The sequence below is a fragment of the Nitrospira sp. genome (assembly GCA_030653545.1).
Lineage (GTDB): Bacteria > Nitrospirota > Nitrospiria > Nitrospirales > Nitrospiraceae > Nitrospira_D.
Genome location: JAURZE010000022.1, coordinates 345305 through 460647, shown reverse-complemented (window position 1 = coordinate 460647; position 115343 = coordinate 345305). Strand labels below are relative to the sequence as shown.

The 115343-nt window shown below is 58.6% G+C and carries 113 protein-coding genes, 2 tRNA genes and 2 riboswitches (2 of these 117 running past the window's edge); of the genes, 89 read left to right on the top strand and 26 right to left on the bottom strand.

Annotation, left to right across the window (positions count from 1 at the left end; genetic code table 11):
• Positions 1–1408 carry the 3' portion of a radical SAM protein gene (locus tag Q7U39_09005; protein MDO9118082.1) on the top strand. The gene continues 551 nt to the left of window position 1, outside the view, so only the last 1408 of its 1959 coding nucleotides appear in the window; the start codon falls outside the window, past its left edge; it ends in the stop codon at positions 1406–1408.
• Positions 1409–1545: 137 nt separating this feature from the next.
• On the opposite strand, the gene Q7U39_09000 is transcribed toward Q7U39_09005, so the two are convergent.
• The gene (locus Q7U39_09000) at positions 1546–1821 is read right to left on the bottom strand and encodes a hypothetical protein (protein ID MDO9118081.1); all 276 of its coding nucleotides are present in this window, start codon (positions 1819–1821) and stop codon (positions 1546–1548) included.
• Between the two features lie 34 nt (positions 1822–1855).
• On the opposite strand from Q7U39_09000, the gene Q7U39_08995 reads away from it, so the two are divergent.
• The 4 genes from Q7U39_08995 (at position 1856) to Q7U39_08980 (ending at position 6384) form a co-directional block, all read left to right on the top strand.
• Positions 1856–3094: a hypothetical protein gene (locus Q7U39_08995; protein ID MDO9118080.1), complete on the top strand. Its 1239-nt coding sequence runs from the start codon at positions 1856–1858 to the stop codon at positions 3092–3094.
• Between the two features lie 205 nt (positions 3095–3299).
• Positions 3300–4229 carry a PhzF family phenazine biosynthesis protein gene (locus Q7U39_08990; GenBank protein MDO9118079.1) on the top strand — a complete coding sequence of 310 codons (930 nt, stop codon included), beginning with the start codon at positions 3300–3302 and terminating at the stop codon, positions 4227–4229.
• A gap of 252 nt (positions 4230–4481) precedes the next feature.
• Positions 4482–5510: a zinc-binding dehydrogenase gene (locus tag Q7U39_08985; GenBank protein MDO9118078.1), complete on the top strand. Its 1029-nt coding sequence runs from the start codon at positions 4482–4484 to the stop codon at positions 5508–5510.
• Between the two features lie 436 nt (positions 5511–5946).
• Positions 5947–6384 carry a CBS domain-containing protein gene (locus Q7U39_08980; protein MDO9118077.1) on the top strand — a complete coding sequence of 146 codons (438 nt, stop codon included), beginning with the start codon at positions 5947–5949 and terminating at the stop codon, positions 6382–6384.
• Between the two features lie 143 nt (positions 6385–6527).
• On the opposite strand, the gene Q7U39_08975 is transcribed toward Q7U39_08980, so the two are convergent.
• The 3 genes from Q7U39_08975 to Q7U39_08965 are packed head-to-tail and all read right to left on the bottom strand — an operon-like array spanning position 6528 to position 7882.
• Positions 6528–7040, bottom strand: a complete 513-nt coding sequence (locus Q7U39_08975) for a MogA/MoaB family molybdenum cofactor biosynthesis protein (protein MDO9118076.1) — start codon at positions 7038–7040, stop codon at positions 6528–6530.
• Positions 7041–7057: 17 nt separating this feature from the next.
• Complete coding sequence (locus Q7U39_08970; protein MDO9118075.1) at positions 7058–7384, bottom strand: (2Fe-2S) ferredoxin domain-containing protein; 327 nt, start codon at positions 7382–7384, stop codon at positions 7058–7060.
• A gap of 54 nt (positions 7385–7438) precedes the next feature.
• A complete protein-coding gene (locus Q7U39_08965) occupies positions 7439–7882 on the bottom strand; it encodes a gamma-glutamylcyclotransferase family protein (GenBank protein ID MDO9118074.1) in 444 nt (147 codons plus the stop codon).
• 194 nt (positions 7883–8076) lie between these two features.
• Between Q7U39_08965 and Q7U39_08960 the strand changes: the two genes are divergently transcribed.
• A complete protein-coding gene (locus tag Q7U39_08960; protein ID MDO9118073.1) occupies positions 8077–8607 on the top strand; it encodes a hypothetical protein in 531 nt (176 codons plus the stop codon).
• Here the strand turns inward: Q7U39_08960 and Q7U39_08955 are convergent.
• Entirely contained in the window at positions 8582–8902 is a 321-nt protein-coding gene (locus tag Q7U39_08955) for a non-heme iron oxygenase ferredoxin subunit (protein MDO9118072.1), read from the bottom strand. The genes Q7U39_08960 and Q7U39_08955 overlap by 26 nt on opposite strands.
• Positions 8903–9062: 160 nt before the next feature.
• On the opposite strand from Q7U39_08955, the gene Q7U39_08950 reads away from it, so the two are divergent.
• Positions 9063–9608: an HNH endonuclease gene (locus tag Q7U39_08950; protein MDO9118071.1), complete on the top strand. Its 546-nt coding sequence runs from the start codon at positions 9063–9065 to the stop codon at positions 9606–9608.
• A 215-nt stretch (positions 9609–9823) separates the two neighbouring features.
• Here Q7U39_08950 and Q7U39_08945 read toward each other — a convergent pair whose 3' ends face one another.
• Positions 9824–10276, bottom strand: coding sequence for a hypothetical protein (locus Q7U39_08945; GenBank protein MDO9118070.1), 453 nt, complete (start codon positions 10274–10276; stop codon positions 9824–9826).
• A gap of 136 nt (positions 10277–10412) precedes the next feature.
• Between Q7U39_08945 and Q7U39_08940 the strand changes: the two genes are divergently transcribed.
• The 4 genes from Q7U39_08940 (at position 10413) to Q7U39_08925 (ending at position 15942) form a co-directional block, all read left to right on the top strand.
• Positions 10413–11081 (top strand): bifunctional precorrin-2 dehydrogenase/sirohydrochlorin ferrochelatase, encoded by a 669-nt coding sequence (locus Q7U39_08940; protein ID MDO9118069.1) that lies wholly within the window; start codon positions 10413–10415, stop codon positions 11079–11081.
• Positions 11082–11095: 14 nt separating this feature from the next.
• Positions 11096–11404: an MTH1187 family thiamine-binding protein gene (locus Q7U39_08935; protein ID MDO9118068.1), complete on the top strand. Its 309-nt coding sequence runs from the start codon at positions 11096–11098 to the stop codon at positions 11402–11404.
• Positions 11405–11627: 223 nt separating this feature from the next.
• Positions 11628–14480 carry an ATP-binding protein gene (locus Q7U39_08930; protein ID MDO9118067.1) on the top strand — a complete coding sequence of 951 codons (2853 nt, stop codon included), beginning with the start codon at positions 11628–11630 and terminating at the stop codon, positions 14478–14480.
• A gap of 55 nt (positions 14481–14535) precedes the next feature.
• Positions 14536–15942, top strand: coding sequence for an outer membrane protein transport protein (locus tag Q7U39_08925; protein ID MDO9118066.1), 1407 nt, complete (start codon positions 14536–14538; stop codon positions 15940–15942).
• An 18-nt stretch (positions 15943–15960) separates the two neighbouring features.
• Here Q7U39_08925 and alr read toward each other — a convergent pair whose 3' ends face one another.
• The 12 genes from alr to Q7U39_08865 all read right to left on the bottom strand — a co-directional run bounded on the left by alr (position 15961) and on the right by Q7U39_08865 (position 24817).
• Complete coding sequence (alr, locus tag Q7U39_08920) at positions 15961–17094, bottom strand: alanine racemase (protein MDO9118065.1); 1134 nt, start codon at positions 17092–17094, stop codon at positions 15961–15963.
• A gap of 28 nt (positions 17095–17122) precedes the next feature.
• Positions 17123–17686, bottom strand: coding sequence for a ribosome recycling factor (gene frr / locus Q7U39_08915; GenBank protein MDO9118064.1), 564 nt, complete (start codon positions 17684–17686; stop codon positions 17123–17125).
• 19 nt (positions 17687–17705) lie between these two features.
• Positions 17706–18431: a UMP kinase gene (gene pyrH, locus Q7U39_08910; protein MDO9118063.1), complete on the bottom strand. Its 726-nt coding sequence runs from the start codon at positions 18429–18431 to the stop codon at positions 17706–17708.
• Positions 18428–19024, bottom strand: coding sequence for a translation elongation factor Ts (gene tsf, locus Q7U39_08905; GenBank protein ID MDO9118062.1), 597 nt, complete (start codon positions 19022–19024; stop codon positions 18428–18430). The genes pyrH and tsf overlap by 4 nt, the downstream gene beginning before the upstream one ends.
• Positions 19025–19082: 58 nt before the next feature.
• On the bottom strand, positions 19083–19850 hold the full coding sequence (gene rpsB / locus Q7U39_08900) for a 30S ribosomal protein S2 (GenBank protein ID MDO9118061.1): 768 nt from the start codon (positions 19848–19850) through the stop codon (positions 19083–19085).
• 225 nt (positions 19851–20075) lie between these two features.
• Positions 20076–21281: a bifunctional glutamate N-acetyltransferase/amino-acid acetyltransferase ArgJ gene (gene argJ, locus Q7U39_08895; GenBank protein MDO9118060.1), complete on the bottom strand. Its 1206-nt coding sequence runs from the start codon at positions 21279–21281 to the stop codon at positions 20076–20078.
• Positions 21282–21337: 56 nt separating this feature from the next.
• Positions 21338–22390 (bottom strand): N-acetyl-gamma-glutamyl-phosphate reductase, encoded by a 1053-nt coding sequence (argC, locus tag Q7U39_08890; GenBank protein MDO9118059.1) that lies wholly within the window; start codon positions 22388–22390, stop codon positions 21338–21340.
• A gap of 101 nt (positions 22391–22491) precedes the next feature.
• Positions 22492–22887, bottom strand: coding sequence for a 30S ribosomal protein S9 (gene rpsI, locus Q7U39_08885; protein ID MDO9118058.1), 396 nt, complete (start codon positions 22885–22887; stop codon positions 22492–22494).
• 29 nt (positions 22888–22916) lie between these two features.
• Positions 22917–23345 carry a 50S ribosomal protein L13 gene (rplM, locus tag Q7U39_08880; protein ID MDO9118057.1) on the bottom strand — a complete coding sequence of 143 codons (429 nt, stop codon included), beginning with the start codon at positions 23343–23345 and terminating at the stop codon, positions 22917–22919.
• A gap of 40 nt (positions 23346–23385) precedes the next feature.
• Positions 23386–23871, bottom strand: a complete 486-nt coding sequence (locus Q7U39_08875; protein ID MDO9118056.1) for a bifunctional nuclease family protein — start codon at positions 23869–23871, stop codon at positions 23386–23388.
• A 13-nt stretch (positions 23872–23884) separates the two neighbouring features.
• The gene (locus Q7U39_08870; GenBank protein MDO9118055.1) at positions 23885–24340 is read right to left on the bottom strand and encodes a bifunctional nuclease family protein; all 456 of its coding nucleotides are present in this window, start codon (positions 24338–24340) and stop codon (positions 23885–23887) included.
• 195 nt (positions 24341–24535) lie between these two features.
• Positions 24536–24817 carry a Fe(2+)-trafficking protein gene (locus Q7U39_08865; protein ID MDO9118054.1) on the bottom strand — a complete coding sequence of 94 codons (282 nt, stop codon included), beginning with the start codon at positions 24815–24817 and terminating at the stop codon, positions 24536–24538.
• Positions 24818–25014: 197 nt separating this feature from the next.
• Here Q7U39_08865 and Q7U39_08860 point away from each other — a divergent pair.
• From Q7U39_08860 to Q7U39_08850, 3 genes are all read left to right on the top strand, one after another.
• A tRNA-Leu gene (locus Q7U39_08860) sits at positions 25015–25101 on the top strand.
• Between the two features lie 195 nt (positions 25102–25296).
• The gene (locus Q7U39_08855) at positions 25297–26043 is read left to right on the top strand and encodes a hypothetical protein (GenBank protein MDO9118053.1); all 747 of its coding nucleotides are present in this window, start codon (positions 25297–25299) and stop codon (positions 26041–26043) included.
• Positions 26044–26204: 161 nt separating this feature from the next.
• A complete protein-coding gene (locus tag Q7U39_08850; GenBank protein ID MDO9118052.1) occupies positions 26205–26471 on the top strand; it encodes a sulfurtransferase TusA family protein in 267 nt (88 codons plus the stop codon).
• A 31-nt stretch (positions 26472–26502) separates the two neighbouring features.
• On the opposite strand, the gene Q7U39_08845 is transcribed toward Q7U39_08850, so the two are convergent.
• Complete coding sequence (locus Q7U39_08845) at positions 26503–27240, bottom strand: SAM-dependent methyltransferase (protein MDO9118051.1); 738 nt, start codon at positions 27238–27240, stop codon at positions 26503–26505.
• A 67-nt stretch (positions 27241–27307) separates the two neighbouring features.
• On the opposite strand from Q7U39_08845, the gene ccsA reads away from it, so the two are divergent.
• From ccsA to Q7U39_08605, 48 genes are all read left to right on the top strand, one after another.
• On the top strand, positions 27308–28111 hold the full coding sequence (gene ccsA, locus Q7U39_08840; protein ID MDO9118050.1) for a cytochrome c biogenesis protein CcsA: 804 nt from the start codon (positions 27308–27310) through the stop codon (positions 28109–28111).
• A gap of 1 nt (position 28112) precedes the next feature.
• On the top strand, positions 28113–29501 hold the full coding sequence (gene hemA, locus Q7U39_08835; GenBank protein MDO9118049.1) for a glutamyl-tRNA reductase: 1389 nt from the start codon (positions 28113–28115) through the stop codon (positions 29499–29501).
• A 22-nt stretch (positions 29502–29523) separates the two neighbouring features.
• Entirely contained in the window at positions 29524–30471 is a 948-nt protein-coding gene (gene hemC / locus Q7U39_08830; GenBank protein MDO9118048.1) for a hydroxymethylbilane synthase, read from the top strand.
• A complete protein-coding gene (gene cobA / locus Q7U39_08825; protein MDO9118047.1) occupies positions 30471–32036 on the top strand; it encodes a uroporphyrinogen-III C-methyltransferase in 1566 nt (521 codons plus the stop codon). Before hemC ends, cobA begins: the two co-directional genes overlap by 1 nt.
• Before the next feature lie 45 nt (positions 32037–32081).
• Positions 32082–32474: a CBS domain-containing protein gene (locus Q7U39_08820; protein ID MDO9118046.1), complete on the top strand. Its 393-nt coding sequence runs from the start codon at positions 32082–32084 to the stop codon at positions 32472–32474.
• Between the two features lie 6 nt (positions 32475–32480).
• Positions 32481–33452 (top strand): porphobilinogen synthase, encoded by a 972-nt coding sequence (gene hemB, locus Q7U39_08815; GenBank protein ID MDO9118045.1) that lies wholly within the window; start codon positions 32481–32483, stop codon positions 33450–33452.
• A 7-nt stretch (positions 33453–33459) separates the two neighbouring features.
• A complete protein-coding gene (locus Q7U39_08810) occupies positions 33460–34407 on the top strand; it encodes a bifunctional riboflavin kinase/FAD synthetase (GenBank protein ID MDO9118044.1) in 948 nt (315 codons plus the stop codon).
• An 8-nt stretch (positions 34408–34415) separates the two neighbouring features.
• Positions 34416–35882 (top strand): tRNA lysidine(34) synthetase TilS, encoded by a 1467-nt coding sequence (tilS, locus tag Q7U39_08805; GenBank protein ID MDO9118043.1) that lies wholly within the window; start codon positions 34416–34418, stop codon positions 35880–35882.
• 1 nt (position 35883) lies between these two features.
• The gene (gene hpt, locus Q7U39_08800) at positions 35884–36423 is read left to right on the top strand and encodes a hypoxanthine phosphoribosyltransferase (protein MDO9118042.1); all 540 of its coding nucleotides are present in this window, start codon (positions 35884–35886) and stop codon (positions 36421–36423) included.
• Positions 36424–36536: 113 nt separating this feature from the next.
• Entirely contained in the window at positions 36537–38348 is a 1812-nt protein-coding gene (ftsH, locus tag Q7U39_08795) for an ATP-dependent zinc metalloprotease FtsH (GenBank protein ID MDO9118041.1), read from the top strand.
• Between the two features lie 182 nt (positions 38349–38530).
• Positions 38531–39403: a dihydropteroate synthase gene (gene folP, locus Q7U39_08790; protein MDO9118040.1), complete on the top strand. Its 873-nt coding sequence runs from the start codon at positions 38531–38533 to the stop codon at positions 39401–39403.
• The gene (gene glmM / locus Q7U39_08785) at positions 39396–40745 is read left to right on the top strand and encodes a phosphoglucosamine mutase (GenBank protein ID MDO9118039.1); all 1350 of its coding nucleotides are present in this window, start codon (positions 39396–39398) and stop codon (positions 40743–40745) included. Before folP ends, glmM begins: the two co-directional genes overlap by 8 nt.
• A 26-nt stretch (positions 40746–40771) precedes the next feature.
• Positions 40772–43303, top strand: a complete 2532-nt coding sequence (locus Q7U39_08780) for a DNA internalization-related competence protein ComEC/Rec2 (GenBank protein MDO9118038.1) — start codon at positions 40772–40774, stop codon at positions 43301–43303.
• 233 nt (positions 43304–43536) lie between these two features.
• Complete coding sequence (locus Q7U39_08775) at positions 43537–43719, top strand: hypothetical protein (GenBank protein ID MDO9118037.1); 183 nt, start codon at positions 43537–43539, stop codon at positions 43717–43719.
• 147 nt (positions 43720–43866) lie between these two features.
• The gene (locus Q7U39_08770; protein MDO9118036.1) at positions 43867–44766 is read left to right on the top strand and encodes an HD domain-containing protein; all 900 of its coding nucleotides are present in this window, start codon (positions 43867–43869) and stop codon (positions 44764–44766) included.
• Positions 44767–44784: 18 nt separating this feature from the next.
• Positions 44785–45582, top strand: coding sequence for a polysaccharide biosynthesis/export family protein (locus Q7U39_08765; protein ID MDO9118035.1), 798 nt, complete (start codon positions 44785–44787; stop codon positions 45580–45582).
• A gap of 18 nt (positions 45583–45600) precedes the next feature.
• Positions 45601–47739, top strand: coding sequence for a polysaccharide biosynthesis tyrosine autokinase (locus Q7U39_08760; GenBank protein ID MDO9118034.1), 2139 nt, complete (start codon positions 45601–45603; stop codon positions 47737–47739).
• Positions 47740–47761: 22 nt separating this feature from the next.
• Positions 47762–49144, top strand: coding sequence for an O-antigen ligase family protein (locus Q7U39_08755; GenBank protein ID MDO9118033.1), 1383 nt, complete (start codon positions 47762–47764; stop codon positions 49142–49144).
• A complete protein-coding gene (locus Q7U39_08750; GenBank protein ID MDO9118032.1) occupies positions 49141–50343 on the top strand; it encodes a glycosyltransferase family 4 protein in 1203 nt (400 codons plus the stop codon). Before Q7U39_08755 ends, Q7U39_08750 begins: the two co-directional genes overlap by 4 nt.
• Positions 50340–51248, top strand: a complete 909-nt coding sequence (locus tag Q7U39_08745; protein MDO9118031.1) for a TylF/MycF family methyltransferase — start codon at positions 50340–50342, stop codon at positions 51246–51248. Before Q7U39_08750 ends, Q7U39_08745 begins: the two co-directional genes overlap by 4 nt.
• Before the next feature lie 6 nt (positions 51249–51254).
• On the top strand, positions 51255–52451 hold the full coding sequence (locus tag Q7U39_08740) for a glycosyltransferase family 4 protein (GenBank protein ID MDO9118030.1): 1197 nt from the start codon (positions 51255–51257) through the stop codon (positions 52449–52451).
• Complete coding sequence (locus Q7U39_08735) at positions 52451–53941, top strand: oligosaccharide flippase family protein (protein ID MDO9118029.1); 1491 nt, start codon at positions 52451–52453, stop codon at positions 53939–53941. Before Q7U39_08740 ends, Q7U39_08735 begins: the two co-directional genes overlap by 1 nt.
• A 1-nt stretch (position 53942) precedes the next feature.
• On the top strand, positions 53943–54959 hold the full coding sequence (locus Q7U39_08730) for a glycosyltransferase family 2 protein (protein ID MDO9118028.1): 1017 nt from the start codon (positions 53943–53945) through the stop codon (positions 54957–54959).
• On the top strand, positions 54947–55999 hold the full coding sequence (locus Q7U39_08725) for a class I SAM-dependent methyltransferase (GenBank protein MDO9118027.1): 1053 nt from the start codon (positions 54947–54949) through the stop codon (positions 55997–55999). Before Q7U39_08730 ends, Q7U39_08725 begins: the two co-directional genes overlap by 13 nt.
• Positions 56000–56005: 6 nt before the next feature.
• Positions 56006–56950, top strand: coding sequence for a glycosyltransferase family 2 protein (locus Q7U39_08720; protein ID MDO9118026.1), 945 nt, complete (start codon positions 56006–56008; stop codon positions 56948–56950).
• Between the two features lie 6 nt (positions 56951–56956).
• Positions 56957–57616, top strand: a complete 660-nt coding sequence (locus Q7U39_08715) for a class I SAM-dependent methyltransferase (protein ID MDO9118025.1) — start codon at positions 56957–56959, stop codon at positions 57614–57616.
• 4 nt (positions 57617–57620) lie between these two features.
• Positions 57621–58463, top strand: a complete 843-nt coding sequence (locus tag Q7U39_08710) for a methyltransferase domain-containing protein (protein ID MDO9118024.1) — start codon at positions 57621–57623, stop codon at positions 58461–58463.
• A 43-nt stretch (positions 58464–58506) separates the two neighbouring features.
• The gene (locus tag Q7U39_08705) at positions 58507–59298 is read left to right on the top strand and encodes a class I SAM-dependent methyltransferase (protein ID MDO9118023.1); all 792 of its coding nucleotides are present in this window, start codon (positions 58507–58509) and stop codon (positions 59296–59298) included.
• Between the two features lie 2 nt (positions 59299–59300).
• Positions 59301–60452, top strand: coding sequence for a glycosyltransferase (locus Q7U39_08700; protein ID MDO9118022.1), 1152 nt, complete (start codon positions 59301–59303; stop codon positions 60450–60452).
• Positions 60431–61336: a class I SAM-dependent methyltransferase gene (locus Q7U39_08695; GenBank protein ID MDO9118021.1), complete on the top strand. Its 906-nt coding sequence runs from the start codon at positions 60431–60433 to the stop codon at positions 61334–61336. The genes Q7U39_08700 and Q7U39_08695 overlap by 22 nt, the downstream gene beginning before the upstream one ends.
• Entirely contained in the window at positions 61333–61590 is a 258-nt protein-coding gene (locus Q7U39_08690; protein ID MDO9118020.1) for a hypothetical protein, read from the top strand. The genes Q7U39_08695 and Q7U39_08690 overlap by 4 nt, the downstream gene beginning before the upstream one ends.
• A 4-nt stretch (positions 61591–61594) precedes the next feature.
• Entirely contained in the window at positions 61595–63523 is a 1929-nt protein-coding gene (asnB, locus tag Q7U39_08685; GenBank protein ID MDO9118019.1) for an asparagine synthase (glutamine-hydrolyzing), read from the top strand.
• Positions 63520–64743 (top strand): glycosyltransferase family 4 protein, encoded by a 1224-nt coding sequence (locus Q7U39_08680; protein ID MDO9118018.1) that lies wholly within the window; start codon positions 63520–63522, stop codon positions 64741–64743. The genes asnB and Q7U39_08680 overlap by 4 nt, the downstream gene beginning before the upstream one ends.
• 8 nt (positions 64744–64751) lie before the next feature.
• Positions 64752–65936, top strand: a complete 1185-nt coding sequence (locus Q7U39_08675) for a glycosyltransferase family 4 protein (protein MDO9118017.1) — start codon at positions 64752–64754, stop codon at positions 65934–65936.
• Positions 65937–66046: 110 nt separating this feature from the next.
• A complete protein-coding gene (locus tag Q7U39_08670) occupies positions 66047–67546 on the top strand; it encodes a hypothetical protein (GenBank protein ID MDO9118016.1) in 1500 nt (499 codons plus the stop codon).
• Between the two features lie 3 nt (positions 67547–67549).
• A complete protein-coding gene (locus Q7U39_08665; protein ID MDO9118015.1) occupies positions 67550–68266 on the top strand; it encodes a WbqC family protein in 717 nt (238 codons plus the stop codon).
• A 13-nt stretch (positions 68267–68279) separates the two neighbouring features.
• The gene (locus Q7U39_08660; protein MDO9118014.1) at positions 68280–68924 is read left to right on the top strand and encodes a PIG-L deacetylase family protein; all 645 of its coding nucleotides are present in this window, start codon (positions 68280–68282) and stop codon (positions 68922–68924) included.
• Positions 68925–68938: 14 nt separating this feature from the next.
• Positions 68939–70006, top strand: coding sequence for a DegT/DnrJ/EryC1/StrS family aminotransferase (locus tag Q7U39_08655; GenBank protein MDO9118013.1), 1068 nt, complete (start codon positions 68939–68941; stop codon positions 70004–70006).
• The gene (locus Q7U39_08650) at positions 69991–71172 is read left to right on the top strand and encodes an MraY family glycosyltransferase (protein ID MDO9118012.1); all 1182 of its coding nucleotides are present in this window, start codon (positions 69991–69993) and stop codon (positions 71170–71172) included. The genes Q7U39_08655 and Q7U39_08650 overlap by 16 nt, the downstream gene beginning before the upstream one ends.
• A 40-nt stretch (positions 71173–71212) precedes the next feature.
• Positions 71213–72244: an S-methyl-5-thioribose-1-phosphate isomerase gene (gene mtnA / locus Q7U39_08645; GenBank protein ID MDO9118011.1), complete on the top strand. Its 1032-nt coding sequence runs from the start codon at positions 71213–71215 to the stop codon at positions 72242–72244.
• A gap of 119 nt (positions 72245–72363) precedes the next feature.
• Entirely contained in the window at positions 72364–72783 is a 420-nt protein-coding gene (ndk, locus tag Q7U39_08640) for a nucleoside-diphosphate kinase (GenBank protein MDO9118010.1), read from the top strand.
• A gap of 19 nt (positions 72784–72802) precedes the next feature.
• Positions 72803–74236, top strand: coding sequence for a tetratricopeptide repeat protein (locus Q7U39_08635; GenBank protein ID MDO9118009.1), 1434 nt, complete (start codon positions 72803–72805; stop codon positions 74234–74236).
• A 75-nt stretch (positions 74237–74311) separates the two neighbouring features.
• On the top strand, positions 74312–74698 hold the full coding sequence (gcvH, locus tag Q7U39_08630; protein ID MDO9118008.1) for a glycine cleavage system protein GcvH: 387 nt from the start codon (positions 74312–74314) through the stop codon (positions 74696–74698).
• Between the two features lie 9 nt (positions 74699–74707).
• Positions 74708–76129, top strand: a complete 1422-nt coding sequence (gene lpdA / locus Q7U39_08625) for a dihydrolipoyl dehydrogenase (protein MDO9118007.1) — start codon at positions 74708–74710, stop codon at positions 76127–76129.
• Positions 76126–76584, top strand: a complete 459-nt coding sequence (locus Q7U39_08620) for a helix-hairpin-helix domain-containing protein (protein MDO9118006.1) — start codon at positions 76126–76128, stop codon at positions 76582–76584. Before lpdA ends, Q7U39_08620 begins: the two co-directional genes overlap by 4 nt.
• Entirely contained in the window at positions 76581–77792 is a 1212-nt protein-coding gene (gene tyrS, locus Q7U39_08615; protein ID MDO9118005.1) for a tyrosine--tRNA ligase, read from the top strand. The genes Q7U39_08620 and tyrS overlap by 4 nt, the downstream gene beginning before the upstream one ends.
• A gap of 52 nt (positions 77793–77844) precedes the next feature.
• Positions 77845–77919: transfer RNA gene (locus tag Q7U39_08610), tRNA-Gly, on the top strand.
• 154 nt (positions 77920–78073) lie between these two features.
• Positions 78074–78388 carry a hypothetical protein gene (locus Q7U39_08605; protein ID MDO9118004.1) on the top strand — a complete coding sequence of 105 codons (315 nt, stop codon included), beginning with the start codon at positions 78074–78076 and terminating at the stop codon, positions 78386–78388.
• A gap of 26 nt (positions 78389–78414) precedes the next feature.
• On the opposite strand, the gene rpmB is transcribed toward Q7U39_08605, so the two are convergent.
• Positions 78415–78606 (bottom strand): 50S ribosomal protein L28, encoded by a 192-nt coding sequence (gene rpmB, locus Q7U39_08600; GenBank protein ID MDO9118003.1) that lies wholly within the window; start codon positions 78604–78606, stop codon positions 78415–78417.
• A gap of 125 nt (positions 78607–78731) precedes the next feature.
• On the opposite strand from rpmB, the gene Q7U39_08595 reads away from it, so the two are divergent.
• Entirely contained in the window at positions 78732–78995 is a 264-nt protein-coding gene (locus tag Q7U39_08595) for a SemiSWEET transporter (GenBank protein ID MDO9118002.1), read from the top strand.
• Positions 78996–79038: 43 nt separating this feature from the next.
• Here Q7U39_08595 and Q7U39_08590 read toward each other — a convergent pair whose 3' ends face one another.
• Positions 79039–80430, bottom strand: coding sequence for a hypothetical protein (locus Q7U39_08590; protein MDO9118001.1), 1392 nt, complete (start codon positions 80428–80430; stop codon positions 79039–79041).
• 214 nt (positions 80431–80644) lie between these two features.
• Positions 80645–80836, top strand: a riboswitch (cobalamin riboswitch).
• 83 nt (positions 80837–80919) lie between these two features.
• Here Q7U39_08590 and Q7U39_08585 point away from each other — a divergent pair.
• The 26 genes from Q7U39_08585 (at position 80920) to Q7U39_08460 (ending at position 110756) form a co-directional block, all read left to right on the top strand.
• Positions 80920–81918 carry a cobalamin-binding protein gene (locus Q7U39_08585; GenBank protein MDO9118000.1) on the top strand — a complete coding sequence of 333 codons (999 nt, stop codon included), beginning with the start codon at positions 80920–80922 and terminating at the stop codon, positions 81916–81918.
• Positions 81919–81931: 13 nt separating this feature from the next.
• Positions 81932–83080, top strand: a complete 1149-nt coding sequence (locus tag Q7U39_08580) for an iron ABC transporter permease (protein ID MDO9117999.1) — start codon at positions 81932–81934, stop codon at positions 83078–83080.
• Positions 83081–83108: 28 nt separating this feature from the next.
• Positions 83109–83939, top strand: a complete 831-nt coding sequence (locus Q7U39_08575; GenBank protein MDO9117998.1) for an ABC transporter ATP-binding protein — start codon at positions 83109–83111, stop codon at positions 83937–83939.
• Positions 83940–84010: 71 nt separating this feature from the next.
• Positions 84011–84203, top strand: a riboswitch (cobalamin riboswitch).
• Between the two features lie 27 nt (positions 84204–84230).
• The gene (locus Q7U39_08570; GenBank protein MDO9117997.1) at positions 84231–86210 is read left to right on the top strand and encodes a TonB-dependent receptor; all 1980 of its coding nucleotides are present in this window, start codon (positions 84231–84233) and stop codon (positions 86208–86210) included.
• 10 nt (positions 86211–86220) lie between these two features.
• Positions 86221–87606, top strand: a complete 1386-nt coding sequence (locus tag Q7U39_08565; protein ID MDO9117996.1) for a cobyrinate a,c-diamide synthase — start codon at positions 86221–86223, stop codon at positions 87604–87606.
• Positions 87603–88205, top strand: a complete 603-nt coding sequence (gene cobO / locus Q7U39_08560; GenBank protein MDO9117995.1) for a cob(I)yrinic acid a,c-diamide adenosyltransferase — start codon at positions 87603–87605, stop codon at positions 88203–88205. The genes Q7U39_08565 and cobO overlap by 4 nt, the downstream gene beginning before the upstream one ends.
• A gap of 214 nt (positions 88206–88419) precedes the next feature.
• Positions 88420–89016, top strand: a complete 597-nt coding sequence (locus Q7U39_08555; protein ID MDO9117994.1) for a cob(I)yrinic acid a,c-diamide adenosyltransferase — start codon at positions 88420–88422, stop codon at positions 89014–89016.
• On the top strand, positions 88994–89551 hold the full coding sequence (locus Q7U39_08550) for a bifunctional adenosylcobinamide kinase/adenosylcobinamide-phosphate guanylyltransferase (GenBank protein MDO9117993.1): 558 nt from the start codon (positions 88994–88996) through the stop codon (positions 89549–89551). The genes Q7U39_08555 and Q7U39_08550 overlap by 23 nt, the downstream gene beginning before the upstream one ends.
• A gap of 14 nt (positions 89552–89565) precedes the next feature.
• Positions 89566–90618, top strand: coding sequence for a nicotinate-nucleotide--dimethylbenzimidazole phosphoribosyltransferase (cobT, locus tag Q7U39_08545; protein ID MDO9117992.1), 1053 nt, complete (start codon positions 89566–89568; stop codon positions 90616–90618).
• 5 nt (positions 90619–90623) lie between these two features.
• Positions 90624–91388 carry an adenosylcobinamide-GDP ribazoletransferase gene (locus tag Q7U39_08540; GenBank protein MDO9117991.1) on the top strand — a complete coding sequence of 255 codons (765 nt, stop codon included), beginning with the start codon at positions 90624–90626 and terminating at the stop codon, positions 91386–91388.
• The gene (cbiB, locus tag Q7U39_08535; GenBank protein ID MDO9117990.1) at positions 91385–92341 is read left to right on the top strand and encodes an adenosylcobinamide-phosphate synthase CbiB; all 957 of its coding nucleotides are present in this window, start codon (positions 91385–91387) and stop codon (positions 92339–92341) included. The genes Q7U39_08540 and cbiB overlap by 4 nt, the downstream gene beginning before the upstream one ends.
• Positions 92329–93441 carry a threonine-phosphate decarboxylase CobD gene (cobD, locus tag Q7U39_08530; protein MDO9117989.1) on the top strand — a complete coding sequence of 371 codons (1113 nt, stop codon included), beginning with the start codon at positions 92329–92331 and terminating at the stop codon, positions 93439–93441. The genes cbiB and cobD overlap by 13 nt, the downstream gene beginning before the upstream one ends.
• Positions 93438–94166, top strand: a complete 729-nt coding sequence (locus tag Q7U39_08525; GenBank protein ID MDO9117988.1) for an adenosylcobinamide amidohydrolase — start codon at positions 93438–93440, stop codon at positions 94164–94166. Before cobD ends, Q7U39_08525 begins: the two co-directional genes overlap by 4 nt.
• Positions 94163–95701 (top strand): cobyric acid synthase, encoded by a 1539-nt coding sequence (locus Q7U39_08520; GenBank protein MDO9117987.1) that lies wholly within the window; start codon positions 94163–94165, stop codon positions 95699–95701. Before Q7U39_08525 ends, Q7U39_08520 begins: the two co-directional genes overlap by 4 nt.
• Positions 95702–96101: 400 nt before the next feature.
• Positions 96102–96836, top strand: a complete 735-nt coding sequence (locus Q7U39_08515; GenBank protein ID MDO9117986.1) for a DUF3365 domain-containing protein — start codon at positions 96102–96104, stop codon at positions 96834–96836.
• 39 nt (positions 96837–96875) lie between these two features.
• Positions 96876–97238 carry a response regulator gene (locus Q7U39_08510; protein MDO9117985.1) on the top strand — a complete coding sequence of 121 codons (363 nt, stop codon included), beginning with the start codon at positions 96876–96878 and terminating at the stop codon, positions 97236–97238.
• Between the two features lie 40 nt (positions 97239–97278).
• Positions 97279–97776 (top strand): chemotaxis protein CheW, encoded by a 498-nt coding sequence (locus Q7U39_08505; protein MDO9117984.1) that lies wholly within the window; start codon positions 97279–97281, stop codon positions 97774–97776.
• 106 nt (positions 97777–97882) lie between these two features.
• Entirely contained in the window at positions 97883–99769 is a 1887-nt protein-coding gene (locus Q7U39_08500; protein MDO9117983.1) for a methyl-accepting chemotaxis protein, read from the top strand.
• A 50-nt stretch (positions 99770–99819) separates the two neighbouring features.
• Positions 99820–103191 carry an Hpt domain-containing protein gene (locus Q7U39_08495; GenBank protein MDO9117982.1) on the top strand — a complete coding sequence of 1124 codons (3372 nt, stop codon included), beginning with the start codon at positions 99820–99822 and terminating at the stop codon, positions 103189–103191.
• A 70-nt stretch (positions 103192–103261) separates the two neighbouring features.
• The gene (locus Q7U39_08490; protein ID MDO9117981.1) at positions 103262–103795 is read left to right on the top strand and encodes a chemotaxis protein CheW; all 534 of its coding nucleotides are present in this window, start codon (positions 103262–103264) and stop codon (positions 103793–103795) included.
• Positions 103789–104232, top strand: a complete 444-nt coding sequence (locus Q7U39_08485; protein MDO9117980.1) for a chemotaxis protein CheW — start codon at positions 103789–103791, stop codon at positions 104230–104232. The genes Q7U39_08490 and Q7U39_08485 overlap by 7 nt, the downstream gene beginning before the upstream one ends.
• A gap of 35 nt (positions 104233–104267) precedes the next feature.
• The gene (locus Q7U39_08480) at positions 104268–105647 is read left to right on the top strand and encodes a response regulator (protein MDO9117979.1); all 1380 of its coding nucleotides are present in this window, start codon (positions 104268–104270) and stop codon (positions 105645–105647) included.
• 54 nt (positions 105648–105701) lie between these two features.
• The gene (locus Q7U39_08475; protein MDO9117978.1) at positions 105702–106640 is read left to right on the top strand and encodes a hypothetical protein; all 939 of its coding nucleotides are present in this window, start codon (positions 105702–105704) and stop codon (positions 106638–106640) included.
• Positions 106641–106726: 86 nt separating this feature from the next.
• Positions 106727–107545, top strand: coding sequence for an AAA family ATPase (locus Q7U39_08470; protein ID MDO9117977.1), 819 nt, complete (start codon positions 106727–106729; stop codon positions 107543–107545).
• Between the two features lie 42 nt (positions 107546–107587).
• Positions 107588–109666, top strand: a complete 2079-nt coding sequence (locus tag Q7U39_08465) for an HD domain-containing protein (GenBank protein MDO9117976.1) — start codon at positions 107588–107590, stop codon at positions 109664–109666.
• Between the two features lie 571 nt (positions 109667–110237).
• Positions 110238–110756 carry a hypothetical protein gene (locus tag Q7U39_08460; protein MDO9117975.1) on the top strand — a complete coding sequence of 173 codons (519 nt, stop codon included), beginning with the start codon at positions 110238–110240 and terminating at the stop codon, positions 110754–110756.
• 44 nt (positions 110757–110800) lie between these two features.
• On the opposite strand, the gene lpxD is transcribed toward Q7U39_08460, so the two are convergent.
• The 5 genes from lpxD to lptF all read right to left on the bottom strand — a co-directional run.
• Positions 110801–111898 carry a UDP-3-O-(3-hydroxymyristoyl)glucosamine N-acyltransferase gene (gene lpxD / locus Q7U39_08455; GenBank protein MDO9117974.1) on the bottom strand — a complete coding sequence of 366 codons (1098 nt, stop codon included), beginning with the start codon at positions 111896–111898 and terminating at the stop codon, positions 110801–110803.
• Positions 111895–112224: an acyl carrier protein gene (locus Q7U39_08450; protein MDO9117973.1), complete on the bottom strand. Its 330-nt coding sequence runs from the start codon at positions 112222–112224 to the stop codon at positions 111895–111897. The genes lpxD and Q7U39_08450 overlap by 4 nt, the downstream gene beginning before the upstream one ends.
• Before the next feature lie 27 nt (positions 112225–112251).
• Positions 112252–113508, bottom strand: a complete 1257-nt coding sequence (gene fabF / locus Q7U39_08445; GenBank protein ID MDO9117972.1) for a beta-ketoacyl-ACP synthase II — start codon at positions 113506–113508, stop codon at positions 112252–112254.
• A gap of 69 nt (positions 113509–113577) precedes the next feature.
• A complete protein-coding gene (lptG, locus tag Q7U39_08440) occupies positions 113578–114669 on the bottom strand; it encodes an LPS export ABC transporter permease LptG (protein MDO9117971.1) in 1092 nt (363 codons plus the stop codon).
• A 5-nt stretch (positions 114670–114674) separates the two neighbouring features.
• Positions 114675–115343, bottom strand: the 3' portion of a protein-coding gene (gene lptF / locus Q7U39_08435; GenBank protein MDO9117970.1) for an LPS export ABC transporter permease LptF. It continues 423 nt past the right edge of the window; 669 of the gene's 1092 nt are visible here — the last part of the coding sequence; its start codon lies beyond the right edge, outside the window; the stop codon is at positions 114675–114677.

Here is a 115343-nt window from a genome sequence, read left to right as displayed (position 1 = left end):
CTTCGCCTGTCTCGACGACGAGCAGGTGAACGTCTATCGCGATATCTGCAATCAGCTGGTGCTGCCGTCGGTGAGTAAAGAGAAGCCGGAGGTGATCGGCATTTCCATCGGCACGCAGATGCAGCTGCTGGCGGGCCTGACCTTCTGCAAGATGATCAAGGAGACGTTCCCGCACATCAAGGTCGTGGTCGGGGGGAATGTCATCACGCGGCTGCAAGAAGAGCTGCCGAACCATGAACGGTTCTTCACCGAGGTGTTCGACGCGGCGATCCTCTACGAAGGCGAACATGCGCTGCTCTGGTATATCGAGGCGCTGAACGGGCAGCGGGCGCTGGAGTCGGTGCCGAATCTCATGTATCGCCATGCCGACGGGGTGAAGCAGAGCAAGGAAGTCTATACGGAGAAGACGGCGGCCCTGCCGCTGCCGGATTTCGACGGCCTGCCGCTGGACCATTATTTTGTCCCGGAGCGGATTATTCCCTATCTCGCGACGCGCGGCTGCTACTGGGGCCGCTGCACGTTCTGCGACCACGGGCAGGGCTACTTCGATCAATATCGCGGGATGACGGCGCAGCATGTGATCGAGCAGGTGACTGCACTGCGCGACAAGTACCAGTGCAAACACTTCCTCTTCTCCGACGAATCCTATCCGCCGGCCCTGTTCAAGAAAGTGTCTCAGTTGCTGGTGGAGCAGAACGTCGGGATCAAGTGGACGACGCTGATCCGGTTTGAAGAAACCTTACAGGACCAGGCGATCTGGGACCTCGCTGCGAAGGCCGGTTGCTGCACCCTCTATTACGGCATGGAGTCGGCGAACGAGCGTGTCTTGAACCTCATGGACAAGCACGCGAAGAAAAGCGTGATTCAGAACAATCTCCACCAGGCCTCGAAGGCGGGGATCTGGAACCACGTGATGGCCTTCTACGGATTCCCCGGCGAAACGAAAGACGAGGCGCTGGAGACGCGGCAGTTCGTCATCGACAATCAGCCGGTGATTCATTCGGTGGAACTCTTCTACTTCGTGGCTTACCGGCACACGCCGATGGTGCGCAATCCGGAGAAGTTCGGCATCACGATCCACAAGCAGGAGGAGTACGACCTGCCGCTGGACTACTACTACACGCTGAACGAGCCGAGCACCCTGTCGTGCCTCGATGCGATGCAGATGTGCGAAGAGTTCTACAAGAACGATTTCCAGCCCTGGGCCGTGCGGGTGAATTCCCGCGAGCATGTGTTCCTCTATATCTCCAAGTTCGGTACGAACAAGCTGCCCCAGATCTACGCCAAGCAGACGCAGACGACGGCGTCGGATGCGGTCTCAGGATTGGTCACGTGGCCGGTGTCGATGAACGAAGGAGAAGACGGCAAAGAGGGCAGGTCTCGGGTGGTCTCCCACGGTGTGGGCTAACAGGATGCTGAAAACGACCTCCCACGTCGTTCTCGGCTCGTCAAAATCCTCAACGTACCCCTGAGGGTACGCATCCGTTTTTGACTCGTCTGCGGCCTAGTGGGATGCCGTTTTGAGCATCCTGGGGAGATGGCAGTTCAGGAAGAAGACTGATCGCTCGAGGATTCGTCGGGAACTAAGACCGCACAGAGGAGAGCATACGAGGCTTCGACCAGTTTGGTCATCTCTTCGGCCTTCTTGTAGGCTTCCATGTACTTCTTGGGGTTGTTCGTCAGATTCGCGTAGCGGGCGGGATTCCAGGTATAGAGCTGTACGCGCTTGGCCCGTTCAAGATCCTCGGTGGTGACGGGGAGCGTGAGATCCAGAATCTTCAGTGCCTGGGCGATTTCTTTGGGTATGGTCTCGTCGGTCATCCTGTTACTTTAGCTGGAGCAAGGTCGTCAATCAATGCCAATGCCCCTCCCGATGCTCCAGGCCGCTCCGATCTTCACCAAGAAGGATTATCGCGATGTGTTGCGCCGTGAGATGGATGCGGGGAAGATCCCGCTGAGCCTCGGGCGCGATTGCCCGGTGAAGTGCGAGTTCTGCTACGAGCTGGACCATTCCTATCGCGAAACGCTCGATCCGCCCAAGACCTCTGACGAGGACTGGAAATACATTCTCGACTACATCAGCAAGAAGCCGACCGACCCGAAGCAGTTCTGGTGCCTGGGCGGGAACGAGTTCATGGAATGGACTGATCTCTTTCTCCATCCAAAGGCGATGGAGTGGGTCGAGGACTTTCTGAAGTACACGGACAAGAGCATTCAGTTCTTCACTGTCGGCTTCGTGCATGTCCCGAAGATTCATCAGCTGGTCGCGCAATATCCCGGCCGGATCAACTTTGAACTCTCGGTCATCACCCTCAGCGAGTATCGCCAGCGGCTCATGCCGCATGCGCCCTCGGTGAAGCATCTGATGAAGGTGCTGGACGGCCCGGCGGTGTCGTCGGCGAATTTCTATGCCTTCGATGCGAATACGATGTCGAAGGATGCGGTAGAGATTTCTAAGATCAATCAGAAGTGCGTGCTCTGGATGGGCACGCTCACGCCGGTGCGGGGCCTCAAGGAAGAGACGGCCGGCCTCATGCGCCAGGGCCGGAAGCATCTGGCGGAGGAAGCGCTACGGATCTACGATGCGGCCTTGCCGAATTTGCAGACGATCCATACAGAGGCCTACATCACGGCCTTTCTGAGCCGGAAGCGCATCGTGAGCCTCTTCGATTCGCTTGAATTGGAGAAGAAAGATACGCTGGTCACGGGCTGGAGCGTCTCGAAGATCCTCTCGATGTACCGGAAGAACAAGGCGCGCGTGCTGTACGTGCCGAATGCGATGCTGAGCGGGGATTCGGATTGCACGGTACTGCTCACGTTCGACGACATTGCGAAGCGGCTGACGACAGAAAAAATCATTCACGTGCCCAAGTGCATCATGCAATCGGGCCGCGGTCCCTACACGGACATCACCGGCGTAACGCTGGAACAGTTTACGGAAAAGACCGGCGTGAAAGTCAAAGTGCTGCACAAGGTCGACACGCGGTTTGCCAACGAGCAGCTCTATCGCAACGGGTCGTTGCAGAATTATGTCGAGAATTATGTGCGGAATCCGATGGTGCAGTCGTACGAGGCGCTGCCTCGTCCGGCATAGCGACATGTTGAAAAAGGCTTCTGGCGGCGTTCTCGGTCGTACGTCTCCTTGCGACGTACCCCGCAGGGAACAAGCTGCTCCGGCAGCTTGAGGTGGGTGGGTGAGAAAGCTACGACTCAGTCACCGTACTCCCTGCGGCCTTGCCACAAGACCTTTTTGAACATGCCGGGGAGGTTATCGTCAGGATTTATAGGAGTAGCTACAAATGCCTGATCGCCGCTCGCTGAAGTTCTACCAAGCCGATGTGTTTACCTCAGAGCCGTTCGGGGGCAATCCCGTTGCCGTGTTTCCTGAGGCCGACGGGCTCTCCGATGATCAACTTCAGCAGATCGCCCGGGAAATGAACCTCTCCGAGACGGTCTTTGTGTTCCCTCCGACCGACAAGGCGGCGGTGGTCCGGTTGCGGATTTTTACGCCGACGCAGGAACTGCCCTTTGCCGGCCATCCGGTGATCGGCACGTTTTATCTCCTGGCGCAGCTCGGACTTGTGCCGCTCACCGGATCGGTGACCCGTCTGCTCTACGAGTGCAACATCGGCTTGTTCCCGGTGGAGTTGCGTGGGGTGGGGAAGCAGATTGAGCATGTGGTCATGTCGCAGCCGAAACCGGAGTTTCTCGACGCGGTGGAGGATGAGGAAGATTTCTACAAGCTGGCCATTTCGCTCGGGCTGCCGAAATACGTGGTGGCGGAGGCCAAGTCGCCCATCGAGGTGGTGTCAACGGGGCTGCCGGTCCTCATACTGCCGATTCGCACGCTGACGGCGATCCGGTCGATCAACCCCGATCCCTCTGCCATTACCGATCTCTGCGGTCGTTTCGGCGCCAACGGCATCATGGTCTTCACGACCGTCACGGTCGAGCCGGACTCGACGGTCCATACCCGCATGTTTGCGCCGGCCATCGGCATTCTTGAAGATCCCGCCACCGGCAGCGCGAGCGGCGCGCTCGGGGCCTATCTGGTGCATCACCGCATTATTGATGTGAAGCCGACGACCGAGATTGTCTCGGAGCAGGGCTATGAGATCGAGCGCCCCTCGCGCATTCTCATCCAGGTCGATTCGTCCGACGGAGTCATTCAGGCAGTAAAGGTCGGGGGGGAGTGTGTGATGGTGGTGGAGGGCGAGCTGAAGTTTTAGCAGGCTGATGAAAACGCCATCTCACTGCGTTCTCAGTCGTACGTCTCCTTGCGACGTACCCCAGAGGGTACGCCTCAGTCGCCGCACTCCCTGCGGCCTTGTGACATGACGTTTTGATCAGCCTGGTTCGGATAGCCTTTTTGAGCAACCTGCCGGGACGTGATTGTTACGATCAGTATTTCTCTCAAGCTTCTCCCGGTTGTTTCCGATCTAGTTCTGTAGGGTAGGGTGTGGTCTAGCAAGGAGCTGAATATGAAAGCTGTCTTATTTCGCGCGCATGGTGGACCGGATAAGTTGAGCTATGAAGATATGCCGACGCCGACGATCGGGCCTGATGAGGTGTTGGTCAAGGTCAAAGCCTGCGCGCTGAACCATCTGGATATCTGGATCAGGCAGGGGAATCCAGCTTATCCCATGCCGATGCCGCATGTGTCAGGATCGGACGTGGCGGGTGTCGTAGAGCAGGTCGGCGCACAGGCCGATCACGTGACGGTCGGGCAGCGCGTGTTCATCTCGCCCGGGATCAGCTGTTGGAAGTGCGAACAGTGTCTGGCAGGGCGAGACAACTTCTGCCGCTCCTACAGCTTGCTGGGGGCGATGATGCACGGCGGCTATGCCGAGTATGTGAAGGTGCCGTTCCGCAATGTGATGCCGATTCCCGAGAACCTCTCGTTCGAACAGGCGGCGGCGTTCCCGCTCGTCTCGGTGACCGCGTCGCATATGTTGTTTGCCCAGGCCGGTCTCCAACATGGCGAGACGGTGTTGATCATGGGCGGTGGGAGCGGCGTAGGGACCATGGCGATTCAAATGGCCAAGCTCGCCGGCGCGCGCGTGATCACAACGGTCGGATCGGACGACAAGATCCCCAAGGCGGTGGTGCTCGGCGCCGACGCGGTTATCAACCATACGAAGGAGAACGTGGCGGATCGCGTGAAGCTCCTGACCGAAGGCCATGGCGTGGATGTGGTGATCGAGCATATCGGGCCGGAGGTGTGGGAGAGCTGTCTGGCGTCGCTGGCGAAAGGCGGGCGCTTGATTACCTGTGGCGCGACGACCGGCGCTGAGGTGAAGGTGGATCTCCGGTATGTCTATTCTCGCCAGTACACGATCAAGGGCTCCTACATGGGGACGCGGGCGGAACTGGTGAAGGCGGCGGAACTGATGGGCCAGAAGCGGCTGATCTCTGTCATCGACCGCACCTATCCGCTTCAAGAGGCTCGCGCGGCGCAAGAGCAGATGCTCTCCCGCAAGTTCTTCGGGAAGATAGTGCTCGTCTGTTGAAAATGGCTTCGGGCTTCGTTCTCGGCTCAAAACGATCCTCAACGTACCCCAGAGGGTACGCCTCCGGTCGTTTCTCGCCTGCGGCCTTGCCGGAAGGCCATTTTGAACAGACGTAGCTTCTGATCTTTTGAAGCCCGTTCCAACCCTCAGTCGCCACGCCCCCTGCGGCCTTGCCAGGGAGAAGGCGCGTCTTGGCGCGCTGGGGTTGGGCGGGTGAGAACGTAAACCGTTTTGAGCGTCCTTCGGGTTTGAAGTCTGAGAAGCGTCCTGTCTTTACTTGTTTCCTTACGGCGTGCCTCAAAGTGTGTGGCTTACTCGATGCGTCTCTGCCGCCTCGTTTCGACTACCCCATCCGATCTGTGTTAGGTTGAATCAAAGCTGAATGAGCGCGGCCGGCGTTCTTTCCACTCGACACCATCAACGAGGGAGGGAAACCATGTCTACCGTATCCAAGATCATGAGCAAACATCCCAAAACCGTCGGGCCGGCGGTGTCGATTGTAAGTGCGGCTAAGAAAATGCGGACGGCCCGAGTCGGGTCGTTGCTGGTGAAGAAGGGCAAGCAGTTGGTGGGCATTGTGACGGATACGGATATTGTCCGTCGGGCAGTGGCCACCAGTAAGCCGCTCGGGAAACTGACCGTCGAGAAGATTATGACAACGCCCCTGTGCACGATCGAGGGGAGCGAGTCGATAGACGATGCTCAGGAAATGATGGGTGACCTCGGTGTGCGCCACCTGGCCGTGACCAAGGGCGGGGAGATTGTCGGCGTGGTCTCGGTGCGGGATGTGATGTTGTCGTACCGGAAGTATGCGCAGTCGATTATCTCGACGGAAGTGCAGAAGTATTCTGAACCGAAGATTTCTCAAGACTAGGCGGATGCTGAAAACGGCTTCTAGCGGCGTTCTCACTCGCGTGTCTCGCTGCGACGTACCCCAGAGGGTACGCCTCACTCGCCGTGCTCCCTGCGGCCTTGCTAGAAGACCGTTTTGAGCATCCTGAATGAGGGAGAGGCAGACTACTTCGTGAGTTCTTTGACGAGATGCCCGAGTTCTGGAAGGATCAGCTTTTCCATCGCCAGGCGGACGGCGTTTTCTGAGCCTGGGGTGGAGAAGAGGACGCGGCCTTTGATGATGCCGGCGGTGGCCCGGCTCATGATGGCCGGTGAACCGATTTCTTGATAGGTCAGATAGCGAAAGACCTCGCCGAATCCATCCAACCGTTTTTCCAGCATCGCATCCACTGCTTCAAAGGTCGAATCCCGCCGAGAGATCCCGGTCCCGCCGTTGACGATGATGGCCTGGACGGCTTCGTTGGCGATGCCTTCGGTGATCCGCGCCGTGATTTGCGCCGGCTCGTCTTTCACCAGATGGTAGGCGGCGATACTGTGCCCCTGTTCCTTGAGCAGCTTCTGAATGAGCTGGCCGCTCGTGTCCGTCTCAGGCGTGCGGGTATCGCTGCAGGTAATGACCATGCACCCGATACTTCTGGGTGCATGGTGTTTGTGTTCATGATGGGTCGCGCTGGCCATACTTCGCTCGTCGGAAATTATTTCCAGGCTGCGTCCGGGTTCAGTTTCGCGGCCGGCGTTCCCTTGATGATGTGTTCATCGAGGATGGTCGCGACATCGGCTTCGGTCACCTTTGAGTACCAGGTGTTGTCGGGGTAGACGACGACGGTCGGGCCCTGTTCGCAGGGGCCCAGGCATCCGGTGCCGCTCACGAGGACCTGGCCGGGCTGCACGCCGCGTTGCATGAGCCCCATGTTGAAGGCCATGAGCAGCTGCGCGGCTCCGGCGCTGCCGCAGGATGGCTTGGGGTGTCCCGGAGGACGGGAGTTGGTGCAGACGAGAATATGATGCTTTGGCTTTGGCATAGTTCCCTCAGTTAGAGTGGGTGATGTGTGAACACAGCGCGTGCGTCGCGCTGCCTACGAAGGCCGGTAGGCTTGCCACTGTTCGACGGCTTCCTCCGGCATTTTCCACTGTTTGAGTCCTTTGATGACCCAGTCGAGGTAGTGGTCTTTGGGTTTGAACTTTCCGATGGGATTGGCGGCGTAGGTCGTCACGAGTTCTTTCTCGCCGGCTTCGGTCAAGACCGTCACCTGCAGGTGCCGGTAGGCGCCCGGCGGCACATCCTGCTCAAACTCATCCATAATCTTCAGGTCCTCGTCGGTCAGTTCAAAGACCGCGCCCCAGACCTTTTCTCCGGGGGAGGGAGCGATGCTGGAGAGTCCGCAACGCCACTGTGCCGACCATCGGCAGAACTTGATGGTGTGATCGCCCAGCGTGGCCAGATAGAGGAACTGATGTTCCGGAGCCCGGCGCTTGAGTTGGGTCAGATTGAGGTTGTCTCCGTACAGAAAGAATTTCATGCGAGGCGCTCTTGGTGATTCGAGTGACGATGGTGCCGCGTTACTTGTAGCACACCGGCTTTTCTTCAGACAAGCGGCCGGCTTCGCGCGGGGGATCGTCCATTGACAACCATCCAAGCGCTTCCTAAGATGCCTGCGATGCGTGTTCGCCCGTCAGGCCATCGTCCTCTCCTATGGAATTGAGTATCTGAACTATGAGTACCGATCCGTCTCTCTCGACTGCACCGTCGGAATCTTCGTTCTTGGTGAGAACGCTCCACTATGCGGTGGTGGCCGTGCTCGTGTTCGGCGGGCTCTACTACTTTGTCACGAAGCCGCCGTCTCTCAATCCGATGGCGGACAAGCAAGCGGCCGAGGCGCTGGCCATGGTGCAGACGCATCAGGCGATCGGGTTTCCGACGATTCTTCAAGCGATGAACGAACATGTCCGTTCGATGAAGGAGCGCGGGCAGGGGGTGCGGCTCGGTGAGTGGCGCGTGAAGCAGGTAGAAGGGGACATCTACGAGATTCGGCTGCAGTTGCGCGATCAAAGTGTCAGCGGCCAATGGTTTGAGCGGGAATTTATCTGGCACGCACACTTGGGGAAAAAGAAGGTCAACGCCGCCTCGGTGCCTGCCGACGGCGTGACGCCGATGGCGCCGGATTCCGATCGGCCGCAGACGCCTGCGCCGCCGCTGCCTGGTGCCCCTCCCATGCCGCCTATGTCAGGTCCTCCGGGAGTTTGATCTGAATCTGGCCGCCGACGACGCGCACGTCGCAGCAGGCCACCGTGAAGTTCGGATTGTTCACACGCTGGCCGGTTCGCAGGTCGAATTTCCATCCATGCCAGGGGCATTCGATGATGCCCCCATTCAGTTTCCCGTCCCCAAGCGGCCCGCCTGCATGCGGGCAGGTGTTGTCGACCGCATAGAGCGTCCCGTCGACATTGCAGAGCGCGATCCAGATGCCGCTGATGTCCACCGTCTTTGTTGTTCCCGGAGGCACGTCGGTGAGCGCGGCCACGGTCACGAAGTCTTTCATAGAGGGCAGTGTCCCAAAAAACCGATAGCGGCGTCTAGAGGGCGATAGATGCGGGGTTGCTTGATTTCGCCCGGGGCCTATGGCATAAAAACACTATATACGCCCTTGATAAACTGGATGGCCTCTCAGAGAGGAGCCAGGTAGGGAATGAGGTTGTTGCATGGAAATGACTCTCCTGCTCAACTCGACGTACGAACCGCTGCGGGTGGTTCACTGGCAAAAAGCCATTGCCCTTCTGTGGCAAGGCAAAGTCGAAGTCCTCGAAGTCTACGACCGCGAAATCCACGGCATCTCCCTCTCGATCAAACTGCCCGCAGTGATGCGGCTGCTCAAACTGGTGCGCCTGAAAGACAGCCACCGGGCGGTGAAGTTTTCCCGCATCAATATTTTTACGCGCGATGGCTACACCTGCCAATATTGCAGCAAGAAATTTCGAACGGAAGAGTTGACCTTCGACCACGTGGTGCCTATTGCCAAGGGCGGGAAGAAGACGTGGGAGAACATCACCACGGCCTGCTGGCGCTGTAATAATCGCAAGAGCGGGCGGACGCCGGATGAAGCCGGGATGAAGTTGAAGAAGAAACCGGTGAAGCCGCGCTGGAACCCGGTGATTACGATTACGATCGGGATCCGCAACACGCCGGAGAGCTGGCGGGATTATCTGTATTGGAATATGGAGCTTGACGCCGATCCCGCCGAGACTTAGCGCAGACCGTTGAAACAAGCTCTTGGCTGCGTTCTCGTCTCTAAAACATCCTCAACGTACCCCTGAGGGTACGCCTGCGGTGTTTTTTCGCCTGCGGCCTTGCCGAATAGCTTGTTTGAACGGTCTGTTTTTCTTGCCTGGTTAACCTATGGCCTGCGGCCTTGCGGGAAAGCTTTTTGAGCATCCCGCGAGTGTTTAGTAGTTCGAATCCCCCGCTACTTCACTGAATCCAGGACAATCTCGAAGTCTCGGCCGCCCGGGAGGGTGGGGTTCTTGGCGTAGCGTCCTTCGATGTCGCCGGGCTGCGCCGGTCCGGCCTGGCCGTCGCGGTCGAGTCGGGCCACGATGTCGACCATCCCGCGCAGTTCAGATCCCTCGACCATGACATCGGCGTTGGTTATTTCAAAGGAGGCCGGAAATGTCGGGTGGTCGATGCGTTTGGCGGCAATGGGACGGGGCGGACCCTGTGGACGCTTGACAATCACAAAGAGCACGTCGGTCGGCTTGACCTGATCGGCCAGATTCGGGGCGATGGTCACCCGTCCTGCGACGACCGGTTCTCCGGTGGCCGGATCGCAGCTATGGGCGAGTCCGAGCCAGGCGGCGAGGGCCGCCAGACCAATGATACTGCCTGCCATTCCGATCGCTTGTCCTGATATGCCGGCCATGCATCCTCCAGAGTCTCAATGAGCGTCGCATTATAGACAGGTCGCGGGGAAAAGGGGAGGGTACGGTTTACGGCCAGGAAGACGCTATTGTATGATGGCTGCCAGTTACACCCTGTGCCGTATGGAGGAACACGTTATGGCTCCCAATCCTGGTTTTCCCTTGGTGCTCGATGTGAAGGGCTTTTCCGTCCTGGTGATCGGCGGCGACGAAGAAGCGGCGGACAAGTCGCAGCGGTTGCTTGAGTCCGGCGCCCGGGTGACGGTGATCAGTCCGACACTGCATGAAACGTTGAAACTGTTGGCCGCGTCCGCGAAGGTCATTCATCGCGGCCGGCATTTCCGCGAGACCGATCTGGAGCATACGATACTGGTGCTGAATACGATCCGTGGAGATCGGGAATTTGCCAAGATGTTGCTGGCGAAGGCCCGGGAAAAGGGATTCCTCCTGTGGTCGGTGGACATGCCGGAGCTGTCCAGTGTCACGATGCCGGCGGTGGTGGCGGTCGGGCATGCCCGGGTCGCGATCAGCAGCAGCGGGGTGGCCCCGGCGTTGTCGGGATTCATGAAGGAAGACCTGGAGCGTATTCTCGATAGCGAGTTTTCGGCCTTTGTCGATTGGCTCGGTCATCTCCGCGAGCAGGCGAAGGCGAACGAGCCCGATGCGGACAAGCGGCGCGCATTACTGCGTGAAGCGCTGGACGGGTTCCGTCTCTTGGGCAAAGTGCAATATCCGAAAGTCTGGCAGGAAGAGCGTGCCCGTCAGACGGCCGCAGGGACGGCGGCACCGGCTGCTAAAACCACATAAAGGAGTCGGCGACGATGGTCTTACTTGAATTCAGCATGTCCCCGTTGGGCAAAGGGGAGAGTGTTGGGAAGTATGTGGCGCGGTCGCTGGATATTATCGACAAGAGCGGCGTGGATTACCGGCTCAATCCGATGGGGACGGTGCTGGAAGGGGAATGGGACGAAGTCTTTGGCGTCGTGAAGAAGTGTTACGAGCGAATGCGCAAAGATTGTGGACGCATTTCCTGCACGATCAAGGTGGATTATCGCAAGGCGGCGAAAGGCCGGCTGTCTAGCAAGGTGGCCAGCATCGAGAAGCAGCTCAAGCGCCGGGTGAAGCAGTAAGTCGCTCCGCTCTCCTGCCGGACCGGTCAACTGAGCCTGCCGGATCGGCTCTGTTGATCGGTCTTTCCGGGTGATCCATCCCTTCCGCCGTGCGATCTTCTCTCTTGAAGTCTCTAGCTTTCCTTCCTATACTAGCCTCGCCGGAATCCGGATATCCGGCGCGGGATGCGGCCTAACGAAGGCCCTCCGGCGCGTGCGGCGTGTCCCCGGAGGGGAGGGTGCTATGCCTATTCAGTCATTGGACGGTATCGAGCCGTCGGTGCTGCCGTCGATCGAGCTATTGCCAAAGGAACGCAGGATCCTTGACCGTCCGTTCATGGAATTTCGTCCGTTCGGGTTGGACGAACACGGCCAGACGATCAGGGATTTGAGCGGCATGAGCATTCGGGCGGTCATTCTCGATTTGGAGAAGACGCTGACTCGTGAACGGGGTGACGGCGCAGGCCCGGAGGCCGTCGACGAATTGTGCGTGCTGTTGAATCAGCGCATCAAAGATTCCGTCTACCATGTCACGCCGGAGTTTCTGAAGAACCCCTGGAATAGCTACTCTTACGAATTTGCCGCCTACCTCTACGAGTTCTGCGAACTCTTGACCGGCGACCCGAACTTCATCTTCGCGGGCGGGATGGAAAAAATGTCGCCGATCATTCAGGTGTTGGCGCGACCCTTCTCGCTCGAACAGATCTACGGCATGTTTCCCTATTTCGGCAACAAGTTTGCCTCAGGTTCGGTTGAATGCCGGGTGGTCGACGTGACGCCGGGTTCCGCCACGCTCGCCATGCGGTTTTCCGACCGGACGCTTCGCCAGTTCGGGCCGTTCAGGCGCCGGTGCACCTATCTGGTCTGCCAGTCCGCCCAGGGGATTTTCGCTGCGGTTCCGGCACGCGTGCATGGGCTGCCTCCGGCGACGTTGACGAATCTGTCGTGCGTCTCCAACGACGATGAGTGGTGCCGATGGCTGATTCGATGGCAGAGCGACGGGCCGGCGCGATGGGGACGGGCGTCTCAGACGCTGGCGGCATTGCCGGTGCCGTCCGACACGGCTCCACGTGCGGCCGTAGCGGATGAGTCCGGGCTGGGTCTCTTGCAACGTGAACCGGCGTGGGATGGCTGGGGCAATCCAGGCTCCCGGCGCGAGTCGCACTGGATTCTGTGGAGCGGGTTGATCGGGTTGTGCCTTGCGGGAGGACTGCGCCTTCTGCTCCCTGCCATGGGGCCGGCTGAGATGGCGCTTGCCGGATTGAGTCCGGTCATGGCGGCCGGATGGCTGATGCAGCGCCGCCTGCGGAAGGAAAGCCGACAGCGGGAATCGCTCATTCGCGAACAGATCGCCTTCGTCGAATCGCGGCATGAGGAATTGCGTGAGGCTTATTTAGGGCAGGAGCAGACGCAAGTTGAGTTGCGACGGAAGGTGACGCAATTGACGGCTCTGCATCAAGCCGGACTCCTGTTCAGCGCGACGTTGGATCGCGATACGCTGCTCAAGCGGGTCCTGGAAACGCTCACGCACGATTTGCATTACGACCGTGCGATGGTGTCGATGTTCGATCCGTTGCGTAGTGTCATTCGGCATGTGCGCGTGATCGGAGCCTCCGATGAGGTCTTGGCCTACTCGCAGGATTGTGAGGTGCCGGTGACGGACCGGAACAGCCCTGAGGGGATGGCGGTCCTGCAAGGTCTTCCGCTGTTGATCGCTGATATCCAAACGGTCTGGCAGGAGCTCCATCCGATAAATCGACGGCTCGCGGAACTGAGCCGGACGAAGTCCCTGATCATCGTCCCGCTGAAAGCCAAAGACCACATTCTGGGGATCCTGACGGTCGATAGGACGCATGAGCCAAGTTTGACGAAGGACGACCTTGAGCTGATGACCACGCTGGCGAATCAGGTGGCCATCGCGCTCGATAATGCGGCGGCCTATCAGCAGATCGAGGAATGGAACGTCGGATTGGAGTTGAAGATTCGTGAGCGGACCGAGGCGCTGGAGCAGGCCGACCGGCTGCGGTCGCAGTTTCTCTCTCATGTCTCGCACGAGCTGCGGACCCCGCTGACCTCCATCAAGGGGTTCGTGCAAAATCTCTTGGATGGACTCACCGGTCCGCTGAACGAAAAACAACAGCGGTATCTTTTCCGCATGCTGGATAATTCCGACCGGCTGATCCGGATGATTGAAGATCTTCTGGATCGGACCCGAATCGAGGCCGGCCGGTTGGAAGTTCATCCTGTCGATGTGGATCTGGAGTCCTGCTTGCTCGACGCCATTGAGCAACTGCGCCCCCTGGCTTCCGCTAGGCGGCAGAGGCTCGGTCTTACTGCGCCAGATACCCGCATTGAAGTCTTGGCCGATCGCGATCGATTGATTCAGGTGACGGTGAATTTGATCCAGAATGCCGTCAAGTATACGCCGGAGGACGGTGAGATCACGGTGGCGATCGAATCATCAGGCCCGCGGTTCGTCCGCATTCTGGTCAGGGACACGGGGCCGGGGATTCCGACAGAGGATCTCGATAAGATCTTTGATCCGTTTTTCCGCGTGCAGCAGGGACAGCGGAGCGGCCCGAAGGGGCTCGGGTTGGGGCTCTCCATCGTCAAAACGCTGGTCGAGCTGCAAGGGGGAAGCGTCTCGGCCAAAAACTGTCCGGCAGGGGGAGCGGAAGTCTCCTTTACGTTGCCCTTCCGATCGACGATCCCAACGTCACCGCCAAGTCAGCCGGTTGCAGAACGGCGCGTACTGGTGGCCGACGAGGATCCGGACATTCGGCAGTGGCTGTTTGACCGGCTGAAGGCCAGCGGATATCACCCGGAGGCCGCGACGGATGGGCAGGAAGCGCTTGTGGCGGTCCAGTCGATCGGCTATACAGGTCTGATTCTCGATATCGGTCTGGGACGGATTGATGGATTGAACGTCTTGAAAGAGATTCGATCGCACAGCCCCGAGATCCCGATAGTCATCATGACGGCGTCCGGTTCCCAGGAACTGGCGGTTCAGGCGATCGGGATGGGTGCGCAGGCGTATTTGCTCAAGCCGTTTGATGCCGGTGAGTTGCATGCGGTCATGGAGCGGTGGTTTCAATAATCTTGTGAAGGTGGGGTCGGAATGCCTCGATGGCCACCACATGTCGGAGGGTATCTTGATCACAGCGAGACGGAGATGCGGACGATCGTTGCTGGCCGGTATGGTCGTGGGGGGTGTCCTTCTCTCGATCTGGTTCTCTCCTCCAGCGTCGGCTCAGGTGCCGAGGATCCAGGGGCAGGGGACGTCCGCATCAGGACAAGGGAACGCCTTCGCGGCTCAGGCGGACGATCCGTCGGCGCTGCACTACAACCCCGCCGGCATGACTCAGTTGCGCGGCGTACAAGTGATGGCCGGAGGATTGCTGACCGGAGGAACCACTAGTTTCACAAGTACCTCCGGAGCCAACGCCACCGGCACTCGTGACGGGAGCCTGGCATGGCCGCCGCCGTCGCATGTGTATATTACGGCGAATCTCGGCGATCTCGGAGCGGTGTGGTTGAACGGGTTGACCGTCGGGATCGGTCTGACGTCACCGCTCGGCTCAGTGAGCCGGTATTCGGACACCGGCCCGCAACGATTTAAGGCCACCTTTTCCGCGTTACCGTTGATCGATATCAAGCCGACCATCGCCTATCAGGTCACGCCGGATTTGTCGCTCGGCCTCGGCGCCGACATCTATACCTTTTCGGATATGTTGGGCGAAGGGCACTTTGAGAAGCAATTCATCACCCCGCCCGGATCGCCTGCCGTGTTCGGGGCAGCCGGATCGAAAGCCGAGCTCTATGGGAAGGGGACAGCTGCCGGCTTCAATGTCAGTCTCCTGTATACGGCGTTGCGTAACGCCGAGGGGAAGCCGGTTGCCAATATCGGTGTGGTGTACCGGAATCAGGTTCCGTTGCCCTTGCGCGGCGGGATTCTCGCCAACGGCGTGAAGACGTCGGATGCTTCGACTACGTTCGTCTTGCCGCAAGTCATTACAGGAGCGATCGCGATCTGGCCGACGAGAACGGCTGAGCGTGAGTGGAAGCTGGAACTGGATGTGGACTATGTCGGATGGAAATCCGTCAGAAATCTGGATATCTATCTCGCGAACGGCGGCGTCATTCCTCAACCGCAAAACTGGCGCAGCACCTACACGGTAATGCTCGGGACGGAGTACCGCTGGCTGAAGATGGAATCGCTGCCGGAATGGGAAATGGCCGTTCGCGCCGGCTATACCAATTCACCGACGCAAATTCCTGACCTCACGTTCGATCCCGCCATCCCCGGGGCTGATGTGCATATCCCGTCGGTGGGATTCGGGCTGGTATGCAAGGAGGGCGGAACGATCTTCGGGATTCGGTGCGGCGATTTCGGGGTCGGCCCGATCAAGCCGAAGGCCGTGGGATTCGACCTGTCCTATCAGCTGTCCCTCTACGAACAGCGGACGGTGAGTTGCGGGTGCGCCCTGGCGACGGCGGTGAACGGACTCTATCGCACGACCTATCATACCGGCGGGATTTCATTCCGAATGAATTTCTAGCCGCCGGAGGCGAGAGCGCTAGGAAGTGTGATAACGGCGTGGGATGCGTGGACCGATCGCGCAGAGCGTTTCGTAGGCGATCGTGCCGGTCCATTCGGCCAGATCGGCAGCGGTAATCTGATCACGTCCCTGGCGGCCGATCAGGATGACCTCGTCCCCGACGGCAGCGTTCGGGATCTCCGTCACATCAATCATCACCATATCCATACACACCAGGCCAATGACCTTGGCGCGTTGCCCGCGCACGAGGACTTCTCCACGGTTCGAGAGTCGCCGGTTGAACCCATCGGCATAGCCGATCGGGAGTACGGCGACGCGGGTCGGCCGTTTTGCCACGAAGGTCGCGTTATAGCTGATGGTGCCACCGGTTGGGATGGCGCGCATCTGCGCGATGCAACTCCGCAATGACAAGACCGGTTTGAGGTCGGGCGCCGCGATCGATTTCGGCAAGGTGTGATAGCCATAGAGCATGATGCCTGGTCGAATCAGCGAATAGTGCGAGTGCGGATAGCGAACGGCGGCACCGCTGTTGGCGGCGTGAATCAGCGGGATAGAAAGGCCGCGGGCCGTGATGCCATTCATGACGTGTTGAAAGAGCGCGAGCTGATGCTCAGTTTGGCTTGTCGTGGGGCCGTCGGAATCGGCGAAGTGAGTCATCAGTCCTTCGATCCTGAGCGAAGCCGGCAATGGGCCTGAGTCGATGAGGTTCAACAGCTCGTCCGTAGCCAGTCCGAGACGGCCCATGCCTGTTTCCACTTTGAGGTGAATCGGGTAGGGGGTCGCGAGCGAGGCCGTGGCCTGGGCCAGAATCGGGATCAACGCACGATCGCTCAGGACGGGCGTGAGCCGGTGGGCGATGATGTCGTGGAGCTGTTCTGCGAACAGAGGCCCAAGCATTACAATAGGAACGGTGATCCCGGCCGATCGGAGGGCGATGCCCTCGTCGAGCGAGACGACGGCGACACGGGTGACTCCCTGTGCGACGAGCGATCGTGCAACTTCGACGGCGCCGTGGCCGTAGGCATTGGCCTTGACGACCGCCATGATCTCGCATCCGGGCGAGAGGAGACGGCGCAACTGTGTCAGATTATGGGTCAGGGCGGAGAGGTCGACGGTGGCGTAGGTCGGCGAGGATGTAGAAATGGTCGGCACGCGATGAGGATGGGTCTGGAAGCCTGACTCAGACTTCCATGATCTCCTGTTCCTTCTTCTTGATCACGTCGTCGATTTTCTGCCCGTACTGCTCGGTGAGCTTCTGGGTTTCCTGCTCTCCCTTGCGCAGTTCGTCTTCGGTCAACTTCGCATCTTTTTGGAGCTTCTTCAACTCTTCGTTCGCATCGCGCCGGAAACCGCGGATCTGTACTTTGGTGTCTTCGCCGTGTTTCTTGCAGATCTTCGTCAATTCCTTGCGGCGCTCTTCGGTCAGCGGGGGAAGGGGAACCCGAATCATTTTGCCGTCGTTTGAAGGGTTCACCCCCAGTCCGGAATTCGCCAGGGACTTTTCAATCTCTTTAATCAATTGAGGTTCCCAGGGCTGAATCGTAATGAGCCGCGCTTCCGGGGTCGAAATGTTGGCGATCTGTTTGAGCGGTGTCATGGTGCCGTAGTAATCGACCCGAATGCCATCCAGGAGCGCCACCGAGGCCCGGCCTGTGCGGAGACCGGCAAGGTCCCGCTTGAGGTGTTCCACGGCGTTGTCCATATGGGTCGTCAGGGTTTGCTTGACTGCAGCTGCGTTCGACATGGCGGTACTCCGTAATGAGCTAGCGCGGGCTGATCGTGACCAGCGTGCCGATGGGTTCGCCGAGTGCGACCCGCTTGAAGTTCCCCTGTTCGGTCAACTTGAACACAATGAGGGGAAGGTTGTTATCCATGCAGAGGCTGATGGCCGTCGAGTCCATCACCTTTAAGTTTTGGTTCAGGATCGAGAGAAACGGGATCTCGCTGTATTTCTTTGCCGAGGGATTTTTCACCGGATCGGCATCGTAAATCCCGTCGACTTTGGTTCCTTTGAGAATGACCTGCGCACCGATTTCCATGGCCCGTAGCGCGGCAGCCGTGTCGGTCGAGAAATAGGGATTGCCGGTGCCGCCGGCAAAGATCACGACGCGATTTTTTTCCAGGTGGCGGATGGCGCGACGCCGAATATAGCCTTCGGCTAGTTGGCGCATTTCAATGGCGGATTGGACGCGAGTGATGACGCCGACCCGTTCCAGTGCATTCTGGAGGGCGAGGGCATTCATGACGGTGGCGAGCATGCCCATGTAGTCGGCAGAGGCGCGTTCCATCCCGGATGCGCTGGCCGCCAGCCCGCGGAAAATGTTGCCGCCGCCGATGACGACGGCAACTTGGACATCCAGGGCCACGACAGAGGCGATTTCTTGCGCCAGTCCCTCAAGGACGGATGGCTGAATCCCGTAGCCCTGCTCACCGGCCAACATCTCCCCGCTGACTTTCAGGAGGAGGCGCCGGTATTTCGCAGAACTCATGCTTGGCCTAACTGAAAGCGGGTGAACCGGCGGATGTTCATGTTCTCGCCGATCTTGGAAATCTTCTGCGCCACCAGGTCTTTGACGGTGACGCTTGGGTCCTTGATGAAGGACTGTTCCAGCAGGCAGTTCTCCTGATAGAACTTTTCCAGCTTGCCTTCCACGATTTTCGGCAAGGCCGCCGCGGGCTTCCCCAGTTCCTTCGCTTGCCCTTCGAAAATAGCTTTCTCTCGTTCGACCAGGTCGGCGGGGATGTCCTCGCGCTTGACGTATGATGGATTGGCTGCGGCGATCTGGAGCGCCAGGTCGTTCACGAAGGCTTTAAACTCTTCGTTGCGCGCCACAAAGTCCGTCTCGCAATTGACTTCGATCAAGACGCCGATTTTCCCACCCATATGAATATAGGAATGGATCAACCCCTGATTCGTTTCACGTCCGGCTTTCTTGGCGGCCGCGGCCAGACCTTTTTGCCGGAGGTAGTCGATGGCCTTCTCGACATCGTCGCCGTTTTCCGTCAACGCCTTCTGGCAATCCAGGATACCGGCGCCGGTTTTTTCCCGAAGTTCTTTCACAAGCTGACTTGATCCTGCCATGGTCCTCTATCCTTACGCGGTGAGAGAGATCGTCGTGAATATTAGGTTGTCGAATGCGTTAAGCGACGGGAGCCGCGCTCACTGCGGCCGGCTTTCCACCTGCGGCCGGAGCCGCCTGGAAGTCGGCTTCATCGCGCTGCGTCTTGATATGCGCGCCTTCGATGCAGGCGTCCGCAATCTTCGAGGTGATCAGCTTGATGGAGCGGATGGCGTCGTCGTTCCCCGGGATCGGGTACGTGATGTTATCGGGGTCGCAGTTGCTGTCCAGAATCGCGATAACGGGGATCCCCAGTCTGGTCGCTTCCTGCACGGCAATCTTTTCAATGCGGGTATCCAGCACGAAGATGGCGCCCGGAAGGCCGCGCATGGTCTTGATGCCGGAGAGATACTTCTGCAATTTGACGATGTCTTTCTGCATGAGCATGATTTCTTTTTTCTTCAGACCATGCTCGGTCGGATTTTGCAGCGTCGTTTCCATTTTCTTCATCTTGTCGATGCTGAGACGAATGGTCTTGAAGTTCGTCAGCATGCCGCCGAGCCAGCGCTGGTTCACGTAAAACATATTGGCGCGGGTCGATTCCTCTTGGAGAATTTCCGCGGCTTGCCGCTTGGTGCCGACGAAGAGGACGGTTTCACCGGCTGCGACGGTGTCCCGAACGAAGGCATAGGCCTGTTCCATCCGCGTGAGCGTCTGCTGCAAGTCGATGATGTAGATGCCGTTGCGTTCACCGAAGAGATACTTCTTCATCTTTGGATTCCAGCGGTTCGTCTGGTGTCCAAAGTGCACGCCTGCTTCCAGCAATTCCTTGATCGCGACCACTCCCATGCCTTCACCTCCCTTCGAGGCTTGCAGAGCACCCGCCGTGCGGGTGAGGGGAACGAATCCCCTTATTCTCAAGCCAAGCAGCGCTTTTCTTCGCTGATGTTAAATTTAAGTACTATTTCTGCTGACGCCGATGGTGTGAGCAGAGTTATCCGATGCACCTCTAAAGCCTCGGCACGCTATCATAGCTACAGTGGATTTTCAAGCGGTTAGGTGTGGGGTTCATCCTCAGGATCGATAGCTTGCGTTGATGCGAACATAGTCGTACGACAAGTCGGTCGTCCACATGTGGGCCGCTGCCTGTCCTTGCCCGAGATCGACCGAGATCGTAAATTCCTTCTGCTTGAATACCCGCGCGATTTTCCGTTCCGCCGCCAGCCCTGTTCCCATTCCTCGTTTGACCATCACGACCTTGTCGAAGCGCACCGTCACGATGTCGGGATTGATGGGAACGCCGGATCGTCCGAGGGCGCCCATGACACGTCCCCAGTTGGCGTCTTCACCGAACAAGGCCGTCTTGACTAAGTTAGAGGTGGCGATCGTGCTGGCTACTCGCTTGGCCGCTGCGACGGTCTTCGCTCCGCCGACGGCGATTTTGACGACCTTCGTAACGCCTTCGCCGTCACGGCAGATGGCCAAGGCCAGCGCCTGCGACGCCTCGGTCAGCAGTTGTTCGAACTGCCGATAGTGCTTAGAGCCTGATTGGATGGTCGCGTTCTTCGCCAATCCGTTGGCCAGGCAGAGGACCGTATCATTGGTGCTGGTATCGCCGTCCACCGTAATACAATTAAAGGACTGATCGACTGCTGATTTCAGCGCGCGCTGCAGCGCGGCCGGCGCAATGGCGGCATCGGTGGTCAAGTATCCGAGCATGGTGGCCATATTGGGATGGATCATGCCTGAACCCTTGGCCATGCCTCCGATGGTCACGACTCGGCCGCCGATCTTGGCTTGAACGACGACGGTTTTCGGACGTAAGTCGGTCGTGAGGATGGCTTGAGCGGCCTGGCGTCCGCCTGTGCGGCTGAGTTTCTTGATCAAGGTCGGGATGCCTGCCTGCACCCGATCGATCGGGAGCACCCGTCCGATGACGCCGGTCGATCCGACGAAGACCTGATTCACCGGAATCGCCAGGCTCTTGCCTATGGCCGCGGCCATGGCAACAGCTGCCCGAAGCCCTTTGGCGCCGGTACAGGCATTGGCGTTCCCGCTGTTGACGATAATGGCGCGGCCACGACGCTGCCGGAGATGACGGCGATCCAAAATCACCGGTGCTGCTGCGACACGGTTTTTGGTGAAGACTCCTGCGATGGGACCTGCGACGGTCGATACCACGAGAGCCAGGTCGAGGATGCCTGGTTTCTTAATGCCGCAATGGATGCCGGCGGCTTCAAATCCTTGTGGCGCGGTCACGCCTGATGCCTGTGCGTTCATAGCTGTCATCTCGCTGAAAGGTTATTCAGGAATCCTGTGACGCTGTTGCGTCGATGTCAGGGGTAACTGCCCGGCGCGGTGAGTCCCGTTTCCTCAGGAATTCCCATCATTAAATTCATCGCTTGAATGGCTTGTCCGGCAGCGCCCTTAACCAGGTTATCCACGGCCGCGACGGTAACGACCCATCCGGCTCGCTGGTCTGCATAGACCCCGATATCGCAAAAGTTCGACCCTTTGGTGTAGCGGGGGTTCGGGACGATATCTTCGTAGAGACGGATAAACCGCTCGCCCTTATAGAATTCCCGGTACAGGGCTCGCAATTCCGGCAGCTTAATCTCTGTCTTCAGCTTGCAATAGGCCGTGCTCAGAATACCCCGATTCATAGGGACGAGGTGGGGGGTAAAGGCGATCGTGACCGCGCCGGGCGTTCCCATGACACCGGAGAGCTCCTGCTCGATCTCCGGAATATGGCGGTGCTTGCCGATCTTATAGGGCTCCAACGATTCATGGGCTTCCGGAAAATGGTAGGGCAGGGCCGGACTTCGTCCGGCTCCGGAGACTCCGGATTTCGCATCGATGACGATGGAATCGAGTTGGACGAGTCCTTTGGCGAAGAGCGGCGCCAGCTGCAAAATAGCCGCAGTCGGGTAGCAGCCCGGTGACGCGACCAACGTCGCTTTCGCGATGGCGCTCCGATGGAGTTCCGGCAGGCCATAGACGGCTTCTTGGAGCAGCGCCGGATGGGCGTGCGGTGTCTGATACCATTGTTCATACGCCGCCACGCTCTTAAGCCGATAGTCCGCACTCAGATCTACCACCAGTTTGCCGGCCTTCATGCAGAGTGCAACCGGCTCTTGCGATTTCGTATGAGGGAGTGCAAGGAACAGAGCGTCCGCTCGTTCGGCCAGGGCCTCGGGTGCCAGCGCTTCGAACGTGTGCCGCACGACGCCGGTCAGGCTGGGGAAGACGGAGGCTACGGATTGCCCGGCTGATTTCTCAGAGGTCACCGCAGTGATATCAAAGTAGGGATGCGCGGCGGCCAGACGGACGAGTTCTGCTCCGGCATAGCCGCTGGCTCCTGCGATCGCGATGCGAAATTTCTTAGGCATGACCTGTCATCCTGTCCAGCTGGTGCTGAGGGTGTCCGGTTGTAGACACAAAAAAGGGAAGGCAAGGAGCCTTCCCTTTCTCGTTCTTTGGCTCCGGCTGTTTAGCGCTTGGAGTACTGGAAGCGCTTACGAGCACCCTTCTGTCCGTATTTCTTTCGTTCCTTCACGCGAGAGTCGCGGGTGAGGAGGCCTTCCTTCTTGAGCGGGGTCCGTACCGTGGGGCTCAAGACGACGAGCGCACGCGCAATGGCGTGACGGAGCGCGCCGGCCTGACCGGTCGGGCCGCCTCCGTAGACCGTCGCGTTAATCGAATACTTGCCGGTGAGTCCGGCCATCTCCAGGGGAAGCTGGATGATTTGCCGGAGGGTGAGGCGGGGAAAGGCCTTTTCCAATGGCTTGTCATTTACGGTAATTTCACCATTGGCCGTCCCGGTTACCCAGGCTCTGGCTACGGCACATTTTCTGCGACCTGTTGCGTACTGTGTCACGGCTGCCATATCACTGGTCTCCTTCTGGTCCTTATAGGCTAGAGAGAAATAGGTTCCGGGTGTTGAGCCTGGTGCGGATGATTCGATCCGACATAGACGCGGAGTTTCTTTGCCATTCCGTTGCCGAGGGGGTTCTTGGGGAGCATTCCCTCAATGGCGCGCACCAACAATTCAGTCGGATCCTTCTTGAACAGATGTTGCGCATCAGTGGTCTTGAGTCCGCCCGGGTAACCCGAGTGGTGGATGTAAAGCTTGTCCTGCATCTTATTGCCGGTCAAATGGATCTTCTCGGCATTAATGATCACCACATGATCGCCCATATCCACGTTCGGGGTGAAAGTGGGGCGATGCTTGCCGCGGAGAATGCCGGCGACTTTCGCCGCCAGACGTCCCAGGGTTTTTCCCTCGGCGTTCACAAGATGCCACTGTTCTTTTACATTGGCCGGTTTTTCGAGATAAGTCATCATGGTGATCTTCTACTCCTCGCAATTAGTCAAACCAAACATCCTAGACTTCTTGTGTGTCGATATCTTTCGTATCGAGCTTCGCGAGCCAGGCATCTAGGTGTTGCCCGCTGCGCCGTTTCCAGACGTCCTGGGTGGTATAGATCGGTGCGTGCGTTCGAAGGGCCAGGGCGATGGCATCACTTGGCCGGGCATCGATCGACCGCTCCACCCCTTTGTTCTCCAAAAATACGGTGGCGTAATAGGTGCTGCTTTTCACGTCGGTCAGGACGACTCGCTTGGTCGTGATGCCGAAGTGCTCGCCGAAACTCTTGACCAAATCGTGGCTCATCGGTCGGGGCGGTGTGGCCGAATCCAGGGCGCGACGAATCGAGTCGCCTTCGGGGGCGCCGACCCAGATCATAAAGGTGTCCTGATCGTCGGTCCTGGTCAAGACGAGAATCCTGGTATCCGTATTGGCGTCTTCGACGACCCGGCTCACCGAGAGCGGGATGAGGTCGGGATGGTGTGGGTGTACGGAGTCGTTCATGGTCAATGTCGCGTCAGGAGTCCAGTTTGCCGAAATCTTCCGGCTTCAGATTTTCTAACCATTGTTCGAGTTCTTCCGAGCTTTGCTTTCGGATAACCGACTCATTCGCGAAAATGGGCGCCTCCGAACGAATCGCCAGGGCGATGGCGTCGCTGGGGCGTGAGTCGACGGCGTATTCCGAATCCTCGTACATCAGATGGATCTTGGCAAAATAAGTGTGCTCATTCAAGTCTGTGATGACCACACTAATCACTTTGGCGTTATAGGCGTCCAGGAATGCTTTCATGAAATCGTGCGTCATTGGGCGTGGCGGCGCCACATGCTCCAGGGCAAGGCTAATGGCGCTCGCTTCTGACTTGCCGACCCAGATCGGCAACATCTCGGCTTCGTCCTCATCGCGTAGCACCACGATATAGGCGTTGTTGTAGGGGTCGAACATCAACCCCTTGACCTGCATTTGCGTAATCATGACAAATTCAACTGTACATCCAAGTAAATGATCATGGAAGGCAGGCGAAGAATGGAGGACTGTAGCATTTTCAAAAAGGGCCTGTCAACGAAGTCGGCGACAAGACAGGGAATTTTGTGAAGCGGCCCCGGGCGCTCGCTTGCGCCCGGGAAAACGGAATCGTCACGCACGCAGAGTGGAGAGAGCGACGATGGGCTAGGTGCCTTCGGGACGGAAGTTTTCGGCGATCTTCGAGGTGTCGGCTTGACCTTCCAGCTTTAAGAAGGCCTTCATTTGTTTGCGGACCAGCTCTCGTCCACTTTCGTCGCCGAGGTTGACCTGATACTCATTGATCACCATTACCCGCATGCCCTCCCACTTCTTCCAGCAGGCGGTGCAGACTTTTGCTTTGATGTCCTGTTCCAGCTTGCCGAGAAAGAGGGGAGCGGTGATTGCTTCTCCGGTTTGTCCGCATGTGACGCACGCTACCTCTGTCATATCTGCCATGCTCCTTTATACGAATATGTGTCCGGATGCTCGACGGCGTGAACAAACCAAAATGCCACGGTTCCCATTGCGACGCGACCGCATTCTAGCAGACGTATTCTTCTGAAGAAAAGAGGCGGTTCCGATTGACCCTTCCGAGGCTTCATGTTAGAAGAGGGGCGCATTACATCATGGCGTATTCTTGATGTGCCCGGATGGCGGAACTGGCAGACGCGCCGGACTCAAAATCCGGTTCTCGTAAGAGAGTGGGAGTTCGACCCTCCCTCTGGGCACCACATTTACGGATAACACATGCGATGGTAGTCATCGGTCTGGTCACAACCCAATTTATAGTAGAAAACCCTCTTGACAGGTTTCCCCTGTTGGCCTATAGTTCCGCGGTCATTAGAACGGACTCATGTACGTGATCACTCAAGGAATCTTGTTGTTCATCATCTCCACACATTATCTTTCTCACAAGGAGGCAGCACATGCGTAAGGTGTTGGCACTGGGAGCCACAATTCTTTTTGTCGGCTCTGTGGGTGTTGCGGTCGCGCAAGAGCGGTTGCAGCAGTCTGGCGGATCAGCGATGGGCGTAGGAACCGGAGTCGGCGACATTTCCGGAAGCGCCAACCGCGTTCAGGCCTTTGATCGCAATTCGTTTCTCGATCGGTTGTCTCAGCCTGAGACTGTGTATGGGCGTGTGATTGGCATTGATATCCCCGCCAGGAAGATGCATCTTGAGAGCGGTGGAAGCTCGCACGACGAAGGTCGAGCTGGTTCAGGGACAATGAACTATCGCACGGTGTACTTTGATTCCAATACCAATATGGATCAGGTCCGAATCCTTGAGGCGGGTGACGATGTGACGGTGCAAGCATTTGAAGAGACGTCGACGGCTCAGCCGTTCGGTACCGGTCGGAAGATCGTTCGGGAGATTACAGTCCTTCGTGGAAATGAGAAGCTTGCCGGTTTCGGTGGATTGGGCCAGCGCCCGAACCCCATGACTGAGCGCGCGATTGAAACCAATAGCGGTGGAATCACCGGTGGCGTGGCTGGGTCAGTGCTCCCAGGCAAAGTGACGGGGACCGTCGATACCACGATCAGTGAGTTTACCGGTGCAGCGCCTTGCTGGAACTGCGAGCCGCAGCCCGGCATCGGATTCTCCGGCCAGAGCAAGTCTGACTACGGAGCGGCTGATTACACCAAGCCTAACCTCGTGAAGGGCTTGAACTAGACCTGATCTGGTTTCTTGTTTTTGGAAAGGGGCAGCTTCGGCTGCCCCTTTTTTTTGCGTTGATCAGAGTCCTGCTGTCTTGTTGTCGTGGGTTCTTGCTGGTAACGTAGATTCCTTATCGAGGCGGAAGCTTGACTGGTATTGATTGGCGAGGCGTGAAGATGGATAAGAATGCTAATGTGCAACCGGGGATTTCGACGGATATCGAGTTGGATCTCCGCGGGGTCATCTGTCCGTATAATTTTGTGAAGACGAAGTTGAAGCTCGAGACGATGGATCAGGGACAGGTCTTAGCCGTCTTGCTGGATGATGGGGATCCCATTAAGAATGTTCCGCGCAGCGTAGAGAATGAGGGGCATACGGTACTTGCGCAAGATCGGGTCGGGGCCGCGTTTCGGGTGCGCATCAGGCGAGAGGAGACCGACTAGTTCGTTGATCGAGTTCCTTCCTTTTTCCCTATCAGCTTGTTCCTGCCACGATCATGGTAATTGCCCGCGGCGGTCGGATCCGTTTCAGCTGTTCTAGAATCAGACGGGCGGTTCCTCTCATAAGCGTTTCTTGCTGTTGTGTGAGGTCGCATGCGAGTGCGATTTTGCGGCGCGGGGCTGTTTTTGCAATGGCCTCTAGAATCGCCAGGCATGAGGTGGTCTGACAGAAGAGGATCGTCGGCTCTGCATGCGTCAGAGCCATTGCGAGCCGGTGCTTACCCGAGCCGGTCGGTGCAGGCATGTTTCCATAAAAGTGGAATGCCTCGGCGGAAAAACCTGCTGCAGCCATCGCAGCGGTCACGGCTGAAGGGCCGGGGATCGAATGCACGGGAATGGAGTATTTGTGTGCTGCGGCAACCAGGAGGCTTCCAGGGTCCGAGATCACAGGCGAACCACAATCTGAGACCAAGGCAACGGATGCGCCTTGTTGCAGTCGGTCGATCAGGACCGCAACTTTTTCTTTGATCCTGGTCGGTCCATAGCTCGTGAGTGCGGCGCACAGGTTGTGATGGCGTAAGAGTTCCTGCGTGGCGATCGGATCCTCAGTGGCGATTACATCCACCCGGTTAAAAGTCCTAAGTGCACGGATCGTGATGTCATCGGGATGCCCGATGGGGACTCCAATCAGATAGAGTGAACCGACAGGCTTCTTCGCCGGCCGGCTGGGGAGTTCCACCGCTCGGCTTTGTTGACTCTGTTCTCGTCGCATCGCTATAATTCTCTTTTAATCCCGCAAGATACGGTTCGTCGTTCGTCGCAAAAGAGGGAATGCCCGCATGGCCGTAGTCTGCTTCATGGTGACGATGGGATTGTACTTCGTCGCGACTATTTCATTTCTTGCCTATCTATTGCGGCGCTCTGAAGCCCTGTCAAAAGTCTCTTTGGCCATTACCGCGGCAGGGTTTGTGATGCATACCCTCGCGCTGGTTGCACGGATGGTCGGGAGTTCTGCTGCCGCGCCTCCGAGTGTCCATGAGGCGCTCTCGTTTTTCTCCTGGATGCTCATTCTAGTATTTCTCGCCGTCGAGTTCCGCCACCGGATTCACGTATTAGGTTCTTTCATTGTTCCGCTTGCGCTGGTGTCTCTCATCTCAGCCGCGGCCTTGCCCGATACGGCTCCGACCCTGCAGCCGATGTTTCGAACGCTCTGGCTCCACGTCGCCTTGAGCATGTTGGGGACGGTGGGTTTTGCCGTCGCGTTCGTTGCGGGTGTGATGTATCTCATCCAAGACCGCCTTCTCAAGTCGAAACGGTTCAACGTGTTGTATGCCAAGCTGCCGGCGTTGGATTTTCTTGACCATCTGAACCAGCAATCCATCATTCTCGGGTTTCCGCTCCTTACGCTCGGGATCATCACCGGTGCGATTTCCGCGGAGTTTGCCAAGGGGGCCTATGTGAGTTGGAACCCCGAACAAACCTGGGCGCTGGTGACCTGGTTATTCTATTTTGTCGTGCTTCTTGGACGTCTGACCGTGGGGTGGCGCGCGAAACGGGCGGCCTACTTAACCGTAATCGGGTTCGCGGGAGTCATTTTGACGCTGATTGGCGTGGTCCTCAAGAGCTACGGGACGGTGTCGTGAGATGCATGTAATCGTAGTCGGGCTCAGTCATAAGACGGCGCCCGTCGAAATTCGCGAGAAGCTGGCGGTGCCGGAGAGCCGGATGGGCGAGGCGCTCAGCCGGCTGACGTCTTATTCCGGCGTGAAAGAAGGCTTGCTTCTGTCCACCTGCAATCGTGTCGAAGTCTATTCTGTCGTCGACGATATCGAGCAGGGGTATGGGCGGATCCAGGAATTCCTGGCCGATACCCATCTCTCTCTCTCCTCTGAACAGCTGACCCCGCATTTGTATTGGCATGCCGGCGACCGAGCCATCACGCATCTGTTTCGTGTGGCGGCCAGTCTCGACTCGATGATCGTGGGTGAATCTCAGATCCTCGGGCAGTTGAAAGAGGCGTTTGAATCGGCGCTGGCGCATAAGACGACCGGGCTGATCATGAACAAGGTCGTCAAGAAAGCCATTTCCGTCGCCAAGCGCGTGCGGACCGAAACGAAGATTGCCGAGATGGCCGTGTCGGTCAGCTATGCGGCGGTCGAACTCGCCAAGAAGATTTTTTCGGACCTCGGGCATCGAACCGTCTTGCTGGTCGGGGCGGGGGAAATGGCCAAGTTGGCGGCCCAACACCTCATTGCGCAGGGGGTCGGCCAGGTGCGGATTACCACCAGGACCCCGCAACATGCCGTCGATTTGGCGGAGAAGTTCGGCGGGACGGCGGTGCCGTTCGAGCAATACAAGGACGATATGGCGTCGGCCGATATCGTGCTGGTCTCGACGGGCGCGTCGCACTATCTCATCAGCGCCGATGATGTGCAGCGGGCGGTGACTGCGCGGATGAACCGGCCGATGTTTTTGATCGATATTTCGGTCCCGCGCAATATCGATCCGGCGGTGCGGCATGTCGACAATGCGTTTTTGTTCGATATCGACGATTTGAAGCAGCGGGTGGAAAAAAATCGCGCCGAGCGTTTGCAGGAAGCCGATAAGGCTGAGCAGATGGTGGTGGAAGAGGTCGGGGTATTGCGCGAGTGGATGAAGTCGTTGGAAGTGACGCCGACGATTGTCGCGTTGAAGCAGCGGGCGGATGAGATCAAGCGCAGCGAATTGGACAAGACCTTGGGGCGGCTCGCACACCTGCCGGCCCAGGATCGGGAGCTTGTCGAGGGGTTAGCGTCGTCGATTGTGAACAAGATGATTCACGGGACGATGGTGACGTTGAAGTCCGAGGTGAATTCGTCGAGCGGGGCGGCGTTTGTCGAAGCCGCGCGCCGCTTTTTCAGCCTTGAAGCGGCACAGCCTCCCGAGCCGCGTGGAGACTCAACGGTCGAACCATCATCCTGTCTCGCCCACGATTTGAGTGAGCCTCTCATTGAGCAGGTTCCTTCCCGGACGGCCGGTCGGAAGCAACCGTAGAACTGATGTAGGAGTGAGACCTGTGTCGACACCAACAGCCGCACGAACCACCCTGGTTCTGGGCACCAGGGCGAGCAAGCTGGCGTTACAGCAGAGCGAGTGGTTTCAGGCGCAAGTACAGGCGATTGCGCCTGATATCACGGTGACGCTCACCCGGATACAAACGTCGGGCGACAAGATCGTCGATGTGCCCCTCGCGAAGATCGGCGGAAAGGGCCTGTTCGTCAAGGAAATCGAAGAGGCCCTGTTGAGCGGCGAAATTGATTTTGCGGTGCATAGCATGAAAGATGTCCCGACGCAGTTGCCGGACGGGCTGGAGATTCTCTGTGTGCCTCCGCGCGAGGATTCGCGGGATGCGTTGATCAGCCGAACTGGTTGCCGCTTTCAGGAGTTACCCGTCGGAGCCCGTGTGGGATCGAGCAGCTTGCGCCGGCAATCGCAGTTTCTTCACGCGCGACCGGATCTCCGGATCGAGATGCTCCGGGGCAATCTTGATACCCGGTTGAAGAAACTCAAAGAAGGGCAGTTCGATGCGATTATCCTGGCCGCAGCCGGACTACGGCGTTTGGGATGGACGGAAGAAATCACCGAATATCTCGATCCGCAACTCTGTCTCCCGGCGATCGGGCAAGGGGCTTTGGGCATTGAGGGGCGGTCGAATGATCAGTTCGTGCGCTCCATTTTGAGCCGGCTGACCCATCAGCCGACGCAGGTGGCGGTGACGGCCGAACGTGCGTTGTTGCATCGATTGGAAGGCGGTTGTCAGGTGCCGATCGCGGCTTATGCGACATTGACGAATGACCAGGTGCATCTGGAGGGGCTGGTCGCGAGTGTGGATGGCAAGACCGTCATTCGAGATGCCGTGCAAGGAACGAGGGCCGAGGCGCAGATCTTGGGTACCAGGCTGGCGGAACGGTTGCTCGCGCGGGGTGCGGACAAGATTCTGGGCGAGATTTATGGAAGGGCTTGATGTCAGGTAAGCCCCACAGTGGCAGAGTCTATCTGGTCGGAGCGGGTCCGGGAGATCCGAAGCTCTTGACCTTGCGGGGCAAGGAATGCCTTGAGCAGGCCGATGTGGTGTTCTACGATTACCTCGCGAATCCCGTGTTGTTGTCTCATGCTCCGCTCCGGGCCGAGCGCATTTACGTGGGCCGGCGGGGGCGCGGACAATACCAACCCCAAGAAACCACGAACCGCATGCTCATTGAGCGGGCGACGCAGGGACAGGTCGTGGTCCGCCTGAAGGGCGGCGATCCGTTCGTATTCGGTCGCGGGGGAGAAGAAGCGGAAGCGTTGGCCGCCGCGGGAGTCTATTTTGAAGTGGTTCCCGGTGTGACGGCGGCCGTAGCCGCTCCCGCCTATGCCGGAATTCCCGTAACCCATCGGACGATGGCATCGACCGTGACGTTTGTCACTGGCCATGAGGATCCCGATAAGCTCACCACTGCGCTCGAGTGGCCACGGCTGGCTAGTAGTCACGGCACGCTGGTGTTCCTGATGGGGATGAAAAACCTTCCTTCGATTGTGTCGAATCTTATCGCCGAAGGCCGTCCGGCGACGACCCCGGTCGCATTGATTCGATGGGGAACCAAAGCGGCGCAACGCACCGTAGTCGGGACGCTGGCCGATATTGTGGAGCAGTCCCGGCAGGCGAAGCTGGAGCCACCGACGGTCGTGGTCGTCGGAGAGGTGGTCACGCTTCGAGAGCAGTTGAATTGGTTCGAGCGGCGGCCGCTGTTCGGAAAGCGTGTGTTGATGACGCGTGCGAAAGAGCAGGCGGGAGAGCTGGCCGGCTTACTTGCAGCCGCCGGCGCGGAACCGATCGAAGGGGCCACGATTCGCATCGTCGAGCCGAATGATTGGGCGCCGGTCGATCGAGCGATTGACGCGCTCGGCCAGTATGACTGGGTGATCTTTACCAGCGTCAATGGCGTCGCGCAGTTTATGAAGCGGCTGCAGAAATGCGGGCATGATGCGCGCAGTTTTGCCGGGCGACGCATTTGCTGTATCGGGCCCCGCACGGCCGAGGAGTTGGCGACGTATGGCCTCAATGCGGATATGGTTCCGGCTGAGTATCAGGCCGAGGGGGTCCTGGCGACGCTGGCTGAGTCGGATCTGTCGCGGGCCCGCGTGCTCATCCCGCGGGCTGAAGTCGCGCGCGAGCTCCTGCCTGAGGAGTTACGGTCTCGCGGGGCGGTGGTCGACGTCGTTCCGGTGTATCGCACAGAAGTTCCACGAGACTCCGTCGAGAGCTGGAAGCAGTTGTTGGTGGACCGGGAGATCGAGTGCGTGACCTTTACCAGTTCGTCGACGGTCCGAAACTTTATTGAGTTGGTCGGGGGTGAAGCGCAGGCACGGGTCCTGGTACAATCGGTCGCAGTAGCCTGTATCGGACCGATCACGGCACAGACCGCGCGAGAGGCGGGATTTTCGGTTGCGATTATGCCCAACGAGAATACGATTCCGGCGTTGGTCGAGGCGATGGCAGGATATTTTGGGAAGGGCGTGTCGGTGGCTACGGCAACGGCGCCGTAGCGGTGTGATGACGGGCAGATACACAGCAAAAGGGAGGAGTATCCAATGGTTCCTGTGAAATCGTTCATGATTCCTCGAGAGAAATTTGTCACCGTGGCCCGTGATACCGACGCCCAGACGGCGGCGCGGATTATGCGTGATCGCGGGATCGGCAGCTTGTTCATTACCAACGACAAAGAGATTATCGGTATCGTGACCGACACGGACATGATGCGCCGGGTGGTGGCGTCGGGGTCGGATGCGACTAAGGCAACGGTGGAACAGATCATGTCGGCTCCGATCATGACGATCGAGGAGAGCAAGACACTGCTGGATGCCAACGACCTGATGGCTCAGGCGCATGTGCGCCACCTGGGCGTGACGCGCGAGGGGAAGTTGGTCGGTGTGATTTCTGTTCGTGATTTGGTGGTCTTTCTGACGAATTTGCCAAGGAAGTAGGATTGTATGGCGTTTCCGATCCAGCGGTTACGGCGGCTCCGGCAACAGGACTCGTTTCGGCGGATGGTGCGGGAAACCGTGCTGTCTCCGGCGGATTTCATCTACCCCTTGTTCGTCGTCGAGGGGCAGGGCCGGCGTGAGGAGATCGGGTCGATGCCCGGCCAGTTCCGTCTGTCGGTCGATCTATTGGTGAAAGAGGCGGCGGAGGTCAAGTCTCTTGGCATTCCCGCAATTATCCTGTTCGGTATTCCTGCGAAAAAAGATGACCGGGGGACATCAGGGTACGAGCCTAACGGGATCGTGCAGCGGGCGATTAAGGCGGTGAAGGATCAAGTGCCTGGGCTGGCTGTCATTACGGATGTCTGTATCGATGAATACACTGATCATGGCCATTGCGGTATTGTGAAAAACGGCAAAATTCTCAATGATGAAACGCTGGAGTGTTTGCGCACGATGGCCCGCACGCATGCTGAAGCCGGCGCCGATATGGTGGCCCCTTCCGATATGATGGATGGACGGGTGGCTTCGATTCGTGCGGAGCTCGATCAGGCGGGTTTCCCCGAACTGCCGATCATGGCGTATGCCGCAAAGTTCTCGTCTTGTTTCTATGCCCCGTTTCGGGATGCCGCGTATTCGAGCCCGCAGTTTGGCGATCGCCAGTCGTATCAGATGGATCCGGCCAACGGACGGGAAGCGCTGCGCGAAATCGATTCGGACGTGGAGGAAGGGGCGGATATCGTGATGGTCAAACCGGCCATGCCCTATCTGGATATTATCGCCCAGGCTCGCGCGCGGACCTTGCTTCCCATCGCGGCGTACCAAGTCAGTGGTGAGTACAGCATGATCAAAGCGGCGGGGCGCGCCGGCTGGCTGGATGAAACGCGCGCCATGATGGAATCGCTGCTCTCGATCCGGCGGGCCGGGGCCGATCTCATCTTGACCTACTTCGCGAAGGATGCCGTCCGGCAGCTCCATTGATACCCGCATGAAGGTGACGCGCGGATACTCAGGCGGCGAAGGGCGGCCCTACCCGGTGGCCACGGTCGGCAATTTTGACGGGCATCATCTCGGCCATCGCTCGCTGCTGCAGACGGTCGTAGAGACCGCGCGTCGGATGGAGGGCACGGCGCTTGTGCTGACGTTCGATCCCCATCCGGTCAAGATTCTTGCTCCTCATGTGGATTTGAAGTTTCTCACAAGCCCTGAAGAAAAGTTGCAACGTTTCGAGGATGCGGGCATCGATGAAGTCATTGTCCTGGAGTTCGATCCGGCGTTCGCGAGTCTCTCGCCGGAAACCTTCACGGAGCTGGTCTTGTATCGCGGGTTGCACCTGCGGCAGATTTTTGTCGGGCAGCATTTTGTCTTCGGCAAGGGGCGTACGGGCAATGTCGCCTCGTTGACGGTGATGGGGAAACGATTCGGATTTTCCGTGAATCCTGTCTCGCCGGTGATTGCCGACGGCGGCATCGTCAGTTCCACGCGTGTGCGTAAATTAGTGCAAGAGGGGCAGGTCGATCTCGCGGCCCGGTTGCTGGGACGCCAGTATGCGATGCAGGGAGTCGTCATGCCGGGTGCTCAGCGGGGGCAGGAGTTGGGCTGGCCGACGGCCAATCTGCGATTGCCGGTTGAGCGGGTGATTCCGCCGAACGGAGTGTATGCGACGGTGACGATTTGGAATCAGCAGCGGTTCGATTCCGTTGCGTATATCGGGTCCCGGCCGACGTTTGATGCCGGCGAGCGGCTGATGGAAGTCCATTTATTGAATGAGCGGCAGGATCTGTACGGAGAGTCGATCGAGGTGCGGTTTCTTCAGCGGCTGCGCGGCGACACCAAGTTCCCCAGCGGCGCTGATCTGAGCCGTCAAATTGCGATCGATGTGGAGCGAGCCAAAGCGATTTTACAAGAGCATCGCAGTGCGCTGTCGGCAGGATGATGGCGGGTATGGCAATGGTCGAACAACGCGTCTCGCGGAGAGCCTGGCCTCCGTTGCTGCACCGGGTCGTCAAGACGGTGCGGGCGCGCGGGTTGTTTGAGCCGGGGCACCACCTGCTCGTAGCGGTGTCTGGCGGCCCGGACTCCGTAGCGCTGTTGACGCTCCTCCATCGGCTGGTCCCCCGTTGGCGATTGCGGCTGACGGCGGTCCATTTCAATTACGGCCTTCGTGGACGCGAGTCCGATGAGGATCAGGCGTTTGTGATGTCGCTGTGCGAGGCGCTTCAGGTGCCGCTTCGCTGCGTGCCGCTGGACGTTCGGACTCGCCCGCCGCAAATTTCTCTTCAGGTCCAGGCGCGCGACGTACGGTACCGTGCCATGGCCAAGCTGGCCGAAGAGGTCGGTGCGGATCGCATGGTCGTCGGCCATACAGCGGATGATCAGGCGGAAACGATTGTGCTTTGGATGTTGCGTGGAGCCGGACTCACGGGTCTGGCGGGTATGCCGGTTCAACGCGATGGGATGATTGTTCGCCCGCTGTATGAGGTTAGGCGCCGGGAGGTGCTGGAATTTCTTGGCGCGATGGGGCAAGCGTATCGACAGGATTCCAGTAATGCGAAGCTGATCTACGCGCGTAACCGTATTCGTCATCAGTTGCTTCCCGTACTCAATCAGATTGTACCTGGGGCCGTCGATGCGCTTTGCCGGATGGGTGATTTGTGCCGTGAGGACGATCGGTATCTGGAAGACCAGACGATCATGGTATGCGCCTCGCTGGTTCAGCCGGATGGTGCCGAGGGATATTCCATCGACCGGCTTCGTCTTCAGGCGCAACCGCTGGCCCTGCAACGGAGGGTTTTGCGCGAGGTGTTTCGCCGGATGCATCCGATTCGGCGGGCCTCGAGTCTCGCGACGGTTGAGGCCGTGCGGCGGCTGCTCTCGTCACATCGAGGAGGGGCTACGCACTTTGTCGGGGGTGTGCACATTCGGGTGACTGAGAACGCGCTGCTCATGCAGCCGGCTCAAGCGGTTGCTCTCCCGCAGGAGTCTAAGGCGGGACTCGAACGGCGCTCGGTGCAGATCCCTTCCGTCATCGAATGGACTGGAACGGGACAACGAATTCGAGTACAAGAAGGGTCTCGTGAAGCGGCCCATCAATTGTCCGCTTCCCAGGGATGGGTGATGATCGTCGATGCGGATCTGTTGTCGTATCCGCTGCACATTCGAACCTGGAGACCCGGGGATCGATTTGCCCCGGCGGGCATGAAGGGACGATCCAAGAAGTTGCAGGATTACTTTGTGGATCTCAAGGTCCCTGCGGCGCAACGGAGACGAATTCCGATCTTGGATTCCCCTCAAGGAATTGTAGGTGTGTTGGGATTTCGGCCGGATGGGCGGTTTCAAGTGAGCGCCCACACGCGCCGATATTTGGCCATCAGTCTTGAGAAGGTGTCAGTCACGAAGGGAGCGCAGTAGCATGGAGCGTGTGTTTGGCCGGCCGATTGTGACGCAGGAACAGATGCGAACCCGCATCCGGGAATTGGGCAAGCAGATTAGCGCCGACTATGCAGGCAAAGATTTGGTACTCGTGGGGGTGCTCAAGGGAGCGTATGCCTTTTACGCGGACCTGGCTCGCGCCATCCGGATTCCGATTCACATCGACTTTATCGTAGTATCCAGTTACGGTGGCAAGACCAAAACGTCGGGGAAGGTGAAGCTCGTCACCGACCTTACGGAACCGATTAAGGGCAAGGATGTCCTGTTGGTCGAGGACATCGTTGATTCGGGGTTGACCGTTCAGTACTTGCTGAAAACCTTCGCGAAGAAGAAGCCGAAGTCGCTGAAGGTCTGTACGCTGTTGAGCAAGCCGGACCGGCGGCAAGTCACGGTGCAGGTCGATTACGAGGGCTTCAAGATTCCCGATCATTATGTGGTCGGGTATGGACTGGACTATCAGCAGCAATATCGAAATTTGCCGTATCTGGCCGTCTTGGATCTCGCGGATGAAGAGGCGTAAGCTTTGGACTTGATGTTGTCACTTTTGTCGACCCTGTGTTAACATCACCCACATTCAGTGGTGTCATGTGACGTATCTTCCTCTGATTTAACGTTCCCACGAAGGAGATCTGGATGAATTCCAGGGTGAAGAACCTGCTCTTTTGGGTGGTTGTCGGCTTGTTTATGATTTTGCTGTTCAATCTGTTCAGCGTGCCGACTCACGCGCCTGAAGAAGATGTGATATTTAGCGACTTCATGGCCAAGATTGAAAAAGGCGACGTCGAAAAGGCCATCATCAAGGGGAATCACATCAGTTCGGTCTTGAAAGACAAGACGCGGATCCGGACTTTTTCGCCGGATTATCCGGACCTGGTGAAGGTCTTGCGCGAGAAGGATGTGCAGATCGAGGTCAAGCCACCGGAAGAGAGTCCTTGGTACATTACCTTCTTGGTGACTTGGGGGCCGTTCATTCTGTTCCTCGGGCTCTGGTTTTTCCTGATGCGGCAGATGCAAGTCGGGGGCAATAAAGCCTTGTCGTTCGGGAAGAGTCGAGCGCGGATGTTGACGGAAGACCGCAAGAAGGTCACGTTTTCAGATGTGGCGGGGATTGAAGAGGCGAAAGAAGAAGTTCTTGAAATCATCGAGTTTTTGAGGGATCCGCGCAAGTTCCAAAAGCTTGGTGGCAGGATTCCCAAAGGCGTTCTGATCGTTGGTCCTCCGGGAACCGGCAAGACGTTGCTTGCCAAGGCGATTGCCGGCGAAGCCGGAGTGCCGTTCTTCAGCATCAGCGGTTCTGATTTCGTTGAAATGTTCGTGGGGGTCGGTGCCTCACGCGTGCGCGACTTATTCGAGCAGGGGAAAAAACACGCGCCCTGTATTATTTTTATCGATGAAATCGATGCGGTAGGACGGTTGCGTGGCGCGGGTTTAGGCGGCGGGCACGATGAACGGGAGCAGACGCTCAATCAATTGCTGGTTGAGATGGACGGCTTCGATACGACGGAAGGCGTGATTTTGATTGCCGCCACGAACCGGCCTGACGTGCTGGATCCGGCGTTGTTGCGGCCTGGCCGGTTCGATCGGCAGGTCGTGGTGAATCGGCCTGATTTGAGAGGCCGTTCTGAAATTTTGAAGGTGCACACGAAGAAGGTGCCGGTAGCGGCCAACGTCGAATTGGAAAAGATTGCTCGTGGGACACCCGGTTTCTCCGGAGCGGATCTGGAAAATCTGGTGAACGAGGCTGCGCTCTGGGCTGCCCGTCAGAATAAAAAAGAAGTCGAGGTCGTTGATTTTGAAATGGCCAAAGACAAGGTCCTCATGGGGGCCGAACGGAAGAGCATGATGCTTACCGATGAAGAAAAGCGCACGACGGCCTATCATGAGGCGGGCCATGCGTTGATGGCCAAGCTCCTGCCAGGAACGGATCCTGTTCACAAGGTCACCATCATCCCGCGCGGACGCGCGTTGGGCGTCACGATGCAGTTGCCGACCGATGACCGGCACAATTACTCAAAGGACTTCCTGTACAACAACCTCGCCATCTTGATGGGAGGACGAGTCGCTGAAGAGTTGGTGCTCCACCATGTCACGACCGGGGCTGGGAACGATATTGAACGGGCGACGGATCTGGCGAGAAAGATGGTCTGTGAGTGGGGAATGAGCGAAAAGCTAGGTCCGCTGACGTTCGGACGGAAAGAAGAAGAGATTTTCCTGGGTCGTGAAATCGCCACGAAGCGGGATTTTAGCGATCAAGTTGCACTGGATATTGATCTTGAGGTCCGACGTCTTGTGACGGAGAATTATGACCGTGCCAAGCGGATTCTGACTGAGAACATGGTCAGCTTGAAGGCCCTGGCTGAAGCGTTGCTTGAAAAAGAAGTACTCGATGCACCGGAAATCGATGCGATTCTGTTGCAGTCATCCTCTCAGACCGTACCTGCCTAGTCTGCTCCAAATTTCTGCCGCGCTTCCAGTTTGGGCACCGGAAGCGCGGCATCAGTCATTCTATAGACGCCGATAGACGCGACAACCGATTGCGGTCTATTCTTTTATCGCGGTCGGAGCGCTGGCCTCTGATATCTATCAGGCTCAGCGTTGTGAGAACGGTGTATGTCCGGAGGACTTTGGTGAAAAGCTATACCGTATTTGCCAAGAGCCGGCTGATTCCAATCCTGGACTGTCCGCTCCTGATGGGTATCGTGAATGTCACTCCGGACTCCTTTTCCGACGGGGGACGCTATGTGACGGTGGATCAGGCTGTCGAACGGGCGATGGCACTCGTCGCACAGGGCGCGGATATTCTCGATCTGGGCGCAGAATCGACGAGGCCTGGGGCCATGCCAGTCGGTGAGCAGGAGGAGATGGATCGTTTACTGCCGGTCTTACATGAGGTGATGAAGCGGACGGCCGTGCCGATTTCTGTGGATACGATGAAGTCCCGGGTGGCCCGGGAAGCGCTTGACGCGGGTGCCTCAATCATCAACGACGTGACGGCCCTGCGTTTCGACCCTGACATGGCCGCCGTGGTGGCGCAGTCTGGCGCCGGAGTTGTGATGACGCATATGCAGGGCATGCCGATGACCATGCAGGAAGCTCCTAGGTATGATAGCGTAGTCAACGATGTAGGTAGTTTTTTTGTCGAGCGAATCGCCGCTGCGGAGCGCGCCGGGATTGCGAAAAGCCAGATCGTGCTTGATCCGGGGTTTGGTTTTGGTAAGCTGCTGATACATAACTTGGAATTGTTGAACCATTTGTCCTCATTCGACCAATTGGGCTGTCCTGTGCTGGCAGGGGTGTCGCGAAAAGCCTTTCTGGGGAAAATTCTGGATCGCCCGGTGCAGGATCGGGAATGGGGAACGGCTGCGGCTGTCGCGCTGGCAGTGGATCGTGGCGCCTCGATTATTCGAGTGCATGATGTGGCGAGCATGAAGGATGTCGTGATGGTTGCCGCAGCGATACGTGCGGCGTCTCTTACCTCGAAACAGGAAGATTATGCGTAAACTATTCGGGACGGATGGGATTCGCGGGGTTGCCAATCTGGAGCCCATGACGAGCGAAATGGCGATGCAACTCGGGCGCGCGGCCGCGCATTTGTTTATGCGCCGCGCGGGACGCCATCAGATCGTGATCGGGAAGGATACGCGCATCTCTGGCTACATGCTGGAATCCGCGCTCACCGCCGGCATCTGTTCCATGGGTGTGGATGTGTTGCTGGTGGGACCGATGCCGACGCCGGCCATTGCGTTTTTAACCAGGAGTCTTCGTGCGGATGCGGGGGTCGTGATATCGGCGTCGCACAATGCGTATCAAGACAACGGCATTAAGTTTTTCTCGAATGATGGCTTTAAATTGCCGGACGAAATGGAAGCACGCATTGAGGACTTGATCGTATCAAACGAGATCAGTCATCTCCGCCCCACCGCGGATTTAATCGGAAAGGCGTTTCGTATCGATGATGCGGAGGGACGCTACATTGAATTTGCCAAGCGCTCCTTGCCGCGCGAGCTGGACTTTCAGGGAATCAAGTTAGTGGTCGATTGCGCCAACGGCGCGGCCTACAAGTTGGCGCCGAAGGTGTTGCGAGAACTTGGGGCGAAGGTCGAGGTGATCGGGTGCGAGCCCAACGGCATGAATATCAATGCCGGATGCGGGGCGGTGCATCCAGGGCAACTGCAGGAAGCCGTGCGTCGTCATAAGGCGGACATCGGGATTGCGCTTGACGGGGATGCCGATCGAGCGATCTTTGTGTGTGAGCAGGGAACCATTGTCGACGGCGATCATGTCATGGCGGCATTGGGGCTGGACTTGCATCAGAATGGACTCCTCGCCAAGCAAACCCTGGTCGGAACGGTCATGAGTAACTTCGGGCTTGAGCTCTGCATGGCCAAAGCGGGCGTCACGTTGCTTCGGACTCCCGTGGGTGATCGCTATCTTCTCGAACGTATGCTTGCTGAAGGTTATAACTTCGGCGGCGAGCAATCCGGACACTTCATCTTTCTGGACCACAATACGACGGGCGATGGTCTCATCTCCGCGCTCCAGATGATCTCGTTGATGAAGCGGACGGGGAAACCGCTTTCCGAATTGGCTCAGGCCATGTCCGCTGTTCCGCAAATTCTGCTCAATATTAAGGTCAAGCAGAAGCCAAAATTGGAGTCAGTGCCAGAGCTTGACCGTGCGATTCGCGAGAGTGAACGCCGGTTGAACGGGAGCGGTCGTGTTCTGGTCCGCTACTCCGGGACAGAACCGCTTCTCCGGATTATGGTCGAAGGTGAGCGGGATAGCGTGATCAAAGAAGTTGCCGAGGATCTCGCGCGCCTTGTGCGTACGCACCTCACGTAGTAGCCGTTCCGTTGCCGGGAAGGCTCATGCTGCCATCCCTTTGTGTCGCCTTTCTCACCGGGCTTGTGCTCGGTTCGTTCCTTCCATTCTTTCCCATCGCTCTACTCTTCGTTTTACTTGTATTCATGTTGATTCTTTCGGCTCTTGAACGAGCCGGAGCCATCGACCAGCCTAAAAGCTTCATGTGGTCTGCGGTCCTCTGTCTGGGAGTGGTCTATTGGACAGCGATGACGCCGCCGATCGCTGACTCTGCCCGTGATGATCTCTTGTCGGTTTCAAGCTTGGAGTATACGGGGAGAGTTGTCGGCCTCGTGCAGCATGGGCCATCTCGCCAGACGATGTTGGTTGAAATCATGTCAGGCTCTGAGGGAGTACCGCTTACGGGCCGGATTAAGCTGACCTGGCGAGACCCTGGGGAGGCCGTACGGGCGGGCGATCAGATTGTGTTTCGAGCGAGGTTGCGCGTTCCGACGGGATCTCTCAATCCCAGAGGATTCGACTATGCCGCCTATGTTGAACGGCAAAACATCGAAGCCGTGGGGACCGTCACAGGGCCTGAAGCCGTTCACCTGCTTCCGTTGGCAACTGAGCCGAACTGGTGGTGGAGAGGTTGGGGGCACATCGATCGTTGGCGAGGGGTCATTCGAGAGAAAGCGCTCCAATCGTTACCCCAGCCGACCTGCGGTCTGTTTCTGGGGATCGTGATCGGAGAGCGGGGGTATGTCCAGGAGGATTTGCAAGAATGGTTCATGACCACGGGGACCATTCACCTGTTGTCAATCTCGGGGTCGCATTTAGGCCTGATCGCGGTGGTGGTGTTTGGGACGATCCGTCGAGCCCTCACCGTTCTGCCTGCCTTAATGCTTTTGGGAATGTCGAGATTTGCCACGCCGACTCGTGTGGCCATCCTCTGCACCTGGCTGATCGTGACGTTCTACGCTCTGCTTGCGGGCGCGGAACTCGCGACCATGCGGGCCTGGGTCATGATTTGCTTGGGGCTGGCTACTATTTGGATCGGTTCGGAGCGCCATCTCTTGCATGCCCTGGCTGGGGCGGCGTGCTTGATTCTCTTGCACGATCCGCGCGCGATTGGAGATATCTCGTTTCAACTGTCGTTTCTATCAGTCCTGGCAATCATCTGGATCGTGGCCTCTCCGTCTTGCCAGGATAATACTGAAGAACAACCCGGCACGAAGTGGAAAGTGTGGGGTCGTCACGTTCGAGAGGCGGTTATCCTGGGGGCCGCGGTGACACTGGTGACGACCCCGCTAGTGGCCTGGTATTTCAATCAGGTGCCCTGGCTGGGCCTGGCGACCAACCTGGTCGCCGTTCCATTCACGGGAATGATCCTTGTTCCGTTCGGTCTGCTGTCCGCACTGGTGACGCTTGTGAATGTTTCCGGAGACCTCCCGCTTGCGTTTATCCAAGAGCGTTTACTGGAGTGGATCGTAAATGCCTTGCATTGGTGTGCGACGCTCCCAGGGAGCGACTGGCGTGTGTCCGCACCTCCTCTTTGGGGTATGGCCGTGTTTTATCTAGGCCTTCCCCTCATAGTGGGTACGATACGGTTGTCGTATCACCGGGCCATCGGGACGGCGCTCGTGGGGATGGCGTTAGGTGGGTGGATCCTGTCTGGGACTCCGATCGCAGACGGGAATCGCTGGCGCGTCACTTTTCTGGATGTTGGGCAGGGAGACAGTGCGCTGATTCAAGTTCCAGATGGGAAGACCGTGCTCATTGATGGGGGAAGACGGTTTGAGCGGTTCGATATGGGGCGCGGTGTGATAGGTCCCTTTCTGCTGAATCAGGGGATTCGCCGGCTGGACCATGTGATTGCCACGCATCCGCAACTGGATCATGTCGGCGGGCTTCCCTGGATTATTCGCCACCTTGATGTGGGAGCGTTCTGGCATACGGGCATTGAGCGATCCGAGCCGCTCTTCAGAGAGTTGCGCCAGGCTGTGGCAGAGCGGAACGTGCAAGCCTATGTTGCGACACGCGGGGATGAAGTGGTTCGGGGAGAGTCCTGCCGACTTACGGTGCTGAATCCGATCAGGCCGCGCGACAATGGAGGCTCCATCCAGAGTCTTAGCGGGACATTCCTCAATAATGAGTCTGTGGTCGCGCAACTGATCTGCGGTTATCAGAGTGTTTTGTTTGCCGCTGATATCGAAACAGACGGGCTCCACCGGCTGACAGTCATGGGACAAAGCCCGGTGACCGTGCTTAAGGTTCCCCATCACGGAGCACGCAGTTCGTTGGATCGCGAATGGATTGCGCTGGCTCGACCGCGCTACGCCGTATTTTCGGTCGGGCGGCATAATTCATACGGGCATCCTGTTCCTGACGTGGTTGAAGCCTATTCAGCCATTGAGAGTGAAGTGGTCAGAACAGATCGAGACGGGGCGATCATCGTGACAGGCCGGCTCTCGACCTCTGGCATCCAGGTGCGGAGAATGCGCGATCTCGTGTTGCAACCGGTGATACCGCGAGAGTGTCTCTGGGATTGCGAGTGGCGCAACTGGCATCGAGTGTGGACGCAGGCGCATGAGTTCTAGAAAATAAGCTGTTCCACCTACATGGTTCCTCCACTCCTGCTCAGATTGGGTCTTAGCCAATTCCGTACATTGATGGCGTAGGAATGGTTGTTTATGTCCATTCTTGTCCATAATGCTGGGGTATCCCATCACAAGTCCGCGAGTTTCCTCACTATTGTCATAATGCTAGCAAGGCATAGCATGTGCACACATCCCATGCTCTGGGAACCTATGACCTGAGGAGTATGACCATCATGGCTAATCTTGTTCGTATTGTCATTCAACTGCCGCTTGAACTGAAGGAACAACTGGATGCCTTGAAATCGCAAGGCTATACGACCAGCGGCTTTATTCGGGCGATGTTAGAACGTGAGTTGAAAAAACCTGAATTGAAGCTGGTGGCCAATAGTCGACGACCATCCGGCAAATCGTCCTAGCCTGTCACGCTCGCGAGGAACGACGACATGCGGCTTTCAGATTTAGTGCGCGACCAAATCCCGGACCCTCACGAGGGCCTTACCGGTCGACGGTCAAGCTTGCCAAGCCCGCTATCCGAGACGAAGAAGTCTTTGGGGGAGAACGTGGTGCCGCTTAGAGAGGCCGATGCCCGTGTTGATTGGTATGGGCGTGCGCACAAGGACATGGCTGCGATCGGAGAGGATCTTCGTGGAAACCGCGGGATGACGACCGAGCGGTGCTTCAGACTGGCCGAAGCGCTCGTCGAGGTGCTCGCGACGAGCGATGACTTGATTCTGCGCATGATGCAGGAGAATGTGAAGGCCTATCAGGTGGCGAACGCAATTCATGTCGCTATTCTCAGTGTGAAGATCGGCCAGGGACTCAACTATGACTCTGCGGCACTGCAACGATTGGCCATGGCGGGGCTGCTGCACGATCTAGGCATGTGGCTGCTGCCTCAAGAGATCGTCGAGAAGCCCGGTTCGTTGAGTGCGGATGAGTGGTCCGGCATTCATGCGCATCCCGAGCAAGGGCGCCGTATGGTGGCCGAGATGGGCGAGCCTTTTGATTGGCTGGCAACCGCCATCGCTCAAGAGCATGAGCGATGGGATGGCAGTGGGTACCCCTGTCGGCTGAAGGGCGGAGCGATTACCGAAGTTGCGCAAATCATCGGACTGGCCGATGTGCTCGACGCCATGATGAGTCCGCGGCCCTATCACGCACGGGTTGCCCCGCATCAGGCGCTGCGCTCGCTGTTGGTCCAGCACAAACAGGCCTTCCAGCCCCGCCTTATCAAGACGTTGGTGGATCAGCTCTCGCTTTATCCGATCGGGACATCGGTGCGATTGAACGATGGTCATGTCGGCATTGTGTCGAAGGTAAATCCCCGCTATCCCCTCAGGCCGATCTTGCTGGTTCAGCGCAATCGTGAGGGGCAGACGAATAGGGAATCAGAGGCAGTGGATCTCTGTCACGAAACGTCCATGCATATTGTCGAAGTGTTGCCCGAGACGCGTGCCGCGTAGGAGGAATTAGGAGGAGCCATGAGCATTCGCAATCAGACATCGATCGGGTGGACCCTTCTCGCTCTTGCGGTAGGACTTCAGCTCTTGCCGGGTTGCCGGAATCCCGGACAATCATCTCTGCCGCCTTCGGCCATCAGTCCTGCGGCGCAACCGCTGCCCCCGATGCCGAAGGGCGATGTCTACGCGGACGAGGCCGTACCCACGGCGGAGACGCCGATTGAGCCCGGCGACACGCTCGACATCGTCATTCGCCGCGGGGCGGGTGAAGAGAAATTTACGAGTGTCGTCCGGGAAAATGGACTGATTGGAGCCTCGTTCTTGGAAGTGATGGTGAGCGGGCTGACGGCCCAGCAGGCCGAGGGGAGGATTCAAGAGCAGGTCATTCCGTATATGCGGAATCCCAGAGTCCAGGTTGTGCTCAGGAAGAAGTCGCTCAAGATTAAGCGGGTGTTTGTGTTTGGCGATGTTCGGAAACCGGGAGCCGTGCCGATGCCGAGAAGCATGACAGTGCTGCAGGCCCTGGCGGCCGTGGAGAATTATAACGAAACGGCGCTGCTGGAAGAAATCCGTATTGTACGTGGCGGACTGGATCGTCCTGTCATCGTAACGGCGGATCTGGCCAGAACCTTTACGTATGGCGATCTGTCGAGAAACGTCGCGCTTGAAGAAAATGACGTGATCTTTGTTCCGCGAGAACACTTGGGCGATGCCTCGGAGGCCGCCAAGAAGATTATGCCGATCGTACAAATGGCGATTGCCCCATTCTATCCGGCATTCTTGATTCCGGCGTTCTTTCCCACCGCCACGATTCGATAGCAAGGAGACGACGGTCCGATGGCACAATATGAGCTGAATGTAATCGATTACTGGCTGATCATCAAAAAGCGCAAGTACCTCATCATGCTTGCGGCCGCGCTGGTCGTGGGATTTACGGTGCTCTTTTCCCAGCTGCTGCAACCGCCGCCTGTGTATGAAGCGTCGTCGCGAGTGAAATTTGACCGGTCGACGACCGTGGTGCAACAGCTCTTGGAGTCGATGTCTTTCTCCAACGCCAACGATCTGATTACGCAGTCCGAGTTTATCCGGAGTTTCCCCGTCATGGAGCGGGTGGCGATGCAGTTGGGCGTGGTGCCATCCGATCTGACGCCGGAGCAGAAGCGGTCTGCAGAACATTTGAATCTGATTTATGACTTCGGCCAGCAGATCAAGACGCAACGGGAAGGCGATACAAACATCATCAGAATCACCGCTACGGCGGGCGAGGCGCGCATGGCCGAACAGATGGCCAATCTCGTCGCGGAGTCCTATCGCCAGGAAAATATCGCGGCCAGGAACCGGTTGGTCACAGAGTCTCGACGATTTGTGGAGGACCAGCTTCGTGAGCTGGAGAGACAGCTGGCCGAGGCTGAGGAAGCGCTGCGACGCTTCAAGGAGCGGGAAGGCCAGGTCTTTCTCACCGACGAGGCGAAAGCCGCGCTGGAGACCTTCACGAAGCTGGAAGATCAGCACAATACCGTTGTGCGCAACCGGGGCGAGGCGGAACGGCAGATCGCGGTCTTGAGCCGGAATGACGGCACACTGGAGCAGGACAATATTCGTATCTTTACCGAAGAGCAGTACGCGCAATTGACGGCGCTGAATCAGCGCCTCCTGGATCTCGGGCAGGAGCGAACGGCCTTGTTGATTAACTATACGGAGAGTCATCCGGTGGTGAAAGAGCTCTCGCAGAAGATTGCGGGTGTGAAGGCTGAAATGGTGCGGGAGTTACGCTCGAAGCAAAAAACCCTGGATGAGCGGGGCATTGCTCTGGGCCAACAGATTCGCCTGTATCGGGAACGGTACATGGCGTTTCCCAAAGCCGCCATTCAGATGAGCCGGCTGGAGCGCGACGTGAAGGTCAACGCGGACCTTCTCGAATCGCTGAAAGTCAAACATCAGGAACTCTTGATCAAGAGCGCAGGACAGATCGAGGAAGTGACCATCATCGCACCAGCGATTACGCCGATAGCGGCAGTCAACGCTTCCAATATGCTCTTGAACATCATGGTCAGTTCGCTGATGGGGCTGTTTATGGGGGTGGTGCTGGCGTTTGCCCGGGAATCGTTCGATACATCGATCGGCACCATCGAAGGGGTAGAGGAATTTCTCAAGGTTCCTGTGCTGGGAATTATTCCGCAATTCGATCATCGTGAATTGGTGGAGCAGGCGAAGGCGGCGCTGCCTGCCTCGACGCCACCGGCCACTGTGGAAAGTTTGTCGCGGTTGATCTGCCTGGTCGATCCCAAATCGGTGCTGTCGGAGAGTCTCCGGTCGCTCCGCACGAATATTCAGTTCGCCAGCATGGATCGAAAAGTGAAGTCGATACTCTTTACGAGCGCAGGACTCGGCGAAGGGAAAAGTACGTCGGTCATCAATCTGGCGATCACCATGGCGCAGGAAGGACAGCGAGTACTGCTGGTCGACGCAGATCTTCGGAAGCCCATCGTCCATCAGCGGTTGGGCCTGGATCGCGAACCGGGATTGGTCGATGCCTTGATCGGAACCACGTCGTGGCGATCCTACGTGCGGTCGGCCTCGGATCTGATGTTAGGGCCCATCGGCGCAGACCGGATGATGAATACGCCCGGACTGGATAATCTGCATGTCCTGACGAGCGGATCTGAGTCGGGCAACCCGAATGAATTCTTGAACCTGAATAAGATCAAACTGCTGGTTGATGAAATGCAGCAGGATTATGACATGGTGCTCTTCGATACGCCTCCGATCCTGCCGGTTACGGATGCGGTCGCCTTCAGCTCGCGCGTCGATGGCACGATTCTCGTGTATCAAGTCGGGAGAATCGGACGGAATGCACTGAAACGCGCCAAGTTCCTGTTGGATCATGCACAGGCGAACATCATGGGGGTGGTGCTCACCAATGTGAAGTCGGAAGTGACTCCTGAGTACGGGCTGTACCGTTACGAATATCGGTGAGCGAGATGGGAGTCCGGATTCTGTGTATTACGCCGCTGTTAAACCGAACGATGTAATCGTCGTCACGGCATTAGCCGTGATCCTCGCGCTTGGCTTGACGCTGACCACTCCGATCGTCGGATTGCAGGCCACCTTAGGCTTCTTTATCGTCGTCATCGCTTTTACGTCGGTGCCGGCCGCGCTGTATCTGCTCATCTTTTCCATGCTCCTCTCGCCGGAAATCGCCGTTGGCCGAGTCGAGGGGCGGGGCGTCGGGGTTCGCGAATTGTCTTTCAGACTGGACGATGTATTTCTAGTCATCATCGGATTCGGCTGGCTGGTCAAGATGGCGGTCTATCGAGAGTTGGCCTTGTTCCGCGAGACGCCGCTGAATCGCCCCATCGCGGCGTATATGATCGTCTGCGTGGTGGCGACGCTCATGGGGGTGATGGCCGGTCGGGTACAACCGGTCACCGGGTTCTTCTTCGTGTTGAAGTATTTCGAATATTTCTTCGTATATTTCATGGTGGTGAATCATGTGACCTCCAAACAGCAGGTTGTCGGATTGGTGACCGCACTGCTCATCACCGGCTTCATGATCAGCCTCTATGCGATTTACCAGATTCCGAGCGGGCAACGGGCGACCGCGCCGTTTGAGGGCGAAGTCGGCGAGCCCAATACGCTGGGCGGCTACCTCGTGTTTCTCCTCGCTATTGTGACGGGATTATTGATTCACATGAAAACGGGTCCGATCCGTATCGCGCTGTTGGTTTTGGGCGGATGCGGGGTGCTGGCCTTGATGGCCACACTCTCACGCTCTTCGTATCTGGCCGGAGCGGTATTGATCGTGGCCGTCGGAGCGTCTCAGTGGAGAAAACCGCGGGTCGTGGTCCTGCTGTTGCTCGCCATGGCACTCCTGCCGCTCTTTGCTCCCGACAATGTGAAGACTCGCATCAACGAAACCTTCTTCGGCCGCCAGTACGGCGGCGAGATTCAAGTCGGGAAAGTCGGATTGGATTTGTCGACATCGGAACGTCTTCGGTCTTGGGCCTATGTGCTGCAGGATTGGGTCCATAATCCGATCCTTGGCCGAGGGATTACCGGCTATGCCTGGGCTGACGCGCAGTACGTCAAGATTATCGGTGAGACCGGTCTAGCCGGCCTCCTTGCGTTCATTGTGATTACCGTACGGCTATGGCTGAGCACTCGAATGATTTATGCATCGGAGGAGGATCCGTTTGCGAAAGGATTGGCCTTAGGCGTCTGGCTCGGCCTTATTGCGATGCTGGCCCATGCCGTGGGGGCGAACACCTTTATCATCATACGAATCATGGAGCCGTTCTGGTTGTGCGCGGGGCTGGTGATGATTCTGCCGCGGCTCTCGAAGGCCGAAGAGCCGGTCGCCGGTGAAGCGAGGCTCGTATGAACTGGTGGATCTGTTGTTATTGGCATGAACCGGATGCGCCGACCGACCCGGTTGGGTTGGTGCGGGTCTGGGCGGTAGCCGATGCGTTAGTGTCCGTCGGCGACGAGGTCACCGTGTTTGCTCCGAGGTATCGGTCGGCGTTGATGCCGAGGCGATCGCAGGTGGTGCCGATTCCCATGCTGCCGGGATCGGTCATTCGTCCGATCAGCTACGCAGTAGGGGCATTCATCTCGGGGCTCTGGCGAGGCTTCCGCAAGCGGCCGACGGTGGTCTACTACCGTTGGATGGAAAGTCTTCATCCGCTCCTGCTTGCACGGATCTATGGTGCAGTCTGTATTTGTGAAATAAACGGAGAGCCGGTTCCACCGTGGGGCGTCGCTGGATGGCGAGGCCGCTTGACGCACGCGCTGGCTTCGTTTGCGCTGCGACGTTGTGATCGCGTGGTCGTGTTGACGGAAGGATTGAGCCGACTCGTGCAAACGGAGTACGGGGTGCTGGCTGATCGCGTGGCGCTGTTCCCGAGCGGGACGGATACGTCGTTGTTCCATCCAATGGAGAAAAACCGCTGTGTGCAAGAGGCGGGGTTGGATCCGGCCTGTGAGTATATCGGGTTTGTCGGGAGCTTCTATCGGTATCAGGGATTAGGAACATTGCTGGAGGCGTTTGAACGGCTGCATGCGAGACGTCCGGCTGTGCGGCTCTTGATGGTAGGGGACGGCGAGGAAGCCGCGGCCCTTCGCGAGCAGGCTGCTCAGCGAGGCCTTACTGGTTGGATCACCTGGACCGGCCGAGTTCCTTATTCGCGCGTTCCCACGTGCATTGGTGCGATGGATGTGTGTGTGGCACCGTTCTGCGGGGGGCGGGGAGAGACCTCGCCGGTCAAAATATTCGACTATCTGGCCTGCGGAAAACCCGTGGTGGCGAGCGCGATCCCCTCAGTTGCCGCGTTGTTTGCCCTGTCGAATGGCGTTGTCCTGGTCGAGCCGAATCGCGCTGAGGTTCTGGCTGACGCCGTATTCGCATTGCTCGACAGGCCCAAGGAGTCCCAGCGGTTGGGCCAGGATGGCCGTACCTTTGTCGAAGCACGATGTGGATGGGAGGCAATCGTACAGAGGCTCCGCGACCTCGTCGAGAAGATGGTCCCCCACCAACAGAGTCAACAGCGAGCGCTTATTAACAATGCAGGTGAGAGAGCATGAATCAGCTTATGCCGGAACCAGTCAGTGGTACGACGCCCCAGGAGTTATATCTGCACCTGATGAAGCAATGTCTGACCAGAATGCTCTGGCGGGAAAAATACCGGCCGATTGCCGCGTCTATTAACGGATGGCGGGGGCTTATCCTGAAACCGCTGCAGCATCTTGCCCGGCAGGCACAGATGGAGCTGGTCCACGTCGAGCCGGATCGAACCGATGCCCGTCAGGAAGGACGAGACTGGCCGCTGGAAGCAGAGACGATGGTGGGCCTCAAGCGGCTGGAGAATCTTCAACAGTGCGTCACATCCATCATTCGAAACGGTGTTGCCGGCGACCTTATTGAAACCGGGGTCTGGCGGGGCGGCTCCTCGATCTTTATGCGCGCCATTCTCAAAGCCTACGGCGATACGTCGCGGAAAGTCTGGCTGGCCGATTCATTCCGAGGTTTGCCGCCACCGGATCCGACTCGTTATCCGGTCGATGCGGGTGACACGCTCTGGAAGTACTCCGAGTTGGCCATTCCGCTGGAACAGGTGAAGGCGAACTTTTCGCGCTACGGACTTCTGGACGAGCAGGTGGCATTCTTGCCGGGATGGTTTCGCGACACGCTGCCGAGGGCGCCGGTGGAAAGAATAGCCGTGTTGCGACTCGACGGAGATTTGTATGAGTCCACGATGGAGGCGTTAGTCGCCCTGTATTCCAAGGTCTCGGTCGGCGGATATGTGATTGTCGATGATTATGGGTTACCGACCTGTCGTGCGGCGATTGAAGATTTTCGTCAGGCACAGGGCATTACCGACCCGATTCAGCTCATCGACTGGACCGGGGCCTTCTGGCAACGGTCTGCGGCCAACCCTGTGGCGATGACGGTCAGGCGCGAGTCGCCATCGCTTAGAGCTGTTTCCTAGGGTGACATGAATATTCTGGTCTATTGCGATGAGGAGTTGGGGGTCGCCGGTGGCGGAAGCCGTCAGGTGGTGGAGTTTGTGCGCTCCCTGGCAGCTCGAGGGCATGCGGTGCGTGTCGTCGCTCCGAAACCCCAGGCTGGAACGGAGAAGGCGATTCGGTTAGGTGATGCGCACCCGGTCTGGGTGTGGGTGCTCCGGCTTCCTCTGCTTCGACCATTGCTGTATCTCGTGGCCTCGGCGGTCGCTCTGTGTCTGGCGATGTGGCGAGAGAAGCCGGAGATCCTTCTCTGGTTCGACTCGCCGGGCCAGATTGCTCCCCTCTGGTGCGCCCGGGTGATGCGGTGTCCCTATGTGCTGTTTGTGAATGGATTGCCGGCGGAAGAATTGACCGGCCTATGGGGCTGGGCTCCGATCCGCGGTCTGGTGCAACGGGCGTTGCGTGTGTCGGCACAGCAGGCGCAGGCCGTTGTCAGCGTCTGTCGGGAGATCCCGCAATGGATGCAGCGCGAATGGGGAGTCGAGCCGGCCCGGTGCCGCGTGATTCGAAACGGAGTAGATCCTTTAGTCTGTGTCCCGCGCGACAAGGCGGAGTCCCGCCGTCGCCTGGGCCTGAGCCAGGATCGTCCGTACATCGGATTTGTCGGAGGCTTCTTTCCGTGGCATGGGCTGGATACGCTCGTGGAGGCGATGGCGCTGGTCCGTCTCGAACACCCGGACGCCATGCTGCTATTGGTCGGTGATGGCCAGACGAAGCCGGTACTGGAAGCGTTGGTGCGCCGACAGGGACTGGAGGAGGCCGTGTCGTTCGTCGGGCGCGTGCCATTTGACGACGTGTCCTGGTGGATCGGAGCGAGTGATCTCTGCGTCGTGCTCCATCGTCCTGTTCGCTTCTATCCGGGCGATTCCATGAAGCTCTGGGAATATCTGGCTTGTGCGAGACCGGTGGTGGCGACGGCAGGAGAAGGCTACGGCGATCTCGTGGAAGCGCTGGGCGCTGGTGTATCGGTGAAAGCTGACGATGTGCGTGCCCTGGCGAAAGGACTGTGCGATCTGATCCAAAATCCGTCGGCGGCAAGCAAGATGGGACAATCCGGTCGTCGCGCTGTCGTGGGTGCCCATACCTGGGAGGCGAGAGCGGTCGAATTGGAGCGAGTCTTAGGGGTGTGTCCTGTTGAACCACTGCGTGAACGGGTGTGTGCCTGATGCCGATGTCATCAAATCATGAGCCGGTCACTTCGGGCGAATCTGAGACGGTTGTCCCCGATGCGGTGCGCATTCGTCATCGGGTTTTGGAAGCCGGCGGGTGGGCCATGGCCGGGTTTGTCCTTGAGAAAGGGATGGGGTTTCTCCAACTCATCGTCCTGACGCGGTTGCTGTTGCCTGGTGACTTTGGATTGATGGCGGCTTCTGCGGCGGTGCTGCTGGCGATTCAGACGTTCTCGGAGTTAGGGCTTGAGCCGGCGGTGATCGCCAAGCCGAATGTGACCGACGCCGATCTGCGCGTAGCCTGGACCTTGTCGGTGATTCGAGGGGTTGTCCTGACCGTCGGTCTCTGGGGACTGGCGGACGTCATTGCCGGCAGCCTGCGGATTCCAGAATTGGGCTTCTTTCTTCGGGTCCATGCAGTGGGCGTCCTCTTACAGTCGCTGCACAGTCCCGCGTTGTTCGTTCTGCTCAAACAGCTGGATCTCCGGCGGCGGGTGTCGTTCGATCTCAGTCGTCGCCTGGTCGAGTCAGCCGTCACGATTGGATTGGCCTGGTGGTGGCAGAGTGCCTGGGCGTTGCTGGGGGGCCAGTTGGTTGCGTTTCTCTTTGGATCGCTCCTCTCCTTCCGGATTGCGCCCTGCCGCATCCGTTGGTCGCTGGATCGCACGGCCTTGCAGAGTCTCTGGAGTTACGGCCGGTATCAGAACGTCACGGCGTGGTTTCTGTTTACCGTGATGAGCGGGGGAGATTTTGTCGTAGGCCGATTACAGGGGGTCGGAGGCCTCGGCCAATATCAGTTGGCGATGGCGATCCCGACCATGATCGGGATCCGGGCGATGAGTGTGATTTCTCAGATCAGTCTACCGACCTACGCGCTCATGCAGAAAGACCGTGCCGGAGCGTTGCGGGCTCTGAGCCTGCAAATGAGCCTGACCGGCATGATCGTCGTGCCGAGTGCGATGGCCGTGGCGATTTTGGCTCCGTATCTGGTTCCGTTTGTGTTCGGCCCATCCTGGTCGGCGGCGATCGAGCCGTTACGGGTGTTGTGCCTGTTTACGATTGCGGCGGCCTTTTGCAGCGTCATGGCGGCCTTCCATTGTGGCGTGAACCGACCGGACCTCCAAACAAAGATTTGGGCGGTGATGTGTGCCTGTTACGTTCCGATGGTGATTCCCTTCACGATTGCCTGGGGGCTGGCAGGAGCCGCGTGGGCCTTGGCTCTGACATTTCTCGTGGGGCTCGGCCTGCATCTTAAGGCCACGGTGGAAATCCTGGGCGTGGAAGTTGTATCGGCGTTTGAACCGTTGCGATGGGCCGGCGGCCTGGTGGCTCTGGTGGGGAGCGGGGTGGCCCTGAGTCAGGCCGTGCCGTCGATGTGGATCGCGCAGTGGCTGGGCGCGTTGTGTGGTCTGGCCGGGATCAGTGTCTATGGCTGGCACGTGTGGTCACGCGAGTCTCTCCGCCTGCGCATGCTGTGGGGCTCATAAGATGATGACCAGGGTTGATGCCAAAGGCCCGATAGATGTCTCGATTATCATCGTGAATTGGAATACGCGGTCGCTCCTGGAGCGCTGTCTGGCTTCCATTGAGACGGGTGTCGCTGGCCTCGCGGCGCAGGTGCTGGTGGTCGAGAACGGGTCTACCGATGGGAGCGCTGAATTGGTTGCAGCCAAGTGTCCATCGGTCGAACTCCTGCGCAATCAGGAGAATGCCGGCTTCGCCAGAGCCAACAATCAAGCGTTTGAACGCGCGCAGGGCCGTTATGTGCTGCTGTTGAACCCCGATACGGAACTGCGGAGCGGTGCGGTGAAACAGCTGGTGCATTTTCTCGATGCAGATCCTCGGCGAGCCGGTGCGACGGCGGTGTTGCGCAATCCGGATGGCACGCTGCAGCGGTATCACAAGCGGTTGCCGCGATGGTCATACGTCTTGTGGTCCGAAACGCTGCTCAGGAATGTGGCCCCGCGCAACCGGTGGATGCGCGACTTCTACATGCTGGACGAACCTTTCGATGTGGTAACGGAAGTCGAACAGCCGCCGGCCGCCTGCTTGATGCTGCGCCGGTCAACGATTGAGACCGAGACGCTCTTCGACGAGCGGTTTCCTATTTTCTACAACGACGTGGATTTGTGCCGACGGTTGCGGGACGCAGGGCATCGCCTGTTTCTCTTGCCGGAAGCCGAGGTGATGCATCACGGCGGAGCCGGGGGAGTCGGAGCCATGCCGGACCAGGGCGTGGCCGATAGCTTGATCGGACTGATCCGGTACTACCGCAAGCATGCAGGACTTCTCAGCGCCGGAGTCTTGTGGCTGGTATTGACCTTAAATTCCGCGCTCGTTCTCATCGGGGGGCTCGGGAAAGTCTTGGGGGGGCGTCGCTCTTTGCAGTGGTGGAGTGTGGAATTGGCGAAACGGGTACGACTGGCTGTGGGGCAGGAAGCCTTTCACTATCCGACGAACATGCGGGCTGAGGTGCTGGCCGAGGCGGTGGTATGCCGGCACTAACGACGGAGATTGTTAGCCAGTGCGTCTTGTGCGGTGCACCCGGTGAGACACTGTTTCAGGGGTTGCATGACCGGCTCTATTCCGTCGAAGGCGAATTCGGCTTTGCCCGCTGCGCCGCCTGTGGATTGGTCTGGCAGAGTCCGAGACCGATCATGGAGGACATTCCGAAGTGTTATCCGGACGATTACGAACCCCACGAGGGGGCCACGCAGGGCGCAGACCTGATTCGGCCGGCGGCCGGAATGCGCGATGCCCTGCGGGCCATGATTTTGAGCGAGGTCTTTGGCTATACCCAGTTCAAGCGGCAGGAGTGGTGGGCTCCGGTGACCGGGCGGGTGCTCGGTCATGTGCCTGCTCTACAAGATCGGGCGCGGTATGGCCGCGATGAGCTGTGTCCTCCCTTTGTCGAGGGCGGGACGTTGCTGGATATCGGATGCGGGGCAGGCGGCTATCTGTCGGCGATGAAAGCGTTGGGATGGAAGGTGCTGGGTATCGATCTCTCTCCGCAGGCTGCACGGATTGCGCGGGAGAGCTACGGGGTCCCGGTGAAGGTGGGAACCTTGGAGTCGGTTGGTGTGGCGGATCGCAGTATGGCGGTGACTACGATGGTGCATGCGATCGAGCATGTTCCTGATCCGATCAGTCATTTGCGCGAGTGTCATCGGGTGTTGCAGGACGGAGGACGATTGGTCCTGACAACACCGAATTTTTCTGGCCTGATGAGCCGGCTCTTCGCAGATCACTGGATGGCGCTCGAGCCGCCACGGCATCTATGGCTCTTTACACCCGAGACCTTGAAAGCTTGTGTGGAGCGGGCGGGATTTCGTGTCGAGCGGATGTTGACACGTCCGTTCCTCTCGCAGGTGAATTACGAAAAGAGCCTGCTCATCCGGCGCCAGGGACATGCACGGGGGAATTTACGGCCCAGCGATGCCGGCCCGATGGCGCGCGGGCTCCATCGGCTGGAGCAAGGGTTGTTGCCCTTCTGGCGATGGGCGGGCAATGAATTGATGCTCAGCGCCGTGAAACAAGAGGAGTAAGGCCACGTGGATCTGTCGATCGCCGTCATTAGTTACAATACTCGCGACCTGCTCCTCGCCTGTCTGCAATCGGTTCAGGACAGAACGACGGGGGTGGATTACGAAGTGATCGTGGTGGATAACGCCTCCCACGACGGAAGTGTGGATGCGGTACGGACTCGGTTCCCGCACCTCACGGTGATTGCCAATGCCGAGAATTGCGGCTTTGCCAAAGCGTGCAACCAGGCGGCATCCGTCAGCTCGGGGCGGTATCTCTTGTTGCTGAACAGCGACACGGTGATGCAGCGGCACACGCTCCGCACGATGGTGACCGGTCTGGAACAGCATCTGGACATCGGAGCTGTGAGTTGCCTCCAGCGTGACGAGCAGGGACAGGTGCTGCAGTCGTGTTTCCCCTTTCCTTCTATTCGTGACCATGTACGGTATTCAGAGCCGCTGCCTCTGGTCGTCAGGCGATTAGTCGGGACTGTGCCCCCGATGGACTTCACGCAATCGCAGGATGTCGATTGGGCCAACGGCGCCTGCCTCATGATTCGCAAAGCGTTGTTCGACCGGCTGGGCGGATTGGATGAACGGTTCTTCATGTATTTCGAAGATGTCGATCTGTGTCGTCGGGTTCAGCAGTTGGGCTATCGCATTCGATATGTGGCGGAGGGGGAGGTGGTGCATCTGCTCGGACGGAGCAGCCGCACGAACCGGCCAGGCCTCAATAAGCAATGGGAACTCAGCCGCATCCGCTATGTGGAAAAGCATTTTGCGCAACCCCGACGATTTCTGATGAAGGGCTGGATTGCCGTTGGAGTGATGCGCAAGTTGATGGTGACCGCCTGCTCGCATGCCTCCGATCGACGGCAGGAGATTCAAGCCATGTGGACAACTTTGCGACGGGTCTGGCTGGGGCATGACGAGGCTGAATCGGCAGCCATGTCTCCGGCAGGACTACGAGGATAACGAGTGATGCCACAAGCTATGAGCCAACGTGAGCAGTATGATCTCGAGTGGAACGGCTGGAAGGCCGCAGCCGGTGCGTTTGAAGGAGTCCGGCGATACGGCCAGATCAGTCGGAAGGTGGCCGCGCTGGCGCCTGAGCGCATGTTGGATGTGGGGTGTGGCGATGGCCGGCTTGCCAGAGCAATCAAGCAGGTGTTGCCTGGTGTCGTTGTGCACGGGTGCGATCTGTCTATCGCGGCGCTCGATCGCGCCGAAGGGCTGGATCGAAAGTATGCGGTCGATCTCAATGTAGAACGTCTCCCGGAAGCAGACGGAAGTCTCGATCTGGTGGTCGCCAGCGAGGTGATTGAGCATCTCGTGGAGCCGGGTCGAGCGCTGGCTGAATTTCACCGGGTCATCAGGCCAGGAGGTCATGTCTTGATCACGGTGCCGAATGTCGCCTTTTGGCGATTTCGGTTGGAGGCTTTGCGGGGAGGCGTCCCATCGGTGACGGCGGATGAGCGCCATCTGCATTCGTTCAACGCGGCCTTGCTGGCGGCGCTCGTGGTTCGTGGTGGATTTGAGCTCGTGACCGTCACCGGACTCCGGCAGCGCTATGAGTCGTTGGCTGCCATAGGTTTCACCTGGTTGTGCGACACGTTGCTTCTGATCGGGCGGAGATTCTGAGCTGATGAGTTATGAATTGACCAGATCAGGTTTTGATGGCGTGATGCGGGAGTTTCGTCCTTCACGCTATGAGGTGTTCGGAAGCGAGGATCCTCGTTTTACCACCCCGATGCATCATGCGCTGAAGTGTCGGGATCGGTTGTACGTCGCATTGCGGAGCGGACTGCGCTGGTTGCCGCAGGGACCGCAGGCCATCGTGGATTTCGGTCCGTTTCCCGGCAGCCTGTTGAGGCTCTTGCGCCTGACCGAACCGACGAGATCGGCCCGGCTCGTGGGGGCCGGTCTGATGGCCAGTCCTGAATTTGTGCACCTGATGAAGCAGGACGTCGATGTCGATATCCTGACGGTCAATCTGGATCCGGCTGCCAAGCAGTTTGAGCTGAAAGGCTATCCGACAGCCGTGCCGATGGGGCAGGGGACTGCCAGGTTGGTATTCGCATTGGAGATCATTGAGCATTTGACCTCGCCCTTTCATCTGCTGGAGGAGGCTCATCGCATTCTCCAGCCGGGCGGCTGCATCGTGATCACGACGCCGAACGTCACCCGTATCGGAAATGTGATGAAGCTCCTGGCCGGCCGGACACTCAATGATCGCTTGGCCCCTCCCGGATATGACGATCCAAACGATGAATGGCGTCCTCATGCTCGCGAATATGCGATGCATGAGCTGGCCGACATGCTCAGGACGTCAGGGTTTGAGATTGCCGAGTCGCAGCATTTTCTGGGGGAGGATACGCAGGATTGCCGACTGACGGCACAGCAACAGGCGATCGATTGGGCCAAGTGGCCGTTCTATGCCGTCCCGCATCTGCGGGGGAGTCTGTTGATCGTGGGGCGGAAGCGATGAGATCTCGAACCCGATCAATGACGGCGGAGGCACAGCACACACGATGATCTCCGTCTTCGATAAGGTCTATAGAACAGTGGCCAGTCCTCTATCTGAACGGTGGCTGGGCGGATTTCATGCCGGTCTGGTCATTAAGGGTCTCTATCTGCAATGGAAGGTGGCTGCCTTCCTGCGGCAGGGGGGGCGGAGAGTTATGGATGCCGGTTGTGGTCCTGAGGCGCAGTTGACAGCGATGCTGGCGGGGCGCTATCCGACCTGCTCCTTCGTCGGATGGGATTTGCATGTGGACCGTGAGGTAAGAGATGCGCTGCCGCGCACGAATTTGTCGGTGATCGAGTCGGACATCGCGCGGCTGGCAAGTATGGGTGAGTACGATCTGGTCTATTCCATCGATGTGCTTGAACACATCGAGGATTTTGACGGGACGCTCGATCGACTGATCACGGCTCTGCGTTCCGGGGGACTGCTGTTCATCCATGTGCCGAGTCTGGATCAGCGATCCTGGTTTGGTTCCGGAGAGACGGAGATGGCGCATCATTTCCGGACTCATCGGTCCGGAGACGACCATGTGCATGAAGGGTTCAGTCTGTCGCAGCTGACGCATGCTCTGGAACGGCGATCCATCGAGGTGCTCGATGCACGGCCCACGTTTGGGCGATGGGTGGCACTTCTCAAGCAGACGTTTTCATCCGGCGAGCGAAAAGGAGTCAGAGGAATCGGACTGTTGCTCTTGCCGGCAGTGCTTCTCGCCGTGGCGCTGGAGATGCTGTTCGTGCCGAAGCGGGGAAACGGATCAATGATTCTCGGGATAAAGCGAGAAGGAGTGAAGGCTTGATTGTGGTTGCAGAACTGGCCGGGTCGGCCTCCTATGGCGGCGGTGAGCGTTATCTGGAATTGCTCTGCGAGCACCTCGATCCCTCACGCTTCCGGCCGATTCTGATTTGTCCTGAGCCGGGTTCGTTTGTCGGGCGCATGCAGGCCCGGGGCGTGGATGTGCGCGTGGTGCATTTGGAGCCTCTCTTCAACCCCTTTGCTCTGATGCGATTAGTGCAAGTGCTTTCTCAAGAGCATGTGACCATTCTTCAAACGCACGGCGCCCGGGCGAATTTTTATGGCCGGGTGGCCGGGTGGTTGGCGGGAGTTCCCGTGGTGATTTCCACGGCGCACAATTCGATCGCTGACTACGAGGTGAGCCGATTGAAACGCTGGATGTATTCCGCGGCGCTTCGGGCGACCCTGCCATGGTCGAAGCGGATTATCTGTGTGTCCGACGCCATCCGGCGCGATGTGGTTCAAGACGATCCGGCGGCTGCTAGCCTGGCGGAGACCGTGCACAACGGGATCGACCGCCGCTTGTTTCAGAATGACGTTGATCGAGCCAGAGTGCGTCGTGAGTTTGGCCTCACCGATGGTCCGCTGCTGGTCATGGTGGCTCGGCTGAGCCAACCCAAAGGGCACAGCGACTTGATTGAAGCATTGGCTCTGCTGCGGGAACGATGGCCGCAGCTGCACTGTATATGTGTGGGTGACGGGGAATTGAGGAAACCGCTGGAGGCGCTCGCCGGTGCTCGGGGGCTTTCGTCGATGTGCCGGTTTGTCGGATCTCGCGACAATGTGATGGATTTTTATGCTGCGGCAGATGTGGTGGTGCTGCCCTCGCATTCCGAGGGGTTCCCGTTTGTCATTCTCGAAGCGTTGGCCATGGGGAAGCCGGTGATTGCGACGAGGGTAAATGGGGTGCCTGAAGTGATCGATCACATGAAGACGGGCCTCTTGGTAAATGCGCGTGACGTGGGTGGATTGGCTCGTGCGATTGAATCTCTCTTGGAGCATCCTGAACAAGCGATGCAATTGGGAGTAGCCGGGCGTGCGGTGGTGCAGGCGCGGTTTACGGTCGACCGGATGGTCGAAAAGACGGTGGCGGTGTTTGATGAAGCCTTACGAGCAGAAGGAATCGATGCACCCTCATGGAGCAGGAAGGTCGCATGAACCTCGCGGTGCCGCTGGAGATGGAAACTGTGGTGTGCCCCTGCGGGGGCGGCGGGAGTCCGTCTGAGGTCTTTCAGACCTCGACAAGACGGTATGTCGCCTGTCCGGCGTGCGGCCTGGTGTTTCTGAGTCCTCGGCCTTCTTCCTCTATCGTGGAGGAATATTATCGGGAGAGTTATGACGGGTCCTATGGCGCCGCGGAAAGTTCCGCCGATCGGCAGCCGGTGTTTGCCAGCGTCTTGGCGCATCTGCTGGAGTGGCGAAGACCTCCGGGACGGTTGCTCGATATCGGCTGCGGCGATGGCGCGTTCCTGATGCTCTGTCGCGAGGCGGGATGGGACTGCACCGGTGTCGAAGTGTCCCAAGGAGCCGCCGAGCGAGCCAGGGGGAAAGGGTTACGAGTCCTGTCGCCGGCTGAGCTCGGGCAATCGACGGGAGGCCCGTTCGATGTGGTGACGCTGGTGAATGTCCTGGAAACGGTGACGGATCCTGCGGCCATCGTGAGAGCTATGACGCATCAGGTCAAAGCTCAAGGGATTATTGCAGTGCGAGTGTCGAATGGGCTGTTTCATCAGCGAATGCGAACGCCTGTCCGGTGGTGCGGAGCGCAGTACGACCAGGCCTTTCACCTGTTCAGTTATTCGCCGAGCGCGTTGAAGACGCTCATGGAGACCAGCGGCTTTGAGGTGCTTTCTCTGCGCAATTCCGTACCGAGTCTGGGTCCGGTCACGAGCGCCAATTCCTGGGGGCGCCGGCTGAAGTGGAGGCTCGTTGGAGGGGGATTGTCGATGGCGGCGGATCTGGCCTATCGGCTGAGCGCCGGTCGCCTGGTTTGGGCACCATCGTTTGAATTGATCGCCCGGCGGAAGGATGGAGTCTCGTGAGCGCGATCAGCTGGCAGATCCGCCGCCGATGGAAGCGGCGGATCGGATTTTGGGGCAGCGTGTTGATCGTCTGTCTGCTCGGCGCAGTGGCCGCGCTCGGCGTGCGCATGTTGTTGACCTCAGTCGGGTCGGCCAAGCATCTGCGGTATGAGCCGGTCGATGTGCCGCCGCAGACCGTTTCACCCCGGCATGAGCGGGAGCGGGAAGAACTGGAGCGGCGTGAGCGGACGGTGACCGAAGGGAAAGACAAGTAACCAGATGTGTGGAATCTGCGGCATCATCGGTTCGAGTGAGGAGGCCTTGGTCTCCCGGATGCTCCGGCGGCTGGTCCATCGGGGTCCGGATGAACAGGGACTTCACCGTGAGGGCGGGGTCACGCTCGGGGCTCGCCGTTTGCGTGTGATCGATCCCGCCGGAGGCCGGCAGCCGGTGCAGAATGAAAACGGCTCGGTCTGGGCGGTGTTGAACGGGGAAATCTATAACTATCGTGCCTTGCGTCAGGAGTTACTGGATCGTGGTCACCGGTTGACGTCCCGCTGCGACACCGAAGTGCTGGTGCATCTTTATGAGCAGGAGGGAATCGATGGTCTCGCGCGCCTGAGAGGAATGTATGCGTTCGCGATCTGGGATCGGGAGCGCCAGGAAGCGCTGTTGGTCCGGGATCGATTGGGGATCAAGCCGCTCTACTATGCCACTCGTCCGGGAACGGGAATAACCGGCACCGACGTGTTGTTTTCGTCCGAGTTGCCCTCCTTGCTGGAAGCGTTACCGGATGCGCGCATCCGTCCGCAAGCCATTGCCGACTATCTGACATCGTTGTACGTTCCCGGACCCGACACGGTCTACGAAGGTGTGTATCAACTCAGGCCCGGGGAAGCGTTACGCGTCGGGCAGGGGCGCGTTGAGGCCGTCCGCTACTATCGACCGGAACAATCGCGGTCATCGTCTCAGTGGACGACGGTTGACGAGGCGAAGGAACAGTTCGTCGAGATCTTCCGCGACACGGTTCATGCGCATCTGGTGAGCGATGTGCCGGTGGGACTGTTTCTCTCCGGAGGCGTGGATTCGGCCGCTGTCTTGGCCATGATGCAGGAACGGGGACCGGTCAAGACCTTTACGATCGGCTACGAGCATCCCCAGGATCAGTCCTACAATGAGCTGGCCAACGCGCGGCTCCTCGCGACACATTTTGGAACCGATCACACGGAAGCCATCTTACAGCCTGATATCCGTACGCTCCTTCCCCGAGTGGTCGAGGGAATGGGGGAGCCGTTTGCGGACTCGTCGGCGATTCCAACGTATCTCGTGTCTGAAGTCGCGCGACGCTCAGTCACGGTGGCCTTGTCCGGGATCGGCGGCGATGAACTGTTCGGCGGCTATCCCCGGTATCTCGGCATGCGCCTCGCCTCGTACTATCACAGGCTTCCTCGCACGATGCGATCGTGGCTGTCTGTTTCTGCCGCACGGGCTTGCCGTGAAACTGGGTCCGGTCGTGATCACGGGGGCAGAGTGAAGCGATTTCTGGAGCATGGCCATCGCTCATTGGCCGAGCAATATCGCCGGTGGACGACGTTCATTCCCGCGGAGTGGGAGGCCGGCATCTGGAGCGGAGCGATGAGGAGCGCGTTGCCCCACGGGTTTTCTCCGAGCCGGCCCTCGCCGCTCTTTGACCAATGGCCATCAGGTAACCCGGTTGATCGCGCGATGGGCCTCGATCTACAGACCTATCTTCCCGATGATCTGCTGCGTATGGGCGACCGGATGAGTATGGCGCATTCGCTTGAACTCCGCGTTCCGTTTTGCGACCACCTCCTACTCGCCTGTGCGTTGAGAGTGGCGCCATCGCTGCGACTGTCGGGTGGGCACTTGAAGGGATTCATGCGATCGGCCCTGCGCGGGCTTGTGCCCGAGGCGATTCTTGACGGCCCCAAGCAGGGGTTCATGATTCCGTTGGCTCGTTGGTTGCGCGAAGATCTGCGTGAGATGGCGCAGGACCTGTTGTCGGAGACCGCCGTCCGTCGCCGGGGTTATGTCTCGCCTGAGTATGTCCGGTGGCTGATGGCGGAGCATCAGAGCGGGCGAAGAAATTGCGCGGATCAGCTGTACGCCTTAATGGTGTTGGAGCTGTGGCATGAACGAGCCGCTCAGCCTGCCTCTGAACAGGCTGTGGCCGTGGAGGCATTGTGAAGGTTGTGCTTTTAGCGGAAGTCTCGGCCGAACGGGTCATCGGCGGAGCGGAGCGGGTTTTGCGGCAGCAGGCTGTCGGTCTTGTCGCAGCGGGGCATCAGGTGGATCTCCTTACGCGGGCCGCGGATGAGGCTGTGTCGATGGAGGTCGCGATCGGCGGCGCGAAGGAGTGGCGGTTTCCTGTATCGAGGAAGAATGAGTGGAGCTTTGTGCGATCGACTGTACAGGGGGCGATGCAGTTGTTCGATCGTCTGACCCGGAAAGTTCCCTATGACCTGGCGATTATCCATCAAGCCCTCTCGGGGCTTGGTCCTCTCTATCTCAGGCGGAGTGCGGCGGCCGAGTGGCTCTATGTCTGCCATTCTCTGGCACACGAGGAGTATCTCACGCGCGCCGTGGCAGCCACCTCGCCGTGGTCGAAACTGCGTCGCCATGTGAATGTCCTGGCGCGCCGAGGTATCGAGTGGTTGGTGATGTGGCGGTGTCATCGGATTGTCGTCCTGAGTGAGTTCATGCGGCAGCGGGTGATGGCGACGCATGGGATCGCGCCCGAGCGGATAGTCCTGGTGCCGGGAGCGGCGGATCCTGCCGTCTTTCGTCCGGTTGGCACTCGACGAGAGCTGCGCCGAACGTTGGGGTTGCCGGAGGATCGGACGATTCTCTTCACTGTCCGCAATCTGGTTCCGCGGATGGGGTTGGAGATGCTGCTGGAAGCCGTCGCTTCCCTGGAGCACGCCGGTCAGCGCTGTCTGTTGGTGATCGGAGGCGAAGGACCGCTCAGGGCCCGTTTGGAGGCCGGTATCAGGGAGCGACGATTGGAGCAGATCGTTCGGCTGGTCGGGTTTATTCCGGAGGAGCAGTTAGTGTCGTATTACCAGGCCGCCGATCTGGTTTTGATGCCGACCGCTCAACTCGAAGGGTTCGGGCTGGTGACGGTGGAAGCGCTGGCCTGTGGCACGCCGGTCGTGGGCACGCCGGTCGGCGCGATTCCCGAAGTGTTGCGGCAGATCGACCCCATTTTGATTTCAAACGGGACGGATAGTCGTTCCTATGCCGACGCGCTGGGGCGAGTCCTCAGCCGTATTGAGGAGCCAGTAGAGCGGGAGCGGTTGTCGAGGAAAGGGCGCAGTCTGGTGGAGTCCCGGTACAACTGGGTGCAGCATTGTGCGGATCTGATCCGGCTTTCAGCACAACCGGCGTCGGAACGAAAGGCGGCCTAAAGACCTCTATGGAAGCGCGCACGGTCATTCACATTATTACCAGGCTCGATCGGGGAGGCTCGGCGCAAAACACCATGTTGACTGTGTTAGGGCATGACCGGACGCAGTATGAGCCGGTGGTGATCGCCGGTCATCCCGGATCGTGGGATGCGCAGGGCGGCATGGCGGCGACAGAGGAACTGTGTCGTCGCCTGGAGAAGGAGGGAATCTCCTGCGTCATCGTGCCGTCGCTCGTTCGCCAGATCAGCCCCTGGATGGATCTCTGTGCGTTATGGACAGTGGTCGGTATCCTGCGGGCGAAACGTCCGGCGATTGTCCATACCCACACGTCGAAAGCCGGTGTCGTCGGTCGAGTGGCCGCCTGGTTTGCGCGGGTTCCGGTGGTCGTGCATACGCCGCACGGACATGTGTTTTACGGACACTTCGGCGCCTGGAAATCCCGGATCTTCTTGCAGGTCGAGCGCATTCTGTGTCGCGTGACGAGCAGGCTGGTGGCGTTGACGAGCGCAGAGCGGGACGACCATCTTGCGAGAGCGGTCGGCCATGCCGATCGGTTTGCCGTAATTCCCAGCGGCATCGATGTCGAGCGGTTTCGCCGCGCGCGAGTTGAAGGCCGGCGGATTCCCCAGGATTTCAACTGTTCCACTGATGCGACGATCGTCGGATCGATCGGCTGGTTAACGGATATTAAGGGCCACCGGGTCCTGGTCGAAGCCGTGGGCTACCTCAAGGACGAGTTTCCGAAGCTCCAGATGGTGATCGTGGGTAGTGGCGGGCAGCATGACGCCTTGCTCGCTCAAGCGGATTCGTTGGGCCTCCGTGATCGTATTCATTTAGTCGGGCATCGAGACGATATCGAGCAGTGCCTGGCCGGGATGGACTGCTTTGTATTTCCCTCATTGAACGAGGGCATGGGGCGCGCGTTGATTGAAGCCATGGCGGCGGGCCTGCCGGTTGTCGCCAGTCGAGTGGGCGGGATTCCTGCGATTGTACGCCACGAAGAGAACGGATTGCTGGTTGAGGCGGGGGATGGACGGGGGCTGAGCGAGGCGTTGCGCCGCATTCTGGCTGACCCTCAGTTGGCCGAGAGGCTCGGTCGGAACGCGTCGCGCACGATTGGACAGGAATTTGGAGTGAAGGCCATGGTGGATGCTGTGGAGTCGGTCTACCAGGAAGCGTTAGCAGGATGCTGAAAAAGTCCGCCAGCGGCGTTCTCGCTTCACTCAGAGGCTCAACGTACTGCTGCGTACGCCTCGCCTCTTCGCTTGCTGCGGCCTTGCTGGGCGGTCTTTTTGAGCATCCTGTGGGTGCTGCCTGGATTGGTCTCACGCTGTCGGGGCTGGTCTGGTTGCCGATTGTGTCGGCCGCGGAGCAGCGGGTGCCCCTTCGTGTCGCCATCCATGTCCATAGCACGGCCAGTACCGGGACCTTGAGCCTGGAGGCGTTGGCGGCCCGGGCTGAGCAACAGGGCCTAGATGGGATCGTACTCTCCGACAATTTCTCTCTGGAGTACGAGTATGGCCTCCAGCCACTTCCGGGACTGCTGAAAAAGACGGTCAGGTATCCCTCGGTTCTCTCTTATGGTGTCGAGCGCTATCTCGAAGAAATCCAATCGGTGCAAGCGCGCCACCCGCAGCTAGTGATTGTGCCGGGAGTCGAGGTCGCTCCCTACTACTATTGGACCGGCTCCCTCTGGCGTGGGGATCTGACGATGCACGACGCGCAGCGCAATCTCCTGGTGTTGGGGCTGACGAGGGCGGAGGACTATCGGGCGCTCCCGGCACGTGGCAATCCGGCGTCCTTGACGGTCGAGGCGGCCAGCCTCGCGAATGCCGCGCCTCTGCTCTTGGTCATTCCCGCGCTGTTCTTATGGACGCCTCGCCGTCCCCTGGCGGATGGCTGGCGCGAGCCGGTCAGTGCGGCGCGTCGAATGGGCGCCGCCTGCTGCCTTGTGTTGGCCGTGGCCACGTTCGTAAATGCCTGGCCGATCGGAACGCCTCCCTTCAGCTCCTACGAGTCGCAGCTGGGGTATCGACCCTATCAAGCCTTGCTCGATGCCGCGAATCAACGCGGCGCGGTCGCGCTCTGGTCGATGACGGAGGCGCGCGACCTACAGACGCATGCCTTTGGTCCGTTAGGGACGGTGACGGTGAGGACCGATGCTCATCCTGAAGCGCTGGCGTTGACCAGCGGGTATGCCGGATTCGGCGGACTCTATCAGGATACGAGGACCGTGACGGCTGCCGGCGGGCTCTGGGATCAGGTGATTCAGTCGCACAGGGGAAGAGCACAGTCTGCCGTGCCCACGATGATCGGCGAGATTGCCTTTCACGGGTTGGCTGATAAAGGAAAGGACCTCGACCGTGTCGTGACGACGGTCTTTGCGAAGGAACGGTCGGTTGCCGGCCTGTTGTCCGCGATCCGGTCCGGCCATGCCTATGCGGCCGCCGAAGGAGATCAGCGGGTGATGCTGACATTGGACGAATTCAGCCTTGGTTGTGACTGCGATCAGCCAACCGTTAGCGTCGGAGAGCATCTGGCTCTGCCGTCCGGCTCGCATGCGGTCGCGACGGTCCGGCTTTCAGCGCGCGACGGCAAGCCTCACCCGGTCATGATCCGTCTCATCCGTTCGGGAGAAGTGATCGATATGACGAATGCCGAGACCCCGGTGGCGTATCGAGTGGCGGATGGACAAGCGGTATCAGCGGGTGGGGCATACTACCGTCTGGAAGTGGTGGGTCGGAGCGGCGAGGTGTTGACCAATCCCGTCTATGTGGATGTTCAAACGAAGGAACGCGGGTAGCCCATGCGCGTCACGATTCATCAACCGCAGTTTCTGCCGTGGCTGGGCTATCTCGACAAGATCGATCGAGCCGATCTGTTTATCGTGTTGGACACGGTCCAGTTCAAGAAGAATGAATGGCAGAATCGGAACCGGATCAGAACGGCGGACGGGTGGCAATGGCTGACGGTGCCGGTGCTGCATCATTTCGGTCAACGCGTGCAGGAGGTGACGATCAACCCGACGGCGGCCTGGCGCGATCAACATCTGCGGGCGCTGGGGATGCACTACGCGCGGTCGCCGTTCCGCGACCGGTATCTGCCGGAGTTGCGGGCGATCTATGCCGAACCCTGGACGAAGCTATCCGAGCTGAATCTGGCGGTGATCCGCTGGCTGCTAGAGGCCTATGGCATCACGACCCCCTTGCGCTGTGCATCTGACATGGCCGCGCGCGAAGAGCCGACCGACCGCCTCGTCGATCTCTGTCGGGCGGTCGGCGCGACACAGTATCTCGCGGGGCCCGGGGCGGAAGGGTATATGGATCAGTCGCGGTTTGAGGCGAGCGGGGTGGAGTTGGAAATTCAGGAGTTTCTCCATCCCGAGTACGGGCAGATGTACGGGCCATTTGAGCCGAATCTATCGGCCATCGATCTCTTGCTATGCGTGGGGCCTGAGGCATTGAAGCAACTGCGCAGTCGCCGGGTTCGACCGGTCCGGGCGACCGTGTCAGCGCGATCATGACGAGGAGGCAGGTATGACATTCGACGGCACAGAAGCGATGCGGATTCTGGCGATCGGGGCTCATCCGGACGACATCGAAGCCGGCTGCGGCGGGGCGCTGGTCAAGTATGCGCAAAATGGACATCGGGTGTTTTTGATGGTGATGACGGAGGGGGAGCAGGGCGGCGCCGGTGAACTTCGGAAGTTCGAGCAGGAGCAGGCGGCCAAGCAGCTCTGTGCCGAGCGGATTTTTTGGGGCGGCTATCAGGATACCGCCGTGCCGATGGGACGTGAGCTGATCCAGTCGATTGAAGCGGTCGTCAAGGAAGTCGATCCCCATTTTATCTTTGTGCATTATCACGACGACACGCACCAGGACCACCGTCATCTGGCCATGGCGGCGATTTCGGCGACGCGTTACACGAAGAATGTCTTGTTCTACGAAGGTCCGACGACGCAAAACTTTGCGCCGACCGTGTTTGTCGATATCGATCAAGTGCTCGACGAAAAGATTGCGGCCATCGAGGCCCATGCATCGCAAGTCAGGAAGACGAACATTGAAGCCCTGAGTATCGTGGACGTGATCCGATCCTCGGCGCATTTTCGCGGGATTCAGGGTCGGGTGAAAAACGCAGAAGGGTTTCTTCCCTTGCGATTGTTTATTAATATTGGAACATGATGACGAGTACGACCATGATTCCGCACTCCCGTCCGTTGATCGACCAGCTGGAGGTCCGTGCCGTCACCGAGGTGTTGCAGTCCGGCCATCTCGCGCAAGGGGCGGTCGTCGAGCGGTTCGAGCGGGGGATGGCTGCCTACCTCGGCCTGGCCGGCGGCGTCGCGGTCAATTCGGGAACGATGGCACTGGAAGTCGCGCTGCGAGTCCTGGGTATAGGACCCGGCGACGAGGTGATTCTGCCGAGTTATGTGTGTGCGGCGCCCTGGCAGGCGGTTCAGCGCGTCGGGGCGCAGGCGCGTCTGGTGGATATCGAGCCGGAAACCTTCCAGATCGACGCCGACCTGGCCCGGGCGGCGATCACTTCCAAGACTCGCGCGATCATTGTGCCGCATCTGTTTGGATTGCCGGCCGATTTGACCGCGCTCGCCCGTCTCGGCGTACCGCTCATTGAGGATTGCGCGCAGACTTTGGGGGCGACTGAGCAGGGGCGGGCGGTCGGCTCCGTGGGAACGCTGACGGTCTGTTCGTTCTATGCGAACAAGTTACTGTGTGCGGGGGAAGGCGGGATGGTGCTCTCGAACGATTCCGTGTTGCTTGAGCGAGCCAGAGCGCTGCGAGAGTATGACGGGGCGCCGTCGTTGATCCCCCAGGCGACGAATCTCAAGATGACGGACCTGCAGGCTGCCGTCGGCCTGGTGCAGTTGGACCGGCTCCCGGAATTGTTGGAGCGCCGTATGAGTCTGGCCCGGGAATATCGCGTGGCGCTGGCAGGGACATCCGCAATGGTGCCGGCGGTGCCGGCCGGACGATCGCATATCTATTATCGGTTCGTTGTACGAATGTCCAAGAGGGGATCAGGTGCGGATGAATTGAGAGCATGTATCGGTCGATTGGAGCGCGCCGGCGTGCAATGCCGGAAACCGGTGTTCCGGTCGCTGCATCGCTATCTCGATCTCGACGGATTTCCTGCCAGCGAGGCGGCCGAACACGACGCGCTCTCTCTTCCGCTCTATCCGTCGTTGGCGGATGAAGAAGTGGATCAGATATTTCTGGCGATGAGGGATGAATGGCGACGCGAGTAATCGAACACGATTTGTCGATGGCCGAGAGCCCTCGCGCCTGGCGCTGGCTGACACCCGCGATGGTGGCGGCGGTAGTCGGGACGGTGGCATTGGCGGTGCCGGCTGTACGCGACCTGTTTCAGCTGGAGGGGCTGCGCTGGCTCTATGTGCTCTTGTTTGCGTTTCTGGGAAGCGTCGCCCTCACGCCGGTGATGGTTCAGATCAGTCACCACTGGAATCTCGTCGACATTCCGACGGAACGGAAGATTCATGTGCAGCCGACGCCCCGGCTCGGCGGCGTCGCCGTCTATGCGGGTTTTGTCGGATCCGTGCTGATGAATTCAATCCTGCCGGACTGGATGACGGCGATTGTGTTGGCCGGGTCGCTGTTGTTGATCGTCGGAGTGATCGACGATATTCGGGAGTTGCCCGCCTCATCGAAACTCGTGGCGCAGCTCGTGGCGGCCGGGATCGTGATCGCGTCGGGCAAGGTGCTCACCCTCTTCCCGGCAGGCGGGGCAGGGGGAATAGGTGAAGCGGCGAATGTGCTGTTAACCCTGCTCTGGATCGTCGGGATTACGAACGCCTTTAACTTCTTTGACGGCATGGACGGTTTGGCCAGTGGTCTCGCCATTCTCATGGCGGGCTTCATGGGGGTAGTGGCGTTTGAAACCGACCAGCCCGGCGTAGGATGGTTGGCGATGGCCGTCATCGGCGCCTGTGCCGGATTCTTTCCGTACAATTTTCGGGGTGCTCAGCCGGCGAAAATATTTCTTGGCGACGGCGGGTCGACGTTCCTCGGGTTTACGCTGGCCTGTCTGGCGGTCAAAGGGAATTGGGCCAACCATAGTCCGATGGTCTCCTTCAGCAATCCACTGCTGATCTTCGGTGTGCTGATCTACGACATGATCCATATTACCGTGGAGCGAGTGGTCACCGGGAAAGTGCAATCCGTGAAAGAGTGGCTGGACTATGTGGGCAAGGACCATCTGCATCATCGATTAGAACGGGCATTGGGATCCCGGCAGGCTAGTGTCGCCATGATTTTCCTGCTCACCGTTTGCCTCGGTCTTTCCGCCATGGCACTCCGCCACGCCGGTCTTCAGGAGGCCGTGCTGTTGCTCGGGCAAGCCGGCCTTATTGTCGGCATGGTGACCATCCTGGAATTGAGCGGCCGCCGTCGCTAGGGCTTGCACTCTCTCTCCATTCCCGCTAGAAGATCCCTCCATGGTTCCCACCGTCGAATGGAAAAATGGTTTCGTGCGGCTTCTCGATCAGAGTCGGTTGCCCGAGCATGTCGAGTTTCTCGACTGCCGGGATTATCGGGCGGTGGCCGATGCGATTCGTGAATTAAAAGTCCGCGGGGCTCCTGCGATCGGTGTGACGGCCGCGTTGGGTGTGGCCTTGGGTGCGCAGGCGGTCTCCGCGACGGAGTTCCCCACGTTCGCCCAGGCGCTTGTGCCGATCTGCGAGCATCTGGCGGCGACCAGGCCGACGGCCGTCAATCTGTTTTGGGCGATCGATCGCATGAAAAAGAAACTTGCGTCCTTGAGCGCGCAATCGGTGCCTGCCGTGAAAGCCGCACTGCTGGCCGAGGCGCAAGCTATTCTTGATGAGGATATTGCGCTCTGCAAAGCCATGGGGAAGCACGGCGCGGAGCTGATCGCGAGCGGTCAGACCGTCCTGACTCATTGCAACGCCGGAGCGCTAGCGACGGCGGGTTATGGCACGGCGCTCGGTGTGATTCGCGCAGCCTGGGAGCAGGGAAAGAAGATCCAAGTCATTGCGGATGAAACGCGCCCGGTCTTGCAAGGCGCCCGGCTCACGGCCTGGGAGCTGATGCAGGACAAGATTCCGGTGACGCTGATTACCGACAACATGGCCGGATCGCTCATGCGCCAGGGGAAGATTCAGCTCTGCGTCGTCGGCGCCGATCGGATCGCGGCCAACGGCGATGTGGCGAATAAGATTGGCACCTATTCCGTGGCGGTGCTCGCCAGGGCGCACGGTATTCCCTTCTATGTCGCAGCGCCGTACTCGACGATCGATCTCAAAACCAAGACCGGCGCGGACATCCCCATCGAGCAACGAAACTCGCTAGAAGTCACCACCATCCACGGCAGCCACCCGATCGCGCCCGCCGGCGTGGCCGTCTACAATCCTGCTTTTGACGTGACGCCGGCTGAATTAATCACCGGCATCATTACCGAACGCGGTGTCTTCAAGCCGGGTGAGCTGGCAAAGCAGTTTACATCGTAGGACGTCTCTCCAAGCTGATTGTCGATGGTTTAGCCAGTTGCAAGCCCGTTATCAGCCACTTATAATGCGCCAGCGCTGTTCAATGTATCCTTTAACTTTCTGGAGAAATCGGAGCCACAATGAGTGAACGTACGTTAGCGATTATCAAGCCTGATGCCGTGAAGAAGAATGCCGTCGGGGACATCATCAACCGCTACGAAAAGGCGGGGTTGAAGCCGGTGGCCATGAAGCTGATGCAGATGTCGAAGCCGGTTGCGGAAGGTTTCTACGCTGTTCATAAGGCGCGCCCGTTCTTCGATAGCCTCTGCACCTTTATGTCGTCCGGTCCGGCGGTCGTGATCGTGTTGCAGGGCGACAATGCCATCAAGAAGAACCGGGAGCTGATGGGTGCGACCGATCCTGCCAAGGCTGACGCGAATACGATTCGCAAGGCGCATGGTGCGAATATCGAATTCAATGCCGTGCATGGATCCGATTCGCCTGAGACCGCGGCATTCGAAACCGCCTATTTCTTTCCAGGCATGGAAATCTTTAGTTAGTTTATTTTCTCGGAGGGCGATGGGTTCTTTGCCCTTCACTTCTGGACAACAACTCGTGCGAGGGGCAGTGTTGACGCTGTCTCTCGCACTGTTGTGTGCCTGTAGCCCGCGATTCGTTCCCGTTCCTTCCCCATCAACCCCTCTTGACCAGAGTCACGCCGATCCGGCGCGCGATGCGCAATTGAGCTTGCTGCGTGAGGCCCATCGGGCGTTCGTGCAGGAGCGGTATCCCACGGCGGCATTGTTCTTCCGGCGATTTGTCGATTCGACGGCGGCCGGAGCGCCGCGGCTGGCAGAGGCCCGCTGGTGGCTCGGCCGTTCCTATGAGCAGATGGGAGAGTATCGTGCGGCAATGGCCGAATACCGCGTCCTTGCTACGGGTGACGTAGGACGCGATTCTCAGACTCAGCTCTACCAGCAACAGGCGTTGGATCGGCTTGATCAGTTGCGCCAGATTCCAGGCGGGCCTCCTGTCACAGTCGTGCGTCAGATTGCTGTGGGGCTCCCTCTGTCCCAGCTCCCTCCGGTATCGGCGTGGGTGGCGTGGTTGCAGGCATTGCTGAAGAGCGGTGTCACGACGGTGCTGCTGGATCCGGCCGGTTCTGACTGGAGCAAGGAGAGGAACTCGGAAGCGGTGCAGGCGTTTGTCGGTGCGGCGCATCTTGCCGGTCTCTCGGTATGGGGCGCACTGGATCTTCATCACGGGCGAGGTATCGCTCTCAGGCCGGAGTGGCTGACTCAGTCCTTTGCAAAGCAGGGCGATGCCGTCAATGGCTATGAGTCAGCCGGATTCTCTTCGCCGCTGCCTGATCTCTTGCACCCTGACTATCAGGCTGCCGTTGAAGACCGGGTGACGATGCTGGTGCGAGCCGGTTGCGACGGGATCTTTGTGAGGGCAAGAGACCGGCAGGGCTTTGCGCAAGACTTTACTGAAGGATCCTTCCAGCGGTTTGACTTGGCCTTTGGTCTGACTCTCACGCCGCAGCAACTGTTGGGTGACGTGGTTGGCGGAGAGGCGATGGCGTACGACCGGGAAGCGATCTATTGGCGATGGGTGGGCTGGAAGGCTAGAGGCTATGCCACGATGGCTGCGCGTATCAGAAAGATGATTCGTGAGGCCAAGCCGGCCGGGCGCCTGTTGATTGAGGTTCACGGAAGAACGGTCAGTGAGCCGTTGGCCGGGTTGGAGCAACACGGCGAGGATCTCAACGACTTGCTCCAACGGAGTGGGAGTGAACTTGCCATTCGTGTGGAGGACGCACACAGTTCAGCATTCTTGGAACAGTTCGCTCAGCAGGTGGGTTCGTCCGATCGACTCTGGCTGGTTCGGCCCGTGACGGTTCCGGGTACGACACCGCTCGTCGAGTGGACCGAAGGACTTGGGGAAGTCTCCCGGGAACGAGGGGAAGGTAATCTCTTATTGCTGCCTTGGAGTACGGGCAATCTTCCTTGACAAATCAGGCTGTTGACCACTACGATCCGGCGTCTTTCCTCTGGCGTTTCTTCACTTGATTATGATGGAGACTCTATGATTCCCAGCGACTTGCGGTATCACAAAGAACATGAATGGGTGCGTCTCAACGGGAAGCAAGCGACGGTGGGTATCAGTCACTTCGCCCAGGATGCCCTGGGGGATATTGTGTTTCTCGACCTGCCGAAAGTCGGCGCCGTCGTGACAGCCGGGCAGCAGATCGGCGAAGTGGAGTCCACAAAAACGACCTCGACCATTTACGTGCCGGTCAGCGGCACGGTCTCGAAGATCAACGCTGATCTGAAGGATCACCCTGAAGTCGTTAACTCCGATCCCTATGGCAAGGGCTGGATCGCCGTGATTGATCTCTCGAATCCTGGAGAAGTGGATCAGCTCATGACGGCCGCGCAATACGAGGCCTTTCTCGCCAGTCAGAAACACTAACGCTTTTCTATGTCGAAACACATCGCGATTCTGGGAGCCGGGCCTGGCGGGTACGTGGCGGCGATTCGCGCGGCCCAATTGGGCGCACGGGTCACGGTCATCGAGCAACAGGCGCTCGGCGGTGTGTGTTTGAATTGGGGCTGTATCCCCAGCAAGGCCCTCCTTTCCGTCATCGAACTCGGCGATAAGCTCAAAAAAGCCGAGGATCTCGGCATTCTGTTGTCCGGTTCGCCCCGCTACGATCTGGCCCGCATGGTAGCCAGGAAGAACAAGGTGGTGGCGTCGCTGGTCAAAGGCATCGCCACGTTGTTCAACGCCTGGAAGATCGAGGTGGTCGACGGGCGCGGCGCGTTGGTCGATGCGCGCACGATCACGGTGACCGCGAAGGACGGGGCACAGCGGCAAGTGCAGGCGGATGCGATCCTGATTGCCACGGGATCGTCCTGGCCGCAGTTGGCGCAATTTCCTGTCGACGAAAATACCATTATTACCAGCAAGCAGGCGCTTGATCTGGAGTCGGCTCCGCCGCGGATGATCATTCTCGGCGCCGGGGTCGAGGGGTGCGAGTGTGCCTCGCTCTTCAGCGGCCTGGGCACGCAGGTGACCATGGTCGAGCTGCAAGCGGCCGTGCTTCCACTGGAAGATGAAGAGGTCTCCGTGCTGATGGCGCGCGAGCTCAAAAAACGCGGCGTCGATGTCAGGACGGGAACGACGATTCAAGAGGCGCAGGTGCGTGAGGGGATAGTCACTGCACAGCTGAAAGAAGGCAGCACGGTTGAAGCGGAGATGCTCCTTGTCTCGATCGGACGCGGGTTTCAATCCCGCGACATCGGGGCGGAGGCAGCCGGCGTTGCGCTGGGTAAGCGAGGCGAGATTCTCGTCGATGACAGGATGGAGACGAACGTGCCCGGCGTCTACGCGATCGGCGATGTGGTCGGAAAGGCCATGCTGGCTCACGTGGCGTCAGCGCAAGGGAAAGTCGCCGTTGAAAACATCATGGGGCATCCGACAAAGATTCGCTACGAGGTCATTCCTGCCGGTATCTTCACCTTGCCGGAAGTCGGTCGGGTCGGGTTGACGGAGCGACAGGCTCGCGAACAGGCGCAAGCTGCCGGTCAGGATCCAGAGCAGGCCGTCAAGGTGGGACGTTTCCGCTATGCGGCGCTGGGTAAGGCCCAGGCAACCGGCGATCTTACGGGATTGTTCAAAGTGATCGCGGACACGGCAACAGGTAAGTTACTCGGTGCGCACATTGTGGGAGCCCATGCGGCCGACCTCATTCACGAAGCGGCATTGGCGATGGAAACCGGCGCCACAGTTTCGCAGATCGCCCATATGATTCATGCCCATCCGACACTCGCGGAAGGTTTCCTCGAGGCGGTCGAGGACGCTGAAGGCTGTGCGATTCACCAGATGAAGAAGAAATTATGAGCGTCCTCCAGTCGCTTCTCATCAAGCTGGGCATGTTGGCGCTCACGATGGGTGTCGTGTTGTGGGTCGGTTGGCAGGTCCCCCAAACGATGCAGCGCCCTGCGGTGACCCATGCGGCCTCGTTGTCATCAGAGAATCCATCGATCACCACGGCCACGGCAGTTGATTCTATGATTTCATCTGCCGAGGTGAGTGAGGCGCGCAGGTTGTCGAACAAGCCGAAACCGGTTGACCTGAACAGTGCGACTGTAACCGACTTCGATCAGCTTCCCGGCGTCGGTCCTGTGTTGGCCAAACGGATTATGGATTATCGGAAATCTGTCGGGCATTTTCACGCGGTCGAGGATCTGCGGGCGGTGAAAGGGATTGGAGCGAAGAAGTTGGACCAACTGAAGCCATTTGTAACCGTGGTGAGGCCTGTTACGCAGGATCAGGGAAAGAAGGGGCCGGTATGAGTGATTTGAATCGGCAGCTTGATCTCATTCTGCGGGGGACCGTGGAGGTCATTCAGCGTACGGAGCTGGAGGCTAAACTGACGCGCTCGTTGAAAGAGAATCGTCCGCTTCGCGTGAAGGCGGGATTCGATCCGACTGCGCCTGATCTGCACCTCGGTCATACCGTCTTGATCCACAAGCTGAAGCATTTTCAGGATCTCGGGCATCAGGTGCTGTTCCTGATCGGTGATTTCACCGGCATGATCGGCGATCCCACCGGCGTGTCGGAAACCCGCCGCGCATTGACGAAGGAGCAGGTGCAGGAGAACGCCAAGACCTACCAGCGACAGATTTTTAAGATCCTCGATCCGCAGAAGACCGTCATCGAGTTCAATAGTACCTGGATGGGTGCGATGGCGGCCGAAGGCTTGATTCAACTGGCGGCGCACTATCGCGTGGCGCGGATGATGGAGCGGGACGATTTTCACAAGCGCTTTCACGAGCAGAAGCCGATCAGTGTCCATGAATTTCTCTACCCGCTGGTGCAGGGCTACGATTCGGTTGCAATGAAGGCGGATGTGGAGCTGGGCGGGACCGACCAGAAGTTTAATTTGTTGGTCGGACGGGAGCTGCAGCGCGATTTCGGGCAGGAGTCGCAGGTGGTCATCACGATGCCGCTCCTTGAAGGGACCGACGGCATCAAGAAGATGAGTAAGAGTGTCGGTAACTATATCGCGCTTGAAGATAAGCCTGAAGACATGTTCGGCAAGGTGATGTCGATCAGCGATACGTTGATGCTGCGGTACTATGAATTGTTGACCACGGAAGATCTTGCGCGGGTGAAGACGCTCCATCCGATGGAAGCCAAGCAGTCGTTGGCGGAACTCCTTGTGGCCCGTTATCATGGAGAAGAAGCGGGGAAGCAGGCGAGGGACGCTTTTCAGCACAAGTTTTCCGAGCGGGAGTTTCCGGACGAGCCGGATGTTCGATTAGTTTTGACTGATCAGGATCTCAAGGACGGCCAGTCGATCGGGCTGGTTGATCTAGTGGCCAAAACGGGTCTGGTAACGAGTAAGAGCGAGGCCCGGCGGCTGGTGATTCAGGGCGGTGTGGAGTTCGATCAGAAGAAACAGAGCGATGCCAATGCGGTGGTCGTGCTCGATGCCGGCCGCCAGTATCAAATGAAAATCGGCCGGCGAAAGTTCGCCTTGGTGGAACGGGCCAAGTAGGGTGGCCTTTCTTGACTTGGAATCGTCGCCCGCGTAGGATGCACCACAGCGAGCGGGCGTAGCTCAGTGGTAGAGTCCTTGCTTCCCAAGCAAGTTGTCGTGGGTTCAAATCCCATCGCCCGCTCCAACATTAAGACGTCACACGTGAGAACTTAAAGACTTGGACGGCATGCGCTTCCAAGTCTTTTTTTGTTTTTCATGAAGGTGTCGTGATGAAACAGGCAGTGTCCTCTTTATGAAGCGCATCAGAATGCACACGAGTTATGTAGGAGGGACGGGACATGAAGATGGGGCAACCCCTGGTGATCGTGATGGCTGCATTTTTGGGTGGTATCGTCGGTGGCGTGTTGAGTGATCAGTTAGTTTCCGGCAGGACCGTTCATGCGCAGAAGGCAAACGGTGTGAATGCCGAAGAGTTCTTATTGTTGGATCAGGCGGGGAAAGCCAGAGCCGGACTTGGGTTGGACGCCAATGGTGAAGTGGGCCTTGTCTTGACGAGCAAAGACGGCAGCAGGACTCTCACGCTGTCAGCTGATGACCCACGGGCAATCAAGCTGACAGAGCGTGGAGGCCGAGTGTTGCTCTCAATGCCGTGAGGATTGAATGGGAGCGGAGAAGGGACCTAGACGGCCTTCTTGACCAGTCCTGAGCGGAGGCAACGGGTGCACACGCGAATCTTTTTGTTCGCTCCGTCTACAACTGCACGAACAGTCTGAATATTGGGGTTAAATACCCGCTTGGTCTTGTTGTTCGCGTGACTGACGTTGTTCCCGGATTTCGGTTTTTTCTGACAGAGATCGCAAGTGAATGCCACGGTGGTGCTCCTTCTGAGTGATCGAGCGAATGATTAGCTCGATAAATTAGCACATTAGGATGAACTGTGACAAGTGGCTGGCCGGGTGCCGGAGGTTGTCTTGAGAATCGATTAGGAAGGGTGGAATGGAGACTGCTAATTGGATCGGATTTGTCGCCGGGACGCTCACAACGATCGCGTTCTTGCCACAACTACAGCGGACCTGGACGACAAAGTCTGCCGATGATATGTCGCTTGCGATGTTGTTGACCTTTACAACCGGAGTCTTTCTGTGGCTGATCTACGGTTTGTATCTGATGGCGTGGCCGATCGTTGTCACAAACGCCATCACGTTTATACTGACACTCGCGATTTTGGTCCTCAAGCTCAAGTATCAGAAGCGGCGTTGAAATCGTGGATGCGGTGCACTTACTCAAGGGTGCGCGCTGCTCTCTAAGACGTGGGTGCAGGTGCGGTGAAGGCAGGCGGAAGCGGTACGCTGATGTCGAAGCTTGGATCCCCCCCATCGTCGAGGCGGTCTTTTCCAACACTATACAGTTTCTTTTGCGTTGGGCTCCAAAGCATGGGGAGTCCGGTGAAGGGGTCGAAGTACATCGAGCCGACTTCCGCCAGTCTGGTTGGGATGGTCACCGTGGCGGTGGGTTTGCGCATGAGGATTTGCAGCGAGACCAGGCGCAGCCGCGCGTCTGTTTCAACCAGGTGCTGACTGAAGGGTTCCCATTGCGGCTCGAATTCCATCGGGTCGGCCAGCCGTTCGAGAAACGTCCGTGGCGATTGTTTCGCGATGTCCTGCAGGCGAGGGAGCGGGCTGTGGATCGTTTCAGCCGCCTTGATCGTTGCATCGTAGTAGCTTGAATAGGCGTCCCAGGTGCGTTGGCCGGGAGAGGTGAATCCAAATCCCGTGAGGCTTCTGGGGTGCGCCACTTTTTGAAATGCGTTGGCTGGCAGATGGGCCACGCTTGCGATCGCCCCCAGGGCTTGAGGATCGGCCTGAGCAAGCCGCGGCCCATTGACTGGCTCCGTCCGGCTCCGTTGATAGCCCATCATGAATTCATTCTGAATCGGCCAGCGGAGTGAGTATTCGGTTGCCGTCAAGGGCTGCAGTAAGTTGAGCCCTTGAGCCAGCACGTGCTTGTCGACTGTGCTTTGACTCAGCATGCGCGATAAGAGTTCGACATCGTCCTCGATCATCACGGACGCCAGTATCTTGACCGGAAGAGTTCGGGCCTCCCGTAGGACGCTACGCCACTTGGCTACGTCCAGTGTGAGTCGATCGAGGCCGGTCCTTATTTCTTCACCGAATCCGATTGCCACAAACAGGCGATGGGCGCCTATGAGCTCCTCAATGCGGGGGGCGCCCCTATGTCCATATCCCCAATCTTCAAACTTCATCCGGAGAAAGTGCTCGTATCGGGTGACGAGCGGCGCGTAGAGCGGCGCTGACGAGCGAAACGAAGCCTCTTTGTTTCGGAATTCCGACAAGGGGTCACTGGTATGCCATTCGGGGACGACACGGTCATAAGCGATTGGCAGACGAAGCTCCGTGCGTCCCGGTTTGTCTAAGTCAAAGCCACGTTCCGTCGGCCGCGCCCCGGTCTCACTCCAGATGTCGTATCCGGTTTGGACGGGGTTCGATCCACCTGCCGCGGCCATCCCAAGCAGAAGAAAATAGCCATTCTCGAGCGGGCGTTCGATGCTGCGGGCCGGTGGGGTCGATAGTCTGACAAATCCCTCACTGGGCTTCTCTTTCTTGGCTGACCAGATCAAGCCTGATAGTTCAAGGAAGAGTCCAATAATACAGATGCTGATAATGATGTTCCGCATGAATGGATTCAGCCTCGTTACGTGTCGTTGTGGAAGAACTTTCTGCAACTCCCGGATGTGGCCTGGATGGAGATCAGCAAGGCCCATGCCGACCCTGGGAGCTCTTCTAACCTCGCATTGATAGGCTGTTCTCCTGGTTAGATTAGAAACAGAGAGATACTGAATCCTGCGATTGTCGCACACCGATCCGGTCATTAATGGACTTGACATTATTCAGCAGGGTCTCCTATTGTGCCCCCACAATTAGGATTCTTGGGTAAGGGAAGAGGGTGTAAATCCCTCGCGGTCCCGCCGCTGTGAATGGGGACGAAACCCGGCATTGCCACTGTCCACCAGGTGGATGGGAAGGCGCGGGGAGTAGGGTGAACCATGAGCCAGAAGACCTGCCCAATGAATTGACCATCGTTCCCTCGAGGGCTGGGGAACAGGCGAGGATGAAGAACCGGGTGCAATCCTCAAGGTCTCTGTCAGGCCTTGGGGATTTTTTATTTGAACTCGTGTGGCCGCTGGATTCTGACGGGTGTCACGTTGGCCGTTGCCATCGTGACGGGTGGGTCCATCGCCTGGGCCTGCGGTGAGGGGGGCTGTGCGGATATGACGCGGCGTCAGCAGGGAATTCTGACCGGCATGCCGTTTATGGCGCATGTGTCGTCCCGGTCGTTTGTCGACGACGCCGGCCGGAAAATGTATTTGGCCAAGACGCCGGTGCGCATCGTCTCGCTGGCGCCGAGTGTCACTGAAATGTTGTTTGCCATCGGGGCCGGGGAGCAACTCATCGGCGTGACGGACTTTTGTGACTATCCCCCGGAGGCTAAAGCGAAGCCGAAGCTCGGGTATGCCCATCCGAATCTTGAATCGTTGATGGCTCTCCAGCCGGACCTGGTCTTGGCTCCACAGGAATTTCTAAAGCCCGACGTCATTCTGAAGCTGGAGCAGTTGAAAGTTCCGGTCTTTATTCTGTCCGCCACAACGGTGGAGGACATTCTCGGACATATTCAGACACTGGGGCGCATGCTTGATCGCTCGGTGCAGGCCAATGCCATCGCGATGACGCTGCGGCAGGACGTGGCGGCTATCCGGCTGAGGATGCAGAACATGTCTCCCGTGCGAGTGCTGTATGTGCTCAATAGTCACCCATTGATTACCGTGGGGCCGGGAAGTTTCATCGATCAGCTGCTTCGAATCGCGGGAGCCACCAACGTCGCGGCCCAGAGCCAGCTCCCGTATCCGCGGATGAGTTTGGAGGTCGTGCTGCAACAGGACCCGGAAGTCTTGCTCTTTCCGATCGGAAAAGCCGAAGGGATTTCGGATAGTGAACAGCAGGCCTGGCGGCAATGGCAGACGATGACAGCGGTTCGGCGGGGGCGGCTGCATCAGATCCCCGCGGATCTCTTGAACCGGCCCGGGCCTCGAATCGGCCAGGCGCTGACGATGCTGGTGAACATTCTTCACCCGGAGATTGCGGCCGGACCTTCGTCCCAACCGTAGCAAAGAATTCTTTATGATGCCTGGATCTCCCCAACTGCTGACTTCCGAATCGCCCTCTCTCGCGTCGAACAGACTCGCTGGAGGGACTGCTGGTCATCGGGATGAGTGGCGGCGCGCGGGTACGATTCTGACGCACCGCCGGTGGTTGGGTATGATGGGGGCGTTGGCCGCGGCCAGCGTCGCAGTATGCATCCTATGCCTCCAGTTTGGCGCGACGCGTGTCGATCTCGCGACGCTGCTGTCCGTCATGACGCAGCTGTTGACGGCAGGGAATGCTGAAGCCGCCGGCGGGGATACCGCGGCCACCATCATGCTGCACATCCGGCTGCCGCGCGTGTTGATGGGGTTTGTCGTCGGGGGCAGCCTTGCCGCGGTGGGCGTGACCTTGCAGGCGTTGCTGAGAAATCCTTTGGCCGATCCCTATGTGCTCGGTGTCTCCAGCGGCGCTGCCTTAGGGGCGGCGCTGGCTATGCTCCTGGGCATCGGGGCCTCGATGATGTTGCTGCCCGTGCTTCCCCTGTGCGGTTTTGCCGGCGGGTTGCTGGCGCTGCTCCTGATCTATCGTTTGGCGCAGTCGCAGGGACGCTTGCCCGTGCATAGTCTCTTGCTGGCCGGCGTGATTCTGAACGCGATTCTCACCGCGCTGATCATGTTCATCACATCGATCATGGAACCGAACAGGTCCGCGGGCCTGATGGCCTGGCTGATGGGATCCCTCACGGCGCCCGGCTATCCGGCCTTGGGCGTGTTGGTCGCGTATGCGGTGTTCGTGTTGGCGCTTGTGATGCACAAGGCCAATGCGCTGAATGTGCTGACTCTGGGAGAAGAAACGGCTCGCTCCCTGGGGATTGAGACGGAGCGAATTAAGAAGCAGTTGTTCGTCCTGACGGCCTTGCTGACCGGAGCCGTGGTGTCAGTGAGCGGGATGATCGGATTTGTGGGGATGGTGGTGCCGCATGCGGTTCGCCTGGTGGTGGGGTCTGATCACCGGCTTTTGCTTCCTGCGTCGGCCTTGGTGGGCGGTATGTTTCTCGTCATCTCCGACACGCTGGCGCGGACCATCCTGGCGCCGGCTGAAATCCCCGTCGGGATCGTGACGGCGCTCGCGGGCGGTCCATTTTTTCTGTATCTCCTGCTCTGGCGCAAAGATCGGATGTTGTGACGTGGATAGGCAATTAACAGGGGCCTCCGTGCCCGTCGCGTGCGCTTCAGGTACGGCCATGCAGGTCGACCGGGTCTCGTTTCGCTATCGGACCGATCAACCGGGGAGGCCCTGGACGGTCGAGGACCTCTCATTCGATGTGCGAGCGGGAGAAATGTTGGGCATTGTCGGACCCAACGGCTCGGGGAAGTCCTCGTTGCTCAAACTGTTGGCAGGGCTCTTACAGACAAGTTCAGGACACATTCGGCTCGGAGACCAGTCGATCGGACGGATGGATCCACCCCTCCTGGCGCGTGCCATTGCCGTGGTTCCGCAGGAATATGTGCAGGTATTTCCATTTACGGTGGCGGAAACCGTCCTCATGGGACGCTTCCCGCATCGCCGTGGGTCCTGGTGGGGGATGGGGATCGGTGATGAGTCTGAACATGATTTGCGGCAAGCGCATCAAGCGATGGTCGAGACGGATGTGGTGGCATTGGCCGGGCGCCTCGTGTCCGACCTCTCGGGTGGCGAGCGCCAGCGGGTGATGATTGCACGGGCATTGGCGCAGGAACCCAGCGTTCTTTTGCTGGATGAACCGATGGCTTTTCTCGACATCAACCACCAGATTGAGATTTGTGCGCTCATCAGCCGGCTGCAACATGAACGGCAGCTCACGGTCGTGCTGGTCTCGCATGATTTGAATGTCGCCAGTCAGTCGTGCGATCGGATCATCATGTTGAAGGATGGACGGATTGTTCGAATCGGTTCGCCCATGGAGACGATCACGCCGGAGAGCTTACGGGCGGTGTATGGCTGCGACGTCGTCGTCGATGCGCATCCGTCTAGCGGTCGCCCGCGCGTCACGCTGCCGGGTTGATCGATTCGGTTAGATGCAATTCCGCACGGTCATGTCCCCGGCCGTGACGGGCTGATGTGAGGGGGGACGATCATTTTAACGTGAAAGGGAGTTTTGTAGAAACGACGCGGGGGACGGGGAAGATGGTGCAAATCCATCACGGTGCCGCCACTGTCAGCGGGGAGTAAGTCTGCATCATGCCACTGTGTGCTTCGGCATATGGGAAGGCGCAGAGAAGCGACGATCCGCAAGTCAGGAGACCCAGCCCGCAGTTGATTCGACTGAACCCTTCGAGCACAAGGGAGTTTCGTCATGTTGTTGTTCATCGATCGATTGATTCGGTGTGTCTGTCTCCTCTGCTTTCTCATCCCCATCCATTCGGCGCGCGCCCAGCAAGAAGTCGCCATGGCCGATCAGGCCGACATCATTGAGACCCCCGAGGTCGTTGTCAGCGCCACGAAGACGCCGATTCCGGTTACTCGGGTCACGAGTGCAGTTGAGGTGATCACGGCTGAGGATATGAAACGGCAGAATCTTCGAAGCGTGATCGATGCACTCCGTTTGGCTCAGGGCGTGGCGGCATTTTCCGGCGGCGGTCCGGGGACAGACGTGAGTGTCAGGATCCGGGGAGGCGGGTCAGCTCAAACGCTGGTGCTCATCGATGGAGCCATCGTCAATAGTGCAACGACTGGGAGCTACAATTTCGCCAACCTGACGACCGACAACATCGAGCGGATCGAGATTCTTCGAGGGGCGCAGAGCATGCTGTACGGAGCGGATGCGATGGGCGGCGTCATCAATATCACCACGAAGAAAGGGCAGGGGCCTCCGACCGTGGGCGCCTTCCTTGAATACGGTTCGTTTGCTACTGTGCGTGAAGGCGGGACGGTTTCAGGCAAGCAAGGGATTGTGGACTATAGCTTGGCGCTGTCTCGTTGGGATACCTCCAGCTTTTCCGCAGTCAATTACCGGCGGGGCGCCACGGAGCGGGATTCCTATCGAAACTGGACGGGCTCTGCTCGCGTGGGTGTGGATCTGCCGAAAGACGGGCGTCTTGATTTCAATTTCAGATGGACCAATTCCGATGTGGCACTTGACAGTGTTTCGGCGACGTCTCCGAGTGATGTGTTCGGATCGAAGAGTCGGAGCCAGGATTATATTTTTAGCGGAAGCTATCAGCAACCGTTGACGGAATGGTGGTCGCAGAAACTGACGCTCTCGCGGGCGCAGGAGGCGTCGCTGTTCTTGCCTGGTACGTTACAGCGAAACTTGGTCACGGGCGCATTCAGCACTCCCTTTGGCACGCCGAATGAGACGCGGGTGTTATCCAATCGGATCGAATGGCAGCACGATTTCCGTATCACCGAGATGCTTTTGCTCAGCGGGGGCTATCAGTTTCGGGAGCAGCAAGGTGAAAACGATACCGGTCTGACCAATCGGATTTTGAGTTCGAATGCGGGATTTGCCCAGGCTCAGGTCAATCTCTGGGATCGTCTCTTTGGGACGGCGGGCGTTCGTTACGACAGCTATAACGTGTTCGGCAATGCCACGACCTATCGATTGACCGGTGGCTACTATAGCAAGGAGACCGACACGAAACTCCGTACCAGCTATTCAACGGGTTTCCGTGCACCGAGCATGAATGAGTTGTACTTTCCTAATTTCGGTAATCCGAATCTCGGCCCGGAAAAGAGTCAGAGCATGGATGTGGGGGTCGATCAGTTCTTCCTTTCTAAGTCTCTCAAGCTCAGCGGAGGGTTTTTCTGGAACCGCTACCGCAATCTGATCGTGACGACCAACGACCCCGTGTTTTGTGCGCCGTTTAGTACGTTCGGGTTCTGTCCGCAGCAACTCGGTGACGCGTCGACGAAGGGGTGGGAGGCCAGTCTGTCATACGCCTATACCAGCGAGCGACAGTTTCTCCGGGGCCTCACTTTCCAGGCGCAGTATACGAATACTTTGACTCGAGATCTTGATACGGCGGCACGTCTCCCGCGATGGCCGATCGATCAATGGAGTATGGTGATCGGGTATCAACCCATCGAGCCGATGTGGGTCACCGTCACGGGCCGTTATGTAGGCTCGCGGTTTAACACCACAGGAAACAATCAAAGCCTCCGGGCGTTCGATGTCTGGTCGCTGGCGGCTACGTATGATGTGACGAAGCAGGTGCAGGTCTACCTCCGCGCGGAAAACCTCTTCAATGAAAAGTACGAGGAGATCGCCAGTGCCGGGGTTCCGATTCGCTCGATATTTGGCGGCGTGCGTGTCGCATTTAGTGCTAAACCATGAGGTTGAGTGCATGACTCATCCGAGACTGGTCATTGCCGGCACGGCGAGTGGTGTCGGCAAGACGACGGTCACGTTGGCGATCCTGGCGGCTCTGCGACAGCGGGGCCGCAGGGTGCAGCCGTTCAAGGCCGGGCCTGATTTTATCGATCCCGGCCATCATACGGCGGCCACCGGTCGTGCCTCTCGCAACCTGGATGGCTGGATGCTGGGAGCGGCGCTCAATCGCCAAGTCTTTGGCCGGGCTGCAGCCGATGCGGATATCTCGATCGTCGAAGGGATGATGGGATTGTTCGACGGCAGTTCGCCGGTAAACGAGATCGGCAGCACGGCTGAACTGGCCAAGCAGTTGGATGCGCCCGTGTTGCTTGTCATCGACGGGAGCGCCATGGCGCGTTCCGCTGCGGCGATAGTGTCGGGGTACGCGCAGTTCGATACGACGTTGAAGGTCGCGGGTGTCTTGTTTAATCGGGTCGACAGCGAGGGACACTACCAGCTGCTCAAGGACACGGTCGAGCAGCACACGAACGTGGTGGTGGTCGGGTATTTGCGGTCGGATCAGGCCGTCACGATCGCCGATCGTCACCTCGGACTGGTGACCGCGATGGAGCAAGGCACCGGCGAACTATATGACCGACTGGCGAAGGCTGCTGCTGACACCATCGATCTGGATCGAATCGAGGCAATGGCTCGATCGGCCGGTGGGATGAAAGATGCTACCTCCCCGTCCCGCTCCTTACAAAGGAGGGGGAAGATGGGAGTTCGCATAGGTGTTGCGAGGGACCAGGCCTTTTGCTTCTACTATCCTGAGAATCTTGAACTGCTGGAAGCGGAGGGGGCCGAGCTGGTTCCATTTTCTCCACTGACAGACCACGCCATACCTGATGATGTGGCCATGCTGTATCTCGGTGGTGGCTATCCTGAGCTGCACGGCACGGCGTTGGCGGAAAATATCACCATGCGTACCTCCATTAGAGAATTTGCCGGGAGGGGTGGGACGATCTATGCGGAATGCGGCGGCATGATGTACCTCACGCAAGCCATTCGCGACTTCGAGGGGCGGCCCCATGAAATGGTCGGGTTGTTTCCTGCCGAAGCGGTGATGCGGAAGCCAGGCTTGACGCTGGGATACCGGACGGTGGAGCTTACCCGGCCCTGTATTCTTGGCGCAGCGGGCCTGACGGTGCGGGGCCACGAATTTCATTATTCGACAGTAGTTTCGAAAGGCTCGTTGACCCATGTCTGTGGGCTGACGGATGTTCGAGGAGAATCGAAGGGGCCGGATGGGCTATCGATCGGCAATGTGGTGGCGCTCTATACGCACCTTCATTTCTCCAGTCAGCCACAGGTCGCGGCGTCCTTGGTCGCGTCTGCTCGCGGAACGCAGGGAGGACGATGATGACGGAGCAGGATGAACATAAAGCAAAGATGGAGCGACTCAAAGCCTCGGTCGATCGGCGCATTGAGGCGGCGCAAGAAGAGAAGGGGCTGCTGCTGATCTACACCGGCGCAGGGAAAGGCAAAACGACCGCTGCGCTCGGGATGGCTCTCCGATGTATCGGGCACGGGATGAAGGTGGCCGTGGTTCAATTCATCAAAGGGGCGATCGATACCGCGGAAGAGCGGGCGTTGCAATCGTTCGGCGATCGCGTCACGTTTCTTCGAATGGGTGAAGGCTATACCTGGGAAACGCAGGACCGTGAGCGAGATGCGAGATTCGCTCAAGAAGCCTGGAAGACCGTCTGTGGGTTCTTGCGGGATCCCTCCTATGCGATGGTCATTCTCGATGAGTTCAATATCGCGCTACAGCAGGACTATGTGGATGTGGCCGAGGTAGTGACCGCACTGCGTGCACGCCCTCCCATGCAGCATGTGGTGCTGACGGGGCGTGGGGCGAAGGACGTCTTGATAGAAGAAGCCGATCTGGTCACGGAGATGAAGCAGATCAAACATCCCTTTCGCAAAGGCATTAAGGCGCAGCCGGGGGTGGAGTTTTGAGAGGACCGGTCACCAAGACGTGCGAAGCTTGCGGCGAGGCCTTCACCTGTGGCGGATATCAATGTTGGTGTGGGAAGATCGGCATCACGGAAGATCAGATGGATTGGATCGCGGCACGATACAAAGATTGCTTGTGCCCGACCTGTCTTGAAAAGGTACACCAGGGAACTCTTTCGGCGAGGCTGAAAGAGGCTCAGACATAAGGAGCGAAGGCATGCGTATTACCAAAGTCTATACGAGGACAGGCGACGCGGGTAAAACGCGTCTTGCGGGAGGCCAGCAGGTCTGGAAAGACAGTCTGCGGGTCGAGGCCTATGGGACGATCGATGAGTTGAACGCGTCAATCGGAGTCGTGCGCGCGATGAATGCCGACATGCTCGACGAGTATTCAGCGGCGGGCATCCTCGAAGAAGAGCTACGTTGGGTGCAGAACAAGCTGTTCGATGTCGGGAGCATCTTGGCCACCGCGCCGGGCCAGACGTTTAAAAACATGCCGCAGGTGACGGCGAAGGATGTGACGCGGTTAGAGAAGCTGATCGATCGCTGTCAGAAGGAATTGAAGCCGCTGAAGGAGTTCATCCTGCCGGGCGGAGGAAAAGTCTCCAGCTTTCTGCATCAAGCTCGAACGGTGTGCCGACGGGCTGAGCGGCTCTGTGTGGCCCTGTCGAAAATCGAACCCGTCGATTCGGCGATTATTAAGTATGTGAATCGGCTGAGCGATACGTTGTTTGTGCTTGCGCGGTGGGTGGCCAAGACGCAGGGCGAGCCGGAATTCTTGTGGGAGCGGGATGTCGCCAAGAAAACGGAGTAGTGCCATTCGGTCGAAGGCGGTGAGCCGGATCCTCTTCGTGCTCGGTGGATCGGCCTCGGGGAAGAGTGAGACCGCCCTGCGGCTTGCCGGATCGAAGGGGCCGAGAGCGTTTGTCGCGACGGGGCAAGGGCTTGATGCCGAGATGTCGGCAAGGATTGCACGGCATCAGGCAAGCCGTGCCGCGGATTGGGAGACGGCAGAGGTGCCGCTCGAACTTGCCGCCTGGTTTGCTCGCGAGGGGCCGCGCTATCGGACGATTGTTCTGGATTGTGTGACGCTCTGGCTCAGCAACTTGCAGGGTTCCGGGATGAGAGAGCCACTGGTGCTCAAGCGAGTGGCCGGCTTGCTGGAGGCGATGCGGAAGACGAAGGCGAGGGTCGTGATCGTGAGTAACGAGCTGGGGCTGGGGCTGGTGCCGGCGGAGCCGACTGTGCGGGCCTTTCGAGATCTGGCCGGACGGGTGAATCAATTGCTTGCTGCAGGCGCCGATGAGGCGCACCTGGTCGTGAGCGGGATTCCGCTACGATTGAAATGAAGAAGGGAATGGACATGTCGCTCCAAACCGTCTGTGACCGGATCCAATCGCCTGATCTTCACCTGTTGGGGAAAGCCCAAGCGCGATTGGATAGGCTGACAAAACCTCAAGGCAGTTTGGGCCGATTGGAGGAAGTGGCCGCACGGTATGTGATGCTCACTGGGGAGCTGAAACCGGCGATCCCTCGAGGCGTGGTGTTTACGTTTGCAGCGGATCATGGCGTCACAACAGAAGGCGTGAGTGCCTATCCCAGAGAGGTCACCCCACAGATGGTGCTGAACTTTCTGCGTGGCGGGGCGGGTGTGAATGTGTTGGCCCGTCATGCCGGCGTGGGCGTGCGCGTGGTGGACATCGGCGTCGATCATGACTTTGGAGCCGTGCCTGATCTGATCTCGAGGAAAGTGATGCGGGGGACGCGCAATTTGCTCGTCGAGCCGGCGATGTCTCGCGCAGAAGCGGAGCAGTCCATCCTGGTTGGAGCGGACCTCGCGACGCAGGCGGCACGGGAAGGCATTGGCCTCATCGGTACCGGCGATATGGGCATCGGGAACACGACCCCGAGCGCGGCGATCACGGCGGTGATGACCGGACGGCCGGTTTCTGACGTGACCGGGCGAGGAACCGGAATCGACGATGCGGGGCATGCGAGGAAGGTGGCGGTGATCCGGCAGGCGCTCGATCTGCATCGTCCAGAGCGAACCGATGCGCTTGACGTGTTGGCCAAAGTGGGCGGGTTGGAAATCGGCGGGCTGGCCGGGTTGATCCTCGGTGCTGCGGCGGAGCGTGTGCCGGTGGTGTTAGATGGGTTCATTGCCGGAGCCGCGGCATTGATCGCCGTAGGACTTCAGCCTCGCTGCCGCGAGTATCTCATCGCGTCGCATCGTTCCGTTGAACGGGGGCATGCCGCGATCTTCGATCACCTCGGGCTGAAGCCGTTGCTGGATCTCGATTTGCGTCTCGGTGAAGGCACCGGCGCCTGTTTAGGCATGAGCCTGGTCTGTGCCGCCGTGAAAATCTATACAGAGATGGCGACATTCGGTGAGGCCGGCGTGTCGGAGAAAGCCTAGGACCCATGGGAACGCTCGTTCGCCCTTTTGTATTCGCCTGGCACTTCCTGACGGGGATTCCGCTGAGCCATGCCTTGCACGAACCGACCGCTGTCGAACTCGCGAGGTCGATGGCCTGGTACCCGGTGGTTGGCTTGCTGATCGGCGGCGGATTGGTTCTTGCCGACGCGGGGTTGTCGAGGGTGTTCGACCAGGCGGTGGTGAACGTCTTGTTGATCGTCTTGGCGGTGATCGTGACGCGCGGATTGCATCAGGATGGGCTCGCTGACACGCTGGACGGATTGGCGGGAGGGAAGACACCCGCCGCACGGCTGCCGATCATGCGCGATCCCCGTATCGGCGCCATCGGTGCCACGGGCCTCTTCCTCTCATTGCTGCTGCGTTATGCGGGACTGATGGCACTGCCTCAGGCGATGCGAGTTCCTGCGCTCCTGTGTATGCCGGCCATCGGGCGGTGGGCGATGGTGGCCCTGGCCTGGGCCTCTCCCTATGCGCGCGTCGAAGGAGGATTGGCCGCTTCGTTCCTGACGCATCTTTCCTGGCCCCATGTCGTCGTCGCAACGGGGGTACTCGCCGCAGGGCTGGGCTGGGCGTGTGGATTGTTGAGCGCTGCGGCGATACTCCTGGGCGGATCACTGGTGGTGTGTGCGTTGTGGGCTGGGTGCCGCTTGTGGTTCGGCGGGATTACCGGAGATACATTGGGCGCGACGAACGAAGTGATTGAAATCCTGTTCCTGCTCTTGGCCCCGTCACTACTGTTACGTTCATGACCGGGAATGAACTGGTGCTCGCGGCAGGCCTCGATCTGATGATAGGCGATCCCCGCTGGCTTCCGCATCCGGTTCGCGGGATGGGGCAGGTCATTGGATGGTACGACCACCGTGTAAGAGGACTGTGCCGGAGTCCCCTCGCGTTGCGTCTTGCAGGGGTGCTCCTCGCGTTAGGGCTGCCGGCGGCGGTCTATCTGGTGGCATGGGGGATGGTGGCGGAAGCCGGAGCCGTGGCGGAGTGGCTTGGGACTGCGGTGACGATCGTCCTGGCGTCAACGACGCTTGCCGGACGTGATCTGTGGGATCATGCGCAGGCCGTGAAGAAGCCGTTGCAGCGGGGAGATATTGCCGATGCGCGTCAGGCCGTGGCGAAAATTGTGGGGCGAGATGCAGAACAGCTGTCTGAATCTGAAGTCGTTCGTGCGACAGTCGAGACCGTGGCGGAGAGCACAGCGGATGGAGTGATCGCGCCGCTGTTCTTCCTTGTGATCGGCGGTCCGCCGCTAGCCTTGGCTTATAAGGCGGTGAATACGCTGGACTCCATGGTCGGTCATCGGGATGAACGGTATATCGAATTGGGCTGGGCGTCGGCCCGGCTGGACGATGTGATGAATTGGGTTCCGGCAAGACTCACCGCGGGATTGCTGGTCCTGGCTGCCGGCTTGGTGACACGGACACCTGCCCGAATAGTGGATGGCTGGCGAGTCTTGTGTCGGGACGGCCATAAGCATCCCAGTCCGAATAGTGGAAGACCAGAGGCGGCCATGGCTGGCGCATTGGATGTTCGGCTGGGCGGGACCAACTATTACGACGGGGTGGCGAATGAACGGCCGATCCTTGGCGATGGGCGTCGAATCTTGGTGTCAGGGGACATCGCGCGTGCGGCTCAGTTGATGGCGGTGGGGAGTGTCTTGGGCCTGGTGATCGGAGCGGGAGTCTTGTGGCGCCAGTAAAGAAATCCGTTCACGGTGGCGATGTGTATGCGGCCTCGCGCGAGCTCGGGCGGAAGATCACCGAGCTGATCGATTTCAGCGCCAGCATTAATCCGCTGGGGCCCTCTCCGAACGTGTGGCGCGCCATCACCGGGGCACGTCATCTCCTCCCTCATTATCCCGACCCTGAGTGTTGGGATCTTCGTCAGGCGCTCGCGAGTCGTTGGCACGTCAAGCCAGGACAGATTCTGGTGGGGAACGGCTCGATGGAGTTGATCTATGCGCTTCCGCGGGTGCTCAAGATCGATCACCTCTTGCTGGTCCAACCGACATTTTCGGAATATGCCGCGTCGATGGCGCGGGCCGGCGGGCGCGTCACGACGGTGTGCGCAGAGCGAGATGAACAGTATGCATTGCCCATCGATCGCCTCTGTGGGTTACTGGAACGGCCTCCCAAGGGCTTTCGGACGATCGAGGGGATCGTGTTGTGCAATCCCAATAGTCCGACAGGGCAGGCCTGCGAGGCTGATGAGGTCATGAAGCTGGCGCGTGCCGCGCAGCGACGGGGCGTCTGGTTGATTGTCGACGAAACTTTCACGGATTACTGCCCGGAACGGTCTATCCTTTCCCTCGTGTCATCCTGGTCCAGAGTGGTGATCCTGCGCAGCCTGACAAAGTTCTATGGATTGCCGGGATTGCGGGTCGGGTATGCGGTTGCGGCCACTACCGTCATCCAGCGATTGCGCAATGAATTGCCGCCCTGGTCCGTCAATATCATGGGGCAGGTGGCCGCATTGGCCGCGCTGCAGGATACGGCTCATGCGAAGAGGAGCCTCCAGTTCGTCGAGGAAGAGCGGACTCGAATCTCCAGCGCGCTTGCGTGCTTGCCGGGATGCACGGTGTTCCCGGCGCATGCCAATTTCATCTTCGTGGAGTTGCCGCCTGCATGGCCGGCGAGGAGCATGGCCGAACGGCTGAGGCGTGAAGGATTGCTCATTCGGGATTGTTCCTCGGTCCCAGGCGCGAATCCTCGTTCGATCCGAATCGCGGTCAGGTCCCGACAGGATAACGATCGGCTCCTGAAATCGCTCTCTCGAGTGCTGAGGGAGAGCCGATCGTGACACCGAGACTGGCATCACGCGTCCAGACTCGGTATTGCGTGACGGAGCAGACGCTGGTCATTGATCTCGGAGGCAAGAGGCGAGTGCTGTCTTCTGCCCCGCAAGGCGGCGGACTTACCGTTGCGTCGTTTATCCTGAATCACCAGGTCGAGTCGAATCCGATCACCAATAAGCATCCTCGATCTCACGGTGATCCTGCTCGGGCGCTCCGGCGACTCGCGGTCAGGCTGGGAGTAAAGCAGGAAACGGTTGGGCTCATGACGGCCGTTCCGATGAAACAGTTGGTCACCGCCAGGGTCTCGTCTGGCGCCGTCTGGGTTGAGTGCTTTGCTACTGTCGGTGTGACCAATGCGGTGAAGGCGGGGGAGTGGCCGGAGACGGACGGCCGTCGAAGCCGGGCAGGTGCAGTAGGAACAATTAATCTCATGGTGGTGACGAACGTCGGTCTGTCAACTGCGGCAATGGTTGGCGCAGTGCAGGTGGCCACAGAGAGCAAGACTGGTGTCTTGAGAGATCATGCCGTGCCGAGTTGGACCGGACTGTCTGGCGCCACCGGGACCGGGACCGATGCGGTGGTGATTGCATGCCGGCTTCGTGGAGCGGGACCCTGGCATGCCTATAGCGGAACCCATACCATGATCGGGGCGCTGATCGGGCAAGTTGTTACTCGGTGTGTGACTCGCGGTCTAGCGAAGGCGAAGCAATGGCAGGAGCGGCACGCATGAAAGCTCGCGCACTGGCGGTGCTTGGAACGGGTTCTGATGTCGGGAAAAGTCTGATCACGGCGGGGCTTTGCCGACTGTTTCTTCGAGCCGGTATCCGGGTTGCCCCTTTCAAGGCGCAGAACATGTCGAATAATTCCTTCGTAACGCCGGACGGGAAGGAAATCGGCCGTGCCCAGGCGCTGCAGGCGCAGGCCTGCGGTCTTGATCCTGATGCCGATATGAATCCGATTTTGATGAAGCCGGAATCGGATCGTAGTGCGCAGATCGTCGTGCAAGGGAAGGTCTGGGGCAAGGCGGAAGCCAGAACCTATTTTGAGCAGCGGACAGAATTGGCCGAACGAGTGCAAGAGAGCTACGGTCGATTGGCTGGTCAATATGATGCCGTGATCATTGAGGGAGCCGGGAGTGCGGCCGAAATGAATTTGAGGGATCGTGATCTGGCCAATTGGTCTGCGGTGGAGATGGCGGATGCACGAGTCGTGTTGGTGGCTGATATCGATCGGGGCGGCGTGTTTGCGCAGGTCATCGGCACGCTGGATTTGCTGGCTCCCCATGAGCGCGCGCGGGTCGTCGGGATTATCATCAACAAATTTCGGGGCGATGCCAGCTTGTTCCATGACGGAGTGCGGTTTATCGAACAGAGGACTGGCCTACCTGTTCTAGGGGTCGTGCCCATGTTGCGGGGCCTGATCCTCGATCAGGAAGATGCCGTTGATGTCGAGGGCCGTCGTCATGCGGTGTTCGCCAAGGAGCGAGTCAACATCGCGGTGGCCTTATTGCCGCGGATGAGCAACTTTACCGATTTCAATCCGCTGATTGCGGAGCCTGATGTCGTGGTTCGCTATGCCGCGACGTCGGCAGATCTTGATGGTGCCGATGTGATTGTGATTCCAGGGAGTAAGAACACGATCGACGATCTTGCCTACCTCCGTCAGTCCGGGATGGCAGCATCGATTGGTCGCCATGCGAGTGCCGGGGCTGAGGTCGTTGGCATCTGTGGTGGGTATCAGATGCTGGGGCGGAGCATTGCGGATCCTGACGGGGTCGAAGCTGGGGGCGAGGTTGAAGGGTTTGGGCTATTAGATGTGACGACCAGGCTCGCGACGGCCAAGACGACACAATGGGTCGAGGGGGAGTCTCTGGAGTTCGAGCCGCAACGCAGTTTGCCAATTCGAGGGTATTGGATTCATATGGGGCAGACGACCCGATGTGGAGCGCGATCCTGCTTTCATGTTCGCTCCATCGGGGGAGAGGCCGGACAGCCGGAGGGAGGGGGAGAGGCGGGGTCTGATGGAGCTGTGAACGAAACCGGTTTGATCTGGGGTACCTATGTTCATGGCGTCTTCGATCTTCCCGACTTCAGGCGCGCCTGGATTAACCGCATTCGTGGTCGAAAGTCGCTCCCGCCTTTGGCTGACGGAGTCTCGCGGGATATTTCTCAGGCACTCGCCAGTCAGCTCGATGTCTGGGCTGATCATCTGCAGCTACATCTTGATCTCAGGCCGCTCATCCAGGCTGTCGCCACTCGTCTCTAACTCGCACCCCCTTTCCTCCGGGATTCTGCGATCTCTGTGATCACTCAGTAACAAGAATTGTCACTTGGTGCACAGCTGTGCACAGACCTCAGCAATCTGAGGCGAGGGTATCCTTCTGTCCGCGTCGCTCACAATTCTGGCAGATATGGCAGCATTTGAACGCATTCTCCTGTCGAGTGTCTTTGCGGAATCTCTCTCGCCCATCCCGGCACAATAGTTGCCATTCCTCTGATGTTGTTCTCGGTTGCGGTCTCCGCACGTCCGTGTCGTCCAACTTGTGCGAAGACGCAGTGGATGAAAGAGTTGCCGATTTTCATCGATTTCTTGCGAATGAAAAGCAAGCGACTACACTTGGGCGTGAACCACTAGACGAGCCAGTCTTGAAGGAGGAGGGGATCCTATGAAGGCACAGTTAACATCACTCATGCTTGGTGCGGCGATGTGTGCGACGGTGATAGGGGCGCCATCGTTCGCTCGCGCAGGCGATGAGAGTGAGACAGCGGAATTGCTGATTGCACTGCTGAAATCAGGTCGCGCGGTGGTGTCGGAACATCAGGCACTGATTAACGATCCCAGCAAAGGCAATAAGGGATTCACGGACGAATTCATGGCCCATCAGGTCATTGAGAAATTTAAAGCGAAGACGCGCGTGGATCTGAGTCGCCCGAATGGAGTCCCGCAGAGCGCCGTCCTCCTGGCATTGCTCGAAGCGGAACGTGAAGTGGTGTTGGAAGGCCAGCCGGTGATCAATAAGCAGGGCGTTGCCTTCAAGGGATTTATTCCAGCGGTGTTCGCTCGAAAGTCAGGGGAAAAATTCTACAAGAAAACCGGCATTCGATTGAAATTAACGGGAACCGACTATCGTTACCCTGGCAACAAGCCGGATGATTTTGAGGCGGAAGTACTTCGAATGTTCGGCGATTCCCGCCATCCGAAGGGACAACAATATGCGAAGGCCACGATGGTCGGGGGCAAGCCGGTGATGCGTGTCATGGATCCTGAATATGCCGGCCCGACCTGTCTCACCTGCCATGGGGGGCCGAAAGGGGAACGGGATATTACCGGAACGAGAAAAGAAGGATGGAAAGAGGGAGATCTGGCCGGCGCAATCAGCGTCGTGGTGCCGATGCGGTAGGGGTAAGCAATCAACTATTCGAGCTGGAGGACGAGCATTATGAGCAAGATCGTAGTCGTCGATGATTCGTACGCGGAGTTGCAGATGATCGAAGGGTATCTCAAGGCCGCCAGCCACACCGTGGTGTCTTTTCCGAATACGGACAAGCTGGAAGATAAGATCGTCTCCGAAAAACCTGATCTGATTGTGATGGATGTGGTCATGCCGGGCCGGAATGGCTTCCAGGCTTGCCGCGATCTGAAAGCCGATGATCGGTTTAAGAATATTCCCGTCGTGCTCTGCACGTCCAAGGGGCAGGAGAGCGACAAGTTTTGGGGGCAGCAGCAGGGCGCCAATGGATATGTGGTGAAGCCGTTTAAGGCTGAAGATCTCTTGGCCGCCGTGAAGCGCGCGTTGAACTAGGCTTCCGTACGACACCGAACCTGGTTGTTGAAGGGAGATCATGGAACCAGCTCTCAGCACATCGCAATCTGTCGGGGCTGTCCTGGCTGACGGTGTCAAAGCACCCGGCCCGTCGCGTATCTGCCTCATAACTCTCGGGGGGGAACTGTTTGCCATTGATTTGCGTCATGTACGAGAAGTCTTTGAGCTGGAATCCGTGACACCCGTTCCTGGGATGCCGTCCACATTAGTGGGGGTGGCCAATCTTCGGGGTACGGTCATGCCCTTGGCAGATCTACGTCCGTCGCTCGGGATTCCGTCGACCGCGTCACTGCCTTTCGTGGTGGTTGTCCGCCATGGTCAGCAGCAGGTCGGCATTCTGATCGACGCCGTCCCTGAAATTCGTACGATCCATCCCGATGATCTGTTGAACGCGACGTCAAGGGGATTATCGGAGTCCCGGCCATTTCTTTCAGGACTGGCCAAGATTGAAGAGCGCATGAGCGGCATGGTCGATGTGCAGAAGCTCTTGGCCTGTGTGGAAGGTGTGTTGAATTAGATGGCCGACACGTGAGCCTGTCCGTTGAGTTGGCTGACCGCCGCTCAGGGAAACGGCGCGACGACGATAGGAACCGATTACCCTATGGGTTGAGGAGGAGGAAGTTATGGCGAGGCACAGCAAGTCAGCGTGGACGATTCAGACGTGGTTCAATAATCTCAAAACACTGCCGAAGTTGATTCTCGGATTCTCTGCCGTCGGTGTCATCATGATCATGGTCGGTCTCGTGGGTCTTATCGGTTTGAGCCGGCTAAAAGCTGAGCTGCAGAATATTTACGACGGATCAACGGTCGCGCTGTCGAACACCGGAGTCAGCAGTACGAACCTCGGTCTGTATCATGACGCGCTGCTGAACGCCGGCCGCCAGTCACGGAAGAGCGACTTTGACGATGCGATCGCGCCGCTGGCCGTTCTCAAAAAACAGACATTGGAACCCTTGCAAGCCTATCAGGGGTCGGAGTTCCGCGAGTCGGCGACGGGCCGAAACGAAGGGAAGGATATTGCTGCGTTGAAGACCGCGTTGGCTGAATATTTCGTGTCAACCGACGGTGCCGTCAGCGCTTTTGCTGATAGTTACTCCGCGTCACTCTCCGAAGATCAGAAGCAGAGCATGCGAGACCTGGGTAACCTGGCCCTCTCCGTCGAAGTCGCGAACAAGTACAGCACGGCCACGCTGCGTGTGCGAGAGTTGATGACCACGATTCGAGAATTGGCCAAAGAGCTGAACGAGAGCGGACAGGCCGAAGCGACGCGCAGCACGAATTTGGTGTTGTTCGGAGGCCTTATTGCGCTCCTGTTCGGAGGCACAATCGGTTACTACCTGGCCCGATATATTGCACGAAACATTGTGCACGTGGCCGATGTCGCCGAGCAAGCCGCTGCGGGTAACCTCCAGGCCCGCGCGAAGCTCGAGAGCGACGACGAGGTGGGCCACATGGCGAAAGCGTTCAACTCGATGTTGGATCGTATTACGGCTCTTGTGTCCACCGAGGAAGAGCGAGACGTGATGCAAAAGCGCCTGATGCAATTCCTTGTGTTGGTGTCCGACGTCGGTAAAGGAGACCTGACCAAGCGCGGAGAAGTCACGGCGGATATGTTTGGAAACTTGGCCGACGGATTCAATCTCATGATTCAGCGGTTCGCGCAGTTGATGCGCCAAGTGCGTGAAGCGGCTGAACGGGTAAATAAATCAGCCGGGACGCTGAGAGACAACGCCGGACAGATGGCCGGTACGGCGAAGCATCAAGCCGACGAATCCGTCAAGACGCTGGGCGCGGTTGAACAGTTGGCGGCATCGATGCGGCAGGTCGCTGAAACCGCCGGGGCGTCTTCTGAATCGGCCCGCCAAGTGTTGCAAGCGACCGAGCGCGGTCGCGTGGCGGTCCAAGAAACCGTGCAGGACATGCAGAGTATCCGCGCTGCGGTGCAACGTATGTCGAAACAGGTGAAAGCCCTTGGCGACCGGTCGTTGGAAATTTCACAGATCGTGTCGACGATTCGGGATATTGCCAATCAGACCAACCTGCTGGCTTTGAACGCGGCCATCGAGGCCGCCGGCGCCGGTGAAGCGGGCGCCCGATTCGCCGTCGTCGCCGACCAGGTGAGAAAGCTCGCGGAAAGCTCCACCCAGGCCACGCGGGAAATTGCGGACCTTGTGAAAGTGATTCAAAGTGAAACGCAGGATGCCGTGGTCGCGATGGAACATGAAACTCAGGCCGTGGAAGCGGGGTCGGCTTCTGCGTTGCGTACGGGTGACGTGTTCAAGGAAATTTCTACGATCGCCCAGCGTTCATCCGAGCTGGCGCAGAGCATCGCATCCTCTGCGGTTGAGCAGACCGCTTCGACCGATAAGGTGGGACGCTCGATTAAGGACTTTACCGGCGGCGCGGTGGCCACGCAGAAAGCCACGGATTCCGCGCGAGTCACCGTAGAAGATATGGCAAAACTCGCTGAAACGCTGACGGCCTCTGTGTCGCAATTCAAACTGGTGTAGTCAAATTACCCGGGGGATGTCCGTCATCCTCCGGGTACGAAGGGACCAGGATGAGCGCTGAATTTGATCCGGACAATCTGATGGCCATTTTTGTGGCCGAGGCCGTCGATGGCATGGCCGAGCTCAAGCGCGCCTTACATCCAGTCGATGGGTCCGTCCCAAGTCCGCAAGAATTGCATGAGCAATTCATTGTGGCTCACCGGATTCGAGGGGCTGCGGCGCTCTATGGATTTGCCGGCATCGCACAGTTAAGCGAGCGGCTGGAATCGTTGTTTGAGCAGAGTCACATGGTTCCTGAGACGGACTGGCTTCGCGCCGTTGGTGCGATGCGGGAAATTGTGCAGGGCGTCCAGCTGCAGCTCGATGTGATCGGACAAGGTGGGGGTGAAGATCAGGTGACGATCGATCGATGCCTGGCCGTGTCCGATGGGTTTCTCCTCGCTGAAACCACCGGTCAGGTGGCCTCTATCACCGATGGCGGTGCACGGGATTTCGGAGATGGCGCTCAAGTGAGTCAGGATTATCTTGTGCCAAACGTGGATGCGGAAGTGTTGTCCTACTTCGTCCCCGAGGCATTGGAATACCTGGATACGATTGATAGCCTGATTCGGAATTTGCAGGCTCACCCACACGACGAGGATGCGATCTACCGACTCTTTAGAACGGCTCATACCTTGAAAGGATCAGGCCATACGGTTGGCTTTACCGTCATCGGCGATATTGCCTATCCCATGGAAGAGTGTATGGGGAAGGTTCGTGAACGACGGATTCAGCTGAGCGACGCGCTCTTCGAGGGATTGACCCGTGCGGTTGGCATTATTCGGCTGGCACTGCGGCGAGATCCAACCTATGTACCGCAATTACAGCATGATGTGCCGGCTGTGATTAACTTCCTGACGCAGTTGCGGGATGGTGAGGCAGTCGTGGTCGCGCCATCACCTTCTTCGGTTGTTCAGGTAGCGACGGCGCCTTCAGGTGCGGCGACAGTCGATGGCGAAGCGGCGGCGAGCCCGGTGCTATCGGCTGAGTATTTGATTCCGCAACTGGATCCCGAGGTGCTGTCTTACTTTGCCCCGGAGGCCCAGGAGTATTTGGAAACGCTTGAGGCCAATCTCCTGCGGCTGGATAAGAACGTTCAGGACGACGAATTGATCAATCAATTGTTCCGGACTGCGCATACCCTCAAGGGGTCTGCGTATACCGTAGGGTTTCAATCCATCGGCGATCTGGTCCATCACATTGAAGACTTTATGGGAGCGGTGCGTGACGGGCATTTGGCTGTGCAGCCCGGTCAGACAGATTTATTGCTTCGAGCCGTCGATGTCGTTCGCGTGCTGATGCGCCGTGACCCTGCGACTCTGGCGACAACTCAGCACCGATTCGCCTCCGCGCTCGCTGAGCTGAAAGTTCTGCATGATGGCGGTGTCCCAAGTATGGAGCCGGTTGTCTCGAACGATGCTGCGACTCCTCTCATGCCAGCGCCTGCCGGACCCAATGAAGAAGCGGCTCAACCCAAAGCCGCCGATGGACGGTCTGCAGAAGATCGTGAAGTGATTCGGGTCAGCCGGGACCGACTAGAGCGACTGCTGAATCTGGTCGGTGAATTGGTCATTGGGCGAGGCCGGTTAGAGCAGCGTCTTCGGGTGTTAGAGCAGCTATCTCAACAAGTATTAGCCTGCAAATCCAGGCTGGTCGATGCCGTACAATCGTTTGAAGAGAAACATACGTTCACATTTCCGGCCACTCCTGCAGCTTCCACAGAGACTGTCGCTCCAGGCATGGCTGGCTTAAGCGATTTCGGCAGTCTGGAGTTCGATAAGTATGACGATTTCAATATTCTGGCGAGACGCATCAGTGAGGTGACCGCTGATATTACGGAATCGATGTCGCAACTGAGCGGATCCATCCGCCGATCCCATGATGATATGAGCCAGTTGCAGCAGCTGACCCTCGGTATGCGGGATGAAATCGCGCGTGCCCGCATGGTTCCCATCGGGACTCCGTTTACGCGGTTCCGCCGAGCGATTCGGGAGATTGCCCGTGCCTCAGGGAAAGAAGTGTCGCTGGTGACGTCCGGTGAACATACCGAGGTGGATACGGGGGTCGTGGAGCGCCTCGTCGACCCCTTGGTCCATCTTGTGCGCAATGCGGTGTACCACGGCATTGAACCCGCCGGCGCTCGAGTGGCGAAAGGAAAACCAGCGGTTGGCACGGTCTACTTGCACGCCGCTCATCGAGGCAACTCGATCATCATCGAAGTGGAAGATGACGGGGCGGGTCTCGATCTCAAACGGATTCGGACGAAAGCCGCGAATCTTGGGCTGGCTCGGCCGGAACAGATTCAGGCGATGCCGGATGCCGAAGCGTTGAAGTTTATCTTTGCCCCAGGGTTTTCGACGGCGGAGAAGGTGGGGGATCAGGCTGGGAGAGGTGTCGGTCTCGATGTGGTCAAGCGGGTGATAGAGGGGATGAACGGTCATATCGACGTGGAGTCGCTTCCCGGAGTGGGCACCAAGTTTACGTTGGATTTGCCGCTGACGCTGCTCATTGCGACGGCTTTGATGGTTCGAGTGGGATCGGAGCGGTATGCGATTCCATTGCCCAACGTGCGCGAGGTCACCATGCCGACGGTGGGCTCGTTGCAGCACATGGGGGAGCGGGCCATTTTGCAGATGGGCGAAGAGGCGATCGATCTCTATTCATTGCGCCACTTGATCCGACGGGAAAGCGGGATGGTCGATATCTCCATGCCAGTGGTCGTGGTACGCACCGTCTCTGGTCCGATCGGACTGGCGGTCGATGAGTTGTTGGGGCGCCAGGAAATCGTCATTAAATCATTGGGTACATTACGCTCGATGGAACGTTCCTGCTTCGGCGGGGCCACGATCGATCCTGAAGGGCATGTAGTGCTCGTGGTGGATACGGGACGATTGCTCGCGCGGGAATCTCGGGAGTCGGCCGCGATGTTGGCGGCTCCGGAAACGACCGTGGGGACTCATCAGGACGCGGGCCAAAGTACGGATGGCCAAGGCCCTGCGATGGCGTCAATTCTCTTGATCGACGATTCGCTGAGCATTCGGAAATTTGTCGGACGCATGTTGGAAAATGCCGGGTATCAGGTCGATACAGCGGTAGATGGCGAAGATGGATTGCGGAAGGCCTCGGCGCATTCCTACCGGTTGATTTTTACAGATTTGGAGATGCCGAAGTTGAACGGATTGGAAGTCATCCAGGCGTTGCGTAGTCGGCCACAGACGCAGCAGACCCCAGTCGTGGTCATGACCACGCGTGCGGGGGACAAGCACCGTCAGATGGCGCTCAATATCGGGGCCAGCTCATATATCGCTAAGCCGGTGGAAGAACGCGCGCTGCTTCAAGAGGTCGAGCGATGGGTCGGGCAGGTGACGACGGCCCGGAAGTAAGGACATCGGGTGCAGGCCCACGATAGGATGATATGCAGAACCGAGGGCACATGATCGATGAGGCGGTGGTATGAGTTTGCGGGGCCATCGGATCGGAACGGCTGCTCAGGTACCGAGCGAGCGCTTTCTGATTGTCGGAATAGGCAGGCAGCAATTCGCCTTGTCTGCTGAGTTAGTGCAAGGGTTGCTGACGATGGAAGAGCGTGGATCCGTGAGCACCCTCACGGTTCAAGGTCAGGAGTATCCCTCGCTGGATCTTGGGGATCAGCTTGGACTTGCTCAGGCTGGCGACGGGCCGGAGACACGCATGGTGTTGCTGGCCCAGGCGGGGATTCGGGCTCATATCCGGGTGGATCGGGTTCATGGGTTGGTTGAAATCGAACGGACGCGCGTGTTGCCTTTGCCGCGTCAATTCCGCAGTGAAGAGCGGAACTGGTATGTGGGCCTCATATTATATGGGAACGGAGTGGCGGTAGGGCTTCATTCGGGGTGGCTGCTGAGCGGCGGCATGCAGGGACAGGGCGGGTTGCAGGATCAGAGTCAACGGGTGCCGTTGCGCCTGTCGGACGCATCCGACAAACTGGGGAAGGGCATCGTATGCTAAGGGGCGCGGTTGGTCGGCAACGTCAGGTCGCTTCCCAGCTGTGTCATCTCTTAGTCTTCTCGGTAGGGGGGCGCCGGCTGGCGGTAAAGACTGAAGAGATTGGCGGGATCTCTGCTTGGGTTGGCAGTATTCCGATTCCCAGTTGTACGCCCTTCATCTCGTCGGTGATCCGCCGAGATCAGGCCGTGTTTCCTGTATTTGATCTCGCAGGGATGCTGAAGGTTCGGGTGAAGGGAGAGCAGCGTCTCTGTTTGATGGCTAAGCAGACCGACGGTGCGATGGCGATTTGCATCGATGAGGAAATGCCGGTGTTGCATTCCCTCGATGCCGCAAAGATTCAGGTCTATCGCGACAACGATATCGACACGGTGGGATGTTTTACTGATGAGTTTGAAGACGTCCCCATTATTTCAGCTGCCCGATTGGGGGCAGCGTAAGTTGATGGTTACGAACAGAGGTGAAGGGAGTCAGTATGCCGAAGATTCTTGTAGCAGATGACAGTATTGCGGTCAGAAAAGTCGCGGAGCGCTTGTTGACGGAAGCCGGACTCGGCGTCACGTTAGCTGCCAATGGGGAAGAAGCGCTCGCGTATTTGTCGAAGGAACGGCCGGACGTCATTGTGTCGGACGTGATCATGCCGGACAAGAGCGGATATGAAGTCTGCGCGTTTGTGCGGGGGCATGCGTCGCTGGCCACAACTCCGGTATTGCTGATTTCAGGCATTGTGAATGATGAGGTGACGAAACAGGCTGAGTCCTGTCATGCGGACGGGGTGCTCAAAAAGCCGTTTCAGGGAACTTCGCTTAAGGATCGGGTTTTGGAGCTGCTTGCAAAGCGCCAGGAGCCGGTGGCGGCTCCTCCCCCTGCCGCGCCGGTTCCCAAGCCGGTGACGTCCGGCGACGTATGGAACGGTCCTCGTATCACTGATGAGCAGCTTGCGACCTATAAACAAGCAGTGGCGCATGCCAGTGAACTTGATGCTCAGTTGCAAGCCGAGAGGGTGAAGGGTGAGGGGCTCAAGAAACGTGTAGGAGAACTGGAGGTGCTGGCGGCACAGGCGAAGGAACTGGAAGGCCAGCTTGCGGCCGAGCGTCACCATGTTGAGGAAGCTAGCAATCAGTCGAGCCGGGCGCAGGCCATAGAAGCTGAGTTAGTTCAAGAGCGGCAGCAGATTGTGTCTTTGAAGGCACGGATTGCCAGCAGTGAGGAGTTGCTGTCAGATGCGCAGGCGAAGACATCGGCTCTCGAGTCAGCGTTGAAGTCCGAGCAGGATTCTGCTCAGGGCTTTCGGCAGCAGGTCGCCGATCTTCAGCAGGCCGTCAGTGCGGTACCTCAGTTGGAATCCACGCTGATGGCCGAGCGAGCGGCCACGGCAAAACTGGTCGAGCAATTGACTGTCTTAGAGGCTGCCGCGGCCCGAACAAAAGATCTGGAAGCGCGGTTAGCCCGTGAAGAGCATCGCGCTGCCGACTTAGAGCTGCAAGTGAAGCAAGCGGACGCCGCGCTGACGGCTGAACGGGCTCGTATCGGGGAGGTAAGCAGACGTCTTGCTGAGGCTGAACGTGAGGTACAGCGGTTGAGAGACCTGGAAACCCAATTGGCCGCGGCGACCCAGGCTACTCATGCCAAAGAGAGCCGTATTCAGGAGTTGGAAGCAGTGGTGGCTGCGGCGCATGAGTTCGAGACGCTCTTGGCGACCGAGCGGGAACGGAATGCCGTGTTGGCACGGCGTGTGTCGGAATCTGAGCAATCAGCTGAACAGTCGATGAAGCGGTTTGAAGATATGGCGCGGAAGCTCGGGGAAATAGCCGGATTGGCCTCTCAGCTCGGTGGTGGAAAAGGGCGGGATTAAAACAGCGCGATCTCGCGAACCCAGACCTGTGCGCATGCGAAGGAATAACGCGGCATGGCAGTCGATACAGACGATGAATTTCAAAAAGAGTTAATTGCGCTGTTTGCCCAGGAAGCGCAGGAGTGGTTGCAGCAGATTCATGTGGCCCTTGATGAATTGCAACAAGGGCCTCCGGCTGACCGTCACCTGAAATTGGCGCACACCATCAAGGCCGGATTGGCAAATCTTGGCGGGTCCGCCGCAACGATTAATCTGCACGACGTCGAGCAGGCCAGTTTCTCCGGCCTTCCCTTGGTTGAGGCGGTAGAGGATCCGTCCGTCCCTCTCTCGGCCTCCGCTTTTCTGGCGCTGTGCAAACAACTGGGCCAGATTCACGATGCGCTGACCAGGGCCACCGGTGTGGCGTTTGATCCTGAGTCCGCAACAGAAGAGGTGGTGCCCGTCACGGTGCCCGCACAGGAGTTCCTGACCGCGCTCTCCGATCTGATCAGTCGCCTGGGCGGCGGTACGGCTATGCCATGCCACGTGACGAAAACAATCATGGCGCAGATTGACGGAATGATGAGAAACGGAGTGACGCATTGTGACGCTGCGTCGCTACGTGAGGTGCTAGCGCGCGGTGCCGAGGTCGAGCAGGCCTATGCCGAGACGGTTCAGCGGCTTGGACCGCTCGTTGCCGACGGCATCGGAAAGATGGCACAAACGTCTATCGGTCAATGGAAAGAGGTATCCGGCGAGTGGAGTGCCGTGGCCAACCACGCGTCTGAACTCTGGTCTGTCTCTCAACAGGTGAATGCGGTCGACGCGATGACGTTCTTCACCGGGCTGCAGAGCTTTCTCACGATTGCGATGGAACAGCGGGTGCCGCTCCCGGCTGCTCAGTTTAAGAAGGTGGAGACCCGATTGCGTTCGATGCCTTCGATCATTCACGCGTGGGCAGAGGCTGGGCGACGAGAGCGGGGTGCCATTGAAGCCTTATTGCCCGCGGCGTAGCGGTTCCCGTGCCGCTGTGTTTCGCCGACCATTGAATCTTCCCCAAACCGGTTCCTTCGCAAAGCGAAGATGGAATGGAGCCCGATGTGTTGATTGCTGAGCCCGAATCGTATACGTACGAACAGCATTGGGGGCTGCAGGCCCAGCCGTTTGAGAATGTTCCCGATCCGCGCTTTTATGTCCCCTCGGTGAAACATGAGGAGGCGCGCCAACGGATTTTGTATGGGATTCAGGCTCGAAAGGGCGCCGTGATGTTGACCGGCGAGATTGGAAGCGGGAAGACCCTCCTGAGCCGTGCGCTGATTCTCAATTTACCGAGGTCGAAATTCGACGTGGCCTTGCTGGCAAACCCTTCTCTCCCGGAAAAGCAATTTCTTGGCGAGATTCTCTATCAATTCGGATTGCCGGTCGGTGGATCAAAAGCGGTGCAGCTGAGGCGTCTGAATGAGCATTTGCTATCGAACGCCAGGCAGGAACTCGATACGGTCCTCGTCATCGACGAGGCTCAGACCATCCTTGAGGATCGGATCTTTGACGAGGTTCGGCTCTTGATGAATTACCAGATGAACGATCGGTTTCTGTTGACGCTCGTGTTGCTTGGCCAGCCGGAACTTCGAGAACGGGTGGCGCGTATTCCGCAACTGATGCAACGGATTGCGGTTCGGTATCATCTGGAGCGGTTTGACGTCGAAGAAACGCAGACCTATATTCAGGGCCGATTGGCTGCGGCAGGGTGCACGCGGAGGCTCTTTACCGTGGATGCGGTGGAAGCGATTTATCGACACACGGGCGGCGTCTGCCGCTTGATTAACGCGCTCTGCGATCTCTGCTTGTTCAGCGGAGCGCAAGGGAAAGTTGATTGCATCGATCAGACGCTGGTTTTGCACGTCGCAGATCCGCGTTAAACCGACCAAATCGGGTTGGGGAGAAGGGGAGAACGGGTTTCCATGACATGGTATAGGGACGCAGAAGCCGAGCTGACTCTTGTTGCCTCGGCCATACAAAGCCAACGGACCATTCAGCTCGATCGACTCGAGGCTTTAGCAGCCTCGCTGGTCGCATCGTTGAAGCGCAGCGATGAATTGATCGTCATGGCGCTCTCCAGTCCGTCGGGATCGCCGCTCTTGACCAACCTCGTGAACGTGGCCGTCGTGTCGACGAAGGTGGGGATGGGACTGGGATACTACGGACGCGAATTGGAGCGTCTGGCGCTGGCCGGGCTGGTGCACGACATCGGATTGTTTGCGGTCCCTCAATCGCTCGTTACGAAAGCCGGCCGACTGACGGCGGACGAACGGACGTTGATCGAACAGCATCCAGAACTGGGGTTCGAGGCGATCAAGCGATCGGGGCCTGACTACACCTGGTTGGCGGAATTGATTCGCCAGGCTCATGAGCGCACCAACGGATTGGGGTATCCGAATCGGTTGAAAGGGCGCCAAATCAGCGAGATGGCGCTGATCATCGGCGTCTCCGATGTGTTTGATGCGATGATCAGCGAACGGCCGTATCGCCCCAGGCTTTTTCCGCATGAGGCGATCAAAGAGTTGCTGGTGGCAGAGCGAGCCACGTTTCCTCGGGAGATGACCAAAGCGCTGGTCGAGCAGCTGTCGGTGTACCCGCTCGGCACCACCGTCCGACTGACGACCGGAGAAACCGGGATAGTGGTGGGAGTGAATGTGCAGTACCCGTTACGGCCGATCGTGGAGGTCGATGAATCGGGAGAGGCGGGTCACGTCGAGAGTCGGCACATCAATCTTAGTTTGACTCCTCTGGTGAGCATTATCGAAGCGCTCAAGGCTCCCGTGGTCGGTCGTCTTACCTTTTCGCCTGAGGTTCCGAGCGTGGCCGTGCCGGGGGCGGCGTCTGATCAGTTTACGTCGCTTCTAGAGAGCCTGGACGCCATTGCGACTGCCATTCAAGGCGTCGTGGAACATGCGCGGCATCCTGGCGCGGTGGTCGGGGGAAAATCTGAAGCTGTCCCTGGTCAAGAGGCCGTTGCGGAGACGCCGGGTCAGGATGACGCCGGCTTTGACAAGGAAGTCGTGGGCTTATTTGCGCTAGAGGCGCATGAGTGGCTGGCGCAAATTCAATCGGCGCTCGCACGGCTCAGTGCCGATAAAGAGGGGCCAGTTCGTTCGCATGTTTACGGGATTGTCCTTAACGGCATTACGAATCTGGCGAAGTCTGCGGGCACGGTGCACCTTGATGAGATTGAATCGATGGCGACGAACCTGTTGCCCGCGCTTCGTGACGTCGGTGGAGCAGAGACGGCCGTTGCTTCCGAGTCGTTGCGTCAGCTACACCACGGCTTGAATCGTGTCGTTGCCGCGGTCCGGCAGTTGGCATCCGTTCCGTCCCAGAGCGTAGCGGGAGATGAACGGATATTCGGCCCCGGGGAAGCGCCCGTGGTGCATGCGGATGAGACGGGTGCTGTCGAATCTGCGGAGCCGGCCACGCCTGACCTCCATCCCAGCGGACCGAGCAGCGAATGGTCCTCGCTCCCGTTATTAAGTGCGTTACGTGAGCTCCAGAAGGCTCGATCGAGATCGATGCAGCCGGCCCGCGATATGTTGGAAGCGGTGATCCATCGTGCCGAAGAAGTGGGTGAGGCCGAACAGCCGGTCGATGTGGCTACGATCGAGCGTATCCTTCGCGACTTGGACCGGCAGGATAATGAGTTTCTTCAGGCCGTTCACTTGCGTGTCCCGAAAATGACGGAGGCGCTTGCATCGCTTCGGGCGCAGGCCGCCAGTTTCGTCACGGCGTCTCAGCTTGATCCCATTCTTGACCATGTCGAGTTCTTGCATGATCAGGCGAAATTGGTTCAGGCGATGACCATCATGATGTTTCTCCAAGGTTTGAAGTCCTTCTTGACGGTCACGGCGTACCGAAAGGTGACATCGTTACCCATTCGCCTCGAAGCTCTAGAACTGCGCTTGAAGACGTTAGTCCCCATGGCTGAGCAATGGGTGAATCTTGGACGTCTTGAGCGAGCCACTATCGAAGAAATCCTTCCCGCCTGAAATTTCATTCCACGCTCATTTTGCGAACTCGCAACGTATTGATATCACGAACTAGCTCTATGGCTAGTGGTGGGGCATTGCCACGAGCGGACGCTGCCTATCAATTTGATATCAATGAAGAACTCGTGCCTAAACAATAGGCATTGAGGTGGCGGTGGCACCTGTGATGCTGGTTGGCCTATCATCCACATGGATATCCACAGGTCACACACAGATTTTGTGGACATGCGACTCTCCTGTTTCGCGGGTGGTCTTCTGAATGCCGCTGTAGGCTGGAGTATGCCGCGATGAAGGGCGGATCGTGATACCGGGAGAGGGGAAACCGATCGATTGGCATAGTCCGCTAAGCGGACAGGGAGGTTTGGCCGTTCAGACGTGAAAAGGGGACGTTGATCCTGCTGATCATGAATGTTAGAAGAAGAACGACAAGCCTGTCGCGATAAATACCGCGCTGCACTCAGATGATCCCTTCTTGTGCCGCTGCGGCTCTTCAGAGGGGGCAGTTGTCGTGGCGGGGGCTTAGAAATGTTGCTGATGGTATCGGATCTGTGTCTCATCGAATGAGGTGATTGTGCCCAAGCTGATTACTGTACAACGGCCGGAGCAAGTTACGAAACACGCGCATGACTACGTCAAGACCTACATTCTCATTCCTTCTGGGTTGGTCGGTTTGGTCAGTATGCTCGGTGGAGTCGCAGGACTAGGGTATCAACTGTTTGCCACCGATCAGTATACCTGGGGAACCTTCCTTCAGAGCACGGGGCTCATTGCATTGGGTGCGGCGCTGGGGTTTGCCCAGTCTCTCTACCATTCCTATCTCTTGCGATCGTTTCCAGAGGTCCTGGCAGCTCGTATACGCGTGGCTACGGCCAAGCAGAGTAAGAAGGGGGCCAAAGTTCCTGAACCGCCTGCCTTGGAGCATCCGGGCCGTTCGTTGATCCCGATGGCGTATATGCTCGGTGTAGGGGTCATGCTTGGAGGGTCGTGGCTCGCGCTGTCAATCGGACAGGTCTCGATTGTTCCCGCCATTCTCTTGCCATGGGCCGGGTTCTATTGGGCGCGGTTGTTTTTCTGGCGGGGCCGCGTCTAGCAGGATACTGAAAAGGTAATTAGACAAGTCCGAATCAACAGAGGCTACTTGCGGGCGCGTGCCGACGGCTTCTTTGACGGGCGGGCTGTCTGGGCAAGCTGGGTTTCCAGTGTTGCCACACGCTGTTCCAGGCTCCTTACCAGCTGGCGGAGCTCCGGAAGTCTGGGAATGACGGCTTGTGCTTTCATCCAGGTTTCGTGTGGCATGACCGGCGCTCCAGAGACGATCTGATTGGGTTCAAGGCTCCGATTGACTCCGGCTCGGGCGGCGATCATGACCTGATCCCCAATCGTGATGTGATCTGCCAATCCGGCCTGACCCCCGATCATCACATGCTGTCCGATGGTCGTGCTCCCGGCAATGCCAACCTGCGCGACGACGATGGAATGGGCGCCGATCGTGACGTTGTGGGCGATCTGAACGAGATTATCCACCTTCGTTCCGGTCTGAATGCGCGTGTGTCTCATCCGCGTGGTCGCGCGGTCGATCGTCACGTTGGCTCCGATTTCCACATCGTCTTCGATCGCCACTCCGCCGAGCTGGGGAATCTTCACGTGTCGTCCCTGATCCTGCGCATACCCAAAGCCATCTGAGCCTACCACGGTTCCGCTATGAATGATGACACGGGCGCCGATAGAGCACCCTTCGCGGATCACGACATTGGGGTAGAGGATTGAATCGTCTCCGATCGTGGAGCCGGATCCCACAAAGACGCCGGGATAGAGGGTCACGCGGGCGCCGACTTTCGCGCGATCACCAAGAGTCACAGACGGCCAAATAGATACCTCCGCTCCAATCTCGACATCCTGGCCCCTGGTGAGATCGGCGGCAATGCCACGCGGGAGAGGTGGCGGAGTCAATCGTTGAGCCACGCGGGCCCAGGCAAGCTTGGGATTCGTCACGACGATGTGGGGGATCGACAACTCCGGCAGGTGACGATGCGCGAGCAGTGCGCCGGCCTTGATACCGGCCGGTATTTTTAAGTCCTTGTCGCTGCTCACGAAAGCGATGGCTTCGGCTGTGGCATCCGGAAGGCTGTCCACTGTCGTAATGGGAGTCGTCCCATTTCCATGGAGTTCCCCTCCGACGAGCTGATGAACCTGATTGAGCGTCAGCGTAATCGAGGGGGAGGGCGCGCTCATGACTTCGTCTTTCCTTTTGTGGGCGACTTCGTCGCTGTTGGCTTGGATGCCTTCTTGGCGGCCGGCTTGGCGGCCGGCTTTGCCGGTGCCAGACGTCCTTCGACGTAGGAAGCGACCGAGCCAACGGTGGCCAGGCCGACCAGGTCCTGGTCGGGGATTTGAAGGTCGAACGTTTCTTCGATCTTGTAGAGCAATTCAATCACCGCCATGGAATCCAGGCCGAGGTCATCGCGAAGATGGTGCGGGGCTTTGATGGTGCTGGCGTCTCGTTTGAGATATTCTGAAAGAGCCTGGATAATCTTCTCGACGATCACTCGGTCAGCCATGGTGTCATTCCTCTTGGTCGGAGTCGCTTAGGCACGAAATTGCTTCAAGACGACTGCAGCATTGTTGCTGCCGAAGCCGAACGCGTTCAGGAGCGCGGCTCGAATCTTTTTCTCTTGGGGATCGCGGCTGAGGCCGCCCAGCCGGCAGTCAGGGTCAGGATCGTCATAATTGGCGGTGGGATGGATGTGTCCCGTATGAATGGCCAATGTCGTGGCGATGGCTCCGATCGCGCCGGCGGCACCCAGGGTATGGCCAACCAGCGACTTGGTCGCGCTGATGGCGATTTTGTCCGCGCGATGCTTAAACAGCGCTCTGATCGCTTTGGATTCGACGGCATCGCCGATGTTGGTCGATGTGGCGTGGGCGTTGATGTAGTCCACTTCCGACGGGCTGACATCAGCGGCCTTCAACGCCAGCTTCATCGTGGTGGCGACTTCCTCTCCGTCTTCACGGGGGATGACCATATGATAGGCTTCGCTCGTCGCGGCATAGCCGGCGAGTTCAGCGTAGACGCGGGCTTTGCGCTTCTTGGCATGGGCAAGCGATTCCACGATCAGCGCGCCGGCGCCTTCTCCCATCACGAATCCGTCCCGGTTCCGGTCGAACGGGCGGGAGGCCCGCTCCGGTTGGTCGTTGAATTTGCTGGAAAGCGCGCGCAGCGAACAAAACCCTGCGAAGACGAGCGGGGTAATGCTCGCATCGGCTCCGACGACGATGACCGCATCGGCTTGTCCGGTTCGAATGCAGTACCAGGCCTGGCCGAGCGCATGGGCGCTGGATGAGCAGGCTGTTGAAATCGTAAAGTTGGGCCCTTTCGCGCCGGTGGCCATCGCGACAATTCCGGACGCGGAATTCAGCGTGATGACGGGGATAAAGTTGGGATGAACGCGGTGCGGCTTCTGATGCAGATAGAGTTGCGTAATTTCCCGTTCGCCCATCACCATGCCGCCCATACCGGCTCCGACAATGACGCCGACGCGATGGGGGGATTCCTTCTCCATTTGCATGCCTGAATCGGACAGCGCCTCGCGGCTTGCCGCAAGGGCAAACTGCGCGTACCGATCGACGCGGTCGCCAAGCGAGGAGCCGATGTGCTGTTCAGGGGAGAAATTCCTGATTTGTCCGGCGACCTTCGACCGGTAGCCATCCATGGGAAACGGGTCGAAGGAGGTAATCGCCGAAATGCCCGACTGTCCCGCCATGGCCGATTTCCAGAAGGTGCTCACGCCGATGCCGATCGGCGATACCACCCCCAGGCCAGTAATTACGACCCGACTAGCCACGCGTCATACTCCTTCTTCACACAGGTTCGGTCACTACTTACCGGAAGGTCTGCGTGCAGTCAACCGGTGTCAGTAGCGTACTTTGAGCAGGAGGTAGAGGCCAAAGCTCGCAAAGAGCAAATTGGCGATCCATCCGGCCAGCATGGGGGCGAGCAGCCCGCCTCGTCCGAGGGCGATCGCAATGGAATGTGTCGTCCAATAACAGAATCCCACCACGAAGGCCTGGCCAATTCCAACCGCCATGGTGCCGCCGCGGACGCCGCTTCGCCGGAGGCTGAGGGCAATGCCCACGATGACCATGATGACCGCGACGAAGGGAAAGGCGAGACGCCCATAATAGTCGGTCAGCAGGCGGGCAAATGAACTGCCTTCGTTCTTGAAGCGGCTCATGTATCCACGAATATCTCTGATGGTCATCGTTTCGGAATCTCCGGCCAGCCAGGTCGAAAAGTCGTCGGGAATCAGCGACAACTCCACCGGTTGCTGTCCGAATTGAACGAGCGCCACCGATCCGTCCGGGTGGAACCGCCGCTGGTTTCCGTTCTGAAGCATCCATCCGTCCGGGGTATAGGTCGCAGTCGCGGCTTCCGTCATGCGGTCCAATCGAAACCCGTTTTGAAAATGGTAGAGATGCACCCGATGGAGAACAGCTCCGCCGATCTCGACCTCTGCGACGTGCATCAGGCTGTCCGATCCCATGCGGATCCAGGGGCGAGGCGCTTTGACCGCCATGGGGGCCGGCTTCTTTTCGATGCGGATGAGCCTGATCTCCTCGGCTTTTTCTAAGGCCAGCGGAATCACCGTTGAGCTGAAGCTCAACAGAATCAAGGAAATGCACGCGGCGAAAATGAGGAAGGGGGAGGCAATCCAGGTCAAGCTGATCCCGCAACTTCGCATGGCGGTAATCTCATTGTTGCGTGCGAGGAGTCCCAGCGTCAGGAGCGTCGCCATGAGGATCGCCAGCGGGGTGATCTGAAACGATATCGCAGGAGTCTTCAGGACAAAATAGGTCAGGACGTCGACCATGTTGGCGTCGAACTTGAGAAAGCGGCGGACTTTTTCGAAAAAGTCGATCACGAGATAGATCGTCATCAGCCCTGAAAAGCACATCAGGAAGATCTTGGCGTACTCGCGAAGAATATAGCGAAAGAGAATCGTCATCGGGCTTATTCGTAGCTCATTTTCCAGAACAGCCAGGCGGTGAGGAGCGTAAATAATCCATTCGGCATCCAGGCGCCGGCAAACGGGGAGATCCAGAGCGTGGTGACGAGGAATTCGCAGGCGATATTCAAAATATAGTAGGCGACGACGATCAGCACGCCGACGGCGAATCCGCCCATCCGTCCCGATCGCTTGGAGACAATGCCGACCGGGACGCCCAGTAAGCAGAACACCAGCGAGGCGGTCGGAAAGGCCAAGTCTTTGTAGTACTCCATCAGGCGACGCAAGGCTTGCGTGTCCTTCCCTTGGCTGGCAGTCAGTTGGGCTTGAATCGAAGCGTAGGTCGGACGCTCTTCAGTCGTGGCATACCCGCTTTGGTTCAGGCTCATCTTCAGGTCGTAACTGGTAAACGAGACCTGTTGATATTGATCGACGACATCCGGCTGGCTATGAATGACGCCGTTCACGAGTCGAAGTGCGACCTGTTCATGCTCAGGATCCATGAGGACCTGAAAGTCATCGGCCACGATAATGCGAGGCTCATCAGGGCTGCGCTCGTCCGATATGAAGATGCCGGATGTCGCCTGCCCGGATCCGCTATCCGGAATATAGATCACTAATTTGGGAACAGGTTCATTGAACGTGCCTCGTTCCAGGGCCAGCACCAGTTGGTC

What these genes read in the sequence shown, in the direction of transcription:
- ftsH (MDO9118041.1), top strand. Translation starts at nt 36,537, where the DNA reads ATGAATTCCAGGGTGAAGAACCTGCTCTTTTGGGTGGTTGTCGGCTTG.
- Q7U39_08705 (MDO9118023.1), top strand. Translation starts at nt 58,507, where the DNA reads ATGATCTCCGTCTTCGATAAGGTCTATAGAACAGTGGCCAGTCCTCTA.
- Q7U39_08465 (MDO9117976.1), top strand. Translation starts at nt 107,588, where the DNA reads ATGACATGGTATAGGGACGCAGAAGCCGAGCTGACTCTTGTTGCCTCG.
- hemA (MDO9118049.1), top strand. Translation starts at nt 28,113, where the DNA reads ATGCATGTAATCGTAGTCGGGCTCAGTCATAAGACGGCGCCCGTCGAA.
- Q7U39_08955 (MDO9118072.1), bottom strand. Translation starts at nt 8,902, where the DNA reads ATGAAAGACTTCGTGACCGTGGCCGCGCTCACCGACGTGCCTCCGGGA.
- argC (MDO9118059.1), bottom strand. Translation starts at nt 22,390, where the DNA reads ATGCCTAAGAAATTTCGCATCGCGATCGCAGGAGCCAGCGGCTATGCC.
- pyrH (MDO9118063.1), bottom strand. Translation starts at nt 18,431, where the DNA reads ATGAGTTCTGCGAAATACCGGCGCCTCCTCCTGAAAGTCAGCGGGGAG.
- Q7U39_08495 (MDO9117982.1), top strand. Translation starts at nt 99,820, where the DNA reads ATGAGCGCTGAATTTGATCCGGACAATCTGATGGCCATTTTTGTGGCC.
- cobT (MDO9117992.1), top strand. Translation starts at nt 89,566, where the DNA reads ATGTCGCTCCAAACCGTCTGTGACCGGATCCAATCGCCTGATCTTCAC.
- Q7U39_08605 (MDO9118004.1), top strand. Translation starts at nt 78,074, where the DNA reads ATGAAGATGGGGCAACCCCTGGTGATCGTGATGGCTGCATTTTTGGGT.
- Q7U39_08490 (MDO9117981.1), top strand. Translation starts at nt 103,262, where the DNA reads ATGAGTTTGCGGGGCCATCGGATCGGAACGGCTGCTCAGGTACCGAGC.
- Q7U39_08780 (MDO9118038.1), top strand. Translation starts at nt 40,772, where the DNA reads ATGCTGCCATCCCTTTGTGTCGCCTTTCTCACCGGGCTTGTGCTCGGT.
- Q7U39_08725 (MDO9118027.1), top strand. Translation starts at nt 54,947, where the DNA reads ATGCCGGCACTAACGACGGAGATTGTTAGCCAGTGCGTCTTGTGCGGT.
- rpsB (MDO9118061.1), bottom strand. Translation starts at nt 19,850, where the DNA reads ATGGGAGTGGTCGCGATCAAGGAATTGCTGGAAGCAGGCGTGCACTTT.
- Q7U39_08940 (MDO9118069.1), top strand. Translation starts at nt 10,413, where the DNA reads ATGGCTCCCAATCCTGGTTTTCCCTTGGTGCTCGATGTGAAGGGCTTT.
- Q7U39_08570 (MDO9117997.1), top strand. Translation starts at nt 84,231, where the DNA reads ATGTTGTTGTTCATCGATCGATTGATTCGGTGTGTCTGTCTCCTCTGC.
- Q7U39_08870 (MDO9118055.1), bottom strand. Translation starts at nt 24,340, where the DNA reads ATGATTACGCAAATGCAGGTCAAGGGGTTGATGTTCGACCCCTACAAC.
- glmM (MDO9118039.1), top strand. Translation starts at nt 39,396, where the DNA reads ATGCGTAAACTATTCGGGACGGATGGGATTCGCGGGGTTGCCAATCTG.
- tsf (MDO9118062.1), bottom strand. Translation starts at nt 19,024, where the DNA reads ATGGCAGGATCAAGTCAGCTTGTGAAAGAACTTCGGGAAAAAACCGGC.
- Q7U39_08510 (MDO9117985.1), top strand. Translation starts at nt 96,876, where the DNA reads ATGAGCAAGATCGTAGTCGTCGATGATTCGTACGCGGAGTTGCAGATG.
- lpxD (MDO9117974.1), bottom strand. Translation starts at nt 111,898, where the DNA reads ATGAGCGCGCCCTCCCCCTCGATTACGCTGACGCTCAATCAGGTTCAT.
- gcvH (MDO9118008.1), top strand. Translation starts at nt 74,312, where the DNA reads ATGATTCCCAGCGACTTGCGGTATCACAAAGAACATGAATGGGTGCGT.
- Q7U39_08980 (MDO9118077.1), top strand. Translation starts at nt 5,947, where the DNA reads ATGTCTACCGTATCCAAGATCATGAGCAAACATCCCAAAACCGTCGGG.
- Q7U39_08950 (MDO9118071.1), top strand. Translation starts at nt 9,063, where the DNA reads ATGGAAATGACTCTCCTGCTCAACTCGACGTACGAACCGCTGCGGGTG.
- Q7U39_08475 (MDO9117978.1), top strand. Translation starts at nt 105,702, where the DNA reads ATGGCAGTCGATACAGACGATGAATTTCAAAAAGAGTTAATTGCGCTG.
- Q7U39_08995 (MDO9118080.1), top strand. Translation starts at nt 1,856, where the DNA reads ATGCCAATGCCCCTCCCGATGCTCCAGGCCGCTCCGATCTTCACCAAG.
- Q7U39_08710 (MDO9118024.1), top strand. Translation starts at nt 57,621, where the DNA reads ATGAGTTATGAATTGACCAGATCAGGTTTTGATGGCGTGATGCGGGAG.
- Q7U39_08930 (MDO9118067.1), top strand. Translation starts at nt 11,628, where the DNA reads ATGCCTATTCAGTCATTGGACGGTATCGAGCCGTCGGTGCTGCCGTCG.
- Q7U39_08515 (MDO9117986.1), top strand. Translation starts at nt 96,102, where the DNA reads ATGAAGGCACAGTTAACATCACTCATGCTTGGTGCGGCGATGTGTGCG.
- Q7U39_08865 (MDO9118054.1), bottom strand. Translation starts at nt 24,817, where the DNA reads ATGACAGAGGTAGCGTGCGTCACATGCGGACAAACCGGAGAAGCAATC.
- Q7U39_08580 (MDO9117999.1), top strand. Translation starts at nt 81,932, where the DNA reads ATGATGCCTGGATCTCCCCAACTGCTGACTTCCGAATCGCCCTCTCTC.
- rpsI (MDO9118058.1), bottom strand. Translation starts at nt 22,887, where the DNA reads ATGGCAGCCGTGACACAGTACGCAACAGGTCGCAGAAAATGTGCCGTA.
- hpt (MDO9118042.1), top strand. Translation starts at nt 35,884, where the DNA reads ATGGAGCGTGTGTTTGGCCGGCCGATTGTGACGCAGGAACAGATGCGA.
- tilS (MDO9118043.1), top strand. Translation starts at nt 34,416, where the DNA reads ATGGCAATGGTCGAACAACGCGTCTCGCGGAGAGCCTGGCCTCCGTTG.
- Q7U39_08715 (MDO9118025.1), top strand. Translation starts at nt 56,957, where the DNA reads ATGCCACAAGCTATGAGCCAACGTGAGCAGTATGATCTCGAGTGGAAC.
- Q7U39_08775 (MDO9118037.1), top strand. Translation starts at nt 43,537, where the DNA reads ATGGCTAATCTTGTTCGTATTGTCATTCAACTGCCGCTTGAACTGAAG.
- Q7U39_08505 (MDO9117984.1), top strand. Translation starts at nt 97,279, where the DNA reads ATGGAACCAGCTCTCAGCACATCGCAATCTGTCGGGGCTGTCCTGGCT.
- Q7U39_08660 (MDO9118014.1), top strand. Translation starts at nt 68,280, where the DNA reads ATGACATTCGACGGCACAGAAGCGATGCGGATTCTGGCGATCGGGGCT.
- Q7U39_08965 (MDO9118074.1), bottom strand. Translation starts at nt 7,882, where the DNA reads ATGAAATTCTTTCTGTACGGAGACAACCTCAATCTGACCCAACTCAAG.
- Q7U39_08655 (MDO9118013.1), top strand. Translation starts at nt 68,939, where the DNA reads ATGATTCCGCACTCCCGTCCGTTGATCGACCAGCTGGAGGTCCGTGCC.
- Q7U39_08735 (MDO9118029.1), top strand. Translation starts at nt 52,451, where the DNA reads ATGCCGATGTCATCAAATCATGAGCCGGTCACTTCGGGCGAATCTGAG.
- Q7U39_08650 (MDO9118012.1), top strand. Translation starts at nt 69,991, where the DNA reads ATGGCGACGCGAGTAATCGAACACGATTTGTCGATGGCCGAGAGCCCT.
- Q7U39_08635 (MDO9118009.1), top strand. Translation starts at nt 72,803, where the DNA reads ATGGGTTCTTTGCCCTTCACTTCTGGACAACAACTCGTGCGAGGGGCA.
- Q7U39_08990 (MDO9118079.1), top strand. Translation starts at nt 3,300, where the DNA reads ATGCCTGATCGCCGCTCGCTGAAGTTCTACCAAGCCGATGTGTTTACC.
- Q7U39_08975 (MDO9118076.1), bottom strand. Translation starts at nt 7,040, where the DNA reads ATGGCCAGCGCGACCCATCATGAACACAAACACCATGCACCCAGAAGT.
- lptG (MDO9117971.1), bottom strand. Translation starts at nt 114,669, where the DNA reads ATGACGATTCTCTTTCGCTATATTCTTCGCGAGTACGCCAAGATCTTC.
- Q7U39_08620 (MDO9118006.1), top strand. Translation starts at nt 76,126, where the DNA reads ATGAGCGTCCTCCAGTCGCTTCTCATCAAGCTGGGCATGTTGGCGCTC.
- Q7U39_09000 (MDO9118081.1), bottom strand. Translation starts at nt 1,821, where the DNA reads ATGACCGACGAGACCATACCCAAAGAAATCGCCCAGGCACTGAAGATT.
- Q7U39_08845 (MDO9118051.1), bottom strand. Translation starts at nt 27,240, where the DNA reads ATGCGACGAGAACAGAGTCAACAAAGCCGAGCGGTGGAACTCCCCAGC.
- ndk (MDO9118010.1), top strand. Translation starts at nt 72,364, where the DNA reads ATGAGTGAACGTACGTTAGCGATTATCAAGCCTGATGCCGTGAAGAAG.
- Q7U39_08665 (MDO9118015.1), top strand. Translation starts at nt 67,550, where the DNA reads ATGCGCGTCACGATTCATCAACCGCAGTTTCTGCCGTGGCTGGGCTAT.
- lpdA (MDO9118007.1), top strand. Translation starts at nt 74,708, where the DNA reads ATGTCGAAACACATCGCGATTCTGGGAGCCGGGCCTGGCGGGTACGTG.
- Q7U39_08875 (MDO9118056.1), bottom strand. Translation starts at nt 23,871, where the DNA reads ATGAACGACTCCGTACACCCACACCATCCCGACCTCATCCCGCTCTCG.
- Q7U39_08480 (MDO9117979.1), top strand. Translation starts at nt 104,268, where the DNA reads ATGCCGAAGATTCTTGTAGCAGATGACAGTATTGCGGTCAGAAAAGTC.
- Q7U39_08555 (MDO9117994.1), top strand. Translation starts at nt 88,420, where the DNA reads ATGCGTATTACCAAAGTCTATACGAGGACAGGCGACGCGGGTAAAACG.
- cobO (MDO9117995.1), top strand. Translation starts at nt 87,603, where the DNA reads ATGATGACGGAGCAGGATGAACATAAAGCAAAGATGGAGCGACTCAAA.
- Q7U39_08595 (MDO9118002.1), top strand. Translation starts at nt 78,732, where the DNA reads ATGGAGACTGCTAATTGGATCGGATTTGTCGCCGGGACGCTCACAACG.
- frr (MDO9118064.1), bottom strand. Translation starts at nt 17,686, where the DNA reads ATGTCGAACGCAGCTGCAGTCAAGCAAACCCTGACGACCCATATGGAC.
- Q7U39_08985 (MDO9118078.1), top strand. Translation starts at nt 4,482, where the DNA reads ATGAAAGCTGTCTTATTTCGCGCGCATGGTGGACCGGATAAGTTGAGC.
- tyrS (MDO9118005.1), top strand. Translation starts at nt 76,581, where the DNA reads ATGAGTGATTTGAATCGGCAGCTTGATCTCATTCTGCGGGGGACCGTG.
- asnB (MDO9118019.1), top strand. Translation starts at nt 61,595, where the DNA reads ATGTGTGGAATCTGCGGCATCATCGGTTCGAGTGAGGAGGCCTTGGTC.
- Q7U39_08855 (MDO9118053.1), top strand. Translation starts at nt 25,297, where the DNA reads ATGCGTAAGGTGTTGGCACTGGGAGCCACAATTCTTTTTGTCGGCTCT.
- Q7U39_08695 (MDO9118021.1), top strand. Translation starts at nt 60,431, where the DNA reads ATGGAGCAGGAAGGTCGCATGAACCTCGCGGTGCCGCTGGAGATGGAA.
- Q7U39_08765 (MDO9118035.1), top strand. Translation starts at nt 44,785, where the DNA reads ATGAGCATTCGCAATCAGACATCGATCGGGTGGACCCTTCTCGCTCTT.
- Q7U39_08565 (MDO9117996.1), top strand. Translation starts at nt 86,221, where the DNA reads ATGACTCATCCGAGACTGGTCATTGCCGGCACGGCGAGTGGTGTCGGC.
- hemB (MDO9118045.1), top strand. Translation starts at nt 32,481, where the DNA reads ATGGCGTTTCCGATCCAGCGGTTACGGCGGCTCCGGCAACAGGACTCG.
- Q7U39_08850 (MDO9118052.1), top strand. Translation starts at nt 26,205, where the DNA reads ATGGATAAGAATGCTAATGTGCAACCGGGGATTTCGACGGATATCGAG.
- Q7U39_08540 (MDO9117991.1), top strand. Translation starts at nt 90,624, where the DNA reads ATGGGAACGCTCGTTCGCCCTTTTGTATTCGCCTGGCACTTCCTGACG.
- rplM (MDO9118057.1), bottom strand. Translation starts at nt 23,345, where the DNA reads ATGATGACTTATCTCGAAAAACCGGCCAATGTAAAAGAACAGTGGCAT.
- Q7U39_08500 (MDO9117983.1), top strand. Translation starts at nt 97,883, where the DNA reads ATGGCGAGGCACAGCAAGTCAGCGTGGACGATTCAGACGTGGTTCAAT.
- Q7U39_08945 (MDO9118070.1), bottom strand. Translation starts at nt 10,276, where the DNA reads ATGGCCGGCATATCAGGACAAGCGATCGGAATGGCAGGCAGTATCATT.
- argJ (MDO9118060.1), bottom strand. Translation starts at nt 21,281, where the DNA reads ATGAACGCACAGGCATCAGGCGTGACCGCGCCACAAGGATTTGAAGCC.
- Q7U39_08740 (MDO9118030.1), top strand. Translation starts at nt 51,255, where the DNA reads ATGAATATTCTGGTCTATTGCGATGAGGAGTTGGGGGTCGCCGGTGGC.
- cbiB (MDO9117990.1), top strand. Translation starts at nt 91,385, where the DNA reads ATGACCGGGAATGAACTGGTGCTCGCGGCAGGCCTCGATCTGATGATA.
- Q7U39_08810 (MDO9118044.1), top strand. Translation starts at nt 33,460, where the DNA reads ATGAAGGTGACGCGCGGATACTCAGGCGGCGAAGGGCGGCCCTACCCG.
- Q7U39_08675 (MDO9118017.1), top strand. Translation starts at nt 64,752, where the DNA reads ATGGAAGCGCGCACGGTCATTCACATTATTACCAGGCTCGATCGGGGA.
- Q7U39_08960 (MDO9118073.1), top strand. Translation starts at nt 8,077, where the DNA reads ATGAGTACCGATCCGTCTCTCTCGACTGCACCGTCGGAATCTTCGTTC.
- Q7U39_08935 (MDO9118068.1), top strand. Translation starts at nt 11,096, where the DNA reads ATGGTCTTACTTGAATTCAGCATGTCCCCGTTGGGCAAAGGGGAGAGT.
- Q7U39_08520 (MDO9117987.1), top strand. Translation starts at nt 94,163, where the DNA reads ATGAAAGCTCGCGCACTGGCGGTGCTTGGAACGGGTTCTGATGTCGGG.
- Q7U39_08550 (MDO9117993.1), top strand. Translation starts at nt 88,994, where the DNA reads ATGTCGCCAAGAAAACGGAGTAGTGCCATTCGGTCGAAGGCGGTGAGC.
- Q7U39_08970 (MDO9118075.1), bottom strand. Translation starts at nt 7,384, where the DNA reads ATGCCAAAGCCAAAGCATCATATTCTCGTCTGCACCAACTCCCGTCCT.
- Q7U39_08760 (MDO9118034.1), top strand. Translation starts at nt 45,601, where the DNA reads ATGGCACAATATGAGCTGAATGTAATCGATTACTGGCTGATCATCAAA.
- Q7U39_08750 (MDO9118032.1), top strand. Translation starts at nt 49,141, where the DNA reads ATGAACTGGTGGATCTGTTGTTATTGGCATGAACCGGATGCGCCGACC.
- Q7U39_08820 (MDO9118046.1), top strand. Translation starts at nt 32,082, where the DNA reads ATGGTTCCTGTGAAATCGTTCATGATTCCTCGAGAGAAATTTGTCACC.
- ccsA (MDO9118050.1), top strand. Translation starts at nt 27,308, where the DNA reads ATGGCCGTAGTCTGCTTCATGGTGACGATGGGATTGTACTTCGTCGCG.
- Q7U39_08745 (MDO9118031.1), top strand. Translation starts at nt 50,340, where the DNA reads ATGAATCAGCTTATGCCGGAACCAGTCAGTGGTACGACGCCCCAGGAG.
- Q7U39_08590 (MDO9118001.1), bottom strand. Translation starts at nt 80,430, where the DNA reads ATGCGGAACATCATTATCAGCATCTGTATTATTGGACTCTTCCTTGAA.
- Q7U39_08450 (MDO9117973.1), bottom strand. Translation starts at nt 112,224, where the DNA reads ATGGCTGACCGAGTGATCGTCGAGAAGATTATCCAGGCTCTTTCAGAA.
- cobA (MDO9118047.1), top strand. Translation starts at nt 30,471, where the DNA reads ATGTCAGGTAAGCCCCACAGTGGCAGAGTCTATCTGGTCGGAGCGGGT.
- Q7U39_08730 (MDO9118028.1), top strand. Translation starts at nt 53,943, where the DNA reads ATGATGACCAGGGTTGATGCCAAAGGCCCGATAGATGTCTCGATTATC.
- mtnA (MDO9118011.1), top strand. Translation starts at nt 71,213, where the DNA reads ATGGTTCCCACCGTCGAATGGAAAAATGGTTTCGTGCGGCTTCTCGAT.
- Q7U39_08485 (MDO9117980.1), top strand. Translation starts at nt 103,789, where the DNA reads ATGCTAAGGGGCGCGGTTGGTCGGCAACGTCAGGTCGCTTCCCAGCTG.